The following is a 113964-nucleotide window of genomic DNA, read 5'->3' as shown; positions in this document are numbered from 1 at the left end:
CAGGTCAAGGTCACCGGCATCAACCCCGGACAGTAGTTTCCCGGGGGACGACCCCCGCTTACCCCCGAAAGGGAGTGAATCATGGCACACAAGAAGGGCGCCTCGTCCACCCGGAACGGTCGTGACTCGAACGCTCAGCGTCTCGGCGTGAAGCGTTTCGGTGGCCAGCTGGTGAACGCCGGCGAGATCATCGTCCGTCAGCGCGGCACGCACTTCCACCCCGGCGACAACGTCGGCCGTGGTGGCGACGACACGCTGTTCGCCCTGGCCACGGGCCGGGTGCAGTTCGGCACCAAGCGCGGTCGCCGCGCGGTGAGCATCGTCCCGGCCGCGGAGTAGATCCGCCCAGGACACCCACAAGCAGCGCGATGAGGCGGATCGAGCATTCGGTCCGCCTCATTCGTTTTTTCATACGGCAGTAAGGGGGAGCGGCTGATGGCCGACTTCGTGGACCACGTCGTCCTGCACATCAAGGCGGGTGACGGGGGCAACGGCTGCGCCTCCATCCACCGGGAGAAGTTCAAGCCGCTCGGCGGGCCCGACGGCGGCAACGGCGGGCGCGGCGGCGACGTCATCCTGGAGGTGGATCCCAACACTTCCACCCTGCTGGAGTATCACCACCGTCCGCACCGCCGCGCGGGCAACGGCAAGCAGGGCATGGGCTCCAACCGGGACGGCGCCAACGGCGAGGACATCGTCCTGCCCGTGCCCAACGGCACGGTCGTGAAGGACGCCAGGACCGGCGAGGTGCTGGTCGACCTCGTCGGCTCCGGCACCCGTTATGTGGCCGCGCAGGGCGGCTTCGGCGGCCTCGGCAACGCCGCGCTCGCCAACGCCAAGCGCAAGGCCCCCGGCTTCGCGCTGCTGGGCGAGCCGGGTGACGAGGCCGAGATCGTGCTCGAACTCAAGACCGTCGCCGACGTGGCGCTGGTCGGGTTCCCCAACGCGGGCAAGTCGTCGCTGATCGCGGCGCTCTCCGCGGCCCGCCCCAAGATCGCCGACTATCCGTTCACCACGCTCATCCCCAACCTGGGCGTGGTGACGGCGGGCGAGACGGTCTTCACGGTCGCCGACGTGCCGGGGCTCATCCCGGGGGCGTCCGAGGGCCGGGGCCTCGGTCACGAGTTCCTGCGGCACGTCGAGCGCTGCTCGACGATCGTGCACGTGCTCGACTGCGCGACGATCGAGCCGGGGCGCGACCCGGTCACCGACTTCGAGGTGATCGAGGCCGAGCTCGCGGCGTACGGCTCGTTGCAGGACCGGCCGCGGCTGGTCGCGCTCAACAAGGTGGACGTCCCCGACGGACGTGACCTGGCCGACATCGTCACGCCCATGCTGGAGGAGCGCGGACTGCGCGTCTTCGAGATCTCCGCGGCCAGCCACGAGGGCCTGCGGCCCCTGGCGTACGCGATGGCGGAGATGGTGGCCGCCGCCCGGGCGCAGGCCCCGGTGGAGGAGCCCACCCGGCTGGTCATCCGGCCCAGGCAGCTCGGCGAGACCGGCTTCGCCGTACGCAGGATCGACGAGAACCGTTTCCAGGTGACCGGCGAGAAGCCCGAGCGGTGGATCCGCCAGACCGACTTCTCCAACGACGAGGCCGTCGGCTATCTGGCCGACCGGCTCGAACGGCTCGGCGTCGAGGAGGAGCTGATCAAGGCCGGTGCGACGGCCGGCGCCGAGGTGATCATCGGCCCGATGGAGGGCGGCTACGTCTTCGACTGGCAGCCGTCGCATGGCACCGGGGCGACCATGGGACCGCGTGGCACCGACGCCAGACTCGGCTGATCGGGAGCCGGAGTGGGAGAGGGCGTGACAGGCAGGGAACGGATCCGCGAGGCCGCGCGGCTGGTGGTCAAGGTGGGGTCGTCGTCGCTGACGACGCCCCGGGGCACGATCGACGTCGACCGGGTGGACGCGCTGGTCGACGTGCTGGCGGCCCGGCGTACGGCCGGCACGCAGATCGTGCTCGTGTCGTCCGGCGCGATCGCCGCCGGGCTGGGGCCGTTGGGACTGCGCGACCGGCCCAGGGACCTGGCCACGCAGCAGGCGGCGGCCTCGGTGGGGCAGGGGGTGCTGGTCGCCCGCTACACCTCGTCGTTCGCCAGGTATGGCCTGCGCGTGGGGCAGGTGCTGCTGACCGCCGACGACATGATGCGCCGGTCGCACCACCGCAACGCGCAGCGGGCGCTGGCCCGGCTGCTCGAGCTGGGCATCATGCCCGTCGTCAACGAGAACGACACGGTGGCCACCGACGAGATCCGGTTCGGCGACAACGACCGGCTGGCCGCGCTGGTCGCCCACCTGATCCACGCCGACGGGCTGGTGCTGCTGTCGGACGTCGACGCGCTGTATGACGGCGACCCCCGCAAGGACGGCGCGACACGCATCGCCGAGGTCCGCGGGCCGGAAGACCTCGAAGGCGTCGAGCTGGGCACCTCCGGCCGGGTCGGCACCGGCGGCATGATCACCAAGGTGGAGGCCGCCCGCATCGCCACCGGGGCGGGTGTCCCGGTCGTGCTCACGGCGGCGGCGCACGCGGCCCAGGCGCTCGCCGGGGCCGACATCGGCACGTGCTTCCACCCGGGCGGCCGCCACCCCGGCACCCGGCTGCTGTGGCTCGCCCACGCGACGACCGGCCGGGGCCGCCTCTACCTGGACGCCGGCGCCGTCGAGGCCGTCGTACGGCGGCGCAAGTCGCTGCTGCCGGCCGGTGTGGTGAAGGTCGAGGGCGACTTCGCGGCGGGCGACCCGGTGGACGTGTGCGGGCCGTCCGGCGATCGGGTCGCCCGCGGCCTGGTGAACTACGACGCGGGGGAGATCCCGGAGTTACTCGGCCGATCCACCCGGGAGCTGGCGAACACACTCGGCCCGGAATATCGGCGCGAGCTGATCCACCGGGACGACATGGTCATATTGGAGCCCACAATTCGTGACGGAGCGCGAGGCAATGTCTGAGGCAGAGGAATTCCTGAAGGTCGCACGGGCGGCGAGAGACGCCGCGACGGTGCTCGCGCCGATGCCGCGCGCGCCGAAGGACGCGGCGCTGCGTGCCGTGGCCGACGCCCTGGAGGCCGCCACGGACGAGATCGTCGCGGCCAACGCCGTGGACGTGGACCGGGCCAGGGAGAACGGCACCTCCGAGGCGATGATCGATCGGCTGCGGCTCGACGCCGGCCGGATCGCCGCGATCGCGGCGGCCGTCCGCCAGGTCGCCGACCTGCCCGACCCGGTCGGTGAGGTCGTGCGCGGCAGCACACTGCCCAACGGCCTGGAGCTGCGTCAGGTGCGGGTGCCGCTCGGCGTCATCGGCATCATCTACGAGGGCCGGCCCAACGTGACCGTGGACGCGGCCGCGCTGTGCCTCAAGAGCGGCAACGGCGTGCTGCTGCGCGGGTCGTCCAGCGCGTACTCCTCCAACACGGCGCTGGTGCGGGTCATGCAGGAGGCACTGGCCGCGACCGAGGTGCCGGCGGACGCCGTGCAGCTCGTGCCGGGGCAGACCCGAGAGTCGGTCAAGCACCTGATGCGCGCCCGCGGGCTGGTCGACGTGCTGATCCCGCGCGGCGGCGCCTCGCTGATCAACAGCGTGGTCGAGGAGTCGACCGTGCCGGTGATCGAGACGGGCGTGGGCAACTGCCACGTGTACGTGGACGCCGACGCCGACATCGACACCGCACTGAAGATCCTGGTGAACGCCAAGGCGCAGCGGCCATCGGTGTGCAACGCGGCCGAGACCGTGCTCGTGCACGCCGCCATCGCCGACGCGTTCGTGCCCAGGGCCCTGACGGCGCTGAAGGACGCGGGCGTGACCGTCCACGGGGACGAGCGGGTGCGGGCCTACGGCGCCGACGTCGTGGCCGCCACCGAGGAGGACTTCACCAGCGAGTACCTTTCGCTCGACATCGCCGCCGCCGTCGTCGACTCGCTGGACGACGCGGTCGCGCACATCCGCAGGTATGGCTCGGCCCACACCGACGCCATCGTGACCCGCTCCCAGCAGGCCGCCCGCAGGTTCGTGGCGACCGTGGACTCGGCGGCGGTCGCCGTGAACGCCTCGACCCGGTTCACCGACGGCGGGGAGTTCGGCTTCGGGGCGGAGATCGGCATCTCCACCCAGAAGCTGCACGCCCGGGGCCCGATGGGACTGCCGGAGCTCACCTCCACCAAGTGGATCTACACCGGCGAGGGCCACGTACGCGTGTGACCGCCGGCCGCGGGTGAGCCGGGGACGCGAGCCGAGGCCCGCGTCCCCGGCCCCGTGGGACCGCAGTGCCGCCTCCACAGTGCCGCGTCTGGGCCGCGTCTGGGCCGCGTCCGTGGCGGCGGGCGCGGCAGGTTTTCGGGCCGGCGGCCCTATCAGCTTCCGGTCTGTCCGCGCCATCGGTTTTATCGCGATCGGACGGCGCGCCTCCGCCTGTTCGGACGGCCGGACCGCTATGGTTGGCGCTCCTATGGCTGGACGTCTCGGGCGGGTCGGCCCCTACGCGCTGCTGGAGCGGCTGGGCCGGGGTGGCATGGGTGAGGTGTACCTCGCCGTCGGCCGCCGGGGCGACCGCGTCGCGCTGAAGATGCTGCGCGACCCCATCGAGAACGATCCCGACGCCCGATTACGGCTCGAACGCGAGGTGCGGGCGCTGCGCCGGGTCGAGAGCCCGTACGTCGCCCAGGTGCTCGACGCCGACCTGTCGGGTGACCGGCCGTACCTCGTCATGGACTACATCGAGGGGGAGAACCTCCTCGACGCCGTACGGCGGCACGGGCCGCTGCCCGAGTCTCGGCTCATCACGCTGGCGCAGGGCCTCGCGTCGGCTCTGGCGATCATCCACGCGGGCGGGATCGTGCATCGCGACGTCAAGCCGGCCAACGTCCTGCTGGGCGAGGACGGGCCGGTGCTGATCGACTTCGGCATCGCCCAGGTGCTCGACGCGACGCGGGTCACGATGACCGGCACGTTCCTCGGCACGCCCGGCTACTGCGCCCCCGAGGTCTTCGCCGAGGAGACCGTGGGGGCGCCCGCCGACGTGCACGGCTGGGCCGCCACGGTGGCGTTCGCCGCCACCGGACGGCCGACCTTCGGCCGGGGCACCGCCGAGTCGCAGATGTACGCGGTGCTGAACGGCAAGGCCGATCTGGTGGGGGTGCCTGCCGCGCTGCTGCCGCTCGTGCGCGCCGCCCTGCACCGCGACCCCGCCCGCCGCCCGACGGCCGCGCTGCTGGCCGACCGGCTGTCGCGGCTCGCACGGGTCGCCGGGGAGTCGTCCCGCGCGCCGGGCGAGCCGTCCGCCGCCGAGACCACCACGCGTACGGCGATGGAGGCGGCACGGGCCCGCGCCGCGTCCGACGCCAAGCCGGGCGCGAAGACGGGCACGAAACCGGACGCGAAGGCGGGGGTCAGGAAGGCGGCCAAACCGGAGGACAAGCCGGTCAGGAAGGGCGCCGAGACCACGGCGCGGGAGCCGGCGACGGCGGCCGAGCGGGCCGCCCGGCGCGGCGGCCCCGCCGCCCGGCCCCGGCGGGTGAAGGCGGCCACGGCACTCGCCACCGCGCCGGAGGGGGCGCCGGAAGGGGCGCTCGGCATCCCGACAGGGAACGCGGCCCTGGTGCTGGTCGCGCTGCTCGCCGTGCCGTGCGTGGTGGTGTCGGTGGTCTATCCGCTCGCGACCTTCGCGATCACGGCGGCCCTCGCGGTGGTGATCAGGGCGGTGTGGACCAGTCACTGGCTCGTACGGCGCCGCAAACCCGGCCGGGCCCGGGCCTGCCTGCGCGCGCTGGCGTTCCCGCTCACGCTGGCCGGTTCGGTGTTGTCGGCCGTCGCGTGGCCGGGGCTGCCCGCGGCCGCGGTGGCGTTCGCGGGGCTGTGGGCGATCTCCGGGGGACGTCTGGAGCCCGAGTGGTGGTCTCGGCCGGTGCTCGTGACGATCGCCGGGATCGCGTTCGGCGTCGTCAGCGGCGCGATCATCGGCCGGGAGATCGAGCGCGCGGGTGCGGCGATTCCCGGCCTGCGGAGGGAGGGCCTGCGCGCGCTCGCCGTCCTGGGCGGGTTCGTCGCGCTCTGCGCCGCCGCCGTCCGCGCCGTGGCGTTCTTCTTCTGACGGCTTCTGACAGCTTCTGACGGCCTTCCGACGACTGTGGAAGGCCCGCCGCGGTGCACACACGGCTCGTCCGGGCGGGCCTACCCGGCGCCCGCCCCGGTGCCTGTCCCTGGAGCCCGGGCTCCGGGCCCGGTCACGGTGGTCAGTTCTCGCGGCGGGCGAAGCGGTTGAAGATGCGCTCGCCGGCGTGGACCGCGCCCTCGGCGACGTCGCGCAACACGCCGATGAACGGGTCCTGCGACTGCGCCCACGACTCGCGGTAGGAGTTGGCCGCCGCCTTGATCTCGTCGGTGAGGCGGGCGTTGGCGTCGTCCTCGCGGCGGGGGTAGGTGCCGGCGATGATCCGGTCGTACTCTCCGCTGCGCCGCCAGCGGTCGAGCTCGGCGACGCGGCTCACCGCGAACGGGTGGGTCGTGCCGAGCATGTTGAGGACCTTGAGCAGGCCGTCGCGCACGTCGCCCGCGGTGTCGTACTCCCTGGCCTGGTCGAGGAACGCCTCGATGTTCATCTCGTGCAGGCGGGAGCCGCCGGCGAGCTTCATGAGCGCCCGCAGCGCGGCGTCGGGGTCCTGCCCGGCGAGCAGGCCGCCGCGGTCGGCGGACATCTCCGCCTTGCGCTGCCACTCCTCCAGGGCGGCGACGATGACCCGCAGGCCGATGTAGCCGAGCGGGATCCAGGCCACCCGGGTGGCCAGGCGGGTCAGGATCGCGAGCATCGTGCCGTAGACGGCGTGGCCCGACAGGATGTGCGAGGTCTCGTGGCCGATGACGAAGCGCAGCTCCTCGTCGTCCATGAGGTCGAGCAGCCCGGTCGAGACGATGATGAACGGCTCGTCGAAACCGATCGCCATCGCGTACGCCTTCGGGTCCTGCTGCACGTAGATCTCGGGGATCCGGTGCAGGTCGAGGATGTAGGCGCTGTCGCGGCCCATGTCGTGCAGGGCGCGAAACTGGGTGTCGGTCGTGCGCACCGCGGAGGCCAGGAACATGAGGCGGAGCCGGCGCTCGCTGAACAGGCCGGACGTCCGCTTGAGCACCGCGTCGAATCCGGACAGCGACCGCATCGCGACGAGGGCGGAACGATCGGCGGGGTGTTCGTAGGCTCGCGAGCTGATGCCGGGCAGCTGCACGCGATTGCGATCGGGAGTGGTCATGTTCCGCATGCTATGTCTCACGGGCCGGACGCGCGCGGGCACAGCGGGGCGCCCGGGCCGTCACGGGAGGGCCGGTTTCCCGGTTGGTCCGGTAGGGGCGTTATCGTCCGTTCCATGCGTAACGGGACGGCGATCCGGCGACTGGGCGTGATGGGCGGGACCTTCGACCCGATCCACCACGGTCACCTGGTGGCGGCCAGCGAGGTGGCCCACCACTTCAACCTGGACGAGGTGGTGTTCGTCCCGACAGGTCAGCCCTGGCAGAAGGCCGAGCAGACCGTGTCCTCGTCCGAGGACCGCTATCTCATGACGGTGATCGCCACCGCGTCGAACCCGCGCTTCTCGGTCAGCCGGGTGGACATCGACCGGCCGGGCCCCACGTACACGATCGACACGCTGCGTGACATCTCCGCCGCGTACGGCCCGGACGTGGAGCTCTACTTCATCACCGGCGCCGACGCGCTCGCGCAGATCCTTAGCTGGCGCGACGCCGACGAGCTGTTCACGATCGCGCACTTCGTCGGCTGCACCCGGCCCGGCCACACGCTCCAGGACCCCGGCCTGCCGGCGGGCAAGGTCAGCCTGATCGAGATCCCGGCGCTGGCGATCTCCTCCTCCGAGTGCCGCGACCGGGTGGCCGCCGGGGAGCCCATCTGGTATCTCGTCCCCGACGGCATCGTGCAGTACATCAACAAGCGGCGCTTGTATCGCGATCCGGAGTCGTGACGGCCCGGCGCGGTCTCCGCCGGGCGTACGCCGCGGCGAGCGCGCCGGCGAACGCCGCGGCCCACAGCACCGGGCGGTAGGAGGTCAGGGCGAGGAGCCCGGCGCCGAGCGCCATCCCCACGGCGGTCGGGACGAACAGCACGGTGTTGGCGGTCGCCGAGACGGTGGCCAGCAGGTCGCGGGGTGCGATCCGCTGCACGGCGGTGAGGGCGGCGACCAGCACCCAGGGCAGCCCCAGCCCGGACAGCAGGCCCGCCGCCGCCACGACGGGCGTCGAGGGGAGGGCCCGCAGCGCCACCGAGGCGGCGTACAGGAGCCCTCCGGCGGCGGCCAGCCGCGCCTCGCCGGCCCGGCGCAGCAGCGGCCCCGCGATCATGCCGCCGAGCACCGTGCCGCCGCCCTGGATCGCGGACAGCACGCCGGTGAAGCCGGGCTCCTGGTGCAGGCCGTGATCGACGACGGCGAAGACCAGCGCCCCGTTGACGCCGGAGACCAGCATCAGCGCGGCCCCGGACAGCATGAGGCGGCCCAGGAGCGGGTCGCGGAACAGGAAGCGCGCCCCCTCCGCCGTCCGGGCCGCCCAGCCGCGCGTCACGCGGGCGCGTCGCACGGGGGCGGCCGGCAGGCGCAGCGTGCCGAGCAGCCACGCGCCGGCCGCGAACGTGGCCGCGTCGAGCGCGACCACCGCGTCGCCGCCCGCGACGGCGAACAGCCCGGCGCCCAGCAGCGGCGCGGCGAGGCGCGTGCCTTCCGACGCGCTCATGCGCAGCCCGTTGACCCCGGCCAGCAGGGTCTCCGGCACGGCGTCGGGCAGGACGGCCGCCTCCGCCGCGTCGAGCACGACGAAGCTCACGCCGTACAGCTGGAGCACCGCGAACACCAGCCAGACCTGCGCGGGGGAGCGGACCAGGAACAGCAGGCAGAGCGCCGCGCCCATCACGACGTTCGTCCAGACGAGCACGGGCCGGGCGCCGAGGACGTCGACCACCGCGCCGAGCGCGGGCCCGGCCACGCTTCCTGGACGCCGCCGGGCTGACCGAGCTGGCCGACGTACGGGTCCGGCGCGGAGGCAGGGAGCGCCGCTATCGGGCGGCGGGAGGCACGCCGCTGACCGAGCAGAGGGACGGCTTCCCGCTGCTCGCCGAGGCGCTGGCGCAGTCGCTGCGCGAGCGGGCCGGGCGGCGCCGCGCGGACGAGGAGGGGGTCACGGCCGACGCCGAGCTGTGGGTCGAGCCGGAGCTGTGGCACGACGTACGCGGCAGGATCCTCGCCGCGATCGTGGACCTGCACGAGGGCGCGGCGGCCCCGCGCACACCGGGGACGATCCGGGTCGGCGCGACGGTCGCCGCCTTTCCCATGACGGAATCCACGGGCACCGAAGGACGTTGAACCCCTGATCCCGGGCATAACACCGGAATGACAGGGTGTGCCGGTAGGGTCTCCCCGGGAAAGCCGGTTGTACGGGGCACGCGGACTGTGCACCCTGGAATGACACTGTGCACCCTGGAAGAACCCGTCAACGGAGGACAGAACCGAATCGTGACAGCATCCGAGAGATCGATCCAGCTCGTGCGCGTGGCGGCCGAGGCAGCCGCGGAGAAGCTGGCCGACGACATCATCGCCTATGACGTGAGCGACCAGCTCGTCATCACCGACGCCTTCCTCCTCTGCTCCGCGTCCAACGACCGGCAGGTGCGCGCGGTCGTCGACGAGATCGAGGAGCGCCTGCGCGTGGAGGCCGACGCCAAACCCGTACGCCGCGAGGGGGAGCGGGAGGGCCGCTGGGTCCTGCTCGACTACCTCGACATCGTGGTGCACGTGCAGCACGAGGAGGACCGCAACTTCTACGCGCTGGAGCGCCTGTGGAAGGACTGCCCGTCCATCGAGCTGCCGGAGAGCGTCAAGCGGGTCGCCGCCCAGCGCGGGCACGGGGCGGCCCGGTGACGAACGCGATCATCGGAGCGGCGCGATGAGCCGCCGCGTCGTCTGCCTGCGGCACGGGCAGACGCTGTGGAACGTCGAGAAGCGCTTCCAGGGGCACACCGACATCGCACTGGACGAGACCGGCATCGCGCAGGCGGCCCGGGCGGCCTCCCTGCTCGCGGCCCTGCGGCCGACCATGCTCGTCTCCTCGGACCTGCGGCGCGCGTACGACACCGCCTCGGCCCTCGGCCGGCTCACCGGCCTCGACGTGTCGGTCGACAAGGACCTGCGCGAGCGCGGCGGCGGCGAGTGGGAGGGCCTGACCCGCGACGAGATCAGGGCGGGCTGGCCGGTCGAATACGAGGCGTGGGAGGCCCCGGGCGGCGAGGACGTGGGGCACGTCGCCGACCGGGTCGCCGACGCGATCGGGCGCTGGGCGGCCCGCCTCGACGACGACGGCCTGCTGGTCGTCGCCTCGCACGGCGCCGCGCTGCGGCTCGGCATCTGCCGGCTGCTCGGGCTGCCGCAGGAACTGTGGTCGGCGCTGGGCGGCCTCGGCAACTGCTCGTGGTCGGTGCTTGAAGAGGGCCGCCGGGGCTGGCGGCTGCTGGAGCACAACGCGGGCACGCTGCCCGAGCCGGTCAGCAGCGACGACAGCCCGGCCGCCACCGCGGACGGCTGAGACGCGTGTGACCGGTGACGATTAGGTAAACGGATGGGCATACCTATATGCTCTCCGAGCGCCGCGCCGGGAACACCCGGAGCGGTGGCAAGGGGCTATAGCGCAGCTGGTAGCGCACTTCCATGGCATGGAAGGGGTCTGGGGTTCGAATCCCCATAGCTCCACCCTTCATCCGGTGAGTTATCCGGCGGGCAGCGGGCTGCGGCGAGCGCCGCGTGGCGTGGACCAGGCCGCTTACGGCGCAGATCGGGACCAGCGCCGGATACCGCGGCACGGAGAACGCGAACCACAGCTCGCCCACGACTGCCTCGCCCAGCGCCGCCGGCGAGGCGGCGGCGATCGACGTGCCGAGCGGCGCGCCCGCACCCGTCACCGCCGGCGTCGCCTGCAGCGTCTGAGGATCAGAGGCTCTTGAGATAGGCGAGCGACGGCATGAAGAAGTATTCGCCGCCCTTCATGGTCACGGTCTGGGGGACCTGGCGCTGCGGGGCGCTGAGCTTGGTGCTGTTCCACGCCTTCGGGTAGCGCACCTTGACGTCCCGCTTGCCCTGGCCGATCACGGGATCGTGGCCGGTGCCCTCGTCAGGGAAGCCGGGGTTGTCGGCCCAGGTCTGCTGGGTGAACTCGAACTGGCCCTGCAGGCTGGCGTTGAACGCCATGAACAGCAGGCCCACCCCGCCGGTCGGCCGGGCCGCCGGGGGCGCGTCGTCCCACGGCGTGTCGGTGCGCCTGCCGTACGTCTGGCCGCGCCGGGCCATCATCACGCCGAGCGTGCGCTCCAGGCCGCCGTCCCGGGAGTCACGGGGGTTTGCCTTGCGGATGTGCGCGCCGACCGGGCACTTGGCGCCGGGGTCGTCGCGGTAGCTGAAGTCGTTCTGCACAGGGTGGCCCTCGGAGCTGGGCCTGCCGTGCAGCCGCAGCGGCGTGCCGTTGCGGAACCGGCCGACCAGCATCGCGCCCGCGAGCGGCCGGTCGTCTCCCTTCAGGCCGAGCGCGTCGGCGAGGGCCTCCTCGGCCTCGCGGAACGCGCGGACGTTCTGCTCCAGCTTGCGCAGCACGAGGTAGCTGCCGAAGTGGCGGGCCGGGCGGGGAGCGAGGGGATCGGGGACGAGCACGTGGCTCAGCGGGAAGAAGGGATTCCAGTTGGCGCCGGACTCGGCGGCCACCTGGTCGGCGAGGAACAGCGGCTGGCTGCGGCCGTCCACGTAGCCGAAGTGCTCGATGCCCCGCCCCTGCGCGTCGCGCAGGCCCTCGCCCTTCTCCTCGCCGACGATCTTCGCGGTCTTCGGCAGCAGCGCGAGGACACGCTTGCGGGTGGCGGCGACCGGCTCGGGCGCGGCGTCGCCGATCAGCACGATCGCGTGGATCTCCTCCTGGTAGTGCTTCTCCCAGGCGCTCACCGCCGGGTCGTTCAACGTGTCCTTGCGCCGCTTCATCCCCGATTTGAACGCGTTGTCGGTGAATCGGGTGGTCGAGTGGCCCAGTTTCAGATAGCCGATTTTGCTGATGCCGACGCCCACGTACGGCGTGCCGGGTTTCTTCGTGCGGTTGAACGCGCGGACCTCCTCCAGGTGCTTCCTGGCCGATTTCATGAGCGGCACCAGGGAGCGCAGGAAGCGCCTGCCGTCCGGGCCGTCGCCGAAGTGCACGAGGAGCAGGGACACGCTCTCCCGCACGTGCGCCTGGAGGATGTTCGGCTGCAGGTTGTCGAGCATGACCTTGGTGTCGGCGTCGAGTTTCGCCGAATCCCAGGCGAGCGGTTTGGCGTTGGACAGGTCGACAGGCATGTCGAATCCTTCCCCGTAGTGGAAATGTCGGGCCCCCACCCGATAAGAGCCATCATTCACGGAAAATGTTCTACGTAAAGGGAAATTCGCCAGGCGACGCCGGATACGTACACGGCTCCTGTCTCGCGCGTGCTCGGCCGGGCAGGCCTATTTCGCACCATCGGGGTAGTCGAGCGGTCATGACGAAGAGACGGCCTGTCGGCGTTGAAGAAGAGTTCCTTGTCGTCGATCTCGAGACCCGGCGGCTGACGCCGTTGGCGGAGTCGATGCTGGAGCGGCTGCCGGACGAGGGGTTCGCGGCCGAGCTGCAGCGCTCGGTGGTGGAGACCAACAGCACCCCGATGGAGGACCTGGGCGACGTGCGGGCCGAGATCGTGCGGCTGCGCCAGGGGCTCGTGTCCGCCGGTGAGCCGCTGGGGGTGGGCGTGATCGCCTCCGGCAGCACTCCGATCACCGGCATCGAGGGCTACACGTTCACGCCCGGGGAGCGCTACGAGTACCTGCAGGAGTCCTACCGGTTCCTCGCCCAGGAGCAGCTCATCTGCGGGGCGCAGGTGCACGTGGAGATCGACGACAGGGACGTGGCGGTGCTCGCCGCCCAGCGCGTGGAGGCGTGGCTCCCTCCGCTGCTCGCGCTCAGCGCCAGCTCGCCCTACTGGATGGACGAGGACAGCGGATATGCCAGCAGCCGCGCGCTGACCTGGCAGCGCTGGCCGACCGCGGGCCCGCTCGGGCCGTTCGCCGACGCCGCCGACTATGACAGGACGGCCGATGACCTGGTGGCCTCCGGCGTCATCGAGGACCGCGGCATGGTCTATTTCGACCTGCGGCTCAGCGCCCACGTGCCGACGGTGGAGATGCGCATCTGCGACTCCTGCCCGCTCGCGGACGACGTGGTGCTGCTCGCGGGTCTCTTCCGCGCCCTCATGACGAGGGAGACCGAGGCCGTGGAGCGGGGTGAGCCGCCGGCCGGCGAGCAGCGCCTTGCGCTGCTGCGGGCGGCCAACTGGCGGGCGGCCCGCGACGGGCTGGAGGGCGACCTGCTGTCGCCGGTGACGAGCAGGCCCGAACCGGCCCCGCGGCTCATCACGTGGATGCTGGAGGAGCTGCGGCCGACCCTGGAGGAGCTGGGCGACTGGGAGATCGTCTCGGGGCTCGCCGACGCGGCGCTGCGCCGGGGCAGCTCCGCCTCGCGCCAGCGGGGGGCGTACGCGGTCAAGGGGAAGCCCGAGGACGCGGTCGACCTGCTCCTCGCCGAGACCCGACGGCGCTAGGCGGCGCCGGGAGGCCGTGCGGCGGGGCGGGCGCGGGGGCCGATACCCTACTGGCCATGTCTGTGATCCCCGCCCCGAGCGCGGCATGAACGGCGCCTACTCGGGCTGGCTGATCGGCGCCGCCCTGGTGCTCGCACTGGTCAGCGTGATCACCGCCGTACGGAACCGGCCGATGGGGCCGGTGCTGCTGGCCGGGCTCGGGCTGCTCGAACTCGCCGTGCTCGCGCAGGCGGCCTTCGCGCTCGCCGATCTCGGCCACGTGACGGAGAAGGCGACCTTCATCGGCTACCTGCTGGGCACCGTGGTGATCCCGCCCGCCGCCATGTGGTGGGGCCGGGCGGAGCGCACACGCTGGGGCCCCGGGGTCATCACCGTGGCCGCCTTCACCGTCGCCGTCATGACCGGGCGGCTGCTGCAGATCTGGAACGCGGGCGCATGAGTGCTCACTCCGGGCAGGACCGGGGCGGCGAGGCCGTGCGCTCCGGGCCGGGACGCGTGCTCGTCGCCGTTTACGGCATCTTCGCGCTGGCCGCGACCTCACGCGCCGCCGTGCAGATCGCCACGAGATTCGCCGAGGCGCCGCTGGCGTACGTGCTGTCGGCGTTCGCCGGGGTGGTCTACATCGTGCTCACGGTGGCGCTGGCCCGCGGCGCACGGCGCGTCGCGGTCGCCGCCTGCGTGGTCGAGCTGGCCGGGGTGCTGGTCGTCGGCACGCTGAGCCTGGCCGACTCCGCCGCGTTTCCGCAGGCCACCGTGTGGTCCGGGTACGGCAGTGGCTACGGCTTCGTGCCGCTCGCGCTGCCCGTGATCGGCCTGCTGTGGCTGCTGCGCGGCGTGCGGCGTTCGTAGAACTTCTCCCAGGCTGGAACAAATGAGAGCGATGAGGGCTTTGGTATGGTGTCAATCGTAGGATGACCGGATGAGGGGAGATGTTGCGGCGATGAGTGCCGTCGTGACGCGGAGGGGCGTGCTCGCGTTGCGAGCACACGGCGGATCGATGGCGTGGCTGATCGCCGGGGGCATCGCCCTCGCCGCGTTGAACCTGCGTACCGCGGTGACCAGCGTGGGGACCGTGCTCGACCAGGTGAGCGCGGGGCTGGGCCTGTCGGCGGCGATGACCGGGCTGCTCACCACCCTGCCGGTGATGAGCTTCGCCCTGTTCGGCGCGCTGACGCCGGCCATGTCGCGCAGGATGGGGGAGCAGCGGCTGCTGCTCGGGGCGATCGTCCTGCTCGCGGCGGGCCAGGCCGCGCGCGCCCTCGCCGACTCCGCCGTGCCGTTCATGGCGGCCAGCGCCGTCGCGCTGGCGGGCGGCGCGGTCGGCAACGTCGTCATCCCCGCGCTGATCAAGAGGCACTTCCCCCGGCGGGCGGGGGCGATGACCACCGTCTACTCGACGGCCCTCGCGGCCGGGACGATGGTCGCCGCCGCCGCGACCGTTCCCGTGCAGCAGGCCGCGGGAGGCAACTGGCACGTGGCACTCGGGGTGTGGGCGGCTCTGGCCGCCGTGGCCGCGATTCCGTGGCTCGCGCTCAGGCGCGGTGAGCCGGAGCGGCGCGACACATCCGTGAGGGCCGGAGCCGACGGCCTCCTGCGCAGCAGGCTCGCCTGGGCCGTGGCCGGATATTTCGGCTCGCAGTCGCTCATCGCGTACGTGATGTTCGGCTGGCTGCCCCTGCTGCTGCGGGACAACGGCTACACCGCCGGGGAGGCCGGCCTGGTCCTCGCCGTGTTCACCGGGCTCGGGATCCCCGTCTCCATGGCGGTGCCCGCCCTGGCGACCCGGTTGTCCGGCCAGCGCCCGCTGGTGATCGCCTTCTCGGTCCTGTACGCGGCCGGCTTCGCGGGCCTGCTCACCGGGCACGCGCTGTGGGCGTGGTCGATCCTCGTGGCCGTCGGCGGGGGCACCTTCCCGCTCGCGCTGGCGATGCTGGCCATGCGGACCCGCACGCCGGCGGGCACCGCCGCGCTGTCGGCCTTCGGGCAGAGCGCCGGATATCTCATCGCCGGCGCGGGACCGATCACGTTCGGCCTGCTCCACCAGGTGAGCGGCGGGTGGGCGCTGCCGTTCGTGCTGCTGTTCGCGGCGCTCGCCGTACAGGTGGTGACCGGCTGGTACGCGGCGGCCGACCGCACCCTCGAAGACGAGACCCCGCCCGTGCCCGCCGGGGGCCGGGACGACCACGTCTCGCGGGGCGTGCGCGACCTGGTCACGGGACAGGCGCGCCGGCCGGCCGGCAAGGCGCGGCACGCGCGGACGGGCGACGGGGGCAAGGCGGCCCGGCCACGGCTGGCCCGCCCGGCCGGGCGGCACGAGGGGCGCCGCAGGTCGCCCTGCCCCTGAGGCCGCCGGGTTTACCTCCATCTCTCAGGGCAGGCGTAGTGCGGCAACCCACGAGAGAAGGAGAAGGCATGAGCTCGATCGAGCAGTCAGTCGACGTGAATGTCCCGATCCACACGGCGTACAACCAGTGGACGCAGTTCGAGAGCTTCCCGGAGTTCATGGAGGGCGTGGAGTCGGTCAAGCAGATCGGCGACACGCGCACCGACTGGGTCGTCGAGATCGCGGGCGTCCGCCGCGAGTTCGAGGCGGAGATCACCGAGCAGCACCCCGACGAGAGGGTGGCCTGGCGCTCGGTGGACACGCCGCGGCAGGCCGGCGTCGTGACCTTCCACCGGATCGGCGGCGACACGACGCGCGCCACGCTGCAGATGGAGTACGACCCCGAGGGCTTCCTGGAGAAGGCGGCCGACGCCCTGCAGATCGTCCGCATGCGGGTCAAGGGCGACCTGGAGCGTTTCAAGACGTTCATCGAGACGCGCGGCGGCGAGACCGGCGGCTGGCGCGGCGAGGTCCCCGGCCCGCACCAGCAGGACGACACGGGCCGCGCTCCCGGCGCCGGCGGCACGGGTTATGACATCGGCGAGCCGATGCCGCCCCGCACCGTGAACCCCGAGTATCCGCGCGAGACGCCGCTGCCGCCGCCCGGCACCGGCCCGGTCCCGCCCGCTCCCGGCACGGGCCCCGCTCCCGGCACCGGTCCGGTGCCGCCGCGGGACACGCCCGGTCCGGTGATCTGATCCGATGCAGTCAGGCCCGTCTCCCGAAAGGAGACAGGCCTGTTATTTCCGAGAAATCGGAAATTTATTTTGTCCTGATATGATGGACGAGATATATTGTAGCCTCACGGGCGTATCCGCCAATCTCAATGAAAGGCATATCGCCCGTGTGTTACGAGCCCGACGCCGTGCCGCCCGTCTGCGGTTCTCCGATCACGACCGTCACGTCCGAACGCATCGTGCTGACCTCGGCCGACGGCGCGAACTTCGCGGCCTTCCTGTCCCGTCCCGGCCGGGTGTCCGGCTCCGCGGTGCTCGTCCTACCGGACAATCGCGGTTTGTCGGGGTTCTACGAGCGCCTCACCGAACGGCTCGCCGAGCAGGGCCACACCGCGCTCGCCATCGACTATTTCGGGCGTACGGCCGGGACCGATCCGAGGCCCGATGACTTCCCCTTCATGGAGCACCTGGGCAAGGCGCACCGGGACGGGCTGTTCGCCGACATCGCCGCCGGCGCCGCGCACCTGCGGGCCGAAGGAGGTGAGGACGTGGTGTCCCTCGGCTTCTGCTTCGGCGGGAGGCTCGCGTTCATGACGGCCAGGCCCGCCTTCGGATTCGCCGGGGTGATCGGTCTCTACGGATATCCGGACGTGCTCTTCGGCAACCCCGGCCCCACCCAGACGGCGGGCGAGCTGCGCGGGCCGATCCTGGGCCTGTTCGGCGGCGCGGACGAGGGCATCTCCGCCGAGGTGGTGAGCGCGTTCGATGAGGCGCTGGAGGGCGCCGGGGTGGCGCACGAGTTCGTCACCTATCCGGGAGCGCCGCACAGCTTCTTCGAGCTGGGCCGCCCGGAGCTCGCGGAGGCCTGCGCCGACGCCTGGTCGCGCATCCTCGGCTTCGTGAAGCGGACAGCCCGAGGCGACCTGACCTCGCCTCGGGCTGCCACGATGTAAGACTAAGCCTTCCGCGTCCCGTCACGCGCACCGGCACCCCCGAAAGTGCCCAAATGGTGATGCGGACGGCCGTGCGGACACGTTACGGTGCCCGCGTGACATTGATCGTCTCTCCACCCCCCGCCCGCTAGCGGGCGGCGCCATCCGGTGAGCCGGGCCTGGGCGGCCCGGCCGGTGGCCCCTGCCCGCCTGCGGGAATCGGGCCCACCTCACTGGAGAGACGTCGATGAACCATGCTCCAGCCCTGTCCGTACGGCAGGGCCTTGTCTACGTGTCCACCGCCGCGGTCGCCTGGGGAACCGGGGGAGCGGCGGGGGCGCTGCTGCACGGTGCGGGACAGCTGAGTCCCGTCGCCGTGTCGTTCTGGCGCTTCGCCTGCGGCGCGGTGCTCCTGCTCGCCGTCGCCCGCAGCCGGCCCTCCTGGCGGGTGGTGCTGCTCGTCGGCCCGGCGATGGCGGTGTGCCAGGCGGCCTACTTCGCGGCCATCGCCGAGGCCGGTGTCGCGGTCGCCACCATGATCACGATGGGCGCGGCTCCGCTCCTGGTGGCGGCCGGCGGCCGGATCTTTCTGGGCGAACGGCTGGGCCGCACCGGCCTCGGGTGCGCCGCGCTCGCCGTCGCGGGTCTCGCCATGCTCACGGGCGGCGCGCAGACCGTCACCCCGGCCGGAGCCGGCTACTCGCTGCTGTCTGCGGCGGCCTACTCCTGCGTCACCCTCACGACCCGCCGGATGCCCGCCGACGGCGTGGCAGTGTGGGGGTTCGCCGGGGGCGCGGCCTGCCTGCTGCCGCTCGCCGCGTCCGGGGGGCTGCTGCCCGCCGGGCACACCGTGACCAGCATGGTGACCAGCGTGCTGCTGCTCGGCTATCTGGCGGCCGTGCCGACGGCCCTCGCGTACGGGCTGTTCTTCGCGGGGCTGCGCGTCGTCGGCGGCACCACGGCGGCGGTCCTCTCCCTGCTCGAACCACTCGTCGCCGCCGTCATCGGCATCGTGCTGCTGGGGGAGAGGATGTCCACCGTACAGGTGGGCGGGGCGATGGTGCTCCTGTGCGCCCTCGCCTGGCTCGCCAGGGGGGAACTTCGTGACGCTCCGCACCAACACAAGGGGAGCGGGAGCTGTTAGCGATACCATGAGCTGGGCACGTGCGCACACGTGGTCGCCAGGCGGAACGTTCCTCACCGGGCTCGTGACGCACAGTGATCACCGTTGTGGTGGCGCGGCCCGCTGTTATCGCAATCACTCAGGAAACCTGACCAGAATGAGCGGGGCGCGGCGGATGACGAAGGTCCGGCCTGGAGAGAGCCCGACCGAACGCCCGAAGGCGGCGGTCATGGAGGACGTCGCGGAGCTGGCAGGAGTGTCGGCGATGACGGTGTCGAGAGTGCTGAACGCTCCGGAGAAGGTGCGCCCGGAGACCCGGGCGCGCGTCCTCGCGGCGGTCCGCGAGCTCGACTACCGGCCCAACTCGGCGGCGCGGGTCCTCGTGACCGGCCGCTCGGGTGTGCTGGGGGTCGTCTGCTTCGACACCACCCTGTACGGCCCGGCCTCCACGCTCTTCGGCATCGAGCAGGCGGCAAGGGACAGCGACTACCTGGTCAGCATCGCCAGCCTGCCCGCGCTCAACCGAAGCTGGATCACCCGGGGCATCGACCGCCTGCGGTCCCAGTCCGTGGACGGCGTCATCGTCGTCGCGCCGCACGAGTCGGCCGCCGAGGGGCTGCGCCACCTTCCCCAGGGGCTCCCGGTGGTCGACGTCGGCGGCGGAACGGACCTGCCGGTGCCGGTGCCGGTCGCGGCGGTGGACCAGTACGCCGGTGCCGCCCGCGCCACCCGCCATCTGCTCAGTCTGGGTCACCGTACGGTCTGGCACCTGTCGGGCCCGCCCAACTGGATCGACGCGAACGGCCGGGTGGCAGGCTGGCGGTCGGCGCTGGAGGCGGAGGGCAGGGAGGTGCCCGAGCCGCTGGTCGGCGACTGGACCGCCCACTCCGGCTACGAGATCGGCAAGCGGCTCGCCCGTGAGCCCGAGGTGACGGCGGTCTTCGTGGCCAACGACCACATGGCGATGGGCGTGCTGCGGGCCCTGCGGGAGGCGGGCAGGCGGGTCCCCGACGACGTGAGCGTCGTCGGGTTCGACGACGTCCCCGAGGCGGCCTACTTCTGGCCGCCGCTGACCACCGTGCGGCAGAACTTCGGCGAGGTCGGCCGGCAGGCGTTCCAGCTCCTGCTGGACTGCATCGCCGGGGTGGAGGGCGAGGCGCGGCGCATGGTGGAGCCCGAGCTCGTGGTGCGGGAGAGCACCGGCGTCAGGCCCTGAAGGAGGCCGCCGCGCCGGCCGCGATCGGCGTGCCGTTCCGCGCGGACAGTGCGGACAGCGCGAACAGGCCGACCTGCTCGACATCCGGCGCGGCGGTGACCCTGGACGCCTGGACCCAGGACGACGGCGCTGACGACGCCGCTCACGATGGCCGCCGATAAGGCCGGTGGCCAGGCCTTTCTGCTCATTCGAGGGGCACTCCGGGTGCTGTTAACGTTCTCATTACGAGATGGTTGCAAAGTGAGCGCTAACAACGGGGATTCGGCCATCAGTTAAGGGCTATGCGACATGTCCGTCAATAGCGTGTTACCAGGATGTGTCGGTGTGACCGGACCGTAATCCCTCATCGCCTTGACGGAGGGTCGTGTTAACGCTCACAGTCTTCCCAAGCAGTTGAGAGGAGCACCAGTGGGACCCAACGTCGACCGTCGCCCGCCCGTCATGGCCGACGTGGCCAGGCTGGCCGGAGTGTCGCATCAGACGGTCTCGCGGGTGCTCAACGACCATCCGAACGTCCGCGCCGAGACCCGCACCCGGGTCATGCGGGCCATCGACCAGCTCGGTTATCGTCGCAACCTCGTCGCCCGGGCCCTGGTCACCAAGCACTCGCGCACGCTGGGCGTGGTCAGCTTCGACACGACGCTGTACGGCCCGGCGAGCACGGTATACGGAATCGAGCAGGCGGCACGGGACGCCGGTTACTTCGTCAGCATCGTGAGCCTTCGGACCATCGACAGGGCCGGGGTCAACGACGCGATCGGCTACCTCGCCGAGCAAGGTGTGGACGGCATCGTCGTCGTCGCCCCGCAGCGGTCGGCGGCGCGGGCGCTCGACGACCTGCCGGCGGGCATGCCCGCCGTGGCCGTCGAGGGCTGGCATCAGGGCGAGGTCTCCGTGGTGAGCGTCGACCAGGTGGAGGGCGCCAGGCTGGCGACCTCGCACCTGCTCGACCTCGGGCACGAGACCGTCTGGCATGTCAGCGGCCCGGCGGACTGGCTGGAGGCCGAGGGGCGCATCGAGGGCTGGCGCGCGGTTCTGACCGCCGCGGGGCGGCCCATTCCCGGCATGCTGACCGGCGACTGGAGCCCGCGTTCGGGCTACCGGGCCGGCAAGGAGCTCGCCGCGATGGCCGGCGACGTCACCGCGGTGTTCGTCGCCAATGACCAGATGGCACTCGGCCTTCTGCGCGCGTTCACGGAGGAGGGGGTGAAGGTACCCGAGCAGATCAGCATCGTGGGCTTCGACGACATCCCTGAGTCGGAGTTCTTCTCCCCGCCGCTCACCACCATCCGACAGGACTTCGGGGCCGTAGGCAGGCGCAGCATCGACGTGCTGCTCCGGCAGATCGAGTCGGGCGAGGCGCTGCCCCACGAGCGTCTCGTCGTGCCTCCCCAGTTCGTGCTCAGGGGAAGCACGGCCGCGCGCTAGCCGTACGGAAACACATTGGATGAGCAGCGCTGCGCCCAAGGTGTTAGCGCTAACTTTAGAAAGGATCCCCCCCAAGTGTTGAAGAGGTTCTCGGCACTGATCCTGGCCGGTGCCACGGCCCTGACGATGGCCGGTTGCAGCAGCAGCGACGGCGGCGACTCGTCCGTCGGCGGCGGCGCCGACGACGGCAAGCTCGTGATGGGCTTCGCCCAGGTCGGCGCGGAAAGCGGTTGGCGCACCGCCAACACCAAGGACATCCAGGAGGCCGCGAAGGCCGCCGGAGTCGAGCTGAAGTTCTCCGACGCGCAGCAGAAGCAGGAGAACCAGATCAAGGCGATCCGGTCCTACATCCAGCAGAAGGTCGACGTGATCGCCTTCTCGCCGGTCGTCGAGTCGGGCTGGGACACCGTGCTCAAGGAGGCCCAGAACGCGAAGATCCCGGTCATCCTCACCGACCGGGCCGTGGACTCCAAGGACACCAGCCTGTACAAGACCTTCCTCGGCTCCGACTTCGTCGAGGAGGGCAAGAAGGCCGGTCAGTGGCTGGTCGACCAGTACAAGGACAGCAAGGACGACGTGAACATCGTCCAGCTTGAGGGCACCACCGGCTCCGCGCCCGCCAACGACCGCAAGTCCGGGTTCCAGGAGGTCATCTCCGCCGATCCGAAGTTCAAGATCATCGCTTCGCAGAGCGGCGACTTCACCCGCGCCAAGGGCAAGGAGGTCATGGAGGCCTTCCTGAAGTCCAACCCCGACATCGACGTGCTGTACGCGCACAACGACGACATGGGCCTCGGCGCCATCGAGGCGATCGAGGGCGCGGGCAAGGTCCCGGGCAAGGACATCAAGATCATCACTGTCGACGCGGTGCACGACGGCATGCAGGCCCTCGCCGACGGCAAGATCAACTTCATCGTCGAGTGCTCCCCGCTGCTCGGCACCCAGCTGATGGACCTCGCCAAGAAGGTCGTCGCCGGCGAGCAGGTGCCCCAGCGGGTGGTCACCGAGGAGACCACCTTCACCCAGGAGCAGGCCGCGGAGGCTCTGCCCAACCGTAAGTACTGATCGGGTTCCGGGCCGCCCCGCCACCGGGGCGGCCCGCCCCACGACGAGGCGAGGATCGAGAGACAGAGGAAGGGGCGCCGCATGGCCGCACCCGCGCCGATCCTGCGGATGAGCGGGATCGGCAAGCAGTTCCCCGGCGTGAAGGCACTGGACGGCGTCGACTTCCGGCTGCTTCCGGGCGAAGTCCACGCGCTGATGGGAGAGAACGGCGCCGGCAAGTCCACCTTGATCAAGGTGCTTACCGGCGTCTACGACATCGACGCGGGCGAGATCGAGCTGGAGGGCCGGCCGGTCGCCTTCTCCAGCCCTCTCGCCGCGCAGCAGGCGGGCATCAGCACCGTCTATCAGGAGGTCAACCTCTGCGCGAACCTGTCGGTGGCGGAGAACATCTTCATCGGCCGTGAGCCCCGCCGCTTCGGCCGCATCCAGTGGAAGGCGATGCGCCGCCGGGCCGAGGAGATCCTCGCCCGGCTCGAGCTCGATCTCGACGTGTCGGCGCCCCTGTCGTCGTATTCGCTGGCGATCCAGCAGATGGTCGCGATCGCGCGGGCCGTCGACATCGACGCGAAGGTGCTCATCCTCGACGAGCCCACCTCCAGCCTCGACGCGGGCGAGGTCGCCCAGCTCTTCCGGGTGATGCGCAGGCTCAAGGAGCAGGGCATCGCGATCCTGTTCGTCTCGCACTTCCTCGACCAGATCTACGAGATCTCCGACCGGATGACGGTGCTGCGCAACGGGACGCTCGTGGGGGAGTACCTCACCAGCGAGCTGAGCCAGGTCGAGCTGATCGGCAAGATGATCGGCCGGGAGCTGGCCGACCTGGAGAAGCTGGAGGAGCGCCCGCCGGCCCGCGAGGGCGCCCCGCTGGTCGAGGCCGAGAAGCTGGGCCGCACCGGCGCCATCCAGCCGTTCACACTGACCATCCACGAGGGCGAGGTCGTCGGCCTCGCCGGGCTGCTCGGCTCGGGCCGTACGGAGATCGCCCGGCTGCTGTTCGGGGCCGACCACGCGGGCACGGGCTCTTTGAAGATCGACGGTGAGCCGGTCAACCTGCGTACGCCGCGATCCGCGGTCTCCCGGAAGCTGGCCTTCTGCTCGGAGAACCGGCGGGCCGAGGGGCTGATCCCCGACCTGACGGTGCGGGAGAACCTCGTCCTCGCCCTGCAGGCCTCCCGCGGCTGGACCCGGCCGATCCCGCGGCGCAGGCAGGACGAGCTGGTCGACAAGTACATCGCCGCGCTGAACATCCGCCCGGCCAACCCCGACCAGCTCATCAAGAACCTCAGCGGCGGCAACCAGCAGAAGGTGCTGCTGGCCCGCTGGCTCATCCTGGAGCCCCGCCTGCTCATCCTCGACGAGCCCACGCGCGGCATCGACGTCGGAGCCAAGGCCGAGATCCAGCGCCTGGTCGCCGAGCTGTCGGACGGCGGGATGGCCGTGCTGTTCATCTCCGCCGAGCTGGAGGAGGTGCTGCGGCTCAGCCACAGGGTCGGCGTGCTGCGCGACCGCCGGCTGGTCGCCGAGCTGGACAACGACGAGGGCCTGACCACCGACACTCTGACGGAGACGATCGCGAGCGGAGCCCGATCATGAGCCGGATCCTCAAGCACCGCCTGTTCTGGCCCGTGGTCGTCCTGGTCGCGCTGCTGGCGCTGAACCTCTTCTTCACCGACGGCTTCTTCAAGATCGAGATGAAGGAGGGGCACCTCTACGGCAGCCTCATCGACATCTTCCGGTTCGGCGCGCCTTTGATTCTGGTGTCGCTCGGCATGACGCTGGTCATCGCCACCAGCGGCATCGACCTGTCGGTCGGCTCGGTCGTGGCGATCGCCGGCGCGCTGGCCTGCCTGCGCATCAGCGGCCTGTCCGACCAGAACTCGGTGAGCGGTGTGCTCGGGGCCGTGGGCCTCGCGCTGGTGCTGTCGGTGGTCCTCGGCGCGTGGAACGGCTTCCTGGTCGCCGGCATCGGCATCCAGCCGATCATCGCGACGCTGATCCTGATGGTCGCCGGGCGCGGCCTGGCCCAGCTCATCACCGACGGCCAGATCACCACCGTCAACAGCTCGCCGTACAAGCTGATCGGTGGCGGCTACTGGCTGACGCTGCCGTTCGGGATCATCGTCGTGGCGGTCGTGCTCGCCCTCACCGCGTTCCTCACCCGGCGCCTGGCGCTCGGCCTGCTCATCGAGTCGGTCGGCGGCAACGCCGAGGCGAGCCGCCTGGCCGGCATCAGCGCCCGCGGCGTGCTCATGACGGTGTACGCGTTCTGCGGGCTGTGCGCCGGCATCGCGGGCCTGATGATCAGCTCGAACGTCTCCAGCGCCGACGGCAACAACGCCGGTCTGTGGATCGAGCTGGACGCGATCCTCGCCGTCGTCATCGGCGGCACCCCGCTGTCCGGCGGCCGGTTCTCGCTCAGCGGCACGGTGCTGGGCGCCCTCATCATCCAGACGCTGACCACCACGATCTACTCGATCGGCGTTCCGCCGGAGACGACGCTGCTGTTCAAGGCGCTCGTGGTGACGATCGTCTGCCTGATCCAGTCCCCGGCCTTCCGCACGAAGGTGTTCCACCGCCGCAGACGCCCGGTCACGGCGTCCCCGGCGCCCGAAGAGAAGGTGAGGGTCACGGCGTGACGGGCATCACCGGTCTGCTGGACCGCCGCCGTGCGATCCCGCAGAAGTACATCCCGGTCCTGGTGACCGCGGGCCTGTTCGTGGCCATGTTCGTGGCGGGCGGCATCCGCTACCAGAACTTCGCCACCGGGCAGATCATCCTCAACGTCTTCATCGACAACGCGTTCCTGCTGGTCGTCGCGGTCGGCATGACGTTCGTGATCCTCACCGGCGGCATCGACCTGTCGGTCGGCTCGGTGGTCGCGCTGGCCACGATGCTGAGCGCCAGCCTGCTCAAGGACGGCTGGCCGGCGTACGCGGTCATGGTGCTGGTGCTGGTGATCGGCGCGGTGCTGGGCCTGGCGATGGGCGCGATCATCCACTATTTCGAGATCCAGCCGTTCATCGTCACGCTGGCCGGGATGTTCCTCGCCCGCGGCCTGTGCTACACGATCAGCACAGAGTCGATCCCGATCGACAACCCGACGTTCACCGACATCGCCCAGTCGCGGATCAACCTCGGCGGCGACCTGTCGGTCTCCCCGAGCGCGGTGATCGCGGTGGTGGTCGTGCTGATCGGGGCGTACGTGCTGCACTACACGCGGCTCGGCCGCAACGTCTACGCGACCGGCGGCAGCGAGCAGTCGGCCCTGCTCATGGGTCTGCCCGTGGCCCGTACGAAGATCGCGGTCTACACGATCAGCGGGTTCTGCTCGGCGCTCGGCGGCCTGCTGTTCGCCTTCTACTCGTTGTCGGGCTACGGCCTGAGCGCCGTGGGCATGGAGCTGGACGCGATCGCGGCGGTCGTCATCGGCGGCACGCTGCTGACCGGCGGGAGCGGCTTCCTCTTCGGCACCGTGCTCGGTGTGCTCGTGCTGGGACTGATCCAGACGATCATCAGCTTCGAGGGCACGCTCAGCTCCTGGTGGACCAAGATTTTTATCGGTTTGCTGCTCTTTGTCTTTATCCTCCTGCAGCGCGTATTTTCAGGTGGCTCACGCCGCAGAGTTCCCTGATGTGCGGAAAGTCCTATCCTTCAATCGGCCGCACACCGGTGTGCGGCGACCCCCAAGGAGATCTACATGAGGTTGCTACGAATCGGGGGCGTGGTGTCCGCCATCGCGCTCGCCGCGACCATGACCGCCTGCGGCTCCAGCCAGAAGACGGTGGACACGGAGGCGTCCGCGTCCTCCGGGGCCGGCAACGCCGGGGCCCTGATCGGCGTCACCATGCCGACGAAGTCGTCGGAGCGCTGGATCCACGACGGCGACAACGTCAAGCAGCAGCTTGAGGCCCTGGGCTACCAGGTGGACCTCCAGTACGCCGAGAACGACATCCCCACCCAGGTCAACCAGATCGAGAACCAGATCACCAAGGGCGCCAAGCTCCTGATCATCGCCTCGATCGACGGCACCGCGCTCACCTCGCAGCTGCAGGAGGCCGCGGACAACAAGATCCCGGTCATCGCCTACGACCGGCTCATCCGCAACAGCCCGAACGTCGACTACTACGCCACCTTCGACAACTTCAAGGTCGGCGTGCAGCAGGCGAACTCGCTGCTCAAGGGCCTCGGCGTCGACGCCGGCAAGAAGGGCCCGTTCAACGTCGAGCTGTTCGGCGGCTCGCCCGACGACAACAACGCCACCTTCTTCTGGAACGGCGCGATGTCGGTGCTCCAGCCGAAGATCGACGACGGCACGCTGAAGGTCAAGAGCGGCCAGACGGACTTCAAGCAGGCCGCCATCCTGCGGTGGGACCCCGCCACGGCGCAGAAGCGCATGGAGGACATCCTCACCAAGACCTACACCGGCGGCACCAAGGTCGACGGCGTGCTGTCGCCGTACGACGGTCTTTCGATCGGCATCCTGTCGGCGCTCAAGAGCTCCGGCTACGGCACCAGCGGCCAGCCGTACCCGGTCGTGACCGGCCAGGACGCCGAACTCGCCTCGGTCAAGTCGATCATCGCCGGTGAGCAGTACTCCACCATCTTCAAGGACACCCGCAAGCTCGCGGAGCAGACCGTGAAGATGGCCGACGCGGTGCTGAAGGGCCAGCAGCCCGAGGTGAACAACACCACGGACTACAACAACGGCAACAAGGTCGTTCCGTCGTACCTGCTCGACCCGGTGGTCGTCGACAAGGACAACTACAAGGACGTCATCATCGGCAGCGGCTACTACACAGAGGACCAGCTCAAGTAGGGATCGGGGCCCGGGGAGCAGTCCCCGGGCCCTCCCTGAGCGGGGGGCACATGACCGAGCACATCTTGCGGATGAGCGGGATCACCAAGACGTTTCCCGGGGTGAAGGCGCTGCAGGACGTCAATCTGGCGGTGCGGCGGGGAGAGATCCACGCGATCTGCGGCGAGAACGGCGCCGGCAAGTCGACGCTGATGAAGGTGCTGTCCGGGGTCTATCCCCACGGCCAGTACGACGGCGAGATCACCTTCGAGGGCAAGCGTTGCGAGTTCGGCGGCATCCGCGACAGCGAGCACGCCGGAATCGTCATCATCCACCAGGAGCTGGCGCTGTGCCCGCAGTTGTCGATCGCGGAGAACATCTACCTCGGCAACGAGCGGGCCACACGCGGCTTCATCGACTGGAACCGCACCAACTACGAAGCAGGCGAGCTGCTGAAACGGGTCGGCCTGCGGGAGAACCCGACCACGACCGTCTCCGACATCGGCGTGGGCAAGCAGCAGCTCGTGGAGATCGCCAAGGCGCTGTCGAAGGAGGTGAAGCTCCTCATCCTCGACGAGCCGACCGCGGCGCTCAACGACGAGGACTCGGCCCACCTGCTCGACCTGCTGCGCGGGCTCAGGGACGAGGGCATCACCTGCGTGATCATCTCGCACAAGCTCAACGAGGTGATCGCGATCGCCGACTCCGTCACGATCCTCCGGGACGGGCGCACGATCGAGACGCTCGACATGGCCTCGGGCGACGTGACCGAAGACCGCATCATCTCGGGGATGGTCGGCCGCGCCCTCGACAACCGCTTCCCGCCGCGTACGCCGGCGATCGGCGAGGAGGCGTTCCGGATCGAGGACTGGACGGTCTACAGCCCCAGCCAGCCCGGCAGGAAGGTGGTCGACGGGGCCTCGCTCACGCTGCGGCGGGGTGAGATCGTGGGCCTGGCCGGGCTGATGGGCGCCGGCCGCACCGAGCTGGCGATGAGCGTGTTCGGCCGGACGTACGGCGTGCACATCTCCGGCAGGATCTTCAAGGACGGCAGGCCGATCGAGATCCGCACCGTGCAGGACGCGATCAGGCACGGCGTCGCCTACGCCACCGAGGACCGCAAGCGGTACGGCCTCAACCTGATCGAGGACATCAAGCGCAACATCAGCGCGGCGTGGCTGAAGGGCCTGTCGAGGCGGGGCTGGGTCAACGAGTACGAGGAGTACCGCGTCGCCCAGCAGTTCCGCGCGAGCATGAACATCAAGGCGCCGGACGTCGACAGCGTCGTCGGCAAGCTGAGCGGCGGCAACCAGCAGAAGGTCGTGCTCTCCAAGTGGATCCTGACCGAGCCTGACGTGCTGATCCTCGACGAGCCGACCCGGGGCATCGACGTCGGCGCCAAGTACGAGATATACGTGATCATCAACCGTCTGGCGGAGCAGGGCAAGGCCGTGCTGGTGATCTCGTCTGAACTGCCCGAGTTGCTCGGTCTCTGCGACCGCATCTACACGCTCTCGGAGGGGCGCGTCACCGGCGAGGTGCCGCGCGAGGAGGCCACACAGGAACGCCTCATGTATCTCATGACCAAGGGACAGGAGTCGCTCGCATGAGCAGCATCACGCCCGCCGACATCGAGGTCGGCGCCAAGGGCGGCGGGGGAGCGCCGGGGCGGCCGGGCCGGGTGTCGCTCGGCGGGCTGTCGCTCAACCTGCGCTCCAGCGGCATCTACATCGCGTTCGCGCTGATCATCGCGTTGTTCTCGGTGCTGACCGACGGCGCGCTGCTCCAGCCGCAGAACATCTCCAACATCATCGTCCAGAACTCCTACATCCTGATCCTCGCGATCGGGATGATCCTGATCATCATCGCGGGGCACATCGACCTGTCGGTCGGCTCGGTGGTCGCCGTCACCGGCGCGCTGGCCGCCGTGCTCATGGTGAACATGGGCGTGCCCTGGCCGCTGGCCCTGCTGATCACGCTCGTGGCCGGTGCGCTGATCGGGGCCTGGCAGGGGTATTGGATCGCCTACTTCGGCATCCCCGCGTTCATCGTCACGCTGGCCGGCATGCTGCTCTTCCGGGCGCTGACCCTGACCGTGCTGGGCAACCAGGGCATCGGCCCGTTCCCCGACCAGGTCCGGACACTGGCCAACGGTTTCACCGACGGCTGGCTGGGCAACATCGGCCTCGGCCCGCTCGGGGGCGCCGACCTGTTCAGCCTGCTGATCGGCATCGTCGCGATCGCCGGCATGGTCCTCGCGCAGTGGCGCAGCCGCAGCGCGCGCAAGGGGTATGGCCAGACGGTCGACTCCCTGGCGCTGTTCGTGCTGAAGATGGCGGCCGGAGCCGCGCTGATCCTCTTCCTCGTCGTGCAGCTCGCCCGCTTCAAGAACCTGCCGTGGGTGCTCGTGCTGCTGGCGGTGCTCGTGCTGGCGTACTCGCTGATGGCCAACCGCACCGTCTTCGGTCGGCAGATCTACGCGATCGGCGGCAACCTCCAGGCGGCCGTGATGTCCGGCGTCAAGGTCAAGTCGGTCGTCTTCTGGATCTTCGTCAACATGGGGGTGCTGTCCGCGATCGCCGGCGTCATCTTCGCCGGGCGGCTCAACCAGGCGGGTCCCACCGCGGGCAACAGCTTCGAGCTGGACGCGATCGCCGCGGCCTTCATCGGCGGCGCGGCCGTCCAGGGCGGCGTGGGCAAGGTCGTCGGCGCGATCACCGGCGGTCTGATCATGGCGGTGATCAACAACGGCATGTCGCTGATCGGCTCGCCCAGTGAGCGGGTGATGCTCGTCAAGGGTGCCGTGCTGCTCGCCGCGGTGGCGTTCGACGTGTGGACCAAGCGCAGGGCAGGCACCGCACGCTGATGGCCTCAGACATCGACAGGAACCCGGGCCGCCGGCCGCACCGCCGGTCGGCGGCCCCGTCCCGGTCGGCACGACAGCTTGTGGAGGTTGAGTGTGAGCGTTAACAATGACCGCTATGTGGTCGGTGTGGACTACGGCACGTTGTCCGGCCGCGCCGTGGTGGTGCGGGTGAGCGACGGCGCGGAGCTCGGGAGCGCCGTGCACGAGTACGCCCACCGCGTGATCGAGGACGCGCTGCCCGGCTCCGGGGTCCGCCTCGCGCCCGACTGGGCACTGCAGTCGCCGGCCGACTGGATCGACGTGCTGCGCAACGCCGTGCCGAAGGCCCTGGCCGACGCGCAGGTCTCCGCCGAGCAGGTCGTCGGCATCGGCACGGACTTCACGGCCTGCACGATCCTGCCCGCCACGGCCGACGGCCGTCCGCTGTGCGAGGAGTTCCCCGAGCGGCCGCACGCCTGGCCGAAGCTCTGGAAGCACCACGCGGCCCAGCCGCACGCCGACCGCATCAACGCGCTGGCCGCCGAGCGCGGCGAGGCGTGGCTGCCGAGATACGGCGGCAAGATCTCCTCCGAGTGGGCCTTCGCCAAGGGCCTGCAGCTGCTGGAGGAGGACCCGGAGATGTACGACCGGGCCGACCGCTGGATCGAGGCCGCCGACTGGATCATCTGGCAGCTCACCGGCGTGGAGACCCGCAACGTCTGCACCGCCGGATACAAGGCCGTCTTCCAGGACGGCGCCTACCCGTCCGAGGACTTCCTGGCCGCGCTGAACCCCGCCTTCTCCGGGTTCACCCGGAAGCTCGGCCAGGAGCTCGCGCCGCTCGGCGGGCTCGCCGGTCGCCTGACCGCGCGGGCCGCCGAGTGGACGGGACTGCCCGAGGGCATCGCGGTCGCGGTCGGCAACGTCGACGCCCACGTCACCGCCGCCGCGGCCGACGCCGTGCGGCCGGGCCAGATGGTGGCCATCATGGGCACCTCCACCTGCCACGTCATGTGCTCCGACCAGCTCGCCGAGGTCCCCGGCATGTGCGGCGTGGTGCGCGACGGCATCGTCCCCGGGCTGTGGGGCTACGAGGCCGGGCAGTCCGCCGTCGGTGACATCTTCGGCTGGTTCGTGGACAACTGCGTGCCCGCCGCGTACGCCGAGCGGGCGGCGGAGGCGGGCGTCGGCCTGCACGAGTACCTGACCTCGCTCGCCGCCGAGCAGCGCGTGGGGCAGCACGGGCTGGTCGCGCTCGACTGGCACGGCGGCAACCGCTCGGTCCTGGTCGACCACACCCTGTCCGGCGTGATCGTCGGGCAGACGCTCGCCACCCGGCCCGAGGACGTCTACCGCGCGCTCATCGAGGCCACCGCGTTCGGCGCCCGCACGATCGTGGAGACGTTCGAGGCGGCCGGGGTGCCGGTCGAGGAGTTCGTGGTCGCCGGCGGCCTGCTCAAGAACCGCTTCCTCATGCAGACGTACGCCGACGTGCTGCGCCGCCCGCTGTCGGTGATCGGCTCCGACCAGGGGCCGGCCCTCGGCTCGGCCATCCACGCCGCCGTCGCGGCGGGCGCCTACCCCGACATCACGGCCGCCGCGGCGGCGATGGGCAAGCGCGAGGCGGCGGCGTACGTGCCCGACGCCGGGCGGGCCGACGCCTACGACCTGCTGTACGCCGAATATCGCAGGTTGCACGACCACTTCGCGGACGGCGAGATGCTCCACCGGCTCCGCGCGATCAGGAACGAGGCCAGCGCATGATCGATGAACTTCGCAGGGAAGTCTGCCGGCTCCACGCCGAACTGGTGCGATACAACCTCGTCGCCTGGACGGCCGGCAACGTGTCGGGCCGGGTGCCGGGCGAGGACCTGTTCGTCATCAAGCCCAGCGGGGTGTCGTACGACGACCTGACCCCCGAGTCGATCGTGGTCTGCGACCTCGACGGCAACCTCGTCGAGGGCGACCTGGCGCCGTCCAGCGACACGGCCGCGCACGCGTACGTCTACCGGCACATGCCGGAGGTCAACGGGGTCGTGCACACCCACTCCACGTACGCCTCGGCATGGGCGGCCCGTGGTGAGGCGATCCCGTGCGTGCTCACCGCGATGGCCGACGAGTTCGGCGGCGAGATCCCCGTCGGGCCGTTCGCGCTCATCGGCAACGACGACATCGGCAAGGGGATCGTCGCGACCCTGACCGGGCACCGTTCCCCCGCCGTGCTGATGCAGAACCACGGCGTGTTCACCATCGGCGGCTCGCCGAAGGCGGCCGTCAAGGCCGCCGTGATGTGCGAGGACGTCGCCCGCACCGTGCACATCTCCCGGCAGCTCGGCGAACCCCTGCCGATCGCCCAGGGTGACATCGACCGCTTGTACGACCGCTATCAGAACGTCTATGGACAGAGGAGTCACCTGTGAAGCTTTGGTTCCTGACCGGTAGCCAGGGCCTGTACGGCGAGGACACGCTTCGGCAGGTGGCCGAGCAGTCCCAGCGCATCGCCGAGCAGCTGGGCGAGGCCCTGGGGGAGTCGGCGCCGTTCGAGATCGAGTGGCGGCCGGTGCTCACCGACGCGGCGGCCATCCGCCGCGTCTGCCTTGAGGCCAACAGTGACGACGACTGCATCGGCCTGATCGCGTGGATGCACACGTTCTCCCCGGCCAAGATGTGGATCGCCGGGCTGGACGCGTTGCGCAAGCCGCTGCTGCACCTGCACACGCAGGCCAACGTGGAGCTGCCGTGGAGCTCCATCGACATGGACTTCATGAACCTCAACCAGGCCGCCCACGGCGACCGCGAGTTCGGCTACATCCAGACGCGCCTCGGCGTGCCGCGCAAGACCGTCGCGGGTCACGTGAGCGACCCCGCGGTGACGGCGCGCATCGCCACCTGGGCCCGCGCCGCGGCGGGCCGGGCCGAGATCGGCTCGCTGCGCCTGGCCCGCTTCGGCGACAACATGCGCGACGTCGCCGTGACCGAGGGCGACAAGGTCGAGGCGCAGCTCCGGTTCGGCGTGTCGGTGAACACCTACGGCGTCAACGAGCTGGTCGAGGCCGTGGACGCCGCCGCGGACGCCGACGTGTCGGCCCTGGTCAAGGAGTACGACGACCTCTACCGGCTGGCCCCCGAGCTGCGCGCGGGCGGGGACCGGCACGAGTCGCTGCGTTACGCGGCCCGCATCGAGCTGGGCCTGCGGCACTTCCTGGAGGGCGGGGGCTTCAAGGCGTTCACCACGAACTTCGAGGACCTGGGCGGGCTGCGCCAGCTTCCCGGCCTGGCCGTGCAGCGGCTCATGGCCGAGGGCTACGGCTTCGGCGGCGAGGGCGACTGGAAGACCTCCGTGCTGCTGCGCACGCTCAAGGTCATGTCGGCGGGCCTGCCCGGCGGCACCTCGTTCATGGAGGACTACACCTATCACCTCACCCCGGGCGAGGAGCTCATCCTCGGCGCGCACATGCTGGAAGTCTGCCCGACGATCGCGTCGGACACCCCGTCGTGCGAGATCCACCCGCTGAGCATCGGCGGACGGGAGGACCCGGTGCGGCTGGTGTTCGACGCCGCCCCCGGCCCCGCCGTGGTGGTCGGCCTGTCCGACATGGGCGAGCGGTTCCGGCTGGTGGCCAACGAGATCGACGTGGTCGCCCCGCCCGAGCCGCTGCCCGCCCTGCCGGTCGCCCGCGCCGTGTGGCGGCCCCGGCCCGACCTGCGCACCTCCGCCGAGTCGTGGATCACGGCGGGCGCCCCGCACCACACGGTGCTCTCCTCGGCCGTCGGGTCGGAGGAGCTGACCGACTTCGCCGACATGCTCGGCGTCGAGCTGCTCGTCATCGACGAGGCGACCACCCCGCGCCAGTTCGCCAAGGAACTGCGGTGGAACCAGGCCTACTATCGGCTCGCGCAAGGGTTCTGAAGCTCAAGGTCATGATGTCTCGCGGGCCCTTCCCCTCCTGGGGAAGGGCCCGTTCGCGTTCCGTCAGGCCGCACGCCGGGACAGGGGCCGCGCGGCGAGCGCGGCCTCGGCCGCCGCGAGCGCGCTGTTGATCGAGACCTCGCCGAGCAGGCCGGGCGCCGCGACCTGGTCGCCGGCCAGCCACACGCCGTCGCCGCGCCGCACCGCAGGCCGGTCGCGCCACGTCGCGCCGGGCAGGTCGAGCGCGCCGGTGCGCCCGGCGGCCACGGCGTCGCGGCGCCAGGTCGTCCGCTCGTGCCAGCCCGGCAGGGCCAGGTCGGCGATCCGCTCCAGCCGCGCGATCGCCGCGGCCCTCGACTCGCCGGGACGCATCGGCATCTCCATCTGGACGAGGCTCTCGCCCTCGGGCGCCAGCGACGGGTCGGGCAGCGTGTAGCGCTCCAGGAAGCCGCCCTCGTCCAGGTCGCTGACGAGGAACAGGTCGCGCCGGTCGGCCCGCACCGCGAGGTCGAGCAGCACCGCCCGGCCGCTCTCCCAGCGCAGCGAGTCGTCGCCCAGCAGGCCGCGGGCGGCGTCGAGGGAGGTGGCCACGATCACCCGCCCCTCCGGCAGCCGGTCGAGCCGCGACCCGGTCTCGATGCGTACGCCGAGGTCGCGCGCCCGCGCCGCCATCCGGTCGATCACCCGTCCCCAGCCGCCGATCACGTAGCGCACGGCCGGGTAGCGCGGGCCGAACGCCCGCCGGAACCGCTCCCAGGCGAAGGCCGCCGACAGCCGGCCGGGGTCCGACTCGTAGGTGACGATGCCCAGCATGCCGGCGGCGGCCCGTGCGGCCTCGGCGCCGAAGCGCCGGGTGGCCCAGGAGCCGAAGTCCTCGTCCACCGGCGCCTCGGCCCGGCCGGCCATCATCCGCAGCACCCCCGCCGGGGGCCGTACGGTCAGCCTCCCGTCGCGGCGGAACCGCGCCCTGGCCAGGTGCCCCGGCCGCACTGCCGCGTACGGCCGGACCAGCCCCCGCTCGTCCAGCCACCGCCAGGGCCGGCCGTCGGCGTAGAAGGCGTGGGTGCCGTCGTTGGCGACGTACGGCGCGGCGGTGGAGCGGGCGCGCCCGCCGAGGGTGTGATGTGCCTCGTGCAGGACGACGGTCGCGCCGCCCTCCGCGCAGGCGATGGCGGCGGTCAGGCCGGCGAGCCCGCCGCCCACAATGGTGATGTTTTCTGTCATGCACTCCCGGACGCATCCGGAGCCCCGATCCGTGACATCTTGTCGGGGTTGGCGATGAGGTAGACCGTGTCCACCAGTCCGTCGTTGATCACCAGCGAGATGACCGTGACGGGACGGCCGTCCAGCCAGGCGACGATCGCGGGCCCGCCGTTGACCTCGGCGATCCCCACCTCCATCCGTTCGCCGGGGCTGGCGCCGATGGAGGCCAGGAAGCGCTTGCGGCCCTCCGCGCTCGCGATCGCGAGGAGGAAGCGGGCGACCCGCATGGCGCCGGTCACCTCCCGCAGGGGCGCCCGCGCCTTGCCGCCGCCGTCGCCCACCATGCGCACGTCCGCGGCGAGCAGCGCCGTCAGGCCCTCGATGTCCCCTTCCGTGCAGGCCGCGATGAAGCGCTCGGTGATCGTGCGCCGTTCCCGCCGGTCCACGTCGAAGCGCGGCCTGCGCTCGCGCACGTGGTCGCGGGCGCGCCTGGCCAGTTGCCGTACGGCGGGCTCGCCCCGGCCGAGGATCTCGGCGATCTCGCCATGGGAGAAGCCGAACGCCTCCCGCAGGACGAACACGGCCCGTTCCAGCGGGGACAGCGTCTCCAGCACGACGAGGAGGGCCAGCTCGATGCTGTCGGCGTGTTCCGCGGCGTCCCCGGAGTCCGGCGCGCCGATGATCGGCTCGGGCAGCCAGGGCCCGACGTACGCCTCCCGCCTGGCCCGCACCCGGCGCAGCCGGTCGATGGCGAGGTTGGTGGTGACGCGCACGAGGTAGGCCTTCGGGTCGGCCACCGACGCGGCGTCCACCTCCGCCCAGCGCAGCCACGCCTCCTGGACCACGTCCTCGGCGTCCGCGGCGCTGCCGAGGATGCGGTAGGCCACGCCCGCGAGCAGGCTCCGGTGCGCGGTGAAGACTTCGATGGTCATGACATGCCAGACGTATCATGCCCGCCGTTATGTGACATCGGCTCGTCCGATTACCGCAGCCGCGCGGACTCCTATACACTGGCTCCGTCGCAAGGGGCTATAGCGCAGCTGGTAGCGCACTTCCATGGCATGGAAGGGGTCTGGGGTTCGAGTCCCCATAGCTCCACAACACCTCAAGGGCGGTCGATCGACCGCCCTTTTTGTCGTCCCCGAGGCCTCAAGCACCCGGAAGCTCCACTTAGATGGGTGATGACTTGCATCTATGCGTAGTGAAGCGCCGCCGTTGTTGCCGATCTTCCGTTCCCGGCACCAGGCGGAGCTGCTCGCACTGCTGTACCTCCAGCCGGAGCGGGAGTTCTCTCTGACCGAACTCGCGGGTCGCCTGTGGAGGCAGGGCTCCTCCTCGATCGCCGAGTGGGCAGAGCGCATCTGCTTCGCGCCAAGGCGCACGGCCGATATGCCAAGCCGCTCACCGAACTGCTGACCTTGTCGTTCGGGCCGCACGCGTTCATAGAGCAGGAGTTCGCCGATGTCCCGGGGGTCGAAGCGCTGGCGATCTTCGGGTCCTGGGCGCGTCGGCCGTGCTGGCTCACCAGGGCTGCGGCCTACCTCTTCGGGCGGGCACTACGTGATCGAAGAGGTGCTCAGAGCCCAGTTCGGTAACACCTTCAGGGACTTTGGCGCGCTACGCCGTCGCCGCAACGAGATCGACTAGCGGAAAGCCTGATCGAGACGGCGGGAAAGCCGCTGCCCAATCTTTCTCTTTTCTGACGCCTTCGCTGATCAGGGGACGCCGAGGAGGCGGAGGATCGCGGTGGTGGCGGCGGCGAGGACGACGATCAGGGGGAACGGCGCCTTCCGCAGCGTGAGGATCCCGGCGACGAGCACCCCGGCGGGCCTGGCCCATCCGGCGAAGCCTTGCCCCTCGGTGAGGGCCGAGGTCGCCACCAAGGCGATGAGCAGCACGGTCGCGGCGACGGACAGCAGGTGACGCAGGCGGCCGGGCAAACGCAGCCGGTGCCGCAGCACCGGCCCGGCCAGGCGGAACGCGTAGGTGCCGGCGGCCAGCGCGAGGACGGCGATCAGGGGCATGGGACCTCCGCACCGGAAGGGGTCCGTACGGCGAGCACGAGACCGGTCAGGGCGAGCAGCACCGGCAGGCCCGCGGGCAGGAACGGCGTGGCCGCCACCGCGACCACCCCACCCAGAAGGCAGGCTCGCCGCAGGGTGGCGGTCCGGGCGTTCCGTTCCGTCAGGGAGGGCAGCACGAGGGCGAGCAACACGGCGGGGAAGGCCGCGTCCAGCCCCAGGGCGCCGGTGTCGCCGATGCCGCGCCCGGCCAGCGCGCCGAGCACGACGGCCGCGTTCCAGCTCACGAACAGACCGAGCCCGCAGGCCCAGAACGCCGCGTGACGCCGCCGGGGATCGCCGTCGCGCAGCACGAAGGCCACCGCTTCGTCCGTCATGAGGTGCGCGCCGGTGAGCCGGGTCCACCACCGGCCGCCGAGGACGTCGCCGATCGCGAAGCCGAACGGCAGCAGGCGCGCGTTCAGCACCAGACCGGCCGCGACGGCGGCGATCGGGGCGCCGCCGGACAGCACCACGCCGACCGCGGCGAACTGCGCCCCTCCGGCGAACACCAGCAGGGACATGACGACCGGCACCCACGCGGGCAGGCCGCCGGACACGCTGATCGCGCCGAACGCGGCGCCCACCATGGCGTCGGCGAGGCACACCAGGGCGATGTCGCGGAGCGTGCCGCGATCAAGTGTTCGCCAGAGCGAATGCATGTCCAGTAGAGTGAACAACGATGATGGTGTTCGTCAAGTCGAACAAGTGGAAGTGTGGAGCGAACACATGGGGGAGAGGCCGCCCTTCGACCTGATCACGCTCATCGCCGGGTCGATCCGCAAGGAGCGTGAGCGGGCCGGCCTGTCGCTGACCGAGCTGGCCAAGCGCGCGGGCATCGCCAAGTCCACGCTCTCCCAGCTTGAGTCGGGCGTCGGCAACCCGAGCGTGGAGACGCTGTGGGCGCTCGGGGTCGCCCTCGGCGTGCCGTTCAGCCGCCTCGTGGACCCGCCCCGGCCGGCCGTACGGGTGATCCGGGCGGGGGAGGGGCCCGCGACCTACTCCGAGCAGGCCAGTTATGCGGCCACCCTGCTGGCGTCGTGCCCGCCCAACGCGCGGCGCGACCTCTACCGGATCTCGGCCCAGCCGGGCCCGCCGCGCACCTCGGACCCGCACATGGCCGGCACCGTCGAGCACCTGCTCATCGGCACCGGACGCGCCCTGGCCGGGCCCGCGGAGGAACCGGTGGAGCTCGGGCCGGGCGACTACATCGCCTATCCCGGCGACGCCCCCCACATCTTCGAGGCACTCGAACCCGACACCACCGCGGTCATCGTCATGGAGCACGTCTAGGCGGCCTGCGGCTCGCCACTGCGGACGACGGCCGCCCAGACGGCGACGCCCGCCACGGTCGCGGTGGCGCACGCTGCGAGCGCGAGGGGTGGCGCCGGCGGGGCGATCGCCCCGAGAGCGGCGAGGACGAGCACCCCCGCGAGATGCGACCGTGGGACACGCCCCACACGCCCGCCTGAACAGCGCGTGCCCGATGAGGAAGAGCGCGGGGCCGCCCAGGATGGCGGTCGCCGTTCCGGGCGCCATGTGGCCGCCCGGGTGGTGGATCACGAGTTCGTCGGCCACGGCCGACACGACGATGCCCGCGACCATCGGCAGGTGAAGGAAGGTGTAGGCGGACCGGGCGAGCCGCCCCGGGTCGTCCGATGCGGCGATGACCCGGCTGCCCGCCTCGGCGCTGCTGCCGAAGTAGGTCCACCACGGGCCGACGCTCGCGCCGAACGCGGTGAGCAGGGCAGTGCCGCCCTCGGGCGACGGGTGCGCGGCGAAGGTCGCCCCGGTGACCAGGATCGACTCCCGGCAGCGTCACCGTGCTGTGGCGCGACCGGCCCACGTGGCCCGAGGAAGCCCGAGGCGGTCCTCGCCGGGAAGCGGGCTCAGGTGAGCGTACGCCGGATGTCCGAAACCCGCTGGCGGCCGGGGCCGCTCGACTCGGTCATCGGCGGGCGTACAGCGCACAGCCAGACCGGCCCCTCGTCAGCCGTTCGACGACGCCCGCGAGCGCCGGCTCGTCGATCCGGCCGCCGTCGTCGTACGGGGTGACCGTGACGGCGGCCATGCCGTGCCTCGCGGACCTCGCCGATCACGCGAACCCTCCCTGGTCTGACATCTGGCATATCGGCATGCCGAGCGGAGTTGACAACGATCTTTGACACATTTGATGGCCGAAATGCCTTTTTGGCCGTGCAATGTCTTGACTTGTCAGGGTGTGGTCCCCTATCTAGAAGAAGGCAAAAGACGGCTGATCAATACGGCGGCGACGATGACAATCGAATCAGGACCGGACAATCCGCGTCAGGAGTACCGCGCCATCCAAGCTGAGGCGTTCAATCGCATCGGCGGCCGGTACGACGAGGCCTTCCCGCACAAGGAAGGCCAGGTGGCCGCCGGTGAATGGATGATCAAGCAGCTCAAGCCGGGATCGCGCGTCCTCGACGTCGGCTGCGGCACCGGGTCGCCCACGGCGCAGCAGTTCGCCGAGGCGGGCTGCGAGGTCACCGGCATCGACATCTCCCCGGTCATGCTCGATCTGGCGCGCAAGAACGTGCCGACCGGGACGTTCCTCGAACGCGACGTGCTCGACCTCGACGACTCGCTCGGCGTGTTCGACGCCGCGACGGCGTTCTTCAGCCTGCTCATGCTGCCCCGGGCCGAAATCGAGCAGGCGCTCCGCGCGATCCACGGTGTGCTCGCCCCCGGCGGCCTGTTCTCGCTGAGCATGGTGGAAATCGACCTCGACGACGTTCCTTTCCAGTTTCTCGGCGCTCCGGTGCGGGTGACCGGATATCTGCGCGACGAGTTGCGCGAGGTCGTCGAAGCCGCCGGTTTCAGCGTGCTGTCGGAGAATCACATTTCGTATGCTCCCGCGACCACACAGGCGCCGCCGGAAATCCAGCTCTTCGTCAACTGCCGGCGTGACCAATTCTGAGCGGCCACACCCGTGTCGGGAGGCGGGGAGCCGTTCGCCGTACTGAGTCACGTCAGCGGTGTCGTCCGGGCCATGGGCGAGAGTCAGGGCCCGGACATGACGACGAGGGTCCTCTGCGAGGCGGTGGTCCCGGAGCTGGCCGACGCCGCCGCGGTCTACGTGGACGGCGCCGTCTGGCACCGGGTCGATCCGGACGGACGGCTGCCGCCGCGCTGGGCCGGCGACGAGATCCGTGAGGCGGCGCTGCTCGACGAGCACCTGCTCGCCGTACCCCTCAGGGCGTACGGCGAGCCCGTCGGCTGCGCGCTGCTGGCGCGGGACAGCCGGCGGCCGCCCTTCGGGGAGGCCCACGTGCTCGCCGCCGGGCAGCTCGCCGTGCCCGCCGCGCTCGCCATCCACCACGGGCGGCGCGACCGCCAGCAGGACGAGACCCTGGAGACCCTCCAGCGCGGCATGCGGCCGGGCGACCCGCCCGACCTGCCCGGGCTGGAGATCTCCTACCGCTACAAGCCGGCCGCGGACCGGGTGGGCGGCGACTGGTACGACGTCATCCCGCTGCCGGGCAGCAGAGTGGCCCTGGTCGTCGGCGACGTCATGGGGCACGGGCTGGCCGCCGCGGCCGTGATGGGCCAGCTCCGCACGGCCGTGCAGACCCTCGCCTCGCTCGACCTGCCGGCCGAGCAGGTGCTCCATTCCCTCGACGAGATGGCCCAGCGGCTGGCCGCGCAGACGCTCACCACCTGCGTCTACTGCGTGTACGACCCGGTGCTGCGCAGGTGCACGATCGCGAGCGCCGGGCACCTGCCGCCGATCCTGCTGGGCGCGGACGGCAAGGCGGAGGTGCTGTCGCCGCCCCGGTGCCCGCCGATCGGGCTGGGCCGCACGCCGTTCGAGACCATGGAGATCGCGGCGGAGGACGGCAGCATGCTCGTCCTCTACACCGACGGGCTCGTGGAGGAGCGCGGGCAGGACATCGGGCTCAGCGTCGAGTCGCTGCGCCGCAGGCTCGCGAACGGCGCCTCGATCGAGGCGCTGAGCGACGACGTGCTGTCCGCCGAGAGGACCGACGACGTCACCGTGCTGGCCATCCGGTTCCGCGGCATCCCCAGCGAGCACGTCGCCCAGTGGCTGCTGGAGCCCCTGCCGACGACGCCGTCGCGCGTACGCGGCCTGGTCCGCCGGACGCTCGGCTCGTGGGGTCTCACGTCGATGATCCCGGTGGCCGAGCTGCTCGCCGGAGAGCTGGTCACCAACGCCGTGCAGCACACCCAGCGGCCCATCACCATCAGGCTGCTGCGCACCGACCACCTGCTGTGCGAGGTCAGCGACGACGACCACCGGCTGCCGGTGGTGCACGAGCCCGGCCCGCTCGACGAGGAGGGCAGGGGGCTCTACCTGGTCAACCAGCTCGCCGAGCACTGGGGGACCAGCCGGGTCGCCGGAGGCAAGACGGTCTGGTTCTCGCTGGCGATCCCCTGACGCCGGAACGCCTTCCGGTACGCCGACGGCGACGTACGCATCGAACGGCCGAAATGGTGGCGGAACGTCACCGGGCTCTCGAACCCGACGGCGGCCGCCACCTCCTCGATGGGAGCCGTCGTCGCCTCCAGGAGCGGCAGGCTGGCGGCGATCCGCTGCGCGATCACCCACCGCAGGGGGCTCGTCCCGGTGCGGCGGCCGAAGTGCCGGATGAAGCCGCGCTCGGACATCCCGGCGACCCGGGCCAGCGCGGCGACCGTGACCGGCCGGGTGAGATCGGCCAGCACCCAGTCCATCGCCCTGCCCACCGGATCACCGGCCTCCACCTCCGCGACCGGCGTCTCGACGAACTGCGCCTGCCCGCCCTCCCGGTGCGGCGTGACCACCAGCCTGCGGGCCACCGCGTTGGCCACGCTCGGCCCGTGGTCACGGCGCACCAGATGGACGAGCAGGTCGAGGCCCGCCGCGCTGCCCGCGCTGGTCAGCACGTCGCCCTCGTCCACGTACAGCACTCCGGGATCCACCCGGACCTCGGGGAAACGCCGCTGGAGCAGCGCGGCGTACCGCCAGTGGGTCGTCGCGGCCCGCCCGTCGAGCAGCCCGGCGGCGGCGAGCGCGAACGCGCCCGAGCAGATCGACACGACCCGTGCCCCGCCGTCGTGCGCCCGGCGCAGGGCGTCCGTGAGGGCGGGGGAGATCTCCGCCCGCACGTCCGGGACTCCGGGCACGATCACGGTCCGCGCCCCGGCGAAGACGTCCAGCCCGTGCGCCGCCTCGATCGTGAACCCGCCGACCGCCCGCAGCGGGCCGGGCCTCTCCGCGCACACGGCCAGCTCATACCAGGGGACGTCCAGCTCCGGGCGGGGCAGCCCGAAGACCTCGACGACGCAGCCCAGCTCGAAGGGGCTCATGCCGTCGAAGGCCAGCACCGACACGGTACGGCTCCGGTCGGGGAGCGGGAGCATGGCGGAATATTAGCGATATCGGGCGTTCACGCCTCTTCTGGCATGGCAGGGCGGCCGGGCACTCTGGTCGGCATGTCCGCCGTAACGCACACGCCCGCCGCCGAGCCGGCCGCCGCCGTCGCCCACTTCTCCGCCCGCCTGACCTTCGAGACCGACGTGTCCGACGTACGCGCCGACCTGCTCTCCGGGGAGCCGGCGATCGTGGTGGTCGACTCCCGCAGCGCGGAGAGCTGGCGGCAGGGCCACATCGAAGGGGCCGTCCACCTGCCCACGGCCGAGATCGCCGCCCGGGCGCCCGCGCTGATCCCCCGTGACGTGACCGTGGTCACCTACTGCTGGGGGCCGGGCTGCAACGGCGCCACCCGCGCGGCCCTGGAGTTCGCCCGGCTGGGCTACCGGGTCAAGGAGATGATCGGCGGCTTCGAATACTGGGTGCGTGAGGGCTTCCCGGTCGTCGGGCCCTCCGGAGTGCGCACCCGGCCGGCCGACCCGCTCACCGCCCCCGCGGGAGCCGCCTGCGTCTGCTGAAACGTTCTCGGTTACACCCACACCGCGGAAGTCCTATACACTGGCGAGGCATCGCCGACGCGGTGTGGCAAGGGGCTATAGCGCAGCTGGTAGCGCACTTCCATGGCATGGAAGGGGTCTGGGGTTCGAATCCCCATAGCTCCACAGTGACCGGATCACCAAGAGAGCCGTCCTCCGCCCGGAGGGCGGCTTTCGGCGTTCTGATGGACGCCGAAACGGTCTGCCGCATCTACGAGCATCTCGCCGAGCGCGGGGTGAAGGTCTGGATCGACGGCGGCTGGTGCGTGGACGCCCTCCTGGGCAGGCAGACGAGAGATCACCCGGATCTCGACCTGGCCGTGGACCGCAGAGACGAAGAGGACTTCGCCGGGCACATGCGGGGCCTCGGCTATGTGAAGAGGCGCGACGGCGACGACACCGCGTGGAACTACGTCCTGACCGACGGCCGGGGCCACAGCGTCGACGTGCACGTCTTCGAATATGACGAAGCCGGAAACCACGTCTACGGGATCGCGTACCCCTACGGCTCGCTCACCGGACAGGGCACGATCAACGGCCATACCGTGGACTGCGTCGCTCCGGAGTGGATGTTCGCCTTCAAGACGGCATACCCACCGCAGGAAAAGGACCGCAGGGACGTTCGTGCGCTGGGGGAGACGTTCGGCTTCGAGATTCCCCCGGCTCATCGATGATCACTGGCAAATGAGGCACAGGACGCGCTCACGCAAATCCGCGACCACCAGGGACGGCGATTCGTCGTGGGGCCATTCGCGGCCGACTGATGCAGGCGGTATCCAATCCGGCCCTTCGACCGGCGACATCGTGACGTTCGGCTTCGTCCCGGCGCACCACTGGAACCGCCGTACGCTCTGGGACACCTGCCGCACGTCGGCGCCTACGAGTCGCGGTGGTTCATGAAGGTCTCCCACGTCGATCCCGTCGAGGCCGTGCAGGGCTGCCTCGACGCCTGACTTCCCGGCGGCTGCCCATGCCGCCGTGCCGCACTGTGAAGCCCTGTGAGCACGGTGAAGCCCTGTGAGCACGGTGAAGCCCCCGTGGACAGCGCACCGGTGACCCTCTCGTCGGCCCTCGGCCCTCGGCCCTCGGCCCTCTGCTTGGGCGGTCATTCCCGTAGCCGCCGTGCTCTTCCGAGGCGGTGGTAGGTGAAGGCCCAGCGGTCTTCGCCTACGTTGCGGCGGGTGTAGCGCTCGGGGTGCTGGTAGCGGTCGCGGTTGTGGAACTGGCAGGCCGGGCCCAGCAGCTTCAGGTCCGTGAGGCCGCCGGTGCTCCAGTTGTCGGCGTGGTCGATCTGGCACATGGTCGCCGGGAGCGGGCAGCCGTCGATCCAGCAGGTAGCGTACCGGGCGAAGATGGCCCGGCGCTGGGCAGGAGTCGCCAGACGGACCTTGCGCCCCATGTCGAGCACCTGCCCCTCGGCGTTCATGACGATCCGCACCAGAGTGGAAGTGCGGGCGAGGCGGTGCACGCTGGAGACGGGCAGCACCTGCCCGGTCGCCAGCAACAACCCCGGCGGCACCATCCCCAGCGGCCCTCCCAACGCCCCTCCCAGAGACGCCCCCAGCAGCGTGCTTGCCGACGCTCCCAGCGCCGACCCCAGCGACGCCCCGGGCATCGTGCCCGCCGACGCTCCCAGCGACGCACCCAAGAACGCCCCGGGCATCGTGCCTGCCGACGCACCTGGCGCTGCTCCGGGTGACGCACCCTGCGCTGTTCCCGGTGACGCTCCCTGCGAGGTCCTCGGCGTGTCTTGGCCATGCCGGCAGTCCCCCGCAGGCCGAGGCCCGGCGTGGGTGTGACGTGTGGAGGCGTCCTCGGGCGGCGGATCCGGCCACGCCGCCTCCGAAGATGCCGCCTCCGAAGATGCCGCCTCCGAGGGTGCTGCCTGAGATGGTTGTGCGTCCGAAGCCGCCGCGTCCGAAGCCGCTATGTCCGAATGGGCTGTGGGGGAATGCCCGCCATCGTCGGCTGGGCATGCTGACGCGTGCCGCGGGGCATGCGGTGCTCCTGTCTGAGTCGCGCCGCGGTCGCAGCGATCGCCCTTGGCGGGCGCGGTCTCGTGGCGCTTGGCAGAGCTGGTGCTGATGGTCTCGCGGCCCTTTGGGGAGTCGGCGTTCGCGGTGTGGTCGCCCTCGGCAGAGGCGGTGTTCGCGGTGTCGCGGGGCTCGCACTCGCCGGGCCGCCGCTCACCGGCCCCGCGCTCACCGGCTCCGCAACCGCAAGGCTCCTCGTTGCGAAGTCCGGCCGTGGCATCGGCGGAGCCAGGGGCGGAGTCGGTGGCAGAGTCGGTGGCAGGGGTGGTGGCGTAATTGGTGGCGGGGTCGGCCTCGGCTTCGCGCACGTCATCGATGCCGGTCACCGCTGTAGCGCAAGCGTCGCCAGCGCTCCGGGCACCGGCGTCCGTGGCTCCGTCGGCAGCGGCGTCGCTCCCCGCACCAACACCTGCCTCGGCCTCGGTGGAGTCGTCGGCGCTCATCGCGTCGGAGACATTGTCGTCGGCCTTGTGAGGCGCAGAGTCGCTAATGTCGTCAGCGCTCCCGGCACCCGCTTCCGCCCCGGCCCCGGCCCCGGCCTCGGCCTCGGCATGGGCAGCGTTGAACTCCTCCGGGATGTCGGGGTCGTCGGTGCCGTCCGCAGCGCCGGGGTCGCCCAACGCGCCGGAAACGGTGTCATCGGCCCGGCTCAGGTCGTCGGCGCTTCCGGTGGCGTCGGGGTCGGTGGCCGGGTCGGCGGGGTCTTGGGTGGCCGGGTCGGCGGTGGGGTCGGTGGTTTCTGGGTTGGTGTTTTCGGGGTCGGTGGGGAGGGATTCGGCGCTGACCACGACGAGGAGCTCGGTGACGATCTTCTGCTCCAGCAGGGCGATCAGCGCGTCCGCCTGGCGTACCGTCAGCGGGCGGTCATCACCCTGTGCCCTCAGCTTGGCGTACGCCTGCAACAAGGCCATCAGCCGGGCGCCGGCCTCACGCGGCAGGTAGAACTCTCCTTCCACGCCGCCGCCCTTGCCCGGGCGGACCCGCAGGAACCGCCGCCCGTAATCGGCTTGCTCGTCGCGTTCTTCGCCGTCGGGGTCGAGCACCGCCCGCAGGTGGCGGCCGGCTTTGGCGACTTCCGCCGCCCCCGCTTTGCCGGCCAGGTCCACCAGGATCGGCTCCGCCAGGGTGGCTTGCTCGTCGGTTAGTCCGGCGACGGCGGCGCAGATGGCCTCCACCACCCCCGCTGCCAGCTCACCCGTGGCGAACTTCTCCCGCACGACGGGGAGGCGGGGTAGTTCCGCGCCGAGGGTGAGCAAGCGGCCAGCTCCGCCCACGGTCATCCCCCCTCTGGTGCGCAACCAGCAGCGGGTGGAGGCATGCCCATGCTGCCTGGCCTGCCCCGCACGATGGACCCGCCCTACCCGGTCGGCCAGGGCGCTGGTGATCCGATCCCGGGCGAACAGCAGCTCCTCCGCCTCGGCCAGGCACATGTCCACGTCGTCGGGAAGCGGGGTCAGCGCCAGCTCTTGGGCCACCTCACGAACCGACCCCACCACCACCCACGACGACCGCACACGGCGCTGGCCCCGACCACGACCACGGCCACGATCACGGCCACGATCACGACCGCCCACACCCTCGGAAGCACCCCCACCCGCACCCGCACCAGCACTCGGGCCGGCCGCGCCAGGGTCATTCGCGCCAGTGCCGTTTGTGCCAGCAGCGTCCGCGCCGTCGGCAGCCCCACGCGTGGCACCTGAGCCAGCGCCATTCGCGCCAGCGGCATTCACACCGGCGAATGCCGCACTGTCGGGAGTGTCGGGAGCCTCACGGGCGGCACCTGAGCCAGCGCCATTTGCGCCAGCGGCAGCCGCACTATCACAAGCCCCACGGGCGGCATCGGCGTCAGATCCCGCGCTGTCGGCAGCTCCACGCGCGGCATCTGCTCCGGCACCGTTCGTGCCAGCGGCATTCGCACCGATGGCAGCCCCACGCTTGGCATTCGCGCCGTCGCTATCTGCGCTGTCGGTATGCGTGCCGGGGACGTCCGCGCCCGGGGCGTCCACGCTCTCGGCAACGGGTGTGTCGGCGTGCTGCCGGCGCTCGAAGTTGATGATCGGGAAGGGCTCGCGGGCGGATGAGCCGTCGGACGACCACAGCGGAGAATTGGCGATCAGACGATCCCACCAACCGTCGTCAGGGCCATTCGAATGACGAAGGTGCTCAGGATCGATGTCGAACAGATCCATCACACCTCCATCAAGAGATTCGAAAGCTTGTATTAATTTTCTCGTCTCTTTGGGGCCTGTGCAAGATCAACTAAGAATCTCTTGGGATCACAGATTGAGGGGACCGCCCTGGTCAAGGGGTGTTCGCCGTGGCCGGGCAGGCCAGCCAGATGCTGTGGCTGGACAAGCCCTGCCAGCGGCAGTGAAGGCGCCGCCGCTCAGGGTGCGGCAGGCGCTACCCAGCAAACGTCGAAAGCCCAGAAAACGGCGCCGACGCCGCTCAGAAAGCATCGAGAGCCTGGAAAACAGTGCCGACGCCGCCCGGAAAGTGGGGACGACACTGCCCGGAAAGCGCTGAAAGCCCGGAAAACCGCGGCGGCACTGCTCAGCCGGTGGGGACGGCGCTGCTCAGAGAACGGGGACGGCGCTGCCCGGAAACGCCGAAGGCTCGTAACAGCGGAGGCCCAGGACGACGGAGGCCCAGGACGACGGAGGCACAGGACGACGAAGGCACAGCAAACGGCGACTGGGCTGCTCGGAAGGTGGCGAGGGGCCCAGAAAGCAGGCGTGCTCAGAAGGCGGTGACGGCGTGTTCGACGGCACGCAGGACGCGGCCGCGTTGGACGGTGCGATTAGCGATCACCTCTTGTACGGGATCACCTGCGTGGATCCTGTCGGTGCCGGCGACGTACGCGGAGCGGGAACCGAGGCGTGGCGGCGCGGTGCACGGTGCAGCAACGGGCGGCGGCGTGGCGGGCGCACTCGCGGGCAAGCATCGGACGCGCCTGCGGGCTGGCCGGACGCGCCTGCGAACCGGCGGGATGCGAGCCGGTCGGATGCGGGTTGGGCCGGATGGGGACCGGCGGGATGCGAGCCGGTCGGATGCGGGCCGGCCGGATGGGGACCGGCGGGATGCGGGCCGGTCGGATGCGGGCCGGCCGGATGCGGACCGCCGGCTGGGGGCTGGCTTGTGTCATCGTGCGAAATCTGTGCCAGGGCCAAGGCTTCAGGATCCGCCGGCCCACCCATCATCACTGGCCCGTGAGGCGCAGGACGAGCTCGCGCAAATCCGCGACCACCACGGGTGGCGCTTCGTCATGGGGCCATTCGCGGCCGTCGCGATTGATCCAGGCGGTGTCCAATCCGGCCCTTCGACCGGCGATGACGTCCTCGACGGGGTCGTCGCCCACGTGGAGGACATCGCACGCATCGAGCCGCAGCCGATCCACCGTGAAGCGGTAGATCTCGGGATCCGGCTTGTGCAATCCGCACTCGGCGGCGACCACCACCGTTTCGAAGAGACCGTCCAGTCCCACACGGTGAGGGTGGGTGTTCCCGTTGGTGACGAGGGCGAGGCGATAGCGCGATCGCAGAGCCGCCAGGCTGCCCGGCACGTCGTCATAGGCACGCAGCCGCGCCCACCGGGCTCGCATGTAAACGCCGTGGACGTCGCGGGCAAGCTTCGGATCGGCGTGCCCGCAGTGCGTCAGGGCCGTCTCGAAGGACGCCAGCCGGATCTTCTCCATGCTCTGACCACGGTAGGCGTCGAGGCGGGCGACCGAATCGCGTACCTCGCGCAGCCATCGCGCGATCACCGGCCCGTCCGGCCTGCCGACTCCCGACGCGCGGAGCAGGCGGGCGGCGTCCTCAAGCGCGAGGCTCATCGCGCTCTCGAAGTTCCACAGCGTGCCGTCGCCGTCGAAGGTCAGAGCCCGATAGCCGCCGCCGGACATGCCCGCTCCCTCGTACGGCCGGTCAGGTGCGGGTGCGTACGAAGGCGACCGCGTCCAGCGGGACGGCGCGGCCCTCGGGGTCGGTGAACGACACGTCCAGCCGGGCCCCGGTCCGCCGATCGAGGCGTTTCACCGTCGGCCCGGAGAGGCGGGGCGCGTGGCGGTCCCCCCACTGCTGCAGCGCTCCGAGGATCAGGATCGCGTCGCGGCCCGCGTCGGTCAGGTGGTACTCGTACCGGGTCCGGGCCCCGGTGTCGCGGTAGGGCCGCTTCTCGACCACGCCCGCGGCGGCGAGCGTCGTCAGCCGGGTGGTCAGCAGATTCGTGGCGATCCCCAGGCGCTGCTGGATGTCCGCGAAGCGGACGACCCCCGAGTGCAGCTCCCGCAGGATCAGCGGCGTCCACCGCTCTCCGAGGAGGGTCACCGCCCGTTCGATGGAGCACGTCATCGAGTCGGGCAGTTCCGTGGTCGTCATCACACGCCTCAATCGCTCATCGCCTGTGGGTTCCAGGCTAGCTCAGGACGCTGACTTGAAAATCTAAAGTCAGCCATCTAGCGTGTACGCGAAGTCGTCGAGAGATGGAGACTGCAATGAGGATCGAGGGATCGGTCGCGCTGGTCACGGGCGCGAACCGCGGGCTGGGACGCCGCTTCGCGGCCGCGCTGGTGGAGCGCGGCGCCGCCAAGGTGTACGCGGCGGCGCGCAGGCCGGAGACGATCGACCTGCCGGGCGTGGTGCCGCTCGCCCTGGACATCACCGACCGCGCATCGGTCAGGGCCGCCGCCGAGCATGCCCCCGACGTGGATCTTCTGATCAACAACGCCGGAGTCTCCACGAACTCGTCGGCCCTCGCCGGTGCGCTCGACGACATTCGCCTGGAGATGGAGACGCACTACTTCGGCACGCTCGGCATGGCCCGTGAGTTCGCCCCGATCCTGGGCCGCAACGGGGGCGGCGCGATCCTCAACGTGCTGTCGGTGCTGTCGTGGGTCGCCGTATCCCCGCGGGTGGCCGGCTACTCCGCGGCCAAGGCGGCCGCGCTGCAGCTCACCAACAGTCTCCGCATCGAACTGAAGGAGCAGGGCACGCTCGTCACGGCGCTGCACGTCGGATACATGGACACCGACATGGCCGCCCACGTCGACGGCCCGAAGGTCGACCCGGCGGAGGTCGCCGCCCAGGCCCTGGACGCGATCGAGCAGGGCAGCTTCGAGGTGCTCGCCGACGACGTGAGCCGCCGCGTGCGGTCGCTGCTGTCGGGCGACGTGGCCGGACTCTATCCGCAGCTGGCGTCCTGAACCGCGGGCACATGATCACACCCGTGCCGGGTAGGGGCGGGTGTCATGAAGAGGATCCTGCAGCTCGTCGTCACCCGCTGGCTGGCGCGTACGCCGATCGGGATGGTCGTGCTCGGCCTCGGCTGGCTGTTCCTGCGTAAGCGGCGGGCCCGCAAGCAGCAGCAGCACGCGGACTCCCCGGTGCTTCGCGAGCCTCCACGCCGCTCGGGCGGCCGGTACGCCCGGCGCGGCCCCGCCGTGGGCGACCGCCGGTGAGTCAGCCGAGCGCGGCGGGCGTACGGAACGTCTGGCGATAGGCCAGGGGGGAGACCCCGACGGCGGCGTGGAGGTGCTGGCGGAGCGAGACCGCGCTGCCGAAGCCGGCCTTCCTGGCGACCACGTCGACCGGAAGGTCGGTGGTCTCCAGCAGGTGCCGGGCATGGGCGATCCGCTGCCCGGCGAGCCACCTGGCCGGGCTGAGCCCGGTCTCCTCCCGGAACCTGCGGGTGAACGTCCGCACGCTCATGCGGGCGTGCGCGGCGAGGGCGGCCAGGTTGACCGGCTCCTCCAGGTTTTCGAGCATCCACGCCCGGGTGGGCGCGGTGGTGGTCCCGACGGGATCGGGGAGCGGGCGCTCGATGTACTGGGCCTGCCCGCCCTCCCGGAACGGCGGCGTGACGCACCGGCGCGCGGTGCGGTTGGCCACCTCGCTGCCGTGGTCGCGCCGGATGACGTGCAGGCACAGGTCGATGCCCGCCGCCACGCCGGCCGAGGTGAGCACGTCGCCGTCGTCGATGAACAGCACGTCGGGGTCGAGCAGCACGCGGGGGAACAGCATGCTGAACTCCGCGGCGTTGCGCCAGTGGGTGGTCGCCGGACGCCCGTCGAGCAGTCCGGCGGCGGCCAGCACGAAGGCGCCGGTGCAGATCGAGATGAGCCGGGCGCGTCCCGCGACATTCCGCAGCGCTGCGCGCACCTCCTGGTCGAGCGTGCCGTCCTCCAGTGGGGGACCGCTGTGGATGCCCGGCACCACCACCGTGTCGGCGGTCGCGAGCACGCTCAGGTCGTGGTCGGGGACGACGCTGTAGCCCGCCTGGCTCCGCACCGGGCGTCCGCCCGGGCTGCAGGTGACCACCTCGTAGAGCGGGCCGGGGTCACGGCCGGAGTCGCAGGCGGCCCAGAACACCTGCCCGGGGACGCCCAGGTCGAGCGTGGCGAAGTCGTCCAAGGCCAGTACGGCGACGCGGTGCACGCTTGGGGGCACGGTTGGGGGCACGGTTGAGGGCATGGCCTGATTCTTTCACATGTTGACCTCCCGGCCACTATCTGCGAAAGCGGCACGACGGGAGGATGCTCGGCATGAAGTCGCTGCATCGTGCATGGATCGTCGCCGCCGTCGCCTTCGTCGCGATCATCGGGGCGGCCGGGTTCCGCGCCACGCCGGGTGTGCTGATCACGCCGCTGGAGGACGCGTTCGGCTGGTCGAGAGGCACGATCTCGCTCGCGGTCTCGGTGAACCTCATGCTGTACGGCCTGTGCGCGCCGTTCGCGGCGGCGCTCATGGACCGCTTCGGCATGCGCCGCGTCGTCGCCTGCGCCCTGCTGCTGGTGGCGGCGGGCAGCGGCCTGACCGTGTTCATGACCGCGAGCTGGCAGCTCGTCGCGCTGTGGGGCGTCCTGGTCGGGCTCGGCACCGGCTCGATGGCGCTCGTCTTCGCCGCCACGCTGACCGACCGCTGGTTCGTACGGCACCGCGGCCTGGTCACCGGCGTGCTGACGGCCGGCGGCGCGACCGGGCAGCTGATCTTCCTGCCGGTGCTCGCGCATTTGACGGAGATGCAGGGGTGGCGGTGGGCCTCGCTCACCGTGGCCGCTGCCGCGCTCGCCGTCGTGCCGCTCGTGTGGTTCCTGCTCAGGGACACCCCCGAGGAGATCGGCCTGACCGCGCTGGGCGCGACCGAGCCGGTCGTGCGCACGCCTGCAGTGCGTACGCCGGACGGGGGCGCCGCCGCGCGGGCCGTCCGCGTGCTGCGGGACGCCGCCCGCACCCGGCACTTCTGGTATCTCGCCATCGGCTTCGCGATCTGCGGGGCGAGCACGAACGGCCTGGTGGGCACCCACTTCATCCCGGCCGCCCATGACCACGGCATGCCGGAGACCACCGCGGCCTCGCTGCTCGCCGTGATCGGGGTCTTCGACATCGCCGGCACCGTCTTCTCCGGCTGGCTGAGCGACCGGGTGGACCCGCGGCTCCTGCTCGCCGTCTACTACGCGCTGCGCGGGCTGTCGCTGCTGATCCTGCCGCGGCTGTTCGCCGCCACGGCCGAGCCGAGCATGCTGGTCTTCATCGTCTTCTACGGCCTCGACTGGGTGGCCACCGTGCCGCCGACCGTCGCGCTGTGCCGGAAGATCTTCGGCGCGGACGGTGCGGTGGTCTTCGGCTGGGTCTTCGCCTCCCATCAGATCGGCGCGGCCGTCGTCGCCACCGCGGCCGGGGTCACCCGCGACCATCTGGGGAACTACGACCTGGCGTGGTACGGCGCGGGCGTGCTGTGCCTGCTCGCCGCGCTCATGTCGTCCCGTATCGTCACGCGTGTCCGGGATGGCCGCGAAGCTGCGATCCTTGTCGGGTGACCGAACGCGTTCTTCCTCTGGTCGTACGCATCGAACGGGCCGCGCCGCCGCAGCGCACCGACGCGCTGGAGGCGGCGGCGACGGCCGTGGTGTGCCTGCTGGACCGTGCAGAGAACCCCGCGGATACCCCCGCCGCGGACGGAGACGGGTGGTCCGACGTGGTCGCCGAGTGGCAGGACGGGCGGATCAGGAAGGTGGTCAGGCGGGCCCGCGGCGCCGAGTGGCGGCGGGCGCTCGCCCTGCCCGGCATCACCGTCGCCGTGCGCACGGCCGAGGTGCGGGTGCATCCTCCCGTGCCGCTCGACGACTGGCCGCGCGACCTCGCCCGCCTCCAGGTGTCGGGCACCGAGCTGACCGACGACGCCGTCCCGCCTGAGCCGGGCCCGGGCGACGTGGTGCTCTGGATCAACCCCGGGCTCGAGATGACCGCGGGCAAGGCGATGGCCCAGGCGGGCCACGGCGCCCAGTTCGCCTGGTGGGGTGCGGGCGAGGCGGACCGGGCGGCCTGGCGCGAACGGGGCTTCGCCGTACGGGTCAGGACGGCCGGCCCGGCCCGGTGGGACGCGCTGGCCGCGAGCGGGCTTCCGGTGGTCAGGGACGCCGGGTTCACCGAGATCGCTCCGGGCTCCGCGACGGTCGTGGCGGACGCTCCGTGGCTGCGGGTCGGCGTTCCCGAAGTGTGATGGGGAACGCGCCCGAAATATCGGGATATGCCGTACGCTCCCGTTCGTGTCACCTGGGGACTATGGGACGAAGGCCGTTCCCTCTTATATAGCGGCCGAGGCCGAGACCACTCCACTACCGAAGATCACGGTCCCTGTGGCTGCGCCACCGGCGAGCTCGTCCAAGGGGCTCGGAGACCTGCCGATGCGGGTGGTCTACCGGGCGATCGCGATCGCCGCGGGAGTCGTCGTCCTGGGCGCGGGCGCGACCGTCGTGCTGCTGAACCGGGACGACTCGGCGACCGCCGCCCCGCGGGACTCCGCAGCCGCCGCCCCCTTGGTCATCTCGGACTCGTCCGCGTCGAGCGCCGGTGTGGCACCGGCCGCGGGCGCGGTGGCCACGCCCGGTCTCAGTCCGCTGTCGAGCCCGCTGTCGAACGCCGAGGCGAGCACGACGCCCGGTGCGGACAGCACGGACGGCGCTGACGGTGGGGACAGCGCTGACGGTGAGGACAGCGCTGACGGTGGCGACGGTGTGGACACGGCCGATGCCGATGTCGCACTGGCGGCGGCCCTCAAGGACCCCCGAGTCCCCGCGCTGCCGAAGAAGACCCACCGGCTCCGCAGCCTGCCCGGCCGGTCGGCCTCCACCCACGGGCTGATCAAGGACCGGCGGTCCGGCGTCGCCCTGCCCCGCTTCGCCACGTCATGGGCGCTGGCCAAGCCCGCGCCGTTCGCCTCCCGCCAGTTGCTGCCCAAGGTCAAGGGCGCGTCGTACCGCGGGATGCTGGTCTCCTGCCCGGTGCCGATCCCCGAGCAGAAGTCGCTGCGCGACACCGCCTTCCTGGCCGCCCGGTGGACGCTGAACCACCACCCGTCGGGCTCCACGATCACCTGGACGGCCTCCCAGCCCATCAAGGCGGGCGAGCAGAAGGGCTGGCTGCTCGGCTACACCGTGCACTACACGCTCAAGGGCAAGAAGCGGGTCTCCGCCGCGGCGCTGGCCCTCGTGGACGTGCCGGAGAAGAAGCCCGCCGTCGTGTTCGTCACGATCCCCGACAGCCAGAAGAAGCGCTGGCACGACATCAACAAGGTGATGTCGTCCGTCAAGGTGCTCTGACCCGGCGCGCGGACCGGACACGGCCGAGCCCGGCTCCCCGTCCGGGAGCCGGGCTCGGCGATGACTGGTTTTCGACTAGTTCTCGGCGAGGACGATCACGGAGTCGCCCGCCGTGAAGGTCACCGGCCGGGACCGGCCCGGGTTGAGCACGACGCCGTAGTGGGGCGGCTCCCCGGACTTCGCCGCCAGGCGGTAACCGATCGCGGTCTCACCGCGCCGCAGGGCCGACTCCACGATCGTACGGAAGGCGACGGGCTCGCCGGTCGTCACGTAGTTCTCCACGGGCCGGGGATAGACCTCCGAGCCCGCGGAGTCGAAGAGATGGCCGAAGACCTCGGCGAGGTGGGGGTTCTCGGCGAGCTGCGCGAGCAGCAGGCCGATGACGGTGTCGCTGATGACGATGTCGTCGGCCTCGGTGACCTCGGCGAGCGCCCGGTTGTTCTCGTCGTGCATCTCGCTCACGATCGAGTATTTCTCCCCGAGGGTCGCCTGCATGTCGCGTAACTGCAGCAGCGTCATCAGCGTGCGGGTGTCGGCGTGGTGCGGGTCGATCCGGTCGTCGGAGAGCACGATGACGTGCTGGTAGACGCCGACGCCGAGGGACTCCAGGGCGTACCTGTCGGTGGCGTCGCACTCCTTGACGTTCACCGTCAGGTTGCGCAGGCCCTCCAGGCCGGTGCCGGCAGCGGGGTGGTCGCCGGCGACGTCGAGCATCGATCCGGGGGTCACATAGCCGTCGAGGTAGTGGATGATCTTCGCGGCCCGGCCGTTCCAGCCGAGCATCAGGGTCCGCTCGGGTGCCGGTGCCGGGGTCTTCGCGGGGACGATGTGTTCTTCGTCCGCGGGAGCCGTTCCGTTCGCCAGGCGGATGAGCGAGTCGTCCTGGGCGATCACGACGATCTCGTCGGACGTCCCGATCGCGGTGTCGGCCGGCGGGTTGAGCATCACACCGCCGGGCGTGCGCAGGCCGAGGACGGTCGCGGTCGCGTACGCGTCGAGGGCCTGGCCGTACGACCTGCCGGCGAGGGACGGATCGCGGCGCAGGTAGATCTCACCGCCGTCGAAGTTCAGCAGGTCCATGCAGACGACGGACACGCCGGACTGCCGGGACGACTGCACGATCAGCCGTGCGGCGATGTCGTCGCTGTCGACCAGGTGGACGCCGGGCCCTCCGGCCAGGCGGGCGGCGGCCATGTTGCGCGAGGAGGAGATGGCGGCGACCACCGGAGGATGCGCGCCCGCCCGCTTGGCCAGGGCGAGCAGGGTCTTGATCACGTGCGCGTCCGGGTCCTCCTTGTCGGGGGACAGCACGACGATCGTCCGCGCGGTGTTCAGGCTCAGCAGGTCGAGGTCGGTCGGCTCGGTGGGGCGGCCGGTGCGGCACACCACACGCGTCCTGCCCGTGTCGCCCACCCGGGCCCTGATGGCGTCCTCCATGGCCGGCTTGTCCCGGTCGGCCAGGATCGCGATGACCGAGCCGTGCTGGCTGGCGTGCGCCTTCGCGAGCTCGGAGACGATCGTGTAGAGCTGCTCGGACCAGCCGAGGATGACCGTGTGGCCTCTCTCGATGACGCGGGAGCGGCCCTTGCGCAGCTCCTCGATCTTGCCGCGCAGGCCGGCGGACAGCACGCCCACGAGGATGCTGACGATGAAGATGCCGCCGAGGGACGCCCCCAGCATGATCGCGAGGAAGGGCGCTGTGCCGGTGTCTCCGGCGATCTTGCCCGGGCTGAGGGCGTGCATGAGCGACAGCCACAGCACCCCGGGCCAGCCGTGGTGCTGGAGCGCCTCGTCGGGGGTGAGCCACATCGTCAGCGTGCTGGCGATCACGATGAGCACCAGCGAGACCAGGGCCAGCCAGCCGATGAGGGCGGCCGTGCCCCTGGCCATGGTGTTGTCGAACCAGTAACGCGCACGCTCTTTGATCGTGGCCTTCGACACCGGCATCCCCCGCTAGTGATCAGTAAACGTCAGACATAGTAGAAGCGACTAGGCTGAAAGGTGTGACTGAACTGGTCCTCGCTTCGGCCTCGCCCGCCCGCCTCGGAGTGCTGCGGGCGGCCGGGCTCGATCCCAAGGTCGTCGTCAGTGGTGTCGACGAGGACGCGATCACGGCAGGCACCCCCGAGGAGCTGTGTCTCGAACTGGCCGTGGCCAAGGCGGACGCCGTCTCCCGGACACTCACCGGCGGCCTCGTGATCGGCTGCGACTCGGTGCTCGAACTCGACGGCGTCGCGTACGGCAAGCCGGGGACGCAGGAGGAGGCGGTGCGCCGCTGGCGGATGATGCGGGGCAGGACGGGCCGGCTGCTGACCGGGCACTGCGTGGTGGACGTCGCCGGGGGCCGGAGGGTGTCGGAGGCGGCGGCGACCGTCGTGCGGTTCGGCACGCCGTCCGAGGAGGAGATCGAGGCGTACGTCGCCAGCGGCGAGCCGCTGCGCGTGGCGGGTGCGTTCACGCTCGACGGCCTGGGCGGCTGGTTCGTGGAGGGCATCGAGGGCGACCACGGCAACGTGCTCGGCATCTCGCTTCCCCTGCTTCGCCGCCTTTTCGCCGCTTTGGGCGTGCCGGTGACGACCTTGTGGCGCTAGCCTGCCCGCCATGAGTGGCATCGGGCGGCCCGCCGTACGGCGTGGCGTCGGCGGTTTCGCCGAGGGAGTCGGTTTCTGCCTGCGTGGTCTCGCCTGGATCGCCCGGCATCCCCGCTGGTGGCTGTTCGGGCTGATCCCGGCGCTGATCGCGCTCGTGCTGTACGCCCTGGCGCTGGTCTGGCTGGGCACGCACGCCACCGACGTGGCGGCCTGGGCGACGCCGTTCGCGGACGACTGGGGCTGGCGCGACACGTTCCGCGCGCTGGTCGGCTTGGTGATCTTCGTGGCGGGTCTCGCGCTCGCCGTGCTGACGTTCACCGCCGTCACGCTGGTGATCGGCGACCCCTTCTACGAGAAGCTCTCGGAGCAGGTCGAGGAGGACCTGGGCGGGCTCCCCGACGGGGGCGACCTGCCGTTCTGGGCGTCCCTGTTCCGGTCGATCCGCGACGGCATCGTCACGCTCTGGTGGGTCCTGCTGTTCTCCGTTCCGCTGTTCGTGCTCGGCTTCGTGCCTGTCGTCGGGCAGACCGTGGTGCCCGTCGTGGGGGCGTTCGTCTCCGGGTTCTTCCTCACGGTCGAACTGACCGCCCTGGCGATGGAACGCCGGGGTCTGCGGCGCAAGGAGCGTTTCGCCCTGCTCCGGTCGAACATGTCGGCCTCGCTGGGCTTCGGCGTGCCGCTCTTCGTGGCGTTCATGGTGCCGCTCGTCATCGTGGTCGTGATGCCCGGCGCGGTCGCCGGCGCCGCCATGCTCGTCCGCGTGCGGCTGGCGCCGGCGACCGAGGGTCAGGCCAGGGACACCAGGCCGGCGTAATCGGAGTTCCACATGTCCTCGACCCCGTCCGGCAGCAGCAGGACGCGGTCGGGACGCAGGGCCTCCACGGCCTTGTCGGCGTGCGTGACCATCACGACGGCGCCCTGGTAGGAGGCGACCGCCGCCAGCACCTCGTCCCGTGACGCCGGGTCGAGGTTGTTGGTGGGCTCGTCGAGCAGCAGCACGTTGGCCTGCGAGCTCACGAGAGTGGCGAGCGCCAGCCGGGTCTTCTCGCCGCCCGACAGCACGCCCGCGGGCTTGCCCGCGTCGTCGCCGCCGAACAGGAACGAGCCGAGGATCCGCCGCACCTCGCCGTCGCCCAGGTGCGGCGCGGCGGCGGCGAGGTTCTCGGCGACGGCCCGCTGCCGGGCACGCCCGCGCTCGATGGCGTCGCGGTCGGCCAGATAGGTGCGCCGGCCGGTGTTGTGCACCTCCAGCGCGGCCCGGTCGGCGTCGAGGCGCCAGATCCTGTTCACGGTGTCGTCGAGCAGCGTGGTGTCGTGGCTGATCAGGACCAGCCCGCCGGTGCGGCTCGCGAGGAACGACCGCAGCCAGGCCACGGAGTCGGCGTCGAGGTGGTTGGTCGGCTCGTCGAGCAGCAGCGTGCCCTGCCCGGCGAACAGGATGCGGGCGAGCTCGACCCGGCGGCGCTGCCCGCCCGACAGCGTGCCGACCGGCTGGGTCATGACCCGGTCGGGCAGGCCGAGCCCGGCGGCGATGCGGGCGGCCTCGGCCTGCGCGGCATAGCCGCCGCGGGCCTCGAACTCCGCCTCGGCCCTGACGTAGCGCCGCATCGCCCGCTCCTGCTGGGCGGGATCGCTCATGGCGGCCTCGGCGGCGCGCAGCGCCCGCTCGGCCTCGTCGAGGCCGCGGGCCGACAGGATGCGGGCGGTGACGGACAGGGACGGATCGGCCGCCGCGGGATCCTGCGGGAGATAGCCGACCTCGCCGGTCCGGGTGATGGTGCCCGCGGCCGGCTGCAGTTCGCCGGCCAGGGTCTTCAGCAGGGTGGTCTTGCCCGCGCCGTTGCGGCCGACCAGGCCGACGCGGTCGCCGGGGGCGACGTGGGCGGTGACGCCCGACAGCAGGAGACGGGCGCCGACACGCACGTCGACACCGCGAAGGGTGATCATTGGAATACGCTCCGGAACAGCTCAAGGACACACGGGTGGCGCGAAAGCGTGTGTCCGAGCTAAGACATCCGGGGCGTAGACATGACGCGGACTGTAGATGTGCGCTCCGCCCGGTTCCAATGGTGTTCCGGCGCCGTCGGTTTCCGGGGTTTTCCACAGGCGGTGGGATATCCCCAGAGCGGCGTTCCGGCCGTCCGGGCGGGTGGCCGCCGGGCGAGGCTTGCGGCCATGACGATCCCGAAGCTCGTGCTCTCCTCACCGGCGGACATCCTCGCCGCCGTGCCCTACCTCGTCGGGTTCCATCCCGCCGACAGCCTCGTCGTGGCCGGTGTCGCCGGGCCGGACGTGCGGCTCACGACACGCTGGGACCTGCCGGTCGCCTCCGAGGACCTCGACCGGCTGGTCGCGCTGCTGTGCCGCGAGGCGGTGACCGCCGCCTTCGTCGTCGGGTACGGCCCGGGCGCGCTGGTGACCCCCGCCGTCGACGCGGTGACCCGGCTGCTGCACGCCGGGGGCATCCGGGTGGCCGAGAGCCTCCGGGCCGAAGGCGGGCGCTACTGGTCCTACGCCTGCGGCAGCGCGAGCTGCTGTCCCGCGGAGGGCACGCCGTACGACACCGAGCGCAGCCAGGTCGCCGCCGAGGCCGTGCTGCACGGGCTGGTCGCCCTGCCCGACCGGGGCAGCCTGCGGCGCTCGGTCCAGCGGTGCGGCGGGGCGGCGATGCGGCGGGTCACCGCCCGCGTCATGGCCGAGCTGCGGGCGCTGCCCGAGCCCGGGGGACCGGGCGCGGACGAAGCGGCCGCGCGATTCGTGGCCGAGGGGCTGGCGCGGGTGCGCGGGGCCGTGGGCCTCTACGGCTCGGGGCACAGGCTGGACGACGAGCAGGCCGCCCGGCTCGGGCTCGACCTCGCCGTGGTCAGGGTGCGCGACGAGGCGTGGGCGTTGATCGACGGCCGTGACGCGCACATTGCGCTGTGGCGTGACCTCACCCGCCGGTTGGAGCCGGGGCATGTCGCGCCCGCGGCCTCACTGCTGGCGGCCGCCGCCTGGCATCGGGGGGAGTGCGCGCTCGCGGGCATGGCGCTGGAGCGGGCGCTCACCGCCGACCCCGGCTATTCGATGGCGCTCCTGCTCCGGCAGGCACTGGTGCACATGATGTCTCCCGCCATGCTCCGCGACCGCATGCCGACGCCCGAGGAGCTCGACGAGGAGATGGGCCCTCCCCGGGCGATCTGGCTCGCGCCGCTGCGCGCGCTGCTGGCCCGGGACTCACCCGGCCCGGCCGCCGCGCCGGCCCCGGCATCCGCGCCCGCGCCCGCGCCCGGCGGCCGTCAGACCGCGTCGTCCTCCTGAGCCTGCCGCCGGCGCTCGTTGTACGCGCGCATCCGGGCGGGATAACCGGTGAGCTGCACGTCGTACACGGGAAGGGCGAGATCCCTGGCGACCTTGGCGATCACCGAGGGAGCACCGACGCGGCGACGGGTCCACTCCCCGTCATGAGCCACGGCCACGGCGGTGGTGTCGGTCGCGAAGGTCTCGGGCTCGACGTAGAACTCGACTCCGCGCCGGGTCTTGGCGAACTCGATGAGGGCCTCGATGTCGGCGTCGGTCGCCTCGCGGTCGAACTTGGCCACGCGGGCGCCCCGGCGGCGCCGGAGCCCATAGCGATCTCGCCATCTCATAGCCCTTGTATACATCGCCCTGTATCACGATGGCGTTAAGCGAACGGTCTCGGGGCGATGTAGGGGATGTCCCTGATGCCGCCGGGCGCGTGCCCGGCACAAGATGGAGGCAGACTCGAAGAAGGCCGAGCAGTCGATCGACGGAAGGCGATGCCGTGATGCCCGCGACAGCGACACCACCGTGGCCGGGTCGCGCCCCCGTGCCGCACCCTCAGCTGCGTGTCACCAACCAGGACCGCGAACAGGTGGTCGAGCACGTCAAGGCGGCCTACGCCGAGGGCAGGCTCGACAAGCACGAGATGGACGAGCGGCTGCACCTCGCGATGACGGCGCGCACGCACGGCGACCTCGTGCCCATCATGAACGACCTGTACGGCACGCGCCCGGCCTACGTCCCCCGGCCGCCGGTCTACCAGCCCAGGGCCGCGGCTCCGGACGGGGGAGACCGGGTGGGGGCGGCGGCTTCGCACCTGTTCGGCCTGATGGGGCTGTTCATCGTCGGCCCGCTGCTGATGATGGTGACCGCGGGGCGGACGTCCCCCTACATCAGGAAGCACGCGGTGGAGTCGCTCAACTTCCACCTCACCATGCTGGGCGCGACGGTGCTGCTGCCGTTCACCGTCGTGGGGCTCGTCCTGGTGCCGGTCATCTGGGTCGTCGGACTGGTCCTGTGCGTCGTCGGCGGGGTGTCGGCGCTGGCCGCCACCGAGTTCCGCTACCCACTGACCATCCGCCTGATCAAGTAGCCCGGGAGGCGGCCCGCGGTCAGGGCATGAGCGCGCGGACCGCGGCCACGGTGTCGGCCTCCTCCGGGCGCTTGTCGGGCCGGTAGCGCAGCACGCGGGCGAACCGCAGCGCCATGCCGCCGGGGTAACGGCTCGACCGCTGCACGCCGTCGAAGGCGATCTCCACGACCAGCGCGGGCTTGAGCGTGACGACGTAACCGTCCGTCGGGCCGTCCGCCAGCCGCAGGAACTGCTCGGTCTGCCAGGTCAGCAGCTCGTCGGTGAGGCCCTTGAACGTCTTGCCGAGCATCACGAACCCGCCGCTCTCCGGGTCGTAGGCCCCGAGATGCAGGTTGGACAGCCAGCCCCGCCGCCGTCCGTTGCCCCACTCGGCGGCCAGCACGACCAGGTCGAGGGTGTGCCGCGGCTTCACCTTGACCCAGCCCGCCCCGCGCCGGCCCGCGGCGTACGGCGTACGCAGCGACTTCACCACGACGCCCTCATGGCCCCGCCGTACGGCGTCGCCGAAGAACGCCTCGGCCTCCTCGGCGGCCGCCGTGACGAGCCGGGGAGTGATCAGCTCGGCCGGCACCGCGGCCTCGAGCGCGGCGTGCCGTTCCTCGTCCGGCAGGTCGAGCAGGTCGGCGCCGCCCACGCGCAGCGCGTCGAAGAAGAAGACGGTCAGCGGCACCGTCGCGCGCAGTGACGCCACGTCGGTCCTGCTGGCCACCCGGCCCGAGGTGACCTGGAACGGCTCGGGCCTGCCGTCCGGGCGCAGCGCGATGACCTCGCCGTCGAGCACGAGATCGGTGCCGGGCAGGCCGAGCACGGCCTCGACCAGCTCGGGGACCTGTGCGGTGATGTCGTCGAGCGTGCGGGTGAAGACCGCGACCCGGTCGCCCGACCGATGGGCCTGGACCCGCACGCCGTCGAGCTTCCACTCGACCGCGGCGGGCGCACCGGCCTTCTCCAGGGCGGCGGTCACGCTGGGCGCGCTCTGCGCGAGCATCGGCGCGACCGCCCGCCCGACCTCCAGGTGGAACGCCTTCAGCTCCGCGACGCCGCCGCTGAGCGCGGCCGCGCCGACGGCGGGCAGCGAGCCGCGCAGGGTCAGGGCCCGGCGCACCTCGGCCGCGGGCACGTTCGCGGCCATGGCGATCGCCTCGATCATCACCCCGTTGAGCGCTCCCTGGCGCAGCTCGCCCGTCAGCAGCCGGTGCAGGAACGACTGCTCCTGCCGGGTGAGGGCGCCGAACAGCTCGCCGAGCAGCTCACGGCGCGCCGCCTGCGAACCGGCGCCCGACTGCGCCTTGATGCGTTCGAGCAGGGCGTCGACCTGCGTCAGGGTCGCCGTGGCGATCTGACGCGGCTCGGGGAGGTCGGACAGGCTCCGCCAGCCCACCCCGATCTGGCGCTGCGGCAGCTCACCCGACAGGTAGGCGATGGCGATCTCGGCCTCGTCCGGTCCCACCCTGCCGAGCAGCTCGGCGAGGTGCCTGATCTTGGCGAGCCGAGCCGAGTCCGCGGCGACGGCCGCGGACGTCCTGGCAAGGTCGATCAGCAACACACCGTAATCCTGCCTCACCACAGCGCCAGGTGCCCAGGCCGGGGGGCGGCTAGCTGTAGTGGCGGGCGGACGGCCACAGCTCGCGCAGGGGGCGCACGGGGTCGCGGCAGACCGTGATCGGCGCGCCGTCCTCCTCGCCGGGCATCCCGGTCAGCCTGCCGCCCGGGGTGCAGCGGGCGAAGGCGGTGGCGAGCTCGCCGGGCGGCAGGCCGACGGCCACGACCACCCGCGTCCCCTCCGGCGGCGGTCCCCACCACCACAGCTCGTTGTGGCCGCTGTAGACCGCAGGCAGCCCGAACTCGCCCGCGTAGCGGCGCAGCGCGCCGGCCTCGCCGTAGTTCCCCGTGAGCAGCACCGCACCGGCGCGCTCGCCGGCGGGCAGGCCGTTCACGACCCTGGCCGTCTGCGCCGCCACGTCGCGCATGCCCACCGACTCACGGGCCACCTCGTTGATGGCCGCGACCGGCGTGCCGCCGAGCGACGCCGCCGGGATGACCGGCAGCGCGACGACCACCGCCACTACGGCGTCGACCGCCAGCGCCGCGACCAGCGTCCGTCTCCACCGCCATCCGGCCGCCGTGACGCAACCGGCCGCGAACAGGTAGAGCAGGAACCCGCCGGTGTAGTCGGGGCGGCCTCCCGAGAAGAGGAACAGCGCGCAGGCCACGGGGTAGGCGATGGCGAGCGAACGCACCCGGCGGCTGCGCCACAGCCGCAGCCACCCGGCCACGCAGATCACCGCCTGCACCGGCCCGAGCAGCACGAGCTGCAGGGGGACGAAGGCCGCCCGGTTGTCCGCGCCCTCGTCGGCACGCAGCGCGTCGGCCATCTGGAACTGCGGCCAGTCGTGCGTCACCTGGTAGATCACGTTGGGCGAGGCGATCACCAGGGCCAGGAGGGCGCCGGCCCACAGCCGCCTGTCCCGCAGCACCTCGCGCGGGCCCGCCACGAGGATGCCCAGACCGACGGTGCCCAGCAGCACCACCATCAGATCGCGGTTGTACGAAGCGATGCCGGAAAGGACGCCCGCCCAGAGCCAGTAGCGCCCGTCACCTCTGAGCAGCACCCGGAGCAGGCACAGCGTGACCGCGCTCCACAGCACGAGGTCGGGGGTGAGGGTCAGCAGCGAGTGACCGGCCAACAGCGGCAGCACGGAAGTGGCCGTCCCGGCCGCGGCGAGGATCTGGGCCGCACGGCCGCCGCCCAGCTCCCGGGTGGTCAGCGCGACGAGCACGACGAGAGCCCCGGCGCACAGGGCGGGAACGATCCGCAGCGCGACGACCGTGTCTCCGAAGACCGTCGTAGACAGGCGGGCGATCATCGGCGTCAGCGGCGGGGTGTCGAAATATCCGAGTCTGGGCCGCTCGCCCAGCATGCGGAAGTACAGCTCGTCGCGGTGGTAGCCGTACCACGGGCTCACCGCGAGCAGCACGGCCACGGTCACGGCGGCGATCGCGGGAACGGCGCGGGGTGTCCCGGTGAGCGCAGCGCCCGTGCGGACGCCCTCACCGGGGGATGCCCCCTCGGTGCCGCCCTGTGCCGGCGTGCCGCCGGTCACCCGGCCGTCCGCGGTCACGCCGGCCTCCCGGAAGCCGGCGCTCGCGGGGGGCCGCCCCGCGGGCGGCCGTGAGGGGAGGAACCCCGATCGAAGGGGGTCATGGAGAGGCGGTTCGGGGGGGTATCTGCCACCCGGCCATCATCCTCGAACCGCTTCCGCTCTCCTACCCCCGAATCCGGTACCCCTGAATCCGGTACCCCTGAATCCGGGACCCGTGAATCCGGGACCCGTGAATCCGGGACCCGTGAATCCGGGACCCGTGAATCCGGGACCCGTGAATCCGGGACCCGTGAATCCGGGACCCGTGAATCCGGGACCCGTGAATCCGGGACCCGTGAATCCGGGACCCGTGAATCCGGGACCCGTGAATCCGGGACCCGTGAATCCGGGACCCCCGAATCCGGGGACGCCGCGGTCGCCTCACCGCGGCTCGGTCAGCCGACGCCGAGCAGGTCGACGACGAAGATGAGCGTCTCGCCGGGCTTGATGACGGCGCCCGCGCCGCGGTTGCCGTACCCGAGGTGCGGGGGGATCGTCAGACGCCGCCGTCCGCCGACCTTCATGCCGGCCACACCACGGTCCCAGCCGGCGATGACCCGGCCGCCGCCGAGCGGGAACTGGAACGGCTGGCCGCGGTTCCAGGAGGCGTCGAACTCCTCACCCGTGGAGAACGCCACCCCTACGTAGTGGACGGTCACGTTCTGCCCCGGCTTGGCCTCCGGCCCGTCCCCTTCGACGAGATCGACGATCTCCAGGTCCGCGGGCGGGGCGCCCTCGGGAAAGTCGATCTCCGGCTTCTCCAGTGCCACGTGGGCCTCCTGCTTCTGTAGTGCCCCAAGCGCTTGCGGTGCCGGTGGTTCCGGCAGGCTGACGACTCTACCGGGGGCGGCCGGCACGACAACGCCTTCCCCACCCGGGTGGGGAAGGCGCCGGAACTCCGCCGATGCCGAGAGGCGGCGAAGGGTCACGGGCGGCGGCCCCTCGGCAGGTCCGCCCGGTCGTCGTCGCGGGCCTGCGCCTGATCCACCGCCCGATCCTCCTCCGCCGGGTAGGCGGCGGCCTGCGGAGCGGTGTCGGCCGCGGCCGGCGACGTCGTGACGGGGCCGGCCGTCGGCGGGCGCTGGACGACGACGGTGTCGGCCGGCGGCGCACCGCCCTGCAGCAGGGCCTGGGCCTGGTCGAGCAGGGAAGAGGCCACCAGCACGTCGTAGCGCCCCGCGACGATCGAGCTCCGGGAGGAGAAGTCGCGCGTCCCGCCGGTGAAGGCGTGGCTGGTGAAGCCGAAGGCCGCCCCGGCGATGGCGCCCCAGAGGATCGACCACAGCACCAGCCCGAAGAACGAGGTCGTGGTCGAAGTGAACAGCCCGAGGAACAGGCCGACGACGAACCCGAACACCGCGCCGGTGATCAGGCCGGACAGCGCCGCCCTGCCGTTGGTGAGCCGCCCGGTGACGGTCTCCTCCAGGCGCAGGTCGCTGCCGACGATCGCGGTGTTCTCCACCGGGAACCCGGCGTCGGACAGGGTGTCCACGGCGCGCTGCGCCGCGGTGTAGTTGTCGTAGCTGACCAGCAGCCGTCTGTCGGCCGCCATACTGACCGGCCCTCCGGCCGGGGAGTACTGCATGATCGCCTCCGCGGGGTAGTGCGGTCGGTACACGAACGCACTACCCCCGGAGAGCCCGATATTCCTCTACGGAACAGGAGGGGGTCACCAGCTCTGGTGCAGCGGCATGCCCTCGCTGTAGCCGGAGGCGCTCTGCACGCCGATCACCGCCCGCTCGTGGAACTCCTCCAGGGTGGCGGCGCCCGCGTAGGTGCAGGAGGAGCGCAGACCGGCCACGATGGCGTCGATCTGGTCCTCCACGCTGGGCCGCGCCGGGTCGAGGTACATCCGCGAGGTCGAGATGCCCTCCTCGAACAGCGCCTTGCGGGCCCGCTCGAACGGCGTGTCGTCGGCGGTGCGCAGCCGTACGGCTCGGGCCGAGGCCATGCCGAAGTTCTCCTTGTACTTCCGGCCGTCGGGGGCGGTGCGGGTGTCGCCGGGCGACTCGTACGTGCCGGCGAACCACGAGCCGATCATGACGTTGGAGGCCCCGGCGGCGAGCGCCAGCGCGACGTCGCGGGGGTGGCGCACGCCGCCGTCGGCCCACACGTGCCGCCCCAGGCGGCGGGCCTCGGCCGCGCACTCCAGCACGGCGGAGAACTGCGGCCGCCCCACGCCGGTCATCATCCGGGTCGTGCACATGGCGCCCGGGCCCACGCCGACCTTCACGATGTCGGCGCCCGCCTCGACGAGGTCGCGTACGCCCTCCGCCGTGACGACGTTGCCCGCCGCGACCGGCACCGAGGGCTTCAGCGCCCGCACGGCCCGCAGCGCCGAGATCATCTTCTCCTGGTGGCCGTGCGCCGTGTCGACCACGAGCACGTCGACACCGGCGTCGAGCAGTTCCTTGGACTTGGCGGCCACGTCGCCGTTCACCCCGACCGCCGCGGCGATCCGCAGCCGGCCGTTCGCGTCCACGGCGGGCTGATAGAGCGTGGAGCGCAGGGCGCCGGTGCGGGTGAGGATGCCGACCAGGCGGCCGTCCTCGTCCACCACGGGCGCCAGCCGGTGGCGGCCCTCGTGCAGTGCATCGAACGCGGACTGCGGGTCCACGCCCCGCGGCAGCGTCTGCGGCGAGGCGGTCATGACCTGGGAGAGCTGGGCGAACATGTCGACGCCGTGGCAGTCGGCCTCGGTCACCACACCGACCGGGCGGTTGTCCCAGTCGACGACGATGACCGCGCCGTGCGCCCGCTTGGGCAGCAGGGTGAGCGCCTCGCCCACGGTGTCGTGAGGGGTGAGGGTGAGGGCCGTGTCGTGAACGAGGTCACGGCTCTTCACCCATTCGATGACGTCGGCCACCACGTCGATCGGGATGTCCTGGGGGATGACGGTGATGCCGCCGCGCCGGGCGACGGTCTCGGCCATGCGGCGGCCCGCGACGGCGGTCATGTTGGCGACGACGACGGGGATCGTCGTGCCGGTTCCGTCGCCGGTGGACAGGTCCACGGCCAGGCGCGACCCGACCGAGGAGCGGGACGGCACCATGAAGACATCGCTGTACGTGAGATCGTAGGGCGGCGTCACATCATTGAGGAATCGCACGTTTGTCCAGCCTACGTTGTGAGCGGGTCATAAACGGCATTCCCGGCCGACGCCTGAGCAGACCCGGACACGGGATACATTGACCTCGCCTGAAAGGAGAGCACGTGATCATCGTTGACCGTCCGGAGGCGCTCGTCGTCGGCTATGCCGTGCGGACGACCAACGCGGCGGAGGCGGACCCGGCCCGCGCCCAGTTGCCGGGCCTGTGGGCCCGTGCCGGAGCGCCCGGAGCCTTCGCGCACGTGCCCGGCCGGGTCGACGAGAACCTGTACGCCGTGCTCACCGACTACGAGAGCGACCACAACGGCGCCTACACCCAGATCGTCGGCGTGGCCGTGCGCACGGCGGCGCGACTGCCCGAGGGCATGGTCGCCGTACGGGTGCCGGGCGTGCCGGCGCTGCTGTTCGAGGCGCGGGGACCGCTGCCCGGGGCGCTCGCCGAGGTCTGGCAGCAGGTGCGGCAGCACACAGAGTCGGGCGGCGTCCCGGCCCGCGCCTTCACCACCGACCTGGAGATCCACCACCCCGACGGCGTCGATCTCTTCGTGGCCACGCTGCCGTCGTTCGGTGAGCCCTCCGGGCCCCCGGCGCAGGCTCAGGCCACGCCGGCCTGACCGCCGGTCACTGCTCGTCGCCGGGGTCGTCGTCCGGCGGCGGGTCGGGCAGCCGCCACCCGGCGACCAGCAACGGCAGCACGTAGTGCGTGAGCCACACCGCGATGAGGCCGAGAGCGATGGCGGCCCCCGGCACCCGGGCCGCGGGGCCGTCTCCCCACATCGCGGCGAGGACCAGGGCCGTGACGACCGTGAGGATCAGCCGCATCAGCGTGTTGGCCACCGTGTAGGCGCGCAGCCGTTCCGCGATCTGCCGTTCGTCCAGGCGGCGCTCCGGCAGCGAGGCCAGTCCGCGCGTGGCGGCGTTCAGCGCGGTCACCGAGGGCAGGTAGCACACGAGCGCGATGGTCAGCAGCACGAAGTTGACCGTCACGGCCGTGTCGCTCGGCGCGATGTACCAGGACACGATGGCGTCGGCCCATATCACCAGCAGGCCGGTCGCGCCCACGGCGACGAGCAGGCGGCGCCGGGCGCGGGTGCGGTACAGCGGCACGAACATCGGGTGTTCCATGCTGCGGGCGGCGTGCGCGTGCCATCTTTCGCCCCAGTTCACGATGTGCTCCCGAGTTTGGGGAACGGCTTGAGGGAGAAGACGACCTCCACGGGCACCTCGAAGAACTCGGCGATCCGCAGGGCCAGGTGAAGGCTCGGGCTGTACTCGCCGCGCTCCAGGTAGCCCACCGTCTGGTAGTGCACCCCGAGCGCGGCCGCCAGATCCCGGCGCGAGACGCCGCGGTCGGCCCTCAGCACCGCGATGCGGTTGAACACCGGCTCCTCGGCCACGTCTCACCTCCGTCGGGCCTGCGAGTCCGCTCACCGTCCACGGACCCGGCGCAGCAACCAGGGGGCTAGAACCATACCGCCGACGGCCCACGCGCCCAGAACGGCCGCGGCCCGGCCGAGCGGCCAGCTGTTCCCGAGCTCGGCCGGGAGGACGGAGTCGGGCAGGAACACCGCGCGCAGTCCGAGGCCCTGCCAGTAGAGCGGGAAGACCTGGGCGATGCCGCGCACTATGCCGGGCATCATCTCCAGCGGGACCATCACCCCGGAGATGAGCATCAGGAGCATCGTCGGCAGGGCGAGCATGGCCGCGGCCGCCTTCGGGCCGGACACCAGGGTGCCGATGGCCGCGCCGATGGGGACGACGGCCAGCGTGCCGAGCACCAGGACCCAGACGAGCGTCAGCCACCGCCCGGGTGTCGGCGGCGTGGCCGCCCCGCCGAGCGGCACGGCCGCCACCAGGACGAGCGCGGCGTTGAGCCCGATCGTGAGCAGCGTCGTGACGGCCCGCCCGGTCAGGTAGACCCGGATGCCTCCCGGCAGCGTCCGGGCGCGCATCAGCGTGCCCTCCTCGCGATCGGCGGCGATCAGCATGGGCAGCCCCATCAGCCCGGTCGAGAACGCCGCGAATGCCAGGAACCCCGGCGTCATGAACGCCGCCATCGACACGGGCGTGCCCGGCACGTTGTTGCCGCCGATGAACAGGATGAGCACCACGTAGGTGCCGACGGTCCCGACAACGGCGTTCAGCAGTTCCTTGCGGTCGCTCCAGAGGTTGAGCTGCTCGGTCCAGCCCCGCCGCAGCCCCAGAATGGTCGCGTTCATCGTGCCCCTCCCACGGTCGCCGTCTCGCGCGTTCCCCGCGCCTCCTCGATGAGATCCAGGTAGCTCTCCTCCAGGGTCGGCCGCCTGATCTCCAGCCCGGGGACCGGGCCGCCGTACCGCTGGTGCAGTTCCCAGGCCACCCCGGAGGGATCGGCGGTCTCCAGCTCGCCGTCCGCCCAGCGGACCAGCGACGGCGCCTGTACGGCGTGCGCCAGCTCGGCGGGGCTGCCGCAGGTGACCACCCGCCCGGCGACGAGCACGGCGATCCGCCCCGACAGCCGCTCGGCCTCGGCCAGGTCGTGCGTGGTGAGCAGCACGGTCAGGCCGTCCTCGCCGGCCAGCCGCTCGATCAGCTGGTGGAACTCCCGCCGGGCCTCGGGGTCGAACCCGGTCGTGGGCTCGTCGAGGAACAGCACGTCGGGGCGGCCGACGATGCCGAGCGCGACGTCGAGCCTGCGGCGCTGGCCCCCGGACAGCACCCCGGCCCGGTTGCGCGCCGCCTCGGTCAGGCCGAGCGCGGCGAGCAGCTCGTCGACGTCGTGGGGATCGTCGTAGTGCGCCGCGACGTGCGCGAGCAGGTCGCGCACCCGCCAGCGGGGGTGGTCGCGCCACGACTGCATGACCACGCCGAGCCGTGCCCGCCAGGCGTCCCCGGCGTGCGCCGGGTTCTCGCCGAGCACCTCGACCTCGCCGGACCAGCCCGTACGGAACCCTTCCAGGATCTCGACCAGGGTGGTCTTGCCGGCGCCGTTGGGCCCCAGCAGCGTGAACACCTCGCCCCTGCGCAGGTCGAGGTCGACGCCGTTCAGGACCTGAACAGGCCCGTACGCCATGCGGAGTCCGCGTACGCGGATGGCGACGTCAGGCATGCGCCCTCCAATGAAGTAGCCGTGCTCTCGAATGTAGTAGATGTACTACATTCGATTCAAGACCTGCTTCATTGGAGGGCGATCAGCGTGATCGGCTCAGGGCGTCCAGAGGGGCTCGGGGATCTCGAAGCCGACCGGCTCACCCCACTGGTTGCGGAAGGACACCTCGTGGGCGGGCCGGCGCGGGGCCACACCCCACCGGCCGGTCGGGTAGCCGAAGGTGACGGTGCAGGCGATCTGCCAGCCCTTGCCCTCGGGCACGCCGAGGATCCGCATGGTCTCCTCGCCGTGGAACAGCCCCAGCACGGTGGTCAGCGCGCTGCCCACCCCGAACGCGCGGGCGGCGAGCTGGGCGCTCCAGACCGAGGGATAGATGGAGCCGCCGCTGGTGTCGTTGCGGGTGAAGGCGAACAGCATCAGGGGATAGGACTCGAAGTGGTCGGCCAGGTGCTGGGCCGACCGCATGACGCTGAGCGTGCGGGTGTCGCCGGTCGCCTCGGCCCGCTCGCGCATCGGCTTGTAGTGCGTCTCGAACAGGACGCCGAGCGCCTGCCGGTAGAGCGGCCCGAGCTGCTCCTTCACCCTGGTGTCGTCCACCAGCAGGAACCGCCAGCTCTGGGTGTTGCCCGGGCTGGGGGCGCGGACGGCGGCGTCCAGGATGCGTTCCTGCACCTCCATCGGGATCGGGTCGGGCTTGACCCGCCGCATGGCGCGGGTCGTGTAGAGGGCTTCGAAAACGTCCATGTGCGGGGGAACTCCTCGATCGTCACAGGGGGGAACGGGGGAAACGGGGGGGCAGGGGGCTAAGGGGCAGGGGCGGCGGGCAGGGGGCGGGAGGCAGGGGGCGGCGGGCAGGGGTCAGGCCGGAACCGCGGGGGAGCCGGTCGGGCCGGAACGGCCGAGGGGGCGGGGCCGGGGTCGAACTGCCGAGAAGGTCGGGCGCTGCGGGAACCGGTCAGGCGAGCACACCGGCGGCGCGCAGGGCCTTCGCCTCGTCGGCGGGCAGGCCCCAGGCGCTCAGGTCGTGCAGCCGGGTGGCCGGGGACAGGTCGCCGCGCGGCGCGCCGACCAGCCGGGGCGCGGGCGCGGCCTGCGGCAGCCCGTCGACCTCCACGAACGTGCCGCGCGCCCGGTTGTGCGGATGCCGTACGGCCTCGCGCGGGTCGAGCACAGGGGACACGCACGCGTCGGACCCTTCGAAGACCGCCTCCCACTCGGCCCGGGTGCGCGACCGGAAGATCTCGGTCAGCCGCTCCCTGATGGCCGGCCAGTTGGCCGGGTCGTCGCGGTCGGGCATGTCCTCCACACCCATCCGGGCGAGCATCTCGGCCCAGAACCGCGGTTCGAGCGGGCCCACGGCGAGATGGCCGCCGTCGGCCGTCTCGTACGTGTCGTACATGGGCGCGCCGGTGTCGAGGAGGTTGGTGCCGCGCGGGCCCCAGTGACCGGAGTGCACCCCGGCGTAGAACATCGAGAACAGCAGCGCCGCGCCGTCGACCATCGCGGCGTCCACCACCCGGCCGCGTCCGGTGCGCTCGCGTTCCAGCAGCGCCAGCAGCACGCCGTACGCCAGCATGAGCCCGCCGCCGGCGAAGTCGCCCAGGATGTTGATCGGCGGGGTGGGCTTCTCGCCCGCGCGGCCCAGCATCGACAGCACCCCGGCGATCGCGATGTAGTCGATGTCGTGCCCCGCCGTGGAGGCGAGCGGGCCGTCCTGTCCCCAGCCGGTCATGCGGCCGTAGACCAGCCGCTCGTTGACCGCGTGGAGGTCGGCGGGCCCGATGCCGAGCCGTTCGGCGACTCCGGGCCGGAACACCTCGATCACCACGTCGGCCCGCTCGGCCAGCCGCTTGAAGGCGGCCACGCCCTCCGGCGACTTCAGGTCGAGGCCGATCGTGCGCTTGCCGCGGTCCATGACGTCGCGGCGCGGGGTGTCGCTCACGGCCTTCACCCGGTCGACGCGCAGCACCTCGGCGCCGTGGTCGGCCAGCATCATCCCGGCGAACGGCCCGGGTGCGAGACCGGCCAGCTCAAGCACCCGGATCCCTGTCAGCGGCCCCCGCGACTCCTCCATCCGAACCCTCCTCGGAGCGGTATCACTTCACGCGCATTAGTAGAACATGTTTCTGTAGGCATGCGAGACTGCGCCCGTGACGTGGAATGTTCTTGCCCTGCCACCGCTCCCGGAGGACGCGGTGCGCGGCCTGCTCGCCGACCTCGACGGCCGCGTCGAGGTGCGCGTCCCCGCCCGCCACGACCGCGCGGCGCTGCTCGACGCACTGCCCGAGGCCGAGATCGTCGTCGGCGACTGGAGCGGGGCCCTGGCCCTCGACGCGGAGGCCGTACGGCTGGCGCCGCGCCTGGCGTTCGTGCAGCAGCCGTCGGTCGGCGTCGACGGGCACGACCTGGAGGCGCTGGCCCGCGCCGGGGTGCCCCTCGCCAACACGGCGGGGGTGAACGCCGCCGCGGTGGCCGAATGGTGCCTGGCCGCCGCGCTGGCGCTGCTGCGCCATCTCGCGGACGGCGACCGGGCCATGCGGGCGGGGGAGTGGCCGCAGTTCGCCTACCAGCGCCGCGAGCTGTCCGGCTGCCGGGTGGGGGTGATCGGTTTCGGGCCGATCGGCGCGGCCTGCGCCCGCATGTTCGGCGCGCTCGGCTGCCGGGTCTCCTACTGGTCGCGCACGCCCAAGCCCGAGACGTACGGCGCGGACTACGCGGATCTCGACACGCTGGTGGCGGGCAGCGACGTGGTCGTCCTGGCCGTGGCGCTCGCGCCCGAGACCGTCGGGCTGATCGACGCGGCGCGGATCGCCCGCATGCCCAGGGGATCGGTGCTGGTCAACGCGGCCAGGGGCGCGGTGGTCGACAACGCGGCGCTGTTGACCGCGCTGGAGTCCGGTCACCTCGCCGGAGCGGCGCTGGACGTGTACGACAGCGAGCCCCCGGCGCCGGACGACCCGTTGCGCTCCTGTCCGCAGGTCCTGCTGTCGCCGCACGCCGCCGGGGTGACGCCCGAGGCGACGACGCGGCTGATCCGGTGCGTGCTCGACAACCTCACCGCCGCGACGGAAGGCCGTCCGGTGGTCAACGTGGTCAACGGCGCCGATCCCCTGGTCCGCCGTCGCGTGCCCGGCGGATGACGAATTCCCCTGTTACGGCAGGGGCGCCGGAGGCGATGAAAAAGAGCAGGATACGATCTACGCCGACGGTGCGCCGCGGGAATTCCAGATAGTTTTCCGGGGCGTAACGTGTCTACTCTGGTCTGCGTTCCCCGCCGGGGATAGCGTGCCAAGAGCCGATCTCTACGATCCATGGGGGTGGTGTCATGCCAGAGCGCACGGCCAGTATGACCGCCCATCAGAAGGCCGTCGAGCAGATCAGGGACTCCTACGCGGCCATACCGGAGGACTCCGCTCCCCGGCTCGCCAAGGCCACGACGAACCTGTTCCGCTTCCGCGCGCCGGCCAAGACGGCGACGCTGTCCGCCCGCGATCTGGACCAGGTCATCCACGTCGACCCGGTGACCATGACCGCCGAGGTCCAGGGCATGACGACGTACGAGAACCTGGTGGACGCGACGCTTCCGTACGGGCTCATGCCCTACGTGGTGCCGCAGCTCAAGACGATCACGCTGGGCGGCGCGGTCACGGGCCTCGGCATCGAGTCGACGAGCTTCAAGGACGGTCTGCCGCACGAGTCGGTCGAGGAACTGGAGATCCTCACCGGCGACGGGCGGATCGTCGTGGCCCGGGCCGACAACGAGCACGCGGACCTGTTCCACGCGTTCCCCAACTCCTACGGCACGCTCGGCTACGCGCTGCGGATCCGCATCAAGCTGGCCAGGGTGAAGCCGTACGTCAAGCTGACGCACATCCGCTTCAGCGACGCCGGCAAGTGCATGCTCGCCATGCAGGAGATCTGCGACAGCCGCGAGCACGACGGCGAGCGGGTCGACTTCGTCGACGGCACGTTCTTCGGCCCGGACGAGCTGTACATCACGGTGGGCTCGTTCTCCGACCGGGCGCCCTACACGTCCGACTACACCGGCATGCGGATCTACTATCAGTCGATCCGCAGCCGCGTCCGCGACTGGCTGACGGTGCGCGACTACCTGTGGCGCTGGGACACCGACTGGTTCTGGTGCTCGCGCGCCTTCGGGGTGCAGCAGCCGCTGGTCCGCTCGCTCCTGCCGCGCCGCTACCTGCGGTCGGACGTCTATCGCAAGCTCGTCGGCCTCGACCAGAGGTACGGCGTGACCGCCCGGATCGACCGCTGGCGGAACAACCCCGTGCACGAGTCGGTCATCCAGGACGTCGAGGTGCCCATCGAACGCGGCGCCGAGTTCCTGGAGGTCTTCCACGACAGGGTCGGTATGACCCCGGTGTGGATGTGCCCGCTCAAGGCGACCGACCGGTGGGCCCTCTACCCGCTGGAACCCGGCCGCCTGTACGTGAACTTCGGTTTCTGGGGCATGGTTCCGCTGCCGCGCGGCCAGTACGACGGGTACTACAACCGGCTGATCGAGCGGGCGGTGCATTCGCTCGACGGCCACAAGTCGCTCTACTCCACCTCCTTCTACGAGCGGGAGGAGTTCTGGCGGCTTTACAACGGAGACGCCTACTGGCCGGTCAAGCGCGCCTACGACCCGGGCGGCCGGCTGCTGGACCTCTACGACAAGTGCGTCAGAGGCCGGTAGGCGTCGATACGTCGGGAGAGGTGCAATGACTCTTGCGAAGATCTTCGAGAAGATCGTCGGTCCTGACGCCGGCGTCGAGTTCGTCGCCTATGACGGCAGCAAGGCCGGATCCTCGGGGGCGGACCTCCGCATCGAGGTGAAGTCGCCCGTGGCGGTGGCCTACCTCGCGCAGGCGCCGGGAGAGCTCGGCCTCGCCCGCGCGTACATCTCCGGGCACATCGACGTGCACGGGGACATGTACACCCTGCTCGACCGGATGTGGTCGCTGACCCTGAACGACCTGCCGCTCAGCGAGAAGATCGCCGCGATCCGGTCGCTCGGGATCAAGCCGCTGCTGATGCGCGTCCAGCCGCCGCCGCAGGAGGCGCGGCAGAGCACGCTGGCGAAGCTGGGCAGCCGGCACGCCAAGCAGCGCGACGCCGAGGTGATCCATCACCACTACGACGTCTCCAACCGCTTCTACGAGTGGGTGCTCGGCCCCTCCATGGCGTACACGTGCGCGGTCTTCCCGCGGCCGGACGCGACGCTGGAGGAGGCGCAGTACGCGAAGTTCGACCTGGTCGCCAAGAAGCTCGACCTCAAGCCCGGCATGCGGCTGCTCGACGTCGGCTGCGGCTGGGGCGGCATGGTCATGCACGCGGCCAGGGAGTACGGCGTGAAGGGCCTGGGCGTCACGCTGTCGCGCCAGCAGGCCGAGTGGGCGCAGAAGGCCATCGCGGAGGCCGGGCTGTCCGAGCTCGCCGAGGTCCGCTACATGGACTACCGCGACGTCGCGGAAACCGGTTTCGACCGGGTCAGCTCGATCGGCCTCACCGAGCACATCGGCAAGGACAACCTGCCGTCGTACTTCTCCTTCCTGTACGGCAAGCTCAAGCCGGGCGGGCGCATTCTCAACCACTGCATCACCCGCCCGACCAGCACCGAGAAGACCATCAACAAGGGCGGCTTCATCAACCGCTACGTCTTCCCGGACGGCGAGCTCGAGTCGGTGGGCTACCTGATCCGCCAGATGGAGGACACCGGTTTCGAGGTCCGCCACGAGGAGAACCTGCGCGAGCACTACGCGCTGACGCTGCGCGAGTGGTGCAAGAACCTCGACGCCCACTGGGACGAGGCGGTCGAGGAGGTCGGCCAGGGCACCGCCCGGGTCTGGCGGCTCTACATGGCCGGCTGCGTCGTCGGGTTCGAGCGCAACAAGGTGCAGCTGCACCAGGTGCTCGGCGTCCGGCTCGACGACGAGGGACAGGCACACGTGCCGCTGCGCCCGTCCCTCGACTGGCCGTAAAGAGCTCTAGCGCAACTCGCGCTTGAGGATCTTGCCGGTGGCGGTCATCGGCAGGGACTCGCGGAACTCCACGATCCGCGGGTACTTGTAGGCCGCCATCGTCTCCCGGCACCACGCCACCAGTTCCTCCTCGGTGATCGTGGCGCCGGGCTTGCGGATGACGTACGCCTTGACCTCCTCGCCGTGGGAGTCGTGGGGCACCCCGACGACCGCGGCGAGCGATACCGCGGGGTGGGTCATGAGGACCTCCTCGATCTCCCGCGGATAGACGTTGAAGCCGCCGCGGATGATCATGTCCTTGGCCCGGTCGACGATGAAGTAGTAGCCGTCCTCGTCGCGCCGGGCCACGTCGCCGGTGCGGAACCAGCCGTCCTTCATGACCTGGGCCGTCGCCTCGGGCCGGTTGTAGTAGCCCTTCATGATGTTGTGGCCGCGGATGGCGATCTCGCCGATCTCGTCGGTCGTGTTCCACTCGGCGTCGACCAGCTTCATCTCCACGCCCCAGATCGGCGTGCCGATCGAGCCGGCCTTCGCGGGCCTGCCCGGCTGGTTGAACGAGGCCACGGGCGCGGTCTCCGACAGGCCGTACCCCTCCAGGACGTTCACGCCGAACGTCGCGCTGAAGTCCTTGAGCACCTCGACCGGCAGCGCCGAACCGCCGGAGGCCGCCGTCACCAGCGACGACGGCACCTCGGCCGCGCCGGCGTGCACGGCGGTGAGCATGGCCCAATACATGGTCGGCACACCCGCGAACAGCGTGACCTTCTCCCGGTTCATCAGCGTGAGGGCCTCGACCGGTTCGAAGCGCGGCATCAGCACGAGTGTGGCTGCGCGCAGGAACCCGGCGTTCATCAGCACCGTCTGCCCGAAGGAGTGGAACAGCGGCAGCGCGACGAGATAGGTGTCCTCCCCCTGCCGAGGGAACATGCCTTCGCTGACCATGGCGTTCATGACCATGTTCTGGTGGGTGAGCTCGGCGCCCTTCGGCTGGCCGGTGGTGCCGCTCGTGTAGAGGATCACCGCCGTGTCGTCGGCGGAGGTCTGCACGGTCTCGAACTCGCCGGACACCCCGTCGAGGGCCGCCCACAGCGTCTCGCCGAGCTCGGACTCGGTGGCGAACGGCGTGGCGGGCAGCACGAAGAAGTGCTCGGCGCCCTCGGCGTCGGCGAAGCCGGCCCGGCCCCGCTCGCCCAGCGGCAGCTCCGGCGAACCCTCGAAGCAGAAGAAGGCCTTGGCGTCGGAGTCGTCCAGGTGATAGGCGATCTCCCTGGCCTGCAGCAGCACGTTCAGCGGGACGACGGTCGCGCCCGCCTTGAGGATCCCGTAGTAGACGAACGGGAAGTAGGGCACGTTGGGGCAGGCCAGCGCCACCTTGTCGCCCCTGCCGATGCCGCGCGAGACCAGCAGGTTGGCGACCTGGTTGGCCACGGTGTTCACGAGCGAGTACGGCAGGCGCATGTCGCCGAAGACGACCGCGGTGGCGTCGGGCTTCTCCCGTGCGCTGTCTTCCAGCACGACGGCCAGGTTGAGCATTGCCGCTCCCTCTTCTATCGGACCCCTCGGTCCATACCAACCGGTAGGTACCTCAGCGTAACGGCTCAAGGTCCGGATTTTGAGGGTCTGGTTACAAGGGCGTTCCCGACCCTTGACGATGCCGTGCCCCCGCACAAGAGTGGCGGCATGGACACGGCTGCCGACCTGTCCCGCATCCCGTTCTGGGGCCTGCCCCAGGCCGAGCGGCACGAGGCGTTCCGCCGCCTGCGGGCGCTCGACCACCCCGCCTTCTTCCGCGAGAACAAGATCCCCTTCATCGGTCACGGCGCCGGTTACTACGCGCTGGTGCGGCACGCCGACGTGACCGAGGCCAGCCGCGACCCCGCCGTCTTCAGCAGCGAGCCGACGGCCAACAGCATCCCGGACATGCCCCGCTGGCTGGCGGTCTACTTCGGCTCGATGATCAACATGGACGACCCCCGGCACGCCCGGCTGCGGCGGATCGTCTCGCGGGCGTTCACCCCGCGCATCCTGGCCAAGATGGAGGAGGACCTGAGCCGGGCCGCCCGGGAGATCGTCGGCGCCGCCGTACGGGAGGGGCCGGGCGACTTCGTCACCCAGATCGCCGCCCGGTTACCCGTACGGGTGATCTGCGACATGATGGGCATCCCGGCCGATCATCACGACCGGGTGCTGCGCCGTACGAACACGATCCTGGCCAACGCCGACTCCGAATATTCGGGGGTCGCGGCCGACCCGTCCCGGCCGGACGGCTCCTTCGGCCGCTGGACCACGGCCCGGGGCCTGGCCGCGCTGCTGCGGGCCGGGCACGACCTGAACGCGCTGGCCCGCCGCCTGGCCGCCGAGCGCCGCCGCCGGCCCACCGACGACCTGACCAGCAGGCTCGTGAACGGCGAGGAACGCCTGACCGCCCAGGAGCTCGGCTCGTTCTTCATCCTGCTGGTCGTCGCGGGCAGCGAGACCACGCGCAACGCCATCGCCCACGGGCTCAAACTGCTCACCGACCACCCCGGCCAGCGCGCGCTGCTGCTGGAGGACTTCGACGGGCGCATCGCGGGAGCCGTGGAGGAGATCGTCCGCTACTCCAGCCCGGTCATCCAGTTCCGGCGCACCGTGACCCGGGACCACACGATGAACGGCCACGACTACCGCGCGGGCGACAAGGTCCTGCTGTTCTACAACTCGGCGAACCGCGACGAGACGGTCTTCCGCGACCCCGACGTCTTCGACATCACCCGCAGCCCCAACCCCCACGTCGGCTTCGGCGGCCACGGCCCCCACTACTGCCTGGGCGCCCACCTCGCCCGCCGGGAGATCACCGTGATGTTCCGGGAGCTGTTCGACCGCATGCCCGCCATCCGGTCCGTCGGCGAGCCGTCCTATCTGCTGTCCAACTTCATCAACGGCGTCAAGCACATGAGCTACCGGTTCTGAACGCCGGCCTCAGTGGGCGTACTCGTCGAGGCGCCGGAACATGGCCGCCAGCATCAGCGGGAACATCAGGACGTGGGCGGCGACCATCACGGCCATGCCGTCGATCATGCCCAGCCACAGGAGCGGGAAGAGCGGCACGACCGGGACGAACATCGCGGCGCACATCTCCAGGGTCGGAGCCCAGGAGTGCCCGCGCACCCGCATCCACGCCGCCATGCCGGCCGACATGTCGAACGCCATCAGCAGGTAGGCCGGCTCGGGATCACTGTCGTACGAGGGGTCGAACCCCAGGGCGGACCACAGCAGGCCGAGCGCGAACATCCCGGCGAACATCGCGATGATCATCTCGACGTAGTGGAGGGCGAAACGTCCCCAGCGCCGGATGCCGCTCCGGTTGCCGGTGTGTCCTTCAGGCGTCGTGTCAGTCATGGCCCAACTGTCCGGGCGCCCCGGCGACGCGCCAAGGAGCGGGACGAGAACAGGTCCGAAATCCTGCGCTCCCCGTCCGTCCGGCCCCGTCCGTCCTCCCCCCGCCGGCGCATGGGCGTCTGAGCCGCTGCGGGTGAACGGTCCGGTGTGGCAGACTAGAAACCGAATGTGGTTCTAGTCACTCGGAAGGGTCGGCCCCCACCATGACGACACAGCCCACGGAGCGTACGCCCATCACCTCGGCGGCGGACATCGACCTGAACGACTGGGACTTCTGGGGCCGCCCGGACGAGGAGCGGGAGCACGCGTTCCGGCTGCTGCGCGACCTGGACAAGCCGGCCTTCTTCCCCGAGCCCGAGTTCAGCCTGGGCGGCATCACCGGGCCGGGTTACCACGCGCTCGTCAGGCACGCCGACATCCTGGAGGCCAGCCGCAACCCCGAGGTCTTCTGCTCGGGCGACGGCGGGGCCACCAACATCCCCGACCTGCCGGGGGAGTTCGCCGAATACTTCGGCTCGATGATCAACATGGACGACCCGCGGCACGCGCGCCTGCGGCGGATCGTCTCGCGCGCCTTCACGCCGAGGATGATCAAGCAGTTCGAGTCCGACGTGGACGCCGCCGCCTCGCGCATCGTGGACGAGCTGCTGGAGACCGGCCCCGGCTGTGACTTCGTCACCGAGGTGGCCGCCAAGCTGCCCCTGAAGATCATCTGCGACATGATGGGCATCCCGGAGAAGGACTATCAGTTCGTCTTCGACCGCTCGAACATCGTCCTCGGCGCCACCGACCCCGAATATGTCAGCAAGCGCGAGGACATCGCCCACGCGCTGCTCACCGCGGGGATGGAGCTGCAGCAGCTCGTGCAGGACCTGGCCGCGCTGCGGATGGAGACCCCCACCGACGATCTCACCTCGTCCCTCGTCAACGCCAACATCGACGGGGAGCGGCTGACCGCCCAGGAGCTCGGCTCGTTCTTCATCCTGCTCGTCGTGGCCGGCAACGAGACCACGCGCAACGCCATCTCGCACGGCATGCGGCTGCTCACGCTCAACCCGGACCAGCGCCGGCTGTGGCTGGAGGACTTCGAGGGCCGGGCGCCGCGCGCGATCGAGGAGATCGTCCGGCTGGCCGCGCCGGTCAACTACATGCGCCGCAAGGTCACCCGCGACCACGAGATGAACGGCAACCTCTACCGCAAGGGCGAGAAGGTCCTGCTGTACTACTGGGCGGCCAACCGCGACGAGCGGGTGTTCGACGACCCGCTGCGCTTCGACATCCTGCGCGACCCGAACCCGCACGTCGGATTCGGCGGCCCGGGCCCCCACTTCTGCCTCGGCGCGCACCTGGCCCGCCGCGAGATCACCGCGATGTTCCGCGAGCTGCTGCGGCGGGTCCCGCAGATCGAGGCGGGCGCACCGGAGCGTCTGCTGTCCAGCTTCATCAACGGCATCAAGCACATGCCCTGCGAGTTCTGACCGGCCGGGCTCCGGGCCCGGCCGGCGGTCAGCCGAGGGGCTTGATCGACCGGAAGACCGTGTTGATGTCGGGGAGCAGGTCGTTCTTGAGCTCCGGCACGGCCATGTAGACGATCGTGGGAAGGTCGGCGCCGGTGTTCACGGCCGCGACGACGACCGTGGTGGTCGCGCCGTCGGCGGTCACCTTGTAGGCCGCCGCGAGCCCGGTGAGGTTGTTGCGCGCCAGGCGCTGCTGGGCCACCTTGGCGATCTTGTTGTCCTTGGGGAACTGGGTCTGCCGTGCCCGGTACATCACCGCGTTGATCACCGGGCCCAGATTGTCGGGCGTGGTGTACTTCGCGGCCAGCGACTGCGCCAGCGTGCCCGACATGACCACGGCGAACTCGCGCTTGCCCTTGGTCGTCATGCCGGCCGGCACGTACTGCCTGGTGGTGAAGCCGTACGTCGCCTTGACCTGCGCCGGGTCGGCGTCCGCCTGCCAGGGGCCGCCGAGCTTGGGCAGCGTGACGCGGCCGGCGGTGTCGGTGAGCACACCGTTCACCGGGGAGGCGGTGCCCTTGTAGACGGGCAGCCGTGACGCGGTCTGCGTCTGCGGCTTGGTCGTGGTGGCGGTCTTGGCGGGGGTCGGCTTCGCCGACGTCGAAGCCTCGGCCGCGTCGCCGGAGCTGAGCGGCCCGGCGGCGAACGCCCACACGAGCACCCCGACGAGCGCGGCGACGACCGAGGCCACCAGCGCGTAGAGCCAGACCGGCCGGCCGTCCTCGTCGTCCTCGTACTCGTCGATGGCCTGGTAGTTCTCCCCGAACACCGTGTTCCACAGTTCCTGCTGCCGGTGCGCGGGAGGGGTCTTGGGCCCGCTGATCTGTCCCGCCGTCACGAACGGCCGGTACGGATCCTCCGGCTGGGGCGGGGCCTGCGGCGCGCCGGAGGCGTGCGGCGGGGCGGCGGAGGCGTGCGGAGCAGCCGGGGCGGACTCGGCGTACGAGCGGACCGACGGGGTGAACGGCGCGGACGGCCGGGAGTGGTCAGGGCTCCCGGGCATCGCACCACCGGGCATCTGGGCGCCTGGCGTCGCGCCGTGGGCCGGGCCTTCGGGCATCGCGCCACCGGGCATCGCACCACCGGGCATCTGGCCGCCGGGCATCGCACTCCCCGGCATCGCACTTCCCGGCATGGCGCCGCCGGAGAACTGACCTCCGTACGGGCCGGGCTGCCCCGACCCCTGGCCCTGACCATGCCCCGCGGGCCCCGCGGGACCCGCGGGGCCCTGTGTGCCGTACGCCGGCGAGGGGCCCCCGAATCTCTCCGCGCTCCCGAATCTCTCCGCGCCACCGAAGCCTTCAGCGCCGCCGAATCTCTCCGTACGGCCGAAGTTCTCCCCGCCGCGGAAGTTCTCCGTGCCTCCGGCGCCCCCCGAGCCGCTGTAGCCGTCCCGGGTGAAGGCGGGGTAGGACCGCTCCGGAGCCGCGCCCGGAAGCGGGCCCCCCGCCATGGTCGCGGTCGCGTCCGCGGACTGCTGGGGCGTCCCCGGCGTCCCCTCGACGAACGACCTGACGGTCGGGGTGAAGGATGACGAGGACGGAGGTGGCGCCTCGGGCCAGGCAGGCGGGATCTCCGGCCACGACGGCTCCCGCTGGTGTTCGCTGCGGTCCGTGGGCACGGTACCTCCCGAGATCATGCCCGAATTGGGGGTGCCTGGCATGATCTCATGCGAGCCGGGGGCTGCCGCAGCGAAACCGCGGAATGCCTCTCGGAACTGCTCACCTGTGGGGTCGGTGGGCGGGTCCTGCATCGGCAAATCCGCGGGCGGAAATGAGTTGGCCACAGAAGCACAGTAGGGGAATGGACATAAGAGCCCACAACGGAACTATCACCATCGTGTATCGCGCTCTGACACGCGAGGTCAGCCCGCAAGATCGATCGGCGACCCGGTTGTGGTCTGCGCTACGCTTGACATGCGTGCCGCCACCCCGCTGAGCGGGCAGCCGCCTCGGAGCGCGAGAGCGCGGAGACGGGGCTGCCTCGACTGTGACGCAGGGACCTGCCCCCGGCGGACGCCATCATCTGTGTGTGATTCCAGCCGCCTGGCGAGGAGTGGAAGTGGACGAGCCGGTGTACGACCCGGAGGCGCTGCAGGCCAAGTGGCTGCCGCGGTGGGAGGAGCTGAACCCCTTCGCGGCGGTCGAGGACCTCGCGGACACCAGGCCGCGCAAGTACATGCTCGACATGTTCCCCTACCCCTCCGGCGACCTCCACATGGGGCACGGCGAGGTCTTCGCGATCGGCGACGTCGTCGCGCGCTACTGGTTCCAGAAGGGCTACAACGTCCTGCATCCGATCGGGTGGGACTCCTTCGGCCTGCCCGCCGAGAACGCGGCCATCAAGCGCAACGCCCACCCCGCCGAGTGGACGTACAAGAACATCGAGACGCAGGCGAACTCGTTCAAGCGCTACGCCATCTCCTTCGACTGGTCGCGACGCCTGCACACCAGCGACGCGGAGTACTACCGCTGGAACCAGTGGCTGTTCACCCGCTTCTACGAGCGGGGCCTGGCCTACCGCAAGGGCGGCCTGGTCAACTGGTGCCCGCAGGACCAGACCGTGCTCGCCAACGAGCAGGTCGTGGCGGGCAAGTGCGAGCGCTGCGGTGCCGACGTGATCCGCCGCGAGCTGACGCAGTGGTACTTCAAGATCACTGACTACGCCGACCGGCTGCTCGACGACATGGCGCAGATCGAGGGCGGCTGGCCCGAGCGCATCCTCACCATGCAGCGCAACTGGATCGGCCGCTCCACCGGCGCCGACGTCCAGTTCCGCATCGAGGGCCGCGACGAGCCGGTCACCGTCTACACCACGCGCCCCGACACGCTGTACGGCGCGACGTTCTTCGTCGTGGCCGCGGACGCCCCGCTGGCGGAGGAGATCTGCGCCCCCGAGCAGGCGGAGGCGCTGGCCGCCTACCGCGCCGAGGTCGCCAAGCTCTCCGACATCGAGCGGCTGTCCACGGAGAAGGAGAAGACCGGCGTCTTCCTGGGCACGTACGCGATCAACCCGGTCAACGGGGAGCGCATCCCGGTCTGGGCGGCCGACTACGTGCTGTCCGACTACGGCCACGGCGCGATCATGGCGGTGCCGGCGCACGACCAGCGCGACCTCGACTTCGCGCGGAAGTTCGGCCTGCCGGTCAAGGTCGTCGTGCACACCGGCCTCGCCGATCCGGGCGAGACCGGCATCGCCACGCCCGGCGAGGGCACGCTGGTCAACTCCGGCCCGCTGGACGGGCTGACGAAGACCGAGGCGATCAAGAAGATCATCGAGGTCCTGGAGGAGCGCGGCACCGGCAGGGCCGCGGTGAACTACCGCCTGCGCGACTGGCTGCTGTCGCGGCAGCGGTTCTGGGGCACGCCGATCCCGATCATCCACTGCCCGGACTGCGGCGAGGTCCCGGTGCCGGACGAGCAGCTCCCGGTCACGCTGCCCGACCTGCGCGGCGCGGCCCTGCAGCCGAAGGGCGTCTCGCCGCTGGCCGCGGCCACCGAGTGGGTCAACGTCGCGTGCCCCAAGTGCGGCGGCCCCGCCCAGCGGGACACCGACACGATGGACACCTTCGTCGACTCGTCGTGGTACTACCTGCGTTACTGCGACCCGCACTACGAGGACGGGCCGTTCGACGTCGAGAAGGTCCGCAAGTGGGGGCCGATCGACCAGTACGTGGGTGGCGTCGAGCACGCCGTGCTCCACCTGCTGTACGCGCGGTTCTTCACCAAGGTCCTGCACGACATGGGCCTGGTCGACTTCACCGAGCCCTTCGAGCGCCTGCTCAACCAGGGCCAGGTCATCAACCGGGGCAAGGCGATGTCGAAGTCGCTGGGCAACGGCGTGGACCTCGGCGAGCAGATCGACACGTACGGCGTGGACGCCGTCCGGCTGACGATGATCTTCGCCGGGCCGCCGGAGGACGACATCGACTGGGCCGACGTCTCGCCGGCCGCGTCGCAGAAGTTCCTCGCCCGCGCGTTCCGCGTGATGGCCGAGGCCGGTGCCGCCAGCGCGCCCGGCGTGGACTTCTCCACCGGCGACGTCGAGCTGCGCAAGGTGACCCACCGGACCATCGACGAGGTGACCAAGCTCGTCGAGAGCTACCGGTTCAACGTCGCGGTGGCCCGCATGATGGAGCTGACCACGGCCACCCGCCGGGCGATCGACTCCGGGCCCGGCGCGGCCGACCCGGCCGTCCGCGAGGCCGCCGAGACCCTGGCGATCATGCTGTCGCTGGTCGCGCCGTACTGCGCGGAGGAGGGCTGGGAGCGGCTCGGGCACGCGCCGTCGGTCGCCAAGGCCGGCTGGCCCGAGGCCGACCCGGCGCTGCTGGTCCAGGAGTCGGTCACGGCGGTGGTGCAGGTGGCGGGCAAGGTCCGCGACCGGCTGGAGGTCTCCCCGGACATCTCCGAGGCCGACCTGCAGGCCCTGGCCCTGGCGTCGGACAAGGTCCGCCCCTACCTGGACGGCGAGCCGCGCAAGGTGATCGTGCGGGCGCCCAAGCTCGTCAACGTCGTCCCGTAACGGGTGACCCCGGCTCCGCCGTACCGTGATCGAACCTGCCCGGTACGGCGGAGCCGTCGTCGTTCGGAATAGGGTGCGCACGTGGCTAATGGCGCATACCTGAGATACCCCCATCTGAACGGCGACCTCCTCACGTTCGTGGCGGACGACGACGTCTGGCTGGCGCCCGCGGGAGGCGGCAGGGCGTGGCGGTTCACGGCCGATCGGGTCGAGGTCTCGCATCCCCGGTTCTCCCCTGACGGCACCCGCATCGCCTGGACGAGCACTCTTGAGGGCGCTCCCGAGGTGTTCGCCGCCGACCTGGAGGGCGGCGAGGGCGCGCGGCTCACCCACTGGGGCGACGCCATGACGGGCGTGCGCGGCTGGACCGAGGACGGGAACGTGCTGGCCGTCACCGCCGCGGGTCACGGCTCCCGCTCGTGGCAGTGGGCCCACGCGGTGCCGCTGGACGGCGGCCCGGCGACGGCCCTGCCGTACGGCAGGGTCAGCGAGACCGCGGTGAGCGGCGCCAGGGTGGCGACCGTGTCGGCGATCTGGCGCGAGCCGTCGCAGTGGAAGCGATACCGCGGCGGCACGGCGGCCAAGATCTGGGTGGACGCGACGGGCGACGGCGAGTTCACCCGCCTGTTCGAAGGCGATCCCGCGCAGCACTGGTCGGTCATGTGGGTGGGCGAGCGCCTGGCCTTCCTCGCCGACACCGACGGCGACGGCAACCTCTACTCCTGCCTGCCCGACGGCTCCGACCTGCGGCAGCACACCACGCACCGCGGCTTCTACGCGCGCCATGCCACGTCGGACGGCTCCCGCGTCGTCTACAGCCTCGCCGGCGACCTGTGGCTGCTGGACAGCCTCGACGCCGAGCCGCGCAGGCTGGACATCACGCTGAGCGGGCCGCGCCCGGCCAGGGCCAGGCGGCCGGCGCCGAACAACGTCGGCGGTTTCGCCCCGGACCGCACCGGGCGGGCCAGCGTGGTCGAGATCCGCGGCACCGCCCACTGGCTGACCCACCGCGACGGCCCCGCAGGCACGCTGCGCGCCGAGCCCGGCGTCCGGGTGCGGCTGCCGCGGACTCTCGGCTCCTCCCCGCAGTCGCAGACCGGCCGGGCCGTCTGGGTGTCGGACGCCTCCGGCGAGGACGCGCTGGAGATCGGCACGCCGGGCGGTGAGATCCGCACCCTGGCCGCCGGGCAGCTCGGCCGGGTGCTCGACCTGGCCGCCGCGCCGGACGGCACGCACGCGGCGGTCGCCACCCACGACGGGCGGCTGCTGGTGGTGGACCTCGACTCGGGGAACGTCCGTGAGGTCGACCGCACCACCCACGGCGACGTGCAGCACCTCACGTTCTCGCCCGACTCGGCCTGGCTCGCGTGGGCGCATGCCTACCAGCCCTGGCGCTACCACCTCAAGCTCGCCCGCGTGGACGGCAGCACCACGATCGAGGTCACCCCGCCGCGCTTCAACGACTACAGCCCGTCCTTCACGACGGACGGCAAGCACCTGGCCTTCCTGTCCGACCGCACGTTCAACCCGGTCTACGACAGGCACGTCTTCGACCTGTCCTTTCCCGCCAGTTGCCGGCCCTATCTCGTGCCGCTCAAGGCCACGACGCCCTCGCCGTTCGATCCCTCGCTGACCGGCCGCGGCTTCGGCGGGGAGGACGACGCCGGCGCGGACTCCCGGGCCTCCGAGAACACCCAGGACGCGAAGAGCGACGGCAAGTCCGACCCGCCGCGGGTGACCGAGGTGGACGCCGACGGGCTGGCTGCCCGGATCGTGCCCGTGCCGGTGCCCGCGGGCGTCTACTCCAACCTGCGCGCCGCCAAGGGCGGCCTGCTGTGGCTGTGTCACCCGCTCACCGGCGAGCTCGGCGACGGCACCGAGCCCGGCGAGCCGGTCCTCGAACGCTACGACCTGGTCAAGCGCAAGGTCACCGAGCTGGACGGGGAGTTCGGGGCCTTCGAGGTCAGCGGCGACGGCACGCGCCTGGTGGCCACCGGCGCACACGGCCTGCAGACCCGCTCCACCGGCGAGGACGACGAGGTCGTCACCATCGACCTGGACCGCGTGGCCGTGACCATCGACCCGGTCGCCGAGTGGCGGCAGGCCTACAACGAGGCCGGGCGGCTCATGCGCGACCACTTCTGGCGGGAGGACATGAACGGTGTCGACTGGGCGGGCACGCTCGACCGCTACGCCCCCCTCGTCGAGCGGATCGGCGCCTACTCCGAGCTGATCGACCTGCTCTGGGAGGTCCAGGGCGAGCTGGCCACCTCGCACGCGTACGCGCGGCCCGTCGGCGCGGGCCGCGATCCACGGCGCCGCCAGGGCCTCCTCGGCGCCGATCTCGCCCGGGACGAGAGCGGGGTGTGGCGGATCCGCCGCATCCTGCCGGGGGAGTCCTCCGACCACGAGGCCCGCTCGCCGCTGCTCGCGCCCGGCGTCGCCGTACGCGAGGGCGACGCGATCGTCGCCGTCGGCGGGCGCCCGGTGGACCCGGTACGCGGGCCGCTGGCGCTGCTGTCCGGGATGGCGGGACGGCCCGTGGAGCTGACCGTACGGCCCGGCTCCGGCGGCGAGACCCGCAGGGTCGTCGTCAGGCCGGTCGCCGACGAGACGCGGCTGCGCTACCACGACTGGGTGGCCGGGCGGCGGGCGTTCGTGCGCGAGGCGTCGGGCGGGCGGGTCGGCTACCTACACGTGCCGGACATGATGTCCACCGGCTGGGCGCAGTTCCACCGGGACCTGCGCGCCGAGATGGACCGCGACGCGCTTGTCGTGGACATCCGCGACAACGGCGGCGGTCATGTCTCCGAGCTGGTGCTGGAGAAGCTGCAGCGACGGGTGACCGGGTGGCAGCTCAGCCGGGGATACGAGCCGGGGCGCTACCCCGAGGACGCGCCTCGCGGGCCCGTCGTGGCCGTCACCGACGAGTTCGCCGGATCGGACGGCGACATCGTCAGCGCCGGGATCAAGAACCGCGGCATCGGGCCGCTCGTGGGCACGCGGACCTGGGGCGGCGTGATCGGCATCGACTCGCGCTACTCGCTCGTGGACGGGACCGTCGTCACGCAGCCGCGCTACTCGTTCTGGCTGGAGGGCGAGGGGTGGGGCGTCGAGAACCACGGCGTCGACCCGGACGTCGAGGTCGTCGCGACGCCGCAGGACCTGGTCGCCGGGCGGGATCCCCAGCTGGCGCGGGCGGTGGAGCTGGCCCTGGCGGCGCTCGAGGACAGGCCGCCGGCCGCTCCGCCGGAGCTGCCGCCGCTGCCGTGACGCCGTGCCCCCGTGCCCCCGTGCCCCCGTACGGTGCCATGGTGCCGTGCGGGGCATGTGCTCGATTGCGTGCACAGCACGGTGCTCGATTGCGTGCACAGCATGGTGCTCGATTGCCTGCGGGGCATGGTGCCGTGACGGGACGTTGACGATGGACTGGCCTTCCGGACAAAATTACGCCCGAGCCACAAAACCAGTTCATATCGATGTAGGCGTGCGGTCAGGGCATGCCGCGACCACCACCGCTCCGGCGGTGGTCTGGGGTGCGCGCCTGACCGTATGGCTCGCCGTCGGCGTGCGCCCCGCGTGGGAGGCACGTCTTGTACAGACGAATTCTCGGCGGGCTGACGACCGCCGCCGCGGTTGCGGCGACCGTGCTCGTCGTCACCGGGTCACCGGCTAACGCCGCCGGCACGGGCACCGGCTACCTGCACACCAGCGGGAACAAGATCGTCGACAGCACCGGCGCGACGGTCCGGCTGACCGGCATCAACTGGTTCGGCATGGAGACCGACAACAAGACCTTCCACGGGTTGTGGGCGAACAACCCGTGGAAGAGCCAGCTCGACCTCATGGCGAGCCTCGGTTACAACACCATCCGGGTGCCGTTCTCCGACGACGCGCTGAAGCCGGGCGCGCAGGCGACGAGCGTCAACACCTACTCCAACCCCGACCTGATCGGCCTGTCCCCGCTGCAGATCCTCGACAAGGTCGTGGACTACGCGGGCCAGAAGGGCATGCGGATCATCCTCGACCGGCACCGCCCGACCAGCGCGGGCCAGACGGCGCTGTGGTACACCTCCGGCGTCCCCGAGTCGACCTGGATCAACGACTGGAAGTCGCTGGCCCAGCACTACGCGGGCAACCCCACCGTCATCGGGGCCGACCTGCACAACGAGCCGCACGCCGACGGCACCAACCCGAACGCGAAGGGCTCCTGCTGGGGCTGCGGCGACGAGTCGCGCGACTGGCGCCTGGCGGCCGAGCGGGCCGGCAACGCGATCCTGTCCGTGCAGCCCAACTGGCTGATCTTCGTGGAGGGCGTGAGCTGCCCGAGCGGCGGCGAGTCCAACGTCTGGGACAACGACCCCAGCAACGACGAGGACTGCGGCTGGTGGGGCGGCAACCTCACCAAGGCCGGGCAGTATCCGGTGCGGCTCAACGTGGCCAACCGGCTCGTCTACTCGCCCCACGAGTACGCCACCTCGGTCTTCCACCAGAACTGGTTCGACGACCCGTCCTACCCGGCCAACATGCCGGCCATCTGGGACAAGTACTGGGGCTACCTCTACAAGCAGAACATCGCCCCGATCATGGTCGGCGAGTTCGGCACGACGCTCGCCAGCAACATCGACAAGATCTGGCTCCAGGAGCTCATGAAGTACATGGGCACCGGCGTGAACGGCATGTCGTTCACCTACTGGTCGTGGAACCCCAACTCGGGTGACACGGGCGGCATTCTCAAGGACGACTGGGCGACGGTCGACCAGGCCAAGCAGAGCATCATCTCGCCCTACCTGATCCCGCCGACCGGCGGTGGTGGCACCCCGACGCCGCCGGTGTCGCCCTCGCCCTCGCCCTCGGCCTCGCCGTCGGCGTCTCCGACTCGGTCGCCCTCCCCATCGCCGTCTCCCTCGCCGTCTCCCTCCCCGTCGCCGTCCGCGTCTCCCTCGTCGCCGGGCGGGAAGACCTGCACGGCCACGTACAAGGTCGTCAACGAGTATCCCGGCGGCTTCCAGGGCGAGGTCACGGTCAAGGCGGGTTCGTCGGCCATCTCGGGCTGGACAGTGAACTGGTCCTTCCCGAACGGCCAGAGCATCACGCAGCTCTGGAACGGCACGCTCAGCGCGAGCGGGTCCAACGTCACGGTGACGAACATGTCCTACAACGGCACGCTGGGCGCCGGCGCCTCGACCGCGTTCGGCTTCAACGGAAGCTGGTCGGGCAGCAACGGCGTTCCGTCCTCGGTCACCTGTACGGCGAGCTGAGCGGGCGCGTCACGTCAGCACGGCGGCGATCCTCGACAGGATCTCCTCCAGGATCGCCGCCGATGTCGCGAAGTTGAGGCGGGCGAAGGTGTCGCCGCCTCCGTACATCGGGCCCGGGTTGAGCCTGACCCGGGCCTCCCGCTCGACGAACGCCGCCGCGCCGGGCACCCCGAAGTCGAGCCACGCGAGATAGGTGGCCTCGGGAACGCGGTAGCCGACCGACGGGAGCCGCTCGGCGACGAGCCTGCGGTTGCGGTCGAGGATCGCCAGCACCTCCTCCAGCCACGCGTCGCCGTGCCGCCAGGCGGCCACCGTGGCCTCCACCCCGAGCACGCTGGGCGCGCCGAAGATGTGGGCGGGCTGGCGGCCGAGTGCGTCCCTGGCCTCCTTCGCGCCGAGGTGGGCCACCGAGCAGTGCAGTCCGCCCATGTTGAAGGCCTTGCTGGCGGAGGTCAGCGTGACCGTGCGCTCGGGGAGGATCGTGGCGAACGGGATGTGCCGCTTCGGGGCGTACGTCAGGTCGGCGTGGATCTCGTCGGCGATCACCAGCGTGCCGTGCCGATCGGCGTACGCGGCGACGCCTTCGAGCTCCTCACGGGTGAACGAACGGCCCGACGGGTTCTGCGGGTTGACCAGCAGGAGCACACTGACGGGCTCTCCGGGGACCTCGAACCTGCCGTCGGCCGTCAGCGGCATGGGCACCAGGCGGCGGTTCATCCCGGTGATGGTGGTGAGGAAGGGGTCGTAGGCGGGGACGTGCAGTGCCACGGCGTCGCCGGGCTCGGTCAGGACGTGCAGCAGCACCTGGAGAGCCTGGTTGAGGTCGGTGAAGGACCGCACGTGGGCCGGATCGGCCCGCCAGCCGTGCCGCGTCTCCATCCGCTCGGCGAACGCCTCCGCCAGTGGTCCCGCGGTCGGGGTGTCCAGCCAGGCGGGATAGCCGAGGTCCTTGGCGGCGCGTCGCGCTATGGCCTCCGTGACCACGTCGGGCACGGGGAAGTCCATGTCGGCGACCCAGGCGGGGATGACGCCGGGCGCGGCCTGCGCCCACTTGATTCCGTCACGGCCCCGGGCCGCGTCGAGGGAGAGGGAGTCGAGCTTCATCCGACTCACCCTAATTGCCGGTTGACGACCGCCGAAAAGGCGGCCGCCGCGCCCCGCGATCCCGTCGTGCCGCGGGGCGCCGGCGCGGCTACAGCTTGCGAAGGACAGCCGTGACCTTGCCGAGCACGGTGGCCTCGTCGCCCGGGATCGGCTCGTAGTTGGGGTTGTGCGGCACCAGCCACACGTGCCCGTCCTTGCGCTTGAAGGTCTTCACGGTGGCCTCGCCGTCGATCATCGCGGCCACGATGTCGCCGTTGTCGGCGACCGGCTGCTGCCGGACCACGACCCAGTCGCCGTCGGCGATGGCGGCCTCGATCATCGAGTCGCCGGAGACCTGGAGCAGGAACAGCGTGCCCTCGCCCACGAGCTGCTTGGGCAGGGCGAACACGTCCTCGATGCTCTGCTCGGCGAGGATGGGCCCACCGGCCGCGATGCGGCCGACCAGCGGCACGTAGGCCGCGGTGGGCCGGCTGAACCCGGGCTCCTCCTCGGAGGTGGCGTCGGGGTCCACCCACAGCACCGGCTCGCCCGGCAGCCGGACCTCCAGGGCCCGGGGCCGATGGGGATCACGCCGGAGGTAGCCCTTACGCTGGAGCGCCGTGAGCTGGTGCGACACGCTGGAGGTGCTGGTCAGCTGGACCGCTTCCCCGATCTCCCGCATGGACGGCGGATAACCGCGCTGCTGGACCGAGTCGCGGATCACCTCGAGAATCTTCCGCTGCCTGGGGGTGAGGCCAAGCGAGTCGCGCCTGCGAACCGCGAGGTCGCTGACGCCATTCGCCTGCTCACTTCGGTCACTCACGATGCCACCTCTCAATCCGTGTTCCTCGTGTCGCACAGAGCGACCGTACCGCGATTCAAGATCACCGTCAAACAATTGTTCGATATCCAGCGAAATCGCCGATCTCGCCGTCCGCCTTCATCGTACGGGAGTTCGATCGATCCCGTGTTCGATTTCCCCGATCTTCTTCGGCCGCTGTAGGCGCAGGTCAGAAGCCGTACGAAAAGCGGCCGGGAAAAGGCGCGTAAACGGCCTATTCCACGACGGCCGGGGCGCGTGATGCGGCCGTGACCCGGGGTGCGACACGCGGGCGGAGCAGGGACTTCCTTGCCCAAGGCCGGTTCGACTTGCGTTCAAGGTCGGGCGCTCCTACGGTTGGACCACAACATCTAGTAGTCACACCGGTGTAAGTTCACCACACCTTGTGTTCGGGGATGTGCGTTCAGGGAGGCGATGAAGTGCACTGTCCGTTCTGTCGCCACCCGGACACCCGGGTCGTGGACAGCCGCGCGGCAGAGGACGGGGCGGCGATCCGTCGCCGGCGCACCTGTCCCGAGTGCGGGCGCAGGTTCACCACGCAGGAGACCGTACTGCTGATGGTGAGCAAGCGCAGCGGAGTCACCGAGCCGTTCTCCCGCGAGAAGGTCATCGCCGGCGTGCGGCGGGCCTGTCAGGGGCGCCCGGTCAGCGAGGACTCCCTCGCCCAGCTCGGGCAGCGCGTCGAGGAGAGCATCCGGGGCACGGGCGCGGCCGAGATCGCCTCCCACGAGGTCGGCCTGGCCATCCTGGGCCCGCTCCGCGATCTCGACGAGGTGGCCTACCTGCGCTTCGCGTCGGTCTACCGCAGCTTCGAGACGCTGGCGGACTTCGAGGCGGAGATCGAGCGGCTCCGCGCGGCCCACGGCACCGCAGCCCATGGCACCGGGGGCGAGGAATAAGACGCCTTCCGGGGGACCGGGACGAGGCGGGCGGGGCGCGACGGCGCACCGCGACTATGTGGTTTCAACGAGCGTGGTCCGGAGAAGGGGCTCCATCGGGCCCTGGGAGGGGGAAGTCATGACGGAGACCGTGAGCGGCACGGTGTCGGGTGCGGGGGGTCGCCCGGGCAAGCGCCCGCGCAAGGGCCTGAAGATGAAGCGCATCTTCACCACCCCGGGTGTCCACCCGTACGACGAGGTCCGCTGGGAGCGGCGCGACGTCGTGATGACGAACTGGCGGGACGGCTCGGTCAACTTCGAGCAGCACGGCGTGGAGTTCCCGGACTTCTGGTCGGTCAACGCGGCCAACATCGTCACCACCAAGTACTTCCGCGGGGCGGTGGGCACCCCGCAGCGCGAGTCGAGCCTCAAGCAGCTCGTCGACCGGGTCGTGGGCGTCTACACCAGGACCGGCGTCGAGAACGGCTACTTCGCCTCCGACGAGGACGCGGAGATCTTCGACCACGAGCTCAAGCACGCGCTGATCCACCAGGTCTTCAGCTTCAACTCCCCGGTGTGGTTCAACGTCGGCACCCGCTCCCCCCAGCAGGTGAGCGCCTGCTTCATCCTGGCCGTGGACGACACGATGGAGTCGATCCTCGACTGGTACAAGGAAGAGGGCGTCATCTTCAAGGGCGGCTCCGGCTCCGGGGTCAACCTCTCCCGCATCCGCTCGTCCAAGGAACTGCTGTCCAGCGGCGGCACGGCCAGCGGCCCGGTGTCCTTCATGCGCGGCGCCGACGCCTCCGCCGGCACCATCAAGTCGGGCGGCGCCACCCGCCGGGCGGCCAAGATGGTCGTCCTCGACGTGGACCACCCCGACATCGAGGAGTTCATCGAGACCAAGGCGCGCGAAGAGGACAAGATCCGCGCGCTGCGCGACGCCGGGTTCGACATGGACCTCGGCGGCAAGGACATCGTGTCCGTGCAGTACCAGAACGCCAACAACTCGGTGCGGGTCTCCGACGAGTTCATGCGGGCCGTCGAGGCGGGCGACAAGTTCGGCCTGCGGGCCCGGCTGACCGGCGAGGTCATCGAAGAGGTCGAGGCGCGGTCGCTGTTCCGCAAGATGGCCCAGGCCGCCTGGGAGTGCGCCGACCCCGGCCTGCAGTACGACGACACGATCAACGACTGGCACACCTGCCCCGAGACCGGGCGCATCACGGCCAGCAACCCCTGCTCGGAGTACGTCCACCTGGACAACTCCTCGTGCAACCTCGCGTCGATCAACCTGCTGAAGTTCCTGCGCGACGACGACTCCTTCGACGTCGCGACCTTCGTGAAGGTCACCGAGCTGATCATCACCGCGATGGACATCTCGATCACCTTCGCCGACTTCCCGACGCAGAAGATCGCCGAGACCACCCGGGCGTACCGCCAGCTCGGCATCGGCTACGCCAACCTGGGCGCGCTGCTGATGGCGACCGGGCACGCGTACGACTCCGACGGCGGCCGGGCCATCGCGGCCGGGATCACATCGCTGATGACCGCCGTGTCCTACCGCCGCTCGGCCGAGATCGCCGGGATCGTCGGCCCGTACGACGGCTACCAGCGCAACGCCGAGCCGCACAAGCGGGTCATGCGCAAGCACGCCGCGGCCAACGACGACCTGCGCACGCTCGGCGACATGGACAAGGCCCTGCACACCGAGGCCACCCGGCAGTGGCAGGAGTGCCTCAAGCTGGGCGAGAAGAACGGCTACCGCAACGCCCAGGCGTCGCTGCTCGCCCCGACCGGCACCATCGGCCTGATGATGGACTGCGACACCACCGGCATCGAGCCCGACCTGGCGCTGGTGAAGTTCAAGAAGCTCGTCGGCGGCGGCTCGATGCAGATCGTCAACCAGACGATCCCGCGGGCGCTGCGCCGGCTCGGCTACCCGGAGGAGCAGGTCGAGGCCATCGTCGAGTACATCGCCGAGCACGGCCACGTCGTGGACGCCCCCGGCCTGCGGCCGGAGCACTACGAGGTGTTCGACTGCGCGATGGGCGAGCGGGCCATCGCCCCGATGGGCCACGTCCGGATGATGGCGGCCGTCCAGCCGTTCCTGTCCGGCGCCATCTCCAAGACCGTCAACCTGCCCGAGTCGGCCACCGTGGACGACATCGAGCAGGTCTACCTGGAGGGCTGGAAGCTCGGCCTCAAGGCCCTGGCCGTCTACCGCGACAACTGCAAGGTCGGCCAGCCGCTGTCGGTCGCGAAGAAGACCTCCGAGGAGGCCCCCGCAGAGGCGGCGGACAAGGAGCCGGTCGTCCAGGTCGTGGAGGTCGCGCGGCCGACCAGGCGGCGGATGCCCAACCAGCGGCCGAGCACCACCACCCGCTTCACGGTGGGCGGCGCCAAGGGCTACATGACCGCCTCGTCCTACCCCGACGACGGTCTCGGCGAGGTCTTCCTCAAGATGTCCAAGCAGGGCTCGACCCTCGCGGGCGTGATGGACGCCTTCTCCGTGGCGATCTCGATCGGCCTCCAGTACGGCGTGCCGCTCGACACGTACGTGCAGAAGTTCGTCAACATGCGCTTCGAGCCGGCGGGCATGACCGACGACCCCGACGTCCGGATGGCGCAGTCCGTGATGGACTACATCTTCCGGCGGCTCGCGCTCGACTACCTGCCGTACGAGGACCGGGCCGCCCTCGGGATCTTCTCCGCGTCCGAGCGGGCCGCGCAGCAGCGCGGTGAGGACCCGGCCGCGCTGCAGGACGTGGACACCGCCGCGCTCGCCCAGTCGGCGCCGATCGAGAGCGGGCAGGCGCCGGTCGAGAAGGCGCAGCCCGCGCCGGTCGAGAAGGCCCCGGCAGCGCCGGTGGCCGTGCCGGAGCCGCGCCGGGTCGGCGCCTCGCTGGAGAGCCACCAGGGCCGTACGGCGGACGCGCCGCTGTGCATGACCTGCGGCACCAAGATGCGCCCTGCCGGGAGCTGCTACGTCTGCGAGGGTTGCGGCAGCACCAGCGGCTGCAGCTGATCGGTTCGCCGTCAGGCGGGGCGCCGGAGAGATCCGGCGCCCCGTCGGCGTGTTCACGGGACCTCAGACCGCCGCGGCCATGCGGTCCAGGCGGCCGGTGATGACGGCGGTGAACGCGGCGGGGTCCTCGAACGGCAGGCCGTGGCCGCCGGGGACCGTCACGAGCTCGGCGTGGGGAATGAGCCGGGCGAGCTCGCGCTGGTGGTGCGGCGGCACGATCCGGTCGTCGGCGCTGGAGACGATCAGCGTCGGCGCGGACACGTGCGGCAGGAGCCCGGTGATGTCGACGGAGATGTCGGCCAGGGTCTGCCTCTCGAACCCGTCCTCCGCGCCGCCGAGCATCGCCGTGAACGCGGCGGCGGCCTGCTCGAAGTCCTCCGCCGACCGGGCGCGGAGCGTCTCCTCGCCCATCGCGGTGAACTGGAGCAGACGGGCCAGCAACTCGCGGTCGGTGCGCACCAGGCGGACCCACAGGTCCATCTGGAAGGCCATCCACGGGTCGGTCCTGGCCCATCCGGCGTGCGCCGTCAGCGACAGGATCTTCTCCGGCCGGGTGCCCGCCGTCGCCACTGCGACGACGGCGCCGAGCGAGTGGCCGACGAGGTGGAAGCGCTCCAGACCGGCGTGCTCGGCCGCGCCGAGCACCTGGGCGACCAGGTCCTCGACGCGGATCGGACCGCCCGCGTCCACGGTGGCGCCGGAGCCGGACAGGTCGGGGGCGACCACGGTGAAGCGGCCGGAGGCGGCGTCGATGAGCGGGCCCCAGTTGGCCTGCGCGTCGGCGCCGGTGCCGTGCACGAGGACGAGACCGGGGCCGGTGCCGGTGACGAGATAGTTGACGGTGCTCGAACCGACGGTGACGACGGGCATGGTCGTTCCTTTCACGTGGTGATCCGCGCGGGTTCGCGGACGGACATCAGGAGGCCGACGGCGAGCGCGCCGGCCAGGGACAGGAGGGTCAGCAGCCACAGGGCGGTGTGCAGGGCGTCCGCGTAGCCGGCGCTCGCCAGGCGGGCGAACTCCAGCGGTCCGGCTCCCGCCGGCACGGCCCCTGTGATGTCGCCCTGCAGCAGGCGGGAGGTCGCCCGGGCCGCGCGCGCCTCGCCGTACGGGCCGGTCAGGCTCGCCTGGGTCAGCGCGGACAGCACGGCGCCGAGCACGGCGATGGCGACGACCTCGCCGGTGATGCGGGCCGTGTTGAACAGCCCGGCCGCCATGCCGGCCCGCGCGGGCTCGACGGAGGAGACCGCCGCCCCGTCGACCACGGCAAGCGACACGCCGAAGCCGGTCCCGATCAATATCAATGGCAGGGCGAGCCGCGCCGGGCCCGACGCGGCGGGCACCGTCGCCAGCAGACCGGTCCCGGCCGCGACCAGCAGCAGCGTGGTCACCAGCAGGACGCGCTGCGACAGGCGGCGGGCCAGGGCGCCGGTGACGGGCGGCATCACCAGCGTCGGCCCGGTCAGCAGCAGCAACGTCAGACCCGCCTGCCGGGCCGAGTAGCCCGAGGTGGCCATGAGGTACGGCGGCAGCACGATCGTCAGCGCGACGAAGCCGAAGGCGAGCAGGAACGGTATGGACGCGATCGCCGCGAACCGGGGCCGGGCCAGCAGCGACAGGTCGACAAGCGGCGCGGGATGACGGCGCTCGGCCAGGGCGAAGGCCGCCGACAGGACCGCGCACGCGGCGAAGGCGGCCGGCACCGCCGGGTGCGTCCACCCGAGAGCAGGCCCCTCGATCACGCCGAAGGTGAAGGCGGTGAGCGCGAGGGTGAAGGTGACCGCGCCGCCCCAGTCCATGGGGCCGTCCGAAGCGGCGCGTGACTCCTCCAGCAGCGCGCTCAGCAGCAGCACCGGCAGCAGCGCGATCCCGGCCGCGCCGAACAGGACGCGCCAGCCGACGGCGCCGACCAGCGTTCCGGCGATCACCGGGCCGAAGGCCAGCCCCAGCCCGATCGTGGTGCCGAACCACGCGAACGCCCTGGTCCTGCCGGCGCCCGAGGGGTAGGCCTGCGCGAGCAGCGCGGTGCCGCCGGTCATGGCCGCGGCGGCGCCGGCGCCCGCGAGCGCCCTGGCCGCGATCAGTGTGCCGATGTCCGGGGCGGCCGCGGCCAGGAGCATCGCCGCCGTGAACACCCCGGCGCCGAGGGCGAACATCCTGCGCCGCCCGATCCGGTCGGCCAGCGCCCCGGTGCTCGCCATGAACGCGGCGAAGGTGAGGAAGAAGGCGTTGACCACCCACTGGGTGGCGTCCAGCCCGGCGCGCAGGCCCGCGCCGATGTCGCCGAGCGCCTCGGCGCTCCCCGTCGCGGTCACCGGGACGAGCAGCACCGCGGCGCAGACCACGGCGAGCGACGGCGCCCGTCGTCGAGGCCCGGCATAATCCACAGGCATCGATACCCTCCAATCCTGATAACCATCAGAACCCTGATGGAAATCAGAGGATGGATGAATAGAAGTAGGTCTGTCAAACCGGTGATAGAGTCCGCTTGTCAGAGCCCTGATGGCCCGGGGAGGGTGATGATGGGAGCCGAGGAGGCGAGGATCGCCGAGGCGATGGCGTGGCGCCCCGGCAACGCCATCAAGCGCGCAGAACAGGCGCTGATCGCGGAGAAGACCCGTGTGCTGCGGCCGTTCGGGCTGACCGTCCCGCAGTACGCCGCGATGTACGCGCTGTCGCTCGCGCCCGGCATCTCCGGGGCGAAACTGGCACGGTTCTGCTCGGTCACCCCGCAGAGCATGACGACCGTGCTCAAGACGCTGGAGTCGCGTGGGCTCGTGGAGCGGCGTCCGTCCAGCGATCACGCCCAGGTGCTCGTCACCCGGCTCACCCGGGCCGGGCAGGCGCTGCTGCGCAAGGCCGACGCGGCGGCCGTCTCCGTGGAGCGCCGGCTGGTGGAGGAGTTCACGCCCGACGAGGCCGAGCGGCTACGTGACCTGCTGGAACGGGCCGTGGTCGTCCTGGGGGAAACGCCGGCGGGGGAATGAGGCCGAAGATCGTCGCGTTGCCGCAAGCATGCTCATCGGATTCATCGGCAGTGGGAACATCGGCGGCACCCTCGCGAAGCTGGCGGTCGACGCCGGGCACTCGGTGGTGCTGAGCAACTCCCGTGGGCCGGACACGCTCGCCGAGCTCGTGGCGGAGCTGGGCCCGAACGCGCGCGCCGCCACCGCGGCCGAGGCCGCGGCGGCGGGGGACATCGTGGTCGTGACGATTCCCTTCGGCAGATACCGGGAGGTGCCGGTCGAGCCGCTGAACGGCAAGATCGTCATCGACACGAACAACTACTACTTCGAGCGGGACGGCCACTTCCCCGAGCTCGACGCGGGGGAGACCACCGACACCGAGCTGCTCGCCGCACATCTGCCGGGGTCGCGGGTCGTGAAGGCGTTCAACTCCATCCACTACGCCCACCTCGCCGAGCAGGGGCAGCCCGCGGGCACGGAGAACCGGCGGGCGCTGCCCATCGCGGGCGACGACGACGAGGCCAAGAAGACGGTCACCGAGCTGATCGACCAGTTCGGCTTCGACGTGGTCGACGCGGGCCCGCTCGCGGAGGGACGACGGTTCCAGCGGGACAAGCCCGCCTACGGCCCCCGCTTCACCGCCACGGAGCTGCGCGAGGCCCTCGCCAGGGGCTGACGGATCAGCCGGGGGCGACCGTCCGGCGGTCTCCCGCCGGACGGTGGATCGGCGGTCGCGGCCTCCGCGGAGCGGCGGATCAGGCGGGAGTCACCGTCTGGCGGGTGCCGGTCTCCGCGGAGCGGCGGACCGCGTCGAGCAGGCCGTGCAGGCGCAGGCCGTGCGCGAAGTCCGGCACCCGCTCTCCGCCCGTTCGCAGGTCGGCGGCGAGCGCGGCGTAGAGTTCGGCGACGTTGCGCGCGTCGCCCGTCACCCCCGGCACCCGGACGTACTCCTCGGGAACCGGCAGCTCCTTCCACGTGCCGCCGGCCGTCCCGTGCAGGCGCAGCTCGCTGATCTGCGCGTGCGCGCCGCGCGACACGAGGGCGAGGTCGCCCTCCGTGCCGGAGATCTCGATCCGCGCGCCCGGTTCGGTGACCTTGCCGTCGTGCAGGTGCATGGAGAGCACCGCGCCGCTCGTCATGGTGGCGGAGAGCGCGAGCTGGTTGGGGGTGTCTGCCTCGATCGTCTCGCCGCTTTCCTCGATGACGTACTGCTCGCGCTGCACGGCGAGTGTGGCCGACAGGGCGCCGACGCCGCCCAGGAGATGCTCCACGAGGTCGAGCGTGTGCCCGCCCATGACCTCGAGCAGCCCGGCCGCGTTGGCGCGACCGGCCGTGTACGCCCACGAGGACGGCAGCATGCCCCCGGCGCCCTTGCCGGTCGTCGAGTGCACGTTCACCGAGACCACCCGGCCCACGGCGCCGTCCGCGAGCAGGTCGCGGGCGTACGCGACGACCGGGGAGAACCGGCCCTGCAGCCCGAGCGCGTGCCGCACGCCGGCCGCCCGCGCCCGGTCGAGCAGGTCCCGCGCCTCGTCGGTCGTCCGGGCCAACGGCCACTCGCACAGCACGTGCGTGCCGGCGTCCACCGCGGCTTCCACGAGCTCGGCGTGGTGAGGGACCTTGACCGTGACGGCGACGAGGTCCACCTCCGGGTGCGCGGCGAGGGCGCGGGGGTCGGTGAACGCGTGCGCGGCGCCGAACCTGCGCGCGGCCTCGCGGGCGCTGTCCTCCCGGGTGGTCGACACGGCCGTGATCTCGTAATCCGGCAGCGCCCGCAGCGCCGGGACGTGCGCGCGCACCGCCCAGCCGCGCTCGGGACTGGCGCCGACGATGCCCACACGGATTCTGCTCATTGTCCGCCTCCGTTCGTTAAACGGACTTGCTCCGTCCGCTTACGACGCTAGCATAACCGGACGTAGCGAGTCCGCTTGATAAAGTGCCTTCATGAGCAGTAGGGACGGGGCGGTCGGCGCTCTGCTGGCCGCCGAGCCGGGGCGGACGCCCCGGGCCGACGCGCGGCGCAACATGGAGCGGCTGGTGGAGGCCGCGCGGGCGGCGGTGGCCGAGATCGGAATCGAGGTCACCGCGCACGAGATCGCCCGCAGGGCCGGAGTGGGCATCGGCACCTTCTATCGGCGCGTCTCCTCCCGCGAGGCGCTGCTGGAGGCGGTTCTCGACGAGGTGCTCGCGGAGATGGCCGACCTGGCCGCGAACGCCGCGGCCGACCCCGACCCCTGGCACGCGTTCGAGACCTTCGCCGCCACGTACGTGCGGCTGCGCGCGGAGAGCTGCGGCATCCGCGAGGCAGTGGGCGGCGCCTGCGGGCCGAATCTCGACCCCGTTCTCGGGGAGATCCAGGAGGGCCTGCGGCTCCTGGTGGAGCGCGCGCAGAAGGCCGGGGTGATGCGGGCCGACGTGGCCTGGCAGGACGTGCCGTTCCTGCTGGCGGCCGTGGCGACCGGTCCGCGCACGCTCAGACTCCGGGCAGGGGACGAGCAGTGGGGCCGGAACCTGCGGGTCGTGCTCGACGGATTGCGTACGCCGGGGACGCAGGGGCTTCCGGGGACTCCGCCGGCCTGATCGGTCGCCGCCGACGAGCCGGTCCGGGGAGGTCCGTGCCGGTTCAGTCGGTCCTGGCCAGGCCGTGCCGGTTCGGCCGTGCTGGCCGGGTCGTGCTGGTTCGGCCGCCGCTGGTCGGTCTGCGCTGGTCGGTCTGTGCTGGTCGGCCTGGGCTGGTCAGTCGGCCTCGAAGGCGAGCCGGTCGGTGAGCCAGCGGTAGAACTTGATCGAAAACCTGACCCAGTGGGCCACCATCGTGGTCAGGTGCTCCCTCGTCACACCGGCCCCGACGTAGATCTGGGAGTCGCCGACGACCCGCATCAGGCCGTTGTCCTGGGTGAACGTGTACACCTTCGGCCACATCGTGTCGGCGTTCCACTCGTTGAGCGCCGTGAGCAGCATCCGCTTGTCGTCCACCGAATACTGCCTCACGTAGAGGGCCCGTACGGTGAACATGTCTCCTTCCCCGCCGAACAGGAAGTAGATCGTGAGGTGGGCGGTGGAGATCGTCAGGTCGCCCTCGGTGTCTGTGGTGTGCTCGATGTCCAGCTCGTCGAGGATCTCCTCAAGGAGGTCCCGGTCCGGCTGGACGACCGCTGGGGAAGGCGTCACCGCTCCATCCTGCCCCATGGCGCCGTCGATGAAGTGGCAGATGTGACACAGGATGCGGGGGAGAAACCCGGTGTCCGTCACGCCCGGCTTTTCCGGCACACCGCGCTTCGAAGGGCGCGTCAGCCCGGGCGCTCCTCGTCGGGTCCCGGGCTCGCGCCGATCCTGGCCACGAGCGTCGTGATGTCCTCCGCGAGGGAGGCGTCGAGCGGGGCGTGCCGGTTGAGCAGCCGATACCACATCACCCCGAAGATCATGTCGATCAGGAGGTCGAGGTCGGTGCCGGGGGGTGGCGGCATCCGCTCCAGCACCGCCCGCAGGGTGGCGCGCCGCGGGCCGATCAGCCGCGCCCGCAGGCGCTCGCCCAGGGCCGGATCGCTCTGGGCCTCCGCCATGAGGCCGGCCACCACTCTGCCGACCGCGCCGTCCGCGAGCGCGAAGGTCTCGCGCAGGAACGTCTGCAGGTCGGCCTGCGACGGTGCCCGGGAGCTTTCCACAAGGTAGGTCATCGCCTCGAGCAGCAGGTCGGCCTTGGTGTCCCACCAGCGGTAGAGCGTCTGCCTGCCGGTGCCCGCCTCCTCGGCGATGCCCTTCAGTGTCACGTTCGGATAGCCGTCGCGCTCGCACAGCCGCAGCGCGGCCTCGAGTATCGCCCGGCGTGCCTGCTCGCTGCGTGGCCTCCCCACCATGCGCTCACTTTACAGGACACAGTGTCTCGCTTTATAGTTTCGAGGCATCATGTCTCGAATTTGGGAGAGCCGATGAGTGAGCGCGTAGTGATCGTCGGGGGCACGAGCGGCATCGGCCTGGCCACCGCCGTACGGCTGGCCGCGTCGGGCCGCGAGGTCGTCGTCACCGGCCGCACGCCCGAACGGCTGGAGCAGGCCGTCAAGGAGATCGGGGAGCGGGGCTCCGGTGCGGTGGCCGACGCCCGCGACCCGGAGGCGATGCGCGCCCTGTTCGCCGAGGTGGGCCCGGTGGACCACGTCGTCGTCAACGTGTCGGGCCGGAAGGGAGGCGGGCCGTTCCGCTCGCTCTCGCCGGACGAGCTGCGCGCCGCCCTCGACGACAAGCTGATCGCGCATGTGGTCACCGCGCAGGCCGCGCTCCCGGCGCTGCGGCGGGATGGATCGCTGACGTTCGTCGCGGCGGCCAGCGCGAACAGCGCGATGGCCGAGGTGGCCGGGCTGGCGGCGGTGAACGGCGCGATCCAGTCGATGATCCCCGGCCTGGCGGTGGAGCTCGCCCCGCTCCGGGTCAACGCGGTGTCGCCCGGTGTGATCGACACCGAGTGGTGGGACGGGCTGGGGGACGGCCGGCAGAGCACGCTCGACGCGTTCGCCGCCGCGACCACGGTCGGCAGGATCGGCGCCCCCGGCGAGGTGGCGAACGCGATCGCCTACCTGATCGACACGGGCTACGCGACGGGCACCGTGCTGACCGTCGACGGCGGCGTCCGGCTCAAGCCGGGCGTCCAGTCGTAGCGACCGCCCGGCCGGGGCCCCGGCATGGTGCCGCTGCCGGTGTGGTGAGCCGAGCCCCGGCCCGCCGCGACCCCCGTACGGCGCGGCGGTCAGCACGGCGTAGCGGTCAGTGGCCGGGATCAGCACAGCGCCGTGGCCGGTGGGGGCGCCGTGGTCGATGGGGACGGGGCGCGGGAAGTTGACGTACTGCGGTCGGCGGGGTGCTGTGGTCGGCAGGGCGCCGTGGTCAGTAGGGGTGCCGTGGTCAGTGGGGTGTGGTGCGGGCGAGGATGTGCGGCGGGACGGGATGCGCGGCCGCGTGCGGGTCGGTCACCGGGGCCTGCCACGACCGGGTGAGCGGCAGGATCCCGGCCCAGACGTCGTGCGGGTCGTCGGCGTCCTCCGGGTGGCCCTCGCGCACCTTGACCGACGCCTCGGCGAGCGGCACCGCGAGGATCGTCGTCGCGGCCAGCTCCTTGCGGTTCGGCCGCCGGGCGTAGTCCCACTGGCCGGGTGCGACGTGCTCGGTCAGGCATCGCAGGGCGGCGAGCTTCTCGTCGCCCTCCAGCACCCGCGGCACGCCGTAGATCATCGCGCTGCGGTAGTTCACGCCGTGCTCGAAGACCGACCGGGCCAGCACCAGGCCGTCGACGTGGGTGATCGTCACGCAGACCGTCGTGCCGCGGGTGAGGCTGCGGCCGGCCACCGAGCCGTGCACGTAGAGATGGCCGTCGTCGAAGCCGTACACCGTCGGCACCACCATGGGGTCGCCGTCCACGACGACGCCGAGGTGGCAGACGAACCCGGCCCGGAGCACCTCGAACAGCGCCTCCCGGTCGGTGCGGCCCTGCTCTCGCAACCGGCGGTGCCGGGTCCGCTCGGTGGCGGACAGATCGCTCATGAGGCGACATTCAACCAGCAAAGCGGTCAGCCCGCCCGGCGGGGACGCCGGGCGGGCCGATGCGTGGATCGTTGCGGAGGACGGGAAGACGTGCCCGTCAGTGCCCGCGCCGCTCAGGCGGCGGACGTCGGACCGGATGTCCTCGGGAACCGGATGACGTTTCCGCCGGTGTAGGCGCTGAAGTCGACGATCTTCCTGTCTTTTCTGTTCCGCCTGGGCCTGCGCCGCAGCGCGGTCCTGATGTCCCTCACTTTGGCGAGCGACTGGACTTCGGCGAGCGACGGCACCACCGTGACCATGTTCGTTTCCCCCCGACCGTGATGGTTCCGTGACCTTCCCGGTATAGATATCGGAGAGCCGGTAAAAGGGGCGTAAAGCCTCTCACGTCACACCGGTTTCCGGGAGCCGTTCAGTGCGGAAGCGCCCGGCCGGAGGGGGTGCGCAGGTCGAGCTCGGCTGCGGGACGACGGACGCGGCGGGGCCTGCGGATCCTGATGCGTCTCATGGCCCTTCCTCCTTCCTGACGTTACGCAGACTATTCGCCCAGGCTGCCGCCGTCTTCCCCTTTTCGCTCAAAGAGAGCCGGGCACCCTGCGGCTCACGACGCAGATCCGGTTCCAGGCGTTGATCTGCGCGATGGCGACGACCAGCGCGGCCAGTTGCTCCTCGGTGTAGTGCTCGGCGGCGTCCGCCCAGATCTCGTCCGGCACGGGGTCGGGCCGGTCGGCGAGCCGGGTCGCGGCCTCGGTCAGCGCCAGAGCGGCCCGCTCGGCGTCCGTGTAGAAGGGCGCCTCCCGCCAGGCGGCGACCGACCACAGGCGCTCGTCGGCCTCCCCGGCCTTCTTGGCATCGCGGACGTGCATGTCCAGGCAGAAGGCGCAGCCGTTGATCTGGCTGGCCCTGATCTTGATGAGTTCCAGCGTGGCGGGGGGCACGTCGCACGCGTGCAGGAAACGCTCCACACCGCGCATGGCCTGGTAGGCCTCGGGAGCCAGCTCGCGGACGTTGATCCGCTCGGTCATCGTCATTTCCTCGTCTCGTCGGCCCGCATCACTCGGGCGAGTTTCTCGGGGTTCAGGACCATGTCGACGGCGGTGATCCGGCCGCCGGCGACGGTGAGGCCGATCACGGTGACCAGCCGTCCGTCCCGATAGCGCAGCAGGCCCGGCCAGCCGTTCACCACGGCGGGGACCAGCTCGAACCGGCCGAACCTCCCGATGCCGGACAGCAGCCTGGCCACCTTGGCCGCTCCGCTGACGGGCCGCCTCCCGGCGCGCACCCGGCCGCCGCCGTCGCTGCGCAACACGACGTCCGGGTCGAGCAGCGCGACCAGGGCGTCGATGTCGTCGCCGAGGCAGGCCCGGGCGAAGGCGTCGACCACCCGCCGGTGCTCGGAGGGGTCCACGTCGAACCGGGGAGCGCGCGACGCGACGTGCGCCCGGGCCCGGGCGGCGAGCTGCCGGCAGGCCGCCGGGCTGCGCCCGACCGCCTCACCCACCTCGGCGAACGTCAGGCCGAACACGTCGTGCAGCACGAACGCGGTCCGCTCGGCCGGGCTGAGCGACTCCAGCACGACGAGCATCGCCATGCTCATCGACTCGTCCAAGGTCACCCGCTCCGCAGGATCGGGCTGAGCGATAACAGGTTCGGGCAGCCACGGGCCCACGTACTCCTCCCTGCGGTGCCGCGCCGAGCGCAGCACGTCGAGAGCGAGCCGGGAGACCGTGACCACCAGCCAGCCGGTCACGTCCCTGATCTCGTCGCCGCCCGCGGCCTCGGCCGACCGCAGCCGCAGCCAGGCGTCCTGCACGACGTCTTCGGCCTCGTCGAGGCTGCCGAGCAGGCCGTACGCGACGCCGAGCAGCCGGGGCCGCATCGCCAGGAACGTCTCCTCGAACGTCGCCTGGGTCTCGGTGCCGTCGTCATGGTCGTTCACATTCTGAGGACGAGACACCCCCTCAGTGTGTGACATCCCCGGGCGCGCGGATCAGGCGGACTCCCGCACGATGAGGCGGGTGGGCAGGATCACCGGCTCCACCGGGCCGCCCCCGTCGATGAGCGCGAGCAGCAGTCGTACGGTCTCCTCCGCGACCTCGGCGAGCGGCTGGCGGATCGTGGTGAGGGGCGGGTGGGTGGTGGCGGCGACCGACGAGTCGTCGAAGCCGCCCACGGCCACGTCGTCGGGCACCCGGCGTCCGGCGGCCCGCAGCGTGGACAGCGCGCCGGCCGCCATGAGGTCGGAGGCCACGAAGACCGCGTCGAGGTCGGGGGTGCGTTCGAGCAGCCGTGCCATCGCACTCTCGCCGCTGAGCTGGGTCCAGTCGCCGTGCTCGATCAGCTTCTTGGACGCCTTCCTGCCGAGCACGTCGGCGAAGCCCTCCAAACGCTGGATGCCGCCCGGGGTGTCCATCGGGCCGGTGATCGTGGCGATCTTCCTGCGGCCCTGCTCGACCAGATAGCGGGCCATCTGCCGGGCGCCCTCGCGGTCGTCGGCCGCGGCGTAGGGGATCACGTTCTCCTTGCCGATGACGGCGCCGCAGGCGACGGCCGGGATGCGCAGCGACTCCAGCTCGTCCACGAGCGGGTCGCCCGCGTGCGTCGACATCAGCAGCACCCCGTCGGCGTGGCCGCCGCGCACGTAGTGCACCACCCGGTCACGGTCGCCGTCGTCCCCGGCCAGCATGATGACCAGGGAGACGTCGCGGTCGCCGAGCCGCCGGATCGCCGTACGGATCGTGGTGCTGTAGTTGGGGTCCTCGAAGACCTTCTCGTGCGGCTCCGACAGCACCATGACCACCGACCCGGTCCGCTGGGTGACCAGGCTGCGGGCGTTGCGGTTGACGATGTAGCCGGTCTCGGCGATGGCGCGCCGGACGGCGGCGTGGGCGGCGGGGCTCACGTAACGGTCGTCGTTGAGCACCCGCGACACGGTGCCACGGGAGACGCCCGCCGCCGCGGCCACGTCATGAATGGTCGGACGTTTCGCCATGGTCGTATTGTCCCCCCGCCGATCAGCCTGTTCCCCCGCGTCCATCAGCTTTTCACGGCCCCGCCGGACAGGTCCGTACGCCAGTAGCGCTGCATCGTGAGGAACAGCGCGATCAGCGGGATGAGCGACAGCATCGTGCCCGTGATGATCAGGTTGTAGAGCGACGGCTGGTTGGCGCCCGCGGCGAGCAGGGTGTAGAGGCCGACCGTCAGCGGGAACTTGTGGTCGTCGCCCAGCATGATGAACGGCAGCAGGAAGTTGTTCCAGATCGCGACGAACTGGAACAGGAAGATCGTCACCATGCCCGGCGTCAGCAGCGGCAGCGCCACCCGGCGCAGCAGCCGCCACTCGCCCGCGCCGTCCAGCCGCCCCGCCTCCAGCAGCGAGGCGGGGATCGCCGCCTGCGCGTAGATCCTGGCCAGATAGATGCTGTAGGGGTGCAGGATCTGCGGCAGCAGCACCGACCAGTACGTGTCGGCCAGGCCGGCCTTGGAGAACAGCAGATACTGCGGGATCGCCAGCACGACCGACGGCACCAGGATGCCGCCGATGAGCAGATTGAAGATCAGATTGCGGCCGGGGAAGGAGTATTTCGCCAGCGCGAACCCCGAGATCGTGGACACAGCGGTCGACAGCACCGCGCCGCCCCCGGCGTACAGGGCGGTGTTGAGCAACCAGAGCCAGAAGACGCCGTCGCGGTAGGCGAACAGGTCGGCCAGGTTGGACAGCAGGCCGGTGCCGGGCGCGAAGGTCGAGGTGGAGAACAGCTCGGCCTTCGACTTGGTGGCCGCGACCACCACCCAGCTCACCGGGAACAGGGTGTAGATCGCACCCAGCACGAGCACCGCGGTCGGCACGATCCCCAGCGGGCGGCGCGGCGAGGGGCGGGCGTGCCCGCCTGTCCCCGGCAGTGCGGTGGCGGCCATCAGCCCTCCCCGAACGCGTGGTTCTTGACGATCCGCAGGAACCCGAACGACAGCACGAGGGAGATCGCGGCGATCACCATGGACGTCGCGGCGGCCGAGTAGAGGTCGCCGGTGACGAACGCGTCGCGGTACACCTTCATCAAGGGGCTCCAGGTCGAGCTGATCGTGTTGGTCAGCGGCCGCAGGGTGGTCGGTTCCGTGAACACCTGGACGGTCGCGATGACGGAGAACACCGTGGTCAGGATGATCGACGGCGCCAGGATCGGGATCTTGATGCGCAGGGCGATGCCCAGCTCGCTCGCGCCGTCGATCCTGGCCGCCTCGTAGTACTCCCGCGGCACGGCCCGCAGGTTCGTGTAGAGCACCAGCATGTTGAAGCCGGTGCCGCCCCAGACGGCCACGTTCGCCATCGAGAACGTCACCAGGTCGGCGCTCAGGAACGGGTGATCGCCGAACGGGCTGAGGCTGGGCAGGTAGAGGAAGCCCCACATCAGCGTCGCCGCCACACCCGGCACGGCGTACGGCAGGAAGATCGAGATCCGGGTGAGGCGGGCGAGCCGCACGTGCGCCGCGTCGAGCATCAGCGCGAACACGAGGGCGAGCCCCAGCATCAGCACGAGCACGAGGGCTCCGTACGCGAGGACGCGCAGCCATCCGGCCCACAGCTCGCCGTCGCCGACGGCGGCGGCGTAGTTGCCGAGCCCGGCGAAGATCTCCTTGCGGGCGCCCTTGCCGAGGCCCAGGCCGGAGACCTTGGTGCGCCGCAGGCTCAGATAGATCGTGTAGCCGATGGGCAGGGCCATGAAGAGCGTGAACAGCGCCATCGCCGGGGCGAGGAACAGGTAGGGCACGGTGCCCGCGCGGTGCGCGCGGGCGCTCTTGTTCCGCGACGTCATGGTCACTGGGCGAGAGTGAAGCCGGACTTCTGCATGTCGGCGATGGTGGCGTCCTGCATCGCCTGCACGGCGGCGGCGAAGTCGGACTTGGCGGCGACGGCCTTGTCGAAGGCGTCCTTGTACGCGTTGTAGGTCACGTTGACGTTCGGGCCGAACGTGAAGCCGCGGGCCGTGGCGCCGATGGAGGCGGCCTGCTGCCAGAAGTCGGGCTGGCTGGAGAAGTAGTCGGGAGCGCCGGTCATCAGCGCGGCGCCCTTGGCGGAGGCCGGATAGATCGCGCCCTCCTTGATCAGCAGCCCGAGCGCCTCCGGGTCGGTGTTGAGCCAGGTGGCGAACCGCGCGGCGGCCGCCTTGTTGGGCGACTTGGCGGCGACGGCGGTGGAGGAGCCGCCCCAGAAGCCGCTGTAGTTCTCACCCGCGTTCCACTGCGGCAGCGGGGCGATGGCCCACTTGTCCTTGCCCTTCGGCGCGTTGGCCGACAGCACGCCCGGGCCCCACACGGCCGACGGCCAGGTGAGCAGCTTGCCGTCGTTGAGCGCCTTGTTCCACTCCGGGGTGAAGTAGGGCATGCCGTCGATGACGCCCTCCTTCACCAGGCCGCCCCAGTAGGAGGCGACCTTCTTGGTGGCCTCGTCGTTCACCGCGACCTTCCAGGCGTCGCCGCTGATCGACCACCACTGCGCGCCCGCCTGCTGGGAGAGGCCGGCGAACCAGCCCGGGTCCTTGCTGGAGAAGGTGCCGAGGAAGACCTTTGGGTCCTTCTTGTGCACCGTGCGGGCGGCCTCGGCGTACTCGTCCCAGGTCTTCGGCACCGCGATGCCGTACTTCTCGAACAGGTCCTTGCGGTAGTAGAGCATCATCGGCCCGCTGTCCTGCGGCACCGCGTAGACGGCGTCGGTGCCGAGGGTCACCAGGCTCCAGATGCCCTCGCTGAACTCGCCCTTCACCTGCGTGGTCTCGGCCGTGAGGTCGGCCACGGCGTCGGCGGCGACGAAGGAGGGCAGCATCTGATATTCGGCCTGGACCAGGTCGGGCGGGTTGCCCGCCTTGGCGGCGGTGAGGAACTTGGCCGCCGCGTCGTCGCCCCCCGCCTGCTTGCTGACCTCGACCTGGATGTCGGGGTGGGCCTGGTTCCACACTGCGACGATCTTGTCCATGTTCGGGACCCAGGTCCAATAGGTCAGCTTCACCGGGCCGGCCGGCGCCGCGCTCTGGCTCGCGGCGGGGGCGGACGGCTCGTCGGAGCCGCCCGAGCAGGCCGTCGCGAGCGTGGCGGTGAGGATCGCGGCCGCCGCCACTGCTAACCGGTTCACGCGCATATGTTCCTCCAGGCGGATGGGCGGGGGACAGGAGGCTGGAATGTCTGGGAGCGTTCACAGACTGAAAGGTGCCCACTGTGCTGTCAATGGTCGTTACGTGGTTGTTAACGACCCGCATTGATCAGGACAGATCGTTCGTACCTTCTCGGCGAGGCGGTTCTGCGCTACTGTGCACGTTCACAGAAGCAGAATCGAGGGGGAGACGTTGCCCGGATATCCCGTCCTGCCCGAGGGGCTCGCCTACGGCGGGGACTACAACCCCGAGCAGTGGCCGGAAGAGGTGTGGCAGGAGGACGTCCGCCTGATGCGCGAGGCCGGGGTCACCCTGGTCACCGTCGGCGTCTTCAACTGGGGACTGATCGAGCCGCGGGAGGGCGAATACGACTTCTCCCGGCTCGACCGGATCCTCGACCTGCTCCACTCGGCCGGGGTGTACGCCGACCTCGCCACCCCCACCTCATCGCCGCCCACGTGGTTCCGCCGCCGCTACCCCGGCAGCCGGCTCGTGGACAGGGAGGGCCATGTGCTCGGCGGTGGCTCGCGGCACAGCTTCTGCCCGAGCTCACCCGACTACGCCGCCGCGTCCGAGCGGGTCGTCGCCGCCCTGGCCGCGCGGTACGCCGGCCATCCCGCCGTGGCGATGTGGCACGTGCACAACGAATACGGCTGGGCCAACGCCCACTGCTACTGCCCGACGTCGGCCGAGGCGTTCCGCGCCTGGTTGCGTGAGAGGTACGGGGACGTGGGCGCGCTCAACGCAGCCTGGGGCACCACCTTCTGGGGGCTGATCTACGGCTCGTTCGACGAGGTCGAGCCGCCCGTCGCCGCGCCGGTGGGCCTGGTTCCCGGGCTCCAGCTCGACTTCATGCGGTTCTCGGTCGACGCCCACATCGCGTGCTTCCGCAGGGAGCGCGACACGATCCGGCGGTTCAGCGACCTGCCCGTCACGACCAACTTCATGATCCCCAACTGCAAGCCCATGGACTACTGGCGCTGGGCGGCGGAGGTCGACGTCGTGGCCAACGACCACTACCTCGACTCGGCCCGCGCCGATTCGCACATCGAGCTCGCCATGGCCGCCGACCTCACCCGGTCGGTCGCCGGGGGCCGTCCGTGGATGCTGATGGAACACTCGACGGGCGCGGTCAACTGGCAACCGCGCAACCTGGCCAAACGGCCGGGGGAGATGCGCCGCAACACCCTCGCCCACGTGGCGCGCGGCTCGGACTCGGCGATGTTCTTCCAGTGGCGCGCCTCCCGATATGGCGCGGAGAAGTTCCACTCGGCGATGGTGCCGCACGCCGGCACCGACTCCGGGATCTGGCGCGACGTGGTCGCGCTCGGCGCGGACCTGCGCGCGCTGGCGGAGGTCAGGGGCGCGCGGGTGACCGCCGAGGTCGCCGTGGTGTGGGACTGGGAGTCCTACTGGGCGCTCGAATTCGAGTGGCGGCCCTCGGCCGACCTGCGCTTCCGGGAACGGATCGAGGCCTACTACGAGGCGCTGTGGCGCGAGCACGTCACCGTCGACTTCGTGCACCCGTCGGCCGACCTGTCGCCGTACCGGCTGGTCGTCGCGCCCAGCGCCTACCTGCTCGCCGAGGCGGCGGCGAAGAACCTGCACCTCTACGTGGAGGCGGGCGGCCATCTGCTCGTGTCGTACTTCTCCGGCATCGTAGACGAGAACGACACCATCCACCCGGGGCCTTATC

General features: G+C 71.2%; 107 protein-coding genes, 3 tRNA genes and 1 pseudogene (2 of these 111 only partly in view). 62 read left to right on the top strand and 49 right to left on the bottom strand.

The annotated features are described in order from the left end of the window. The 6 genes from rplU to OHB01_RS39700 form a co-directional block, all read left to right on the top strand. On the top strand, positions 1 to 36 hold the end of the coding sequence (gene rplU / locus OHB01_RS39725) for a 50S ribosomal protein L21 (RefSeq protein ID WP_030505848.1). 279 nt of this gene lie to the left of the window's left edge; only the last 36 of its 315 coding nucleotides appear in the window; the start codon falls outside the window, past its left edge; the stop codon is at positions 34 to 36. Between the two features lie 45 nt (positions 37 to 81). Continuing rightward, the gene (rpmA, locus tag OHB01_RS39720) at positions 82 to 339 is read left to right on the top strand and encodes a 50S ribosomal protein L27 (protein ID WP_030505847.1); all 258 of its coding nucleotides are present in this window, start codon (positions 82 to 84) and stop codon (positions 337 to 339) included. 96 nt (positions 340 to 435) lie between these two features. Beyond that, a complete protein-coding gene (gene obgE, locus OHB01_RS39715; protein WP_142645840.1) occupies positions 436 to 1785 on the top strand; it encodes a GTPase ObgE in 1350 nt (449 codons plus the stop codon). 24 nt (positions 1786 to 1809) lie between these two features. After that, positions 1810 to 2955 (top strand): glutamate 5-kinase, encoded by a 1146-nt coding sequence (gene proB / locus OHB01_RS39710; RefSeq protein ID WP_260617131.1) that lies wholly within the window; start codon positions 1810 to 1812, stop codon positions 2953 to 2955. Beyond that, entirely contained in the window at positions 2948 to 4204 is a 1257-nt protein-coding gene (locus OHB01_RS39705) for a glutamate-5-semialdehyde dehydrogenase (protein WP_147944830.1), read from the top strand. The genes proB and OHB01_RS39705 overlap by 8 nt, the downstream gene beginning before the upstream one ends. A gap of 247 nt (positions 4205 to 4451) precedes the next feature. Next, on the top strand, positions 4452 to 6092 hold the full coding sequence (locus tag OHB01_RS39700) for a serine/threonine-protein kinase (RefSeq protein WP_328854753.1): 1641 nt from the start codon (positions 4452 to 4454) through the stop codon (positions 6090 to 6092). A 142-nt stretch (positions 6093 to 6234) separates the two neighbouring features. On the opposite strand, the gene OHB01_RS39695 is transcribed toward OHB01_RS39700, so the two are convergent. Next, on the bottom strand, positions 6235 to 7245 hold the full coding sequence (locus OHB01_RS39695; protein ID WP_396688929.1) for a M48 family metallopeptidase: 1011 nt from the start codon (positions 7243 to 7245) through the stop codon (positions 6235 to 6237). A 114-nt stretch (positions 7246 to 7359) separates the two neighbouring features. Here OHB01_RS39695 and nadD point away from each other — a divergent pair, with 114 nt between their 5' ends. Beyond that, complete coding sequence (gene nadD, locus OHB01_RS39690; RefSeq protein WP_185948925.1) at positions 7360 to 7971, top strand: nicotinate-nucleotide adenylyltransferase; 612 nt, start codon at positions 7360 to 7362, stop codon at positions 7969 to 7971. Here nadD and OHB01_RS39685 read toward each other — a convergent pair. Next, positions 7934 to 8983, bottom strand: coding sequence for an MFS transporter (locus OHB01_RS39685; RefSeq protein ID WP_328854752.1), 1050 nt, complete (start codon positions 8981 to 8983; stop codon positions 7934 to 7936). The genes nadD and OHB01_RS39685 overlap by 38 nt on opposite strands. A 70-nt stretch (positions 8984 to 9053) precedes the next feature. Continuing rightward, the gene (locus tag OHB01_RS39680) at positions 9054 to 9329 is read right to left on the bottom strand and encodes a hypothetical protein (protein WP_328710737.1); all 276 of its coding nucleotides are present in this window, start codon (positions 9327 to 9329) and stop codon (positions 9054 to 9056) included. A 181-nt stretch (positions 9330 to 9510) separates the two neighbouring features. On the opposite strand from OHB01_RS39680, the gene rsfS reads away from it, so the two are divergent. The 4 genes from rsfS (at position 9511) to OHB01_RS39660 (ending at position 10974) form a co-directional block, all read left to right on the top strand. After that, a complete protein-coding gene (rsfS, locus tag OHB01_RS39675) occupies positions 9511 to 9915 on the top strand; it encodes a ribosome silencing factor (protein WP_142645833.1) in 405 nt (134 codons plus the stop codon). Positions 9916 to 9940: 25 nt separating this feature from the next. After that, positions 9941 to 10576, top strand: coding sequence for a histidine phosphatase family protein (locus OHB01_RS39670; RefSeq protein WP_142645832.1), 636 nt, complete (start codon positions 9941 to 9943; stop codon positions 10574 to 10576). 91 nt (positions 10577 to 10667) lie between these two features. Further along, positions 10668 to 10740, top strand: a tRNA-Ala gene (locus OHB01_RS39665). Between the two features lie 51 nt (positions 10741 to 10791). Next, positions 10792 to 10974 (top strand): hypothetical protein, encoded by a 183-nt coding sequence (locus OHB01_RS39660; protein ID WP_147944826.1) that lies wholly within the window; start codon positions 10792 to 10794, stop codon positions 10972 to 10974. Positions 10975 to 10977: 3 nt separating this feature from the next. On the opposite strand, the gene OHB01_RS39655 is transcribed toward OHB01_RS39660, so the two are convergent. After that, the gene (locus OHB01_RS39655) at positions 10978 to 12363 is read right to left on the bottom strand and encodes a hypothetical protein (protein WP_328854751.1); all 1386 of its coding nucleotides are present in this window, start codon (positions 12361 to 12363) and stop codon (positions 10978 to 10980) included. A gap of 179 nt (positions 12364 to 12542) precedes the next feature. Between OHB01_RS39655 and OHB01_RS39650 the strand changes: the two genes are divergently transcribed. The 19 genes from OHB01_RS39650 (at position 12543) to araA (ending at position 34011) form a co-directional block, all read left to right on the top strand. Further along, positions 12543 to 13637: a glutamate--cysteine ligase gene (locus tag OHB01_RS39650; RefSeq protein WP_328854750.1), complete on the top strand. Its 1095-nt coding sequence runs from the start codon at positions 12543 to 12545 to the stop codon at positions 13635 to 13637. 85 nt (positions 13638 to 13722) lie between these two features. Next, complete coding sequence (locus OHB01_RS39645) at positions 13723 to 14076, top strand: hypothetical protein (protein ID WP_142645828.1); 354 nt, start codon at positions 13723 to 13725, stop codon at positions 14074 to 14076. Then, positions 14073 to 14486 carry a hypothetical protein gene (locus tag OHB01_RS39640; protein WP_142645827.1) on the top strand — a complete coding sequence of 138 codons (414 nt, stop codon included), beginning with the start codon at positions 14073 to 14075 and terminating at the stop codon, positions 14484 to 14486. The genes OHB01_RS39645 and OHB01_RS39640 overlap by 4 nt, the downstream gene beginning before the upstream one ends. A gap of 91 nt (positions 14487 to 14577) precedes the next feature. Continuing rightward, on the top strand, positions 14578 to 15981 hold the full coding sequence (locus tag OHB01_RS39635) for a CynX/NimT family MFS transporter (protein WP_142645826.1): 1404 nt from the start codon (positions 14578 to 14580) through the stop codon (positions 15979 to 15981). 68 nt (positions 15982 to 16049) lie between these two features. After that, entirely contained in the window at positions 16050 to 16718 is a 669-nt protein-coding gene (locus OHB01_RS39630) for an SRPBCC family protein (RefSeq protein ID WP_328854749.1), read from the top strand. A 146-nt stretch (positions 16719 to 16864) separates the two neighbouring features. Continuing rightward, a complete protein-coding gene (locus tag OHB01_RS39625; RefSeq protein ID WP_142645824.1) occupies positions 16865 to 17650 on the top strand; it encodes a dienelactone hydrolase family protein in 786 nt (261 codons plus the stop codon). A gap of 226 nt (positions 17651 to 17876) precedes the next feature. Beyond that, positions 17877 to 18773, top strand: coding sequence for a DMT family transporter (locus OHB01_RS39620; protein WP_328854748.1), 897 nt, complete (start codon positions 17877 to 17879; stop codon positions 18771 to 18773). A 136-nt stretch (positions 18774 to 18909) separates the two neighbouring features. Continuing rightward, entirely contained in the window at positions 18910 to 19968 is a 1059-nt protein-coding gene (locus tag OHB01_RS39615; RefSeq protein ID WP_419197560.1) for a LacI family DNA-binding transcriptional regulator, read from the top strand. A gap of 441 nt (positions 19969 to 20409) precedes the next feature. Further along, positions 20410 to 21396, top strand: a complete 987-nt coding sequence (locus OHB01_RS39610; RefSeq protein WP_142645880.1) for a LacI family DNA-binding transcriptional regulator — start codon at positions 20410 to 20412, stop codon at positions 21394 to 21396. Between the two features lie 75 nt (positions 21397 to 21471). Then, positions 21472 to 22461 carry an ABC transporter substrate-binding protein gene (locus tag OHB01_RS39605; protein ID WP_221889869.1) on the top strand — a complete coding sequence of 330 codons (990 nt, stop codon included), beginning with the start codon at positions 21472 to 21474 and terminating at the stop codon, positions 22459 to 22461. Between the two features lie 81 nt (positions 22462 to 22542). After that, positions 22543 to 24054: a sugar ABC transporter ATP-binding protein gene (locus OHB01_RS39600; protein WP_142645822.1), complete on the top strand. Its 1512-nt coding sequence runs from the start codon at positions 22543 to 22545 to the stop codon at positions 24052 to 24054. Continuing rightward, complete coding sequence (locus OHB01_RS39595) at positions 24051 to 25097, top strand: ABC transporter permease (RefSeq protein WP_142645821.1); 1047 nt, start codon at positions 24051 to 24053, stop codon at positions 25095 to 25097. The genes OHB01_RS39600 and OHB01_RS39595 overlap by 4 nt, the downstream gene beginning before the upstream one ends. 5 nt (positions 25098 to 25102) lie before the next feature. Further along, positions 25103 to 26092, top strand: a complete 990-nt coding sequence (gene yjfF / locus OHB01_RS39590; protein WP_142645878.1) for a galactofuranose ABC transporter, permease protein YjfF — start codon at positions 25103 to 25105, stop codon at positions 26090 to 26092. Between the two features lie 66 nt (positions 26093 to 26158). Further along, on the top strand, positions 26159 to 27277 hold the full coding sequence (chvE, locus tag OHB01_RS39585) for a multiple monosaccharide ABC transporter substrate-binding protein (protein WP_142645820.1): 1119 nt from the start codon (positions 26159 to 26161) through the stop codon (positions 27275 to 27277). Positions 27278 to 27327: 50 nt separating this feature from the next. Then, positions 27328 to 28866 (top strand): multiple monosaccharide ABC transporter ATP-binding protein, encoded by a 1539-nt coding sequence (gene mmsA / locus OHB01_RS39580; RefSeq protein ID WP_142645819.1) that lies wholly within the window; start codon positions 27328 to 27330, stop codon positions 28864 to 28866. Further along, complete coding sequence (gene mmsB / locus OHB01_RS39575) at positions 28863 to 30122, top strand: multiple monosaccharide ABC transporter permease (protein ID WP_185948924.1); 1260 nt, start codon at positions 28863 to 28865, stop codon at positions 30120 to 30122. The genes mmsA and mmsB overlap by 4 nt, the downstream gene beginning before the upstream one ends. 93 nt (positions 30123 to 30215) lie before the next feature. Further along, positions 30216 to 31865 carry a ribulokinase gene (araB, locus tag OHB01_RS39570; protein WP_142645818.1) on the top strand — a complete coding sequence of 550 codons (1650 nt, stop codon included), beginning with the start codon at positions 30216 to 30218 and terminating at the stop codon, positions 31863 to 31865. Then, positions 31862 to 32521, top strand: coding sequence for an L-ribulose-5-phosphate 4-epimerase (locus tag OHB01_RS39565; protein WP_142645817.1), 660 nt, complete (start codon positions 31862 to 31864; stop codon positions 32519 to 32521). The genes araB and OHB01_RS39565 overlap by 4 nt, the downstream gene beginning before the upstream one ends. After that, positions 32518 to 34011 (top strand): L-arabinose isomerase, encoded by a 1494-nt coding sequence (gene araA, locus OHB01_RS39560; RefSeq protein WP_142645816.1) that lies wholly within the window; start codon positions 32518 to 32520, stop codon positions 34009 to 34011. Before OHB01_RS39565 ends, araA begins: the two co-directional genes overlap by 4 nt. Positions 34012 to 34074: 63 nt before the next feature. On the opposite strand, the gene OHB01_RS39555 is transcribed toward araA, so the two are convergent. Further along, positions 34075 to 35235, bottom strand: coding sequence for an NAD(P)-binding protein (locus OHB01_RS39555; protein WP_142645815.1), 1161 nt, complete (start codon positions 35233 to 35235; stop codon positions 34075 to 34077). Beyond that, positions 35232 to 36146 (bottom strand): RNA polymerase sigma-70 factor, encoded by a 915-nt coding sequence (locus OHB01_RS39550; RefSeq protein ID WP_142645814.1) that lies wholly within the window; start codon positions 36144 to 36146, stop codon positions 35232 to 35234. Before OHB01_RS39550 ends, OHB01_RS39555 begins: the two co-directional genes overlap by 4 nt. A gap of 93 nt (positions 36147 to 36239) precedes the next feature. Between OHB01_RS39550 and OHB01_RS39545 the strand changes: the two genes are divergently transcribed. Then, positions 36240 to 36312 (top strand) — tRNA-Ala (locus OHB01_RS39545). A gap of 617 nt (positions 36313 to 36929) precedes the next feature. Here the strand turns inward: OHB01_RS39545 and OHB01_RS39540 are convergent. Further along, positions 36930 to 37238 carry an AzlD domain-containing protein gene (locus OHB01_RS39540; RefSeq protein ID WP_142645813.1) on the bottom strand — a complete coding sequence of 103 codons (309 nt, stop codon included), beginning with the start codon at positions 37236 to 37238 and terminating at the stop codon, positions 36930 to 36932. Next, positions 37229 to 37936, bottom strand: coding sequence for an AzlC family ABC transporter permease (locus tag OHB01_RS39535; protein WP_147944819.1), 708 nt, complete (start codon positions 37934 to 37936; stop codon positions 37229 to 37231). The genes OHB01_RS39540 and OHB01_RS39535 overlap by 10 nt, the downstream gene beginning before the upstream one ends. Positions 37937 to 38003: 67 nt before the next feature. Between OHB01_RS39535 and OHB01_RS39530 the strand changes: the two genes are divergently transcribed. Further along, positions 38004 to 38567 carry an XRE family transcriptional regulator gene (locus OHB01_RS39530; protein ID WP_328854747.1) on the top strand — a complete coding sequence of 188 codons (564 nt, stop codon included), beginning with the start codon at positions 38004 to 38006 and terminating at the stop codon, positions 38565 to 38567. Here OHB01_RS39530 and OHB01_RS39525 read toward each other — a convergent pair. From OHB01_RS39525 to OHB01_RS39520, 3 genes and pseudogenes are all read right to left on the bottom strand, one after another. After that, positions 38564 to 38734, bottom strand: coding sequence for a hypothetical protein (locus tag OHB01_RS39525; protein ID WP_168065686.1), 171 nt, complete (start codon positions 38732 to 38734; stop codon positions 38564 to 38566). The genes OHB01_RS39530 and OHB01_RS39525 overlap by 4 nt on opposite strands. Before the next feature lie 46 nt (positions 38735 to 38780). Next, positions 38781 to 39074 (bottom strand): annotated as a pseudogene (locus tag OHB01_RS40075) (low temperature requirement protein A); the annotation flags it as partial. Between the two features lie 148 nt (positions 39075 to 39222). Beyond that, positions 39223 to 39345 carry a hypothetical protein gene (locus tag OHB01_RS39520; protein ID WP_260617129.1) on the bottom strand — a complete coding sequence of 41 codons (123 nt, stop codon included), beginning with the start codon at positions 39343 to 39345 and terminating at the stop codon, positions 39223 to 39225. Positions 39346 to 39495: 150 nt separating this feature from the next. Here OHB01_RS39520 and OHB01_RS39515 point away from each other — a divergent pair, with 150 nt between their 5' ends. Both OHB01_RS39515 and OHB01_RS39510 read left to right on the top strand, forming a co-directional pair. Continuing rightward, positions 39496 to 40215 carry a class I SAM-dependent DNA methyltransferase gene (locus OHB01_RS39515; protein WP_205829875.1) on the top strand — a complete coding sequence of 240 codons (720 nt, stop codon included), beginning with the start codon at positions 39496 to 39498 and terminating at the stop codon, positions 40213 to 40215. Positions 40216 to 40311: 96 nt separating this feature from the next. Next, positions 40312 to 41694, top strand: coding sequence for a SpoIIE family protein phosphatase (locus tag OHB01_RS39510; protein ID WP_168065684.1), 1383 nt, complete (start codon positions 40312 to 40314; stop codon positions 41692 to 41694). On the opposite strand, the gene ftrA is transcribed toward OHB01_RS39510, so the two are convergent. Beyond that, positions 41607 to 42659 (bottom strand): transcriptional regulator FtrA, encoded by a 1053-nt coding sequence (gene ftrA / locus OHB01_RS39505; RefSeq protein ID WP_142645809.1) that lies wholly within the window; start codon positions 42657 to 42659, stop codon positions 41607 to 41609. The genes OHB01_RS39510 and ftrA overlap by 88 nt on opposite strands. Positions 42660 to 42731: 72 nt before the next feature. Between ftrA and OHB01_RS39500 the strand changes: the two genes are divergently transcribed. The 3 genes from OHB01_RS39500 (at position 42732) to OHB01_RS39490 (ending at position 43879) form a co-directional block, all read left to right on the top strand. Beyond that, positions 42732 to 43187, top strand: coding sequence for a rhodanese-like domain-containing protein (locus tag OHB01_RS39500; protein WP_328854746.1), 456 nt, complete (start codon positions 42732 to 42734; stop codon positions 43185 to 43187). Positions 43188 to 43258: 71 nt separating this feature from the next. Continuing rightward, positions 43259 to 43331 (top strand) — tRNA-Ala (locus OHB01_RS39495). Between the two features lie 59 nt (positions 43332 to 43390). Then, positions 43391 to 43879, top strand: coding sequence for a nucleotidyltransferase domain-containing protein (locus OHB01_RS39490; RefSeq protein WP_142645807.1), 489 nt, complete (start codon positions 43391 to 43393; stop codon positions 43877 to 43879). Positions 43880 to 44310: 431 nt separating this feature from the next. Here OHB01_RS39490 and OHB01_RS39485 read toward each other — a convergent pair whose 3' ends face one another. From OHB01_RS39485 to OHB01_RS39470, 4 genes are all read right to left on the bottom strand, one after another. After that, complete coding sequence (locus OHB01_RS39485; protein ID WP_328854745.1) at positions 44311 to 46713, bottom strand: DUF222 domain-containing protein; 2403 nt, start codon at positions 46711 to 46713, stop codon at positions 44311 to 44313. Continuing rightward, positions 46692 to 46925, bottom strand: coding sequence for a hypothetical protein (locus tag OHB01_RS39480; protein WP_142645805.1), 234 nt, complete (start codon positions 46923 to 46925; stop codon positions 46692 to 46694). Before OHB01_RS39480 ends, OHB01_RS39485 begins: the two co-directional genes overlap by 22 nt. 1512 nt (positions 46926 to 48437) lie before the next feature. Beyond that, positions 48438 to 49139 carry an HAD family hydrolase gene (locus tag OHB01_RS39475; RefSeq protein ID WP_328854744.1) on the bottom strand — a complete coding sequence of 234 codons (702 nt, stop codon included), beginning with the start codon at positions 49137 to 49139 and terminating at the stop codon, positions 48438 to 48440. Positions 49140 to 49161: 22 nt separating this feature from the next. Beyond that, a complete protein-coding gene (locus tag OHB01_RS39470; protein ID WP_142645803.1) occupies positions 49162 to 49614 on the bottom strand; it encodes a winged helix-turn-helix transcriptional regulator in 453 nt (150 codons plus the stop codon). A gap of 116 nt (positions 49615 to 49730) precedes the next feature. On the opposite strand from OHB01_RS39470, the gene OHB01_RS39465 reads away from it, so the two are divergent. Both OHB01_RS39465 and OHB01_RS39460 read left to right on the top strand, forming a co-directional pair. After that, on the top strand, positions 49731 to 50438 hold the full coding sequence (locus tag OHB01_RS39465; RefSeq protein WP_328854743.1) for an SDR family oxidoreductase: 708 nt from the start codon (positions 49731 to 49733) through the stop codon (positions 50436 to 50438). Between the two features lie 45 nt (positions 50439 to 50483). Next, positions 50484 to 50693 (top strand): DUF6203 family protein, encoded by a 210-nt coding sequence (locus tag OHB01_RS39460; protein ID WP_142645801.1) that lies wholly within the window; start codon positions 50484 to 50486, stop codon positions 50691 to 50693. Between the two features lies 1 nt (position 50694). On the opposite strand, the gene OHB01_RS39455 is transcribed toward OHB01_RS39460, so the two are convergent. After that, complete coding sequence (locus tag OHB01_RS39455) at positions 50695 to 51705, bottom strand: GlxA family transcriptional regulator (protein ID WP_147945330.1); 1011 nt, start codon at positions 51703 to 51705, stop codon at positions 50695 to 50697. A 71-nt stretch (positions 51706 to 51776) separates the two neighbouring features. Between OHB01_RS39455 and OHB01_RS39450 the strand changes: the two genes are divergently transcribed. The 3 genes from OHB01_RS39450 to OHB01_RS39440 all read left to right on the top strand — a co-directional run bounded on the left by OHB01_RS39450 (position 51777) and on the right by OHB01_RS39440 (position 54833). Beyond that, positions 51777 to 53051, top strand: coding sequence for an MFS transporter (locus OHB01_RS39450; RefSeq protein WP_142645799.1), 1275 nt, complete (start codon positions 51777 to 51779; stop codon positions 53049 to 53051). Then, on the top strand, positions 53048 to 53734 hold the full coding sequence (locus OHB01_RS39445; RefSeq protein ID WP_221889868.1) for a peptidyl-tRNA hydrolase: 687 nt from the start codon (positions 53048 to 53050) through the stop codon (positions 53732 to 53734). Before OHB01_RS39450 ends, OHB01_RS39445 begins: the two co-directional genes overlap by 4 nt. 136 nt (positions 53735 to 53870) lie before the next feature. Further along, entirely contained in the window at positions 53871 to 54833 is a 963-nt protein-coding gene (locus tag OHB01_RS39440; RefSeq protein ID WP_147945331.1) for a hypothetical protein, read from the top strand. A 75-nt stretch (positions 54834 to 54908) separates the two neighbouring features. On the opposite strand, the gene OHB01_RS39435 is transcribed toward OHB01_RS39440, so the two are convergent. Next, complete coding sequence (locus OHB01_RS39435) at positions 54909 to 56774, bottom strand: CASTOR/POLLUX-related putative ion channel (RefSeq protein ID WP_142645796.1); 1866 nt, start codon at positions 56772 to 56774, stop codon at positions 54909 to 54911. Between the two features lie 62 nt (positions 56775 to 56836). On the opposite strand from OHB01_RS39435, the gene OHB01_RS39430 reads away from it, so the two are divergent. Both OHB01_RS39430 and OHB01_RS39425 read left to right on the top strand, forming a co-directional pair. Beyond that, a complete protein-coding gene (locus OHB01_RS39430; RefSeq protein ID WP_142645795.1) occupies positions 56837 to 57424 on the top strand; it encodes a Maf family protein in 588 nt (195 codons plus the stop codon). Positions 57425 to 57434: 10 nt separating this feature from the next. Beyond that, a complete protein-coding gene (locus OHB01_RS39425) occupies positions 57435 to 58238 on the top strand; it encodes an EI24 domain-containing protein (RefSeq protein ID WP_142645794.1) in 804 nt (267 codons plus the stop codon). Here OHB01_RS39425 and OHB01_RS39420 read toward each other — a convergent pair. Continuing rightward, positions 58211 to 59371: an ABC-F family ATP-binding cassette domain-containing protein gene (locus OHB01_RS39420; protein WP_328710716.1), complete on the bottom strand. Its 1161-nt coding sequence runs from the start codon at positions 59369 to 59371 to the stop codon at positions 58211 to 58213. The two genes, OHB01_RS39425 and OHB01_RS39420, sit on opposite strands and share 28 nt — an antisense overlap. Before the next feature lie 228 nt (positions 59372 to 59599). Between OHB01_RS39420 and OHB01_RS39415 the strand changes: the two genes are divergently transcribed. Continuing rightward, complete coding sequence (locus tag OHB01_RS39415) at positions 59600 to 60724, top strand: DUF4192 domain-containing protein (RefSeq protein ID WP_328854742.1); 1125 nt, start codon at positions 59600 to 59602, stop codon at positions 60722 to 60724. Here OHB01_RS39415 and OHB01_RS39410 read toward each other — a convergent pair. Beyond that, positions 60703 to 61053, bottom strand: coding sequence for a hypothetical protein (locus OHB01_RS39410; RefSeq protein ID WP_142645791.1), 351 nt, complete (start codon positions 61051 to 61053; stop codon positions 60703 to 60705). The two genes, OHB01_RS39415 and OHB01_RS39410, sit on opposite strands and share 22 nt — an antisense overlap. 200 nt (positions 61054 to 61253) lie before the next feature. Here OHB01_RS39410 and OHB01_RS39405 point away from each other — a divergent pair, with 200 nt between their 5' ends. After that, entirely contained in the window at positions 61254 to 61799 is a 546-nt protein-coding gene (locus OHB01_RS39405; RefSeq protein WP_260617128.1) for a DUF1707 and DUF4870 domain-containing protein, read from the top strand. A 19-nt stretch (positions 61800 to 61818) separates the two neighbouring features. On the opposite strand, the gene OHB01_RS39400 is transcribed toward OHB01_RS39405, so the two are convergent. The 5 genes from OHB01_RS39400 to OHB01_RS39380 all read right to left on the bottom strand — a co-directional run bounded on the left by OHB01_RS39400 (position 61819) and on the right by OHB01_RS39380 (position 68051). Next, a complete protein-coding gene (locus OHB01_RS39400) occupies positions 61819 to 63345 on the bottom strand; it encodes an ATP-dependent DNA ligase (RefSeq protein ID WP_328854741.1) in 1527 nt (508 codons plus the stop codon). Positions 63346 to 63394: 49 nt separating this feature from the next. After that, the gene (locus OHB01_RS39395) at positions 63395 to 64921 is read right to left on the bottom strand and encodes a glycosyltransferase family 39 protein (RefSeq protein ID WP_328854740.1); all 1527 of its coding nucleotides are present in this window, start codon (positions 64919 to 64921) and stop codon (positions 63395 to 63397) included. 416 nt (positions 64922 to 65337) lie between these two features. Beyond that, positions 65338 to 65712 carry an FKBP-type peptidyl-prolyl cis-trans isomerase gene (locus OHB01_RS39390; protein ID WP_142645787.1) on the bottom strand — a complete coding sequence of 125 codons (375 nt, stop codon included), beginning with the start codon at positions 65710 to 65712 and terminating at the stop codon, positions 65338 to 65340. A gap of 155 nt (positions 65713 to 65867) precedes the next feature. Continuing rightward, on the bottom strand, positions 65868 to 66527 hold the full coding sequence (locus OHB01_RS39385; protein ID WP_328854739.1) for a general stress protein: 660 nt from the start codon (positions 66525 to 66527) through the stop codon (positions 65868 to 65870). A gap of 84 nt (positions 66528 to 66611) precedes the next feature. Further along, a complete protein-coding gene (locus tag OHB01_RS39380) occupies positions 66612 to 68051 on the bottom strand; it encodes a GuaB1 family IMP dehydrogenase-related protein (RefSeq protein WP_328854738.1) in 1440 nt (479 codons plus the stop codon). A gap of 104 nt (positions 68052 to 68155) precedes the next feature. Here OHB01_RS39380 and OHB01_RS39375 point away from each other — a divergent pair, with 104 nt between their 5' ends. Next, positions 68156 to 68665 (top strand): GyrI-like domain-containing protein, encoded by a 510-nt coding sequence (locus tag OHB01_RS39375; protein WP_142645785.1) that lies wholly within the window; start codon positions 68156 to 68158, stop codon positions 68663 to 68665. Between the two features lie 7 nt (positions 68666 to 68672). Here the strand turns inward: OHB01_RS39375 and OHB01_RS39370 are convergent, their stop codons facing one another. The 6 genes from OHB01_RS39370 to OHB01_RS39345 all read right to left on the bottom strand — a co-directional run bounded on the left by OHB01_RS39370 (position 68673) and on the right by OHB01_RS39345 (position 73213). Next, positions 68673 to 69218 carry a hypothetical protein gene (locus tag OHB01_RS39370; protein ID WP_142645784.1) on the bottom strand — a complete coding sequence of 182 codons (546 nt, stop codon included), beginning with the start codon at positions 69216 to 69218 and terminating at the stop codon, positions 68673 to 68675. Then, the gene (locus OHB01_RS39365) at positions 69215 to 69448 is read right to left on the bottom strand and encodes a helix-turn-helix transcriptional regulator (RefSeq protein ID WP_076434397.1); all 234 of its coding nucleotides are present in this window, start codon (positions 69446 to 69448) and stop codon (positions 69215 to 69217) included. Before OHB01_RS39365 ends, OHB01_RS39370 begins: the two co-directional genes overlap by 4 nt. 30 nt (positions 69449 to 69478) lie before the next feature. Further along, positions 69479 to 70270, bottom strand: a complete 792-nt coding sequence (locus OHB01_RS39360) for an ABC transporter permease (protein ID WP_142645783.1) — start codon at positions 70268 to 70270, stop codon at positions 69479 to 69481. Continuing rightward, positions 70267 to 71139 carry an ABC transporter ATP-binding protein gene (locus OHB01_RS39355; protein ID WP_147942811.1) on the bottom strand — a complete coding sequence of 291 codons (873 nt, stop codon included), beginning with the start codon at positions 71137 to 71139 and terminating at the stop codon, positions 70267 to 70269. Before OHB01_RS39355 ends, OHB01_RS39360 begins: the two co-directional genes overlap by 4 nt. Before the next feature lie 96 nt (positions 71140 to 71235). Beyond that, positions 71236 to 71883, bottom strand: a complete 648-nt coding sequence (locus tag OHB01_RS39350) for a nitroreductase family protein (protein ID WP_142645781.1) — start codon at positions 71881 to 71883, stop codon at positions 71236 to 71238. A gap of 211 nt (positions 71884 to 72094) precedes the next feature. Then, positions 72095 to 73213, bottom strand: a complete 1119-nt coding sequence (locus OHB01_RS39345) for a CaiB/BaiF CoA transferase family protein (RefSeq protein ID WP_142645780.1) — start codon at positions 73211 to 73213, stop codon at positions 72095 to 72097. A gap of 76 nt (positions 73214 to 73289) precedes the next feature. Between OHB01_RS39345 and OHB01_RS39340 the strand changes: the two genes are divergently transcribed. From OHB01_RS39340 to OHB01_RS39330, 3 genes are all read left to right on the top strand, one after another. Next, positions 73290 to 74279: a 2-hydroxyacid dehydrogenase gene (locus tag OHB01_RS39340; RefSeq protein WP_142645779.1), complete on the top strand. Its 990-nt coding sequence runs from the start codon at positions 73290 to 73292 to the stop codon at positions 74277 to 74279. 185 nt (positions 74280 to 74464) lie between these two features. Continuing rightward, entirely contained in the window at positions 74465 to 75835 is a 1371-nt protein-coding gene (locus tag OHB01_RS39335; RefSeq protein ID WP_142645778.1) for an FAD-binding oxidoreductase, read from the top strand. 25 nt (positions 75836 to 75860) lie between these two features. Then, positions 75861 to 77120: a class I SAM-dependent methyltransferase gene (locus OHB01_RS39330; protein WP_142645777.1), complete on the top strand. Its 1260-nt coding sequence runs from the start codon at positions 75861 to 75863 to the stop codon at positions 77118 to 77120. A gap of 6 nt (positions 77121 to 77126) precedes the next feature. On the opposite strand, the gene OHB01_RS39325 is transcribed toward OHB01_RS39330, so the two are convergent. Then, positions 77127 to 78653 (bottom strand): long-chain-fatty-acid--CoA ligase, encoded by a 1527-nt coding sequence (locus OHB01_RS39325; protein WP_142645776.1) that lies wholly within the window; start codon positions 78651 to 78653, stop codon positions 77127 to 77129. A 147-nt stretch (positions 78654 to 78800) separates the two neighbouring features. Here OHB01_RS39325 and OHB01_RS39320 point away from each other — a divergent pair, with 147 nt between their 5' ends. Beyond that, complete coding sequence (locus OHB01_RS39320; protein WP_142645775.1) at positions 78801 to 80069, top strand: cytochrome P450; 1269 nt, start codon at positions 78801 to 78803, stop codon at positions 80067 to 80069. Positions 80070 to 80078: 9 nt separating this feature from the next. Here the strand turns inward: OHB01_RS39320 and OHB01_RS39315 are convergent, their stop codons facing one another. After that, complete coding sequence (locus tag OHB01_RS39315; protein WP_142645774.1) at positions 80079 to 80498, bottom strand: hypothetical protein; 420 nt, start codon at positions 80496 to 80498, stop codon at positions 80079 to 80081. A 203-nt stretch (positions 80499 to 80701) separates the two neighbouring features. Here OHB01_RS39315 and OHB01_RS39310 point away from each other — a divergent pair, with 203 nt between their 5' ends. Beyond that, a complete protein-coding gene (locus OHB01_RS39310; protein ID WP_142645773.1) occupies positions 80702 to 81976 on the top strand; it encodes a cytochrome P450 in 1275 nt (424 codons plus the stop codon). Between the two features lie 28 nt (positions 81977 to 82004). On the opposite strand, the gene OHB01_RS39305 is transcribed toward OHB01_RS39310, so the two are convergent. Next, on the bottom strand, positions 82005 to 83636 hold the full coding sequence (locus tag OHB01_RS39305; RefSeq protein ID WP_328854737.1) for a hypothetical protein: 1632 nt from the start codon (positions 83634 to 83636) through the stop codon (positions 82005 to 82007). Between the two features lie 440 nt (positions 83637 to 84076). Here OHB01_RS39305 and leuS point away from each other — a divergent pair, with 440 nt between their 5' ends. The 3 genes from leuS (at position 84077) to OHB01_RS39290 (ending at position 91800) form a co-directional block, all read left to right on the top strand. Next, the gene (leuS, locus tag OHB01_RS39300) at positions 84077 to 86539 is read left to right on the top strand and encodes a leucine--tRNA ligase (protein WP_328710710.1); all 2463 of its coding nucleotides are present in this window, start codon (positions 84077 to 84079) and stop codon (positions 86537 to 86539) included. 81 nt (positions 86540 to 86620) lie between these two features. After that, positions 86621 to 89812: a S41 family peptidase gene (locus OHB01_RS39295; protein WP_328854736.1), complete on the top strand. Its 3192-nt coding sequence runs from the start codon at positions 86621 to 86623 to the stop codon at positions 89810 to 89812. Positions 89813 to 90132: 320 nt separating this feature from the next. Beyond that, positions 90133 to 91800, top strand: a complete 1668-nt coding sequence (locus tag OHB01_RS39290) for a cellulase family glycosylhydrolase (RefSeq protein WP_142645770.1) — start codon at positions 90133 to 90135, stop codon at positions 91798 to 91800. A 9-nt stretch (positions 91801 to 91809) separates the two neighbouring features. Here OHB01_RS39290 and OHB01_RS39285 read toward each other — a convergent pair whose 3' ends face one another. Both OHB01_RS39285 and lexA read right to left on the bottom strand, forming a co-directional pair. Beyond that, positions 91810 to 92904, bottom strand: a complete 1095-nt coding sequence (locus tag OHB01_RS39285) for a MalY/PatB family protein (protein WP_142645769.1) — start codon at positions 92902 to 92904, stop codon at positions 91810 to 91812. A gap of 88 nt (positions 92905 to 92992) precedes the next feature. Then, on the bottom strand, positions 92993 to 93709 hold the full coding sequence (gene lexA, locus OHB01_RS39280) for a transcriptional repressor LexA (protein WP_396688937.1): 717 nt from the start codon (positions 93707 to 93709) through the stop codon (positions 92993 to 92995). A gap of 434 nt (positions 93710 to 94143) precedes the next feature. Here lexA and nrdR point away from each other — a divergent pair, with 434 nt between their 5' ends. Together nrdR and OHB01_RS39270 are read left to right on the top strand one after the other, a co-directional pair. Then, complete coding sequence (nrdR, locus tag OHB01_RS39275) at positions 94144 to 94623, top strand: transcriptional regulator NrdR (RefSeq protein WP_142618207.1); 480 nt, start codon at positions 94144 to 94146, stop codon at positions 94621 to 94623. A gap of 118 nt (positions 94624 to 94741) precedes the next feature. Next, the gene (locus tag OHB01_RS39270; protein WP_142645767.1) at positions 94742 to 97627 is read left to right on the top strand and encodes a vitamin B12-dependent ribonucleotide reductase; all 2886 of its coding nucleotides are present in this window, start codon (positions 94742 to 94744) and stop codon (positions 97625 to 97627) included. 63 nt (positions 97628 to 97690) lie between these two features. On the opposite strand, the gene OHB01_RS39265 is transcribed toward OHB01_RS39270, so the two are convergent. Together OHB01_RS39265 and OHB01_RS39260 are read right to left on the bottom strand one after the other, a co-directional pair. Continuing rightward, positions 97691 to 98497, bottom strand: a complete 807-nt coding sequence (locus tag OHB01_RS39265) for an alpha/beta fold hydrolase (RefSeq protein WP_142645766.1) — start codon at positions 98495 to 98497, stop codon at positions 97691 to 97693. A gap of 11 nt (positions 98498 to 98508) precedes the next feature. Then, positions 98509 to 100020 carry an MFS transporter gene (locus tag OHB01_RS39260; RefSeq protein ID WP_328854735.1) on the bottom strand — a complete coding sequence of 504 codons (1512 nt, stop codon included), beginning with the start codon at positions 100018 to 100020 and terminating at the stop codon, positions 98509 to 98511. Positions 100021 to 100146: 126 nt separating this feature from the next. Between OHB01_RS39260 and OHB01_RS39255 the strand changes: the two genes are divergently transcribed. Together OHB01_RS39255 and OHB01_RS39250 are read left to right on the top strand one after the other, a co-directional pair. Beyond that, positions 100147 to 100614 (top strand): MarR family winged helix-turn-helix transcriptional regulator, encoded by a 468-nt coding sequence (locus OHB01_RS39255; RefSeq protein ID WP_240971011.1) that lies wholly within the window; start codon positions 100147 to 100149, stop codon positions 100612 to 100614. 28 nt (positions 100615 to 100642) lie between these two features. Beyond that, entirely contained in the window at positions 100643 to 101269 is a 627-nt protein-coding gene (locus tag OHB01_RS39250; protein ID WP_142645764.1) for an NADPH-dependent F420 reductase, read from the top strand. A gap of 79 nt (positions 101270 to 101348) precedes the next feature. Here OHB01_RS39250 and OHB01_RS39245 read toward each other — a convergent pair whose 3' ends face one another. Next, complete coding sequence (locus OHB01_RS39245) at positions 101349 to 102446, bottom strand: Gfo/Idh/MocA family oxidoreductase (RefSeq protein ID WP_328710705.1); 1098 nt, start codon at positions 102444 to 102446, stop codon at positions 101349 to 101351. A gap of 91 nt (positions 102447 to 102537) precedes the next feature. On the opposite strand from OHB01_RS39245, the gene OHB01_RS39240 reads away from it, so the two are divergent. Next, positions 102538 to 103173 carry a TetR/AcrR family transcriptional regulator gene (locus OHB01_RS39240; RefSeq protein ID WP_328854734.1) on the top strand — a complete coding sequence of 212 codons (636 nt, stop codon included), beginning with the start codon at positions 102538 to 102540 and terminating at the stop codon, positions 103171 to 103173. A gap of 156 nt (positions 103174 to 103329) precedes the next feature. On the opposite strand, the gene OHB01_RS39235 is transcribed toward OHB01_RS39240, so the two are convergent. Beyond that, positions 103330 to 103764 carry a YbjN domain-containing protein gene (locus tag OHB01_RS39235; RefSeq protein WP_168065677.1) on the bottom strand — a complete coding sequence of 145 codons (435 nt, stop codon included), beginning with the start codon at positions 103762 to 103764 and terminating at the stop codon, positions 103330 to 103332. Positions 103765 to 103883: 119 nt separating this feature from the next. After that, positions 103884 to 104450 (bottom strand): TetR/AcrR family transcriptional regulator, encoded by a 567-nt coding sequence (locus OHB01_RS39230; protein WP_142645760.1) that lies wholly within the window; start codon positions 104448 to 104450, stop codon positions 103884 to 103886. 72 nt (positions 104451 to 104522) lie between these two features. Here OHB01_RS39230 and OHB01_RS39225 point away from each other — a divergent pair, with 72 nt between their 5' ends. Beyond that, the gene (locus tag OHB01_RS39225) at positions 104523 to 105245 is read left to right on the top strand and encodes an SDR family oxidoreductase (RefSeq protein ID WP_328854733.1); all 723 of its coding nucleotides are present in this window, start codon (positions 104523 to 104525) and stop codon (positions 105243 to 105245) included. Between the two features lie 244 nt (positions 105246 to 105489). On the opposite strand, the gene OHB01_RS39220 is transcribed toward OHB01_RS39225, so the two are convergent. The 8 genes from OHB01_RS39220 to OHB01_RS39185 all read right to left on the bottom strand — a co-directional run bounded on the left by OHB01_RS39220 (position 105490) and on the right by OHB01_RS39185 (position 112255). Further along, positions 105490 to 106125, bottom strand: a complete 636-nt coding sequence (locus OHB01_RS39220) for a pyridoxamine 5'-phosphate oxidase family protein (RefSeq protein ID WP_142645758.1) — start codon at positions 106123 to 106125, stop codon at positions 105490 to 105492. A gap of 113 nt (positions 106126 to 106238) precedes the next feature. Beyond that, complete coding sequence (locus OHB01_RS39215) at positions 106239 to 106424, bottom strand: hypothetical protein (RefSeq protein ID WP_147942820.1); 186 nt, start codon at positions 106422 to 106424, stop codon at positions 106239 to 106241. A 273-nt stretch (positions 106425 to 106697) separates the two neighbouring features. Continuing rightward, a complete protein-coding gene (locus OHB01_RS39210) occupies positions 106698 to 107147 on the bottom strand; it encodes a carboxymuconolactone decarboxylase family protein (protein ID WP_142645756.1) in 450 nt (149 codons plus the stop codon). Between the two features lie 2 nt (positions 107148 to 107149). Then, positions 107150 to 108061 (bottom strand): RNA polymerase sigma factor SigJ, encoded by a 912-nt coding sequence (gene sigJ, locus OHB01_RS39205; protein WP_260617127.1) that lies wholly within the window; start codon positions 108059 to 108061, stop codon positions 107150 to 107152. A gap of 51 nt (positions 108062 to 108112) precedes the next feature. Next, the gene (locus tag OHB01_RS39200) at positions 108113 to 109114 is read right to left on the bottom strand and encodes a LacI family DNA-binding transcriptional regulator (protein ID WP_147942822.1); all 1002 of its coding nucleotides are present in this window, start codon (positions 109112 to 109114) and stop codon (positions 108113 to 108115) included. 44 nt (positions 109115 to 109158) lie between these two features. Next, a complete protein-coding gene (locus OHB01_RS39195) occupies positions 109159 to 110040 on the bottom strand; it encodes a carbohydrate ABC transporter permease (protein ID WP_142645753.1) in 882 nt (293 codons plus the stop codon). Then, complete coding sequence (locus OHB01_RS39190) at positions 110040 to 110936, bottom strand: sugar ABC transporter permease (protein WP_328855889.1); 897 nt, start codon at positions 110934 to 110936, stop codon at positions 110040 to 110042. Before OHB01_RS39190 ends, OHB01_RS39195 begins: the two co-directional genes overlap by 1 nt. Before the next feature lie 2 nt (positions 110937 to 110938). Continuing rightward, positions 110939 to 112255, bottom strand: coding sequence for a sugar ABC transporter substrate-binding protein (locus OHB01_RS39185; protein ID WP_328854732.1), 1317 nt, complete (start codon positions 112253 to 112255; stop codon positions 110939 to 110941). A gap of 205 nt (positions 112256 to 112460) precedes the next feature. Here OHB01_RS39185 and OHB01_RS39180 point away from each other — a divergent pair, with 205 nt between their 5' ends. Continuing rightward, positions 112461 to 113964 carry the 5' portion of a beta-galactosidase gene (locus tag OHB01_RS39180; RefSeq protein ID WP_240971009.1) on the top strand. The gene runs 494 nt beyond the window's last position, so only the first 1504 of its 1998 coding nucleotides appear in the window; its start codon is at positions 112461 to 112463; its stop codon lies beyond the right edge, outside the window.

Source organism: Microbispora hainanensis, from assembly GCF_036186745.1.
Classification (GTDB): Bacteria; Actinomycetota; Actinomycetes; order Streptosporangiales; family Streptosporangiaceae; genus Microbispora.
The sequence above is the reverse complement of the archived record's forward strand: the minus strand, read 5'-3'. Positions and strand labels throughout refer to the sequence as shown.

Coding starts and splice junctions, on each gene's coding strand:
- OHB01_RS39215 (WP_147942820.1), bottom strand. CDS start 106,424: ATGGTCACGGTGGTGCCGTCGCTCGCCGAAGTCCAGTCGCTCGCCAAA.
- OHB01_RS39615 (WP_419197560.1), top strand. CDS start 18,910: ATGAGCGGGGCGCGGCGGATGACGAAGGTCCGGCCTGGAGAGAGCCCG.
- OHB01_RS39245 (WP_328710705.1), bottom strand. CDS start 102,446: ATGAGCAGAATCCGTGTGGGCATCGTCGGCGCCAGTCCCGAGCGCGGC.
- OHB01_RS39350 (WP_142645781.1), bottom strand. CDS start 71,883: ATGGACGTTTTCGAAGCCCTCTACACGACCCGCGCCATGCGGCGGGTC.
- OHB01_RS39220 (WP_142645758.1), bottom strand. CDS start 106,125: ATGAGCGATCTGTCCGCCACCGAGCGGACCCGGCACCGCCGGTTGCGA.
- OHB01_RS39550 (WP_142645814.1), bottom strand. CDS start 36,146: ATGACCATCGAAGTCTTCACCGCGCACCGGAGCCTGCTCGCGGGCGTG.
- OHB01_RS39700 (WP_328854753.1), top strand. CDS start 4,452: ATGGCTGGACGTCTCGGGCGGGTCGGCCCCTACGCGCTGCTGGAGCGG.
- OHB01_RS39535 (WP_147944819.1), bottom strand. CDS start 37,936: ATGCATTCGCTCTGGCGAACACTTGATCGCGGCACGCTCCGCGACATC.
- OHB01_RS39645 (WP_142645828.1), top strand. CDS start 13,723: ATGAACGGCGCCTACTCGGGCTGGCTGATCGGCGCCGCCCTGGTGCTC.
- OHB01_RS39250 (WP_142645764.1), top strand. CDS start 100,643: ATGCTCATCGGATTCATCGGCAGTGGGAACATCGGCGGCACCCTCGCG.
- OHB01_RS39470 (WP_142645803.1), bottom strand. CDS start 49,614: ATGACGACCACGGAACTGCCCGACTCGATGACGTGCTCCATCGAACGG.
- OHB01_RS39520 (WP_260617129.1), bottom strand. CDS start 39,345: ATGGCCGCCGTCACGGTCACCCCGTACGACGACGGCGGCCGGATCGAC.
- mmsB (WP_185948924.1), top strand. CDS start 28,863: ATGAGCAGCATCACGCCCGCCGACATCGAGGTCGGCGCCAAGGGCGGC.
- OHB01_RS39255 (WP_240971011.1), top strand. CDS start 100,147: ATGATGGGAGCCGAGGAGGCGAGGATCGCCGAGGCGATGGCGTGGCGC.
- OHB01_RS39330 (WP_142645777.1), top strand. CDS start 75,861: ATGACTCTTGCGAAGATCTTCGAGAAGATCGTCGGTCCTGACGCCGGC.
- OHB01_RS39345 (WP_142645780.1), bottom strand. CDS start 73,213: ATGGAGGAGTCGCGGGGGCCGCTGACAGGGATCCGGGTGCTTGAGCTG.
- OHB01_RS39500 (WP_328854746.1), top strand. CDS start 42,732: ATGTCCGCCGTAACGCACACGCCCGCCGCCGAGCCGGCCGCCGCCGTC.
- OHB01_RS39335 (WP_142645778.1), top strand. CDS start 74,465: ATGCCAGAGCGCACGGCCAGTATGACCGCCCATCAGAAGGCCGTCGAG.
- OHB01_RS39285 (WP_142645769.1), bottom strand. CDS start 92,904: ATGAAGCTCGACTCCCTCTCCCTCGACGCGGCCCGGGGCCGTGACGGA.
- OHB01_RS39465 (WP_328854743.1), top strand. CDS start 49,731: ATGAGGATCGAGGGATCGGTCGCGCTGGTCACGGGCGCGAACCGCGGG.
- OHB01_RS39415 (WP_328854742.1), top strand. CDS start 59,600: ATGACGATCCCGAAGCTCGTGCTCTCCTCACCGGCGGACATCCTCGCC.
- OHB01_RS39610 (WP_142645880.1), top strand. CDS start 20,410: ATGGCCGACGTGGCCAGGCTGGCCGGAGTGTCGCATCAGACGGTCTCG.
- nadD (WP_185948925.1), top strand. CDS start 7,360: ATGCGTAACGGGACGGCGATCCGGCGACTGGGCGTGATGGGCGGGACC.
- OHB01_RS39315 (WP_142645774.1), bottom strand. CDS start 80,498: ATGACTGACACGACGCCTGAAGGACACACCGGCAACCGGAGCGGCATC.
- OHB01_RS39210 (WP_142645756.1), bottom strand. CDS start 107,147: ATGACCGAGCGGATCAACGTCCGCGAGCTGGCTCCCGAGGCCTACCAG.
- OHB01_RS39240 (WP_328854734.1), top strand. CDS start 102,538: ATGAGCAGTAGGGACGGGGCGGTCGGCGCTCTGCTGGCCGCCGAGCCG.
- OHB01_RS39565 (WP_142645817.1), top strand. CDS start 31,862: ATGATCGATGAACTTCGCAGGGAAGTCTGCCGGCTCCACGCCGAACTG.
- OHB01_RS39355 (WP_147942811.1), bottom strand. CDS start 71,139: ATGCCTGACGTCGCCATCCGCGTACGCGGACTCCGCATGGCGTACGGG.
- OHB01_RS39455 (WP_147945330.1), bottom strand. CDS start 51,705: ATGCCCTCAACCGTGCCCCCAACCGTGCCCCCAAGCGTGCACCGCGTC.
- OHB01_RS39650 (WP_328854750.1), top strand. CDS start 12,543: ATGACGAAGAGACGGCCTGTCGGCGTTGAAGAAGAGTTCCTTGTCGTC.
- OHB01_RS39555 (WP_142645815.1), bottom strand. CDS start 35,235: ATGACAGAAAACATCACCATTGTGGGCGGCGGGCTCGCCGGCCTGACC.
- OHB01_RS39360 (WP_142645783.1), bottom strand. CDS start 70,270: ATGAACGCGACCATTCTGGGGCTGCGGCGGGGCTGGACCGAGCAGCTC.
- OHB01_RS39630 (WP_328854749.1), top strand. CDS start 16,050: ATGAGCTCGATCGAGCAGTCAGTCGACGTGAATGTCCCGATCCACACG.
- chvE (WP_142645820.1), top strand. CDS start 26,159: ATGAGGTTGCTACGAATCGGGGGCGTGGTGTCCGCCATCGCGCTCGCC.
- OHB01_RS39680 (WP_328710737.1), bottom strand. CDS start 9,329: ATGGGAAAGGCGGCGACCGTCGCGCCGACCCGGATCGTCCCCGGTGTG.
- ftrA (WP_142645809.1), bottom strand. CDS start 42,659: ATGCTCCCGCTCCCCGACCGGAGCCGTACCGTGTCGGTGCTGGCCTTC.
- OHB01_RS39490 (WP_142645807.1), top strand. CDS start 43,391: ATGGACGCCGAAACGGTCTGCCGCATCTACGAGCATCTCGCCGAGCGC.
- OHB01_RS39190 (WP_328855889.1), bottom strand. CDS start 110,936: ATGACGTCGCGGAACAAGAGCGCCCGCGCGCACCGCGCGGGCACCGTG.
- OHB01_RS39510 (WP_168065684.1), top strand. CDS start 40,312: ATGACGACGAGGGTCCTCTGCGAGGCGGTGGTCCCGGAGCTGGCCGAC.
- OHB01_RS39265 (WP_142645766.1), bottom strand. CDS start 98,497: ATGCCCGTCGTCACCGTCGGTTCGAGCACCGTCAACTATCTCGTCACC.
- OHB01_RS39320 (WP_142645775.1), top strand. CDS start 78,801: ATGGACACGGCTGCCGACCTGTCCCGCATCCCGTTCTGGGGCCTGCCC.
- OHB01_RS39225 (WP_328854733.1), top strand. CDS start 104,523: ATGAGTGAGCGCGTAGTGATCGTCGGGGGCACGAGCGGCATCGGCCTG.
- OHB01_RS39635 (WP_142645826.1), top strand. CDS start 14,578: ATGAGTGCCGTCGTGACGCGGAGGGGCGTGCTCGCGTTGCGAGCACAC.
- OHB01_RS39540 (WP_142645813.1), bottom strand. CDS start 37,238: ATGCCCCTGATCGCCGTCCTCGCGCTGGCCGCCGGCACCTACGCGTTC.
- rpmA (WP_030505847.1), top strand. CDS start 82: ATGGCACACAAGAAGGGCGCCTCGTCCACCCGGAACGGTCGTGACTCG.
- obgE (WP_142645840.1), top strand. CDS start 436: ATGGCCGACTTCGTGGACCACGTCGTCCTGCACATCAAGGCGGGTGAC.
- OHB01_RS39460 (WP_142645801.1), top strand. CDS start 50,484: ATGAAGAGGATCCTGCAGCTCGTCGTCACCCGCTGGCTGGCGCGTACG.
- OHB01_RS39200 (WP_147942822.1), bottom strand. CDS start 109,114: ATGGCGAAACGTCCGACCATTCATGACGTGGCCGCGGCGGCGGGCGTC.
- OHB01_RS39270 (WP_142645767.1), top strand. CDS start 94,742: ATGACGGAGACCGTGAGCGGCACGGTGTCGGGTGCGGGGGGTCGCCCG.
- OHB01_RS39670 (WP_142645832.1), top strand. CDS start 9,941: ATGAGCCGCCGCGTCGTCTGCCTGCGGCACGGGCAGACGCTGTGGAAC.
- OHB01_RS39420 (WP_328710716.1), bottom strand. CDS start 59,371: ATGATCACCCTTCGCGGTGTCGACGTGCGTGTCGGCGCCCGTCTCCTG.
- OHB01_RS39310 (WP_142645773.1), top strand. CDS start 80,702: ATGACGACACAGCCCACGGAGCGTACGCCCATCACCTCGGCGGCGGAC.
- OHB01_RS39230 (WP_142645760.1), bottom strand. CDS start 104,450: ATGGTGGGGAGGCCACGCAGCGAGCAGGCACGCCGGGCGATACTCGAG.
- OHB01_RS39475 (WP_328854744.1), bottom strand. CDS start 49,139: ATGTCCGGCGGCGGCTATCGGGCTCTGACCTTCGACGGCGACGGCACG.
- OHB01_RS39595 (WP_142645821.1), top strand. CDS start 24,051: ATGAGCCGGATCCTCAAGCACCGCCTGTTCTGGCCCGTGGTCGTCCTG.
- OHB01_RS39695 (WP_396688929.1), bottom strand. CDS start 7,245: ATGACCACTCCCGATCGCAATCGCGTGCAGCTGCCCGGCATCAGCTCG.
- OHB01_RS39620 (WP_328854748.1), top strand. CDS start 17,877: ATGAACCATGCTCCAGCCCTGTCCGTACGGCAGGGCCTTGTCTACGTG.
- OHB01_RS39425 (WP_142645794.1), top strand. CDS start 57,435: ATGAGTGGCATCGGGCGGCCCGCCGTACGGCGTGGCGTCGGCGGTTTC.
- OHB01_RS39185 (WP_328854732.1), bottom strand. CDS start 112,255: ATGCGCGTGAACCGGTTAGCAGTGGCGGCGGCCGCGATCCTCACCGCC.
- OHB01_RS39195 (WP_142645753.1), bottom strand. CDS start 110,040: ATGGCCGCCACCGCACTGCCGGGGACAGGCGGGCACGCCCGCCCCTCG.
- mmsA (WP_142645819.1), top strand. CDS start 27,328: ATGACCGAGCACATCTTGCGGATGAGCGGGATCACCAAGACGTTTCCC.
- OHB01_RS39640 (WP_142645827.1), top strand. CDS start 14,073: ATGAGTGCTCACTCCGGGCAGGACCGGGGCGGCGAGGCCGTGCGCTCC.
- OHB01_RS39655 (WP_328854751.1), bottom strand. CDS start 12,363: ATGCCTGTCGACCTGTCCAACGCCAAACCGCTCGCCTGGGATTCGGCG.
- OHB01_RS39705 (WP_147944830.1), top strand. CDS start 2,948: ATGTCTGAGGCAGAGGAATTCCTGAAGGTCGCACGGGCGGCGAGAGAC.
- OHB01_RS39600 (WP_142645822.1), top strand. CDS start 22,543: ATGGCCGCACCCGCGCCGATCCTGCGGATGAGCGGGATCGGCAAGCAG.
- OHB01_RS39385 (WP_328854739.1), bottom strand. CDS start 66,527: ATGCAGTACTCCCCGGCCGGAGGGCCGGTCAGTATGGCGGCCGACAGA.
- OHB01_RS39260 (WP_328854735.1), bottom strand. CDS start 100,020: ATGCCTGTGGATTATGCCGGGCCTCGACGACGGGCGCCGTCGCTCGCC.
- OHB01_RS39410 (WP_142645791.1), bottom strand. CDS start 61,053: ATGAGATGGCGAGATCGCTATGGGCTCCGGCGCCGCCGGGGCGCCCGC.
- OHB01_RS39530 (WP_328854747.1), top strand. CDS start 38,004: ATGGGGGAGAGGCCGCCCTTCGACCTGATCACGCTCATCGCCGGGTCG.
- OHB01_RS39325 (WP_142645776.1), bottom strand. CDS start 78,653: ATGCTCAACCTGGCCGTCGTGCTGGAAGACAGCGCACGGGAGAAGCCC.
- OHB01_RS39450 (WP_142645799.1), top strand. CDS start 51,777: ATGAAGTCGCTGCATCGTGCATGGATCGTCGCCGCCGTCGCCTTCGTC.